Source organism: Rhodococcus sp. NPDC057529 (genome assembly GCF_042802055.1).
GTDB lineage: Bacteria > Actinomycetota > Actinomycetes > Mycobacteriales > Mycobacteriaceae > Rhodococcus_F.
Window position 1 is genome coordinate 1 of record NZ_JBHVEY010000003.1, and the last position, 115,343, is coordinate 115,343.

The following is a 115,343-nucleotide window of genomic DNA, read 5'->3' on the forward strand; positions in this document are numbered from 1 at the left end:
TTCCTTGACGGTTTTGAGGGCGGTGCCGGCGGCGGGTCCGCCGGTGAGGGCGTCGTCGAGGTCGATGCCGGTGAGGTCGAGGCGGATGGGGTGGATGGTGGTGAACCAGCCGACGGTGCGGGAGAGGTCGGCGCCGGGGATCAGGGTGTTGTCGCGGCCGTGGCCTTCCACACTGATCAGTGTGCTGGCGGTGGGGTGGCCGTGTCGGCGTCGGAAGGTGCTGACCGCGAGGGCGAGGGCGGTGAGCAGTGCGTCGTCGACGGTGCCGTGAAACTGTGTCGGGATATCCGCCAGAAGTGCCTCGGTGACCGCGGGTGAGGTTGTGACGGTGACGGTCCCGGTGGTGTTCTCGGTGTCGAGAGCCGGGTCGAGGGGGCGGGAGCCCAGCAGGGGGTCGGGGCCGTCGAGGACGGCGCGCCAGAGGGGTAGTTCGGTGGCGCGGTCGGGGGCGGTGTCGGTGAGGGCGTGGGCCCAGCGGCGCATGGAGGTGCCGACCGGTGGGAGGGCCGGTGGTGTGCCGGTGCTGACGGCGGCCCAGGCGGCGGCGAGGTCGGGGACGAGGATGCGCCAGGACACTCCGTCGACCGCGAGGTGGTGGATGACGAACAGCAACCGTCCCGGGTCGGGTCGGTCCCCGGTGGATTCGAACCAGACGACCTGCACCATCACACCGTGCCGGGGGTCGAGCCTGCCTGCCGCACGGTCTGTTTCGTCGGCCACCCGCGCCGCGAACCGCGTGCCGGCGACCGCGTCGACCACGATGCGGGACACCAGTGTCCCGGCCTGGACGGCTCCGGCGGGCGGTACCTCGATCACCGCTTCGCTGCCGGGACCGGGGAAGCAGAGCCGCGCCCGCAGAACGTCGTGGTGATCGAGGACTGCTTGTACGGCGCGGGTGAGAGAGTCGAGGTCGAGTCCGGCGGGCGCGATGAGGAGGGTGGCCTGTGAGAACCTGCCGATGCCGGTGCCCCGGTCGAGGAGCCGGCGGGCGATGGGCGTCGGCGGGAAGTTCCCGATCCCCGACCCGGGAAGCTCTTCCAGTTCCACGGCATCGGTCGCATGCGCCACCTCGGCAAGAGCCGCTACCGACCTGCGCTCGAATACATCGCGCGGTGACACGAAGACACCTTCGGCCTTGGCCCGCGCCACCAACTGGATGGCCATGATGCTGTCGCCGCCGAGGGCGAAGAACGAATCCTCGACTCCGACGGTGCGGACTCCGAGGACCTCGGCGAACAACCGGGACAACGTCTTCTCTGCCGGAGTGGCCGGCTCCCGGCCGGGTGTGACGGGGCGAGCGAAATCCGGCTCCGGCAACGCCTTCACGTCGATCTTGCCGTTGGCCGTCAGCGGCAGCCGGTCGAGGACGACCAGGGCCGCGGGGACCATGTGCGCGGCGAGCTGTGTGCGGGCGAAGGCGAGCACCTCGTCGGAGTCGACGTCCCCGGCTTCCTGCATTGCGGCGATATCGGGCACCACGTAGCCGATCAGCCGGTCTGCGCCGTGCTCGTCGCGCCGCACCCGGACCACGGACTGCGCAACAGTGGGATGACGCACCAGGGTGGACTCGATCTCCCCGGGTTCGATCCGGTAGCCGCGCAGCTGAATCTGAAGATCGGTACGTCCCCGATAGTCCAGTCGGCCCTGTCGGTCCCGGCGGGCGAGGTCCCCGGTCCGGTACATTCGGGCCCCGGGTGGTCCGTCCGGGTCCGCCACGAAACGCGCCGCGGTCAGATCCGGGCGATGGAGATAGCCGCGCGCCAGTTGGTGTCCGGACACGTACATTTCACCGACCACCCCCGGTGGAACGGGATGCAGCCGCCGGTCTCGGACGGAGACCCGCACACCGGGTATCGCCCGCCCGATCGGGGAGCCCGTCGACGGAGCAGAAACGGAACGATCGAGCGGCAGAAGGCTGACGTGCACCGTGGTCTCGGTGATGCCGTACATGTTCACCAGTCGCGGACGGGTATCACCGTGCCGGTCGTACCAGCCGGCCAGGGAGCGGAGGTCGAGGGACTCGCCACCGAAGACCACGTGCCGCAGCGCCAGGTCGTCCGGGACCGAGGCCTGCCGGTCGGCCTCGAGAAGCTGGGAGAACGCGGTGGGGGTCTGGCTCAGCACGGTCACGTGTTCGCGGCGCAGCAGTTCGAGGAACAACTCCGGAGTCCGGGCGGTGTAGTGATCGACCACCACGGCCCGGCCGCCGAAGAGCAAAGCGCCCCACAGTTCCCAGACCGAGAAGTCGAATGCGTGGGAATGGAACATCGTCCACACGTCGCGCTCGTCGAACCCGAAACCCGGCTGGGTGCCGGCGAACAGTGCCGCCACATTCCGATGCGAGACCACGACACCTTTCGGGCGACCCGTGGATCCCGAGGTGTAGATCACGTACGCAACGGCGTCCGGCAGAAGCCGCGCGGTTCGTTCGGTATCGGAGACGGGGCCGGGTGCGACGGCGGCCAGGTGGTCGGTGACCTCGGCGGAGTCCAGCAGCACGCGCGGGACACCGAGGCCCCGCATCGTCGAGTCCTGCTCGCTGGTGGTCACCACACACATCGGCGCCGCGTCCGCGAGCACGAATGCGAGTCGGTCGCGGGGGTTGTCGATGTCGAGCGGGAGGTATCCCGCACCGGTCTCGATGGTGGCGACGATGGTGACGATCAGGTCGACGGACCTGGGCAGGGCGACGGCGACCAGTGATTCCGGGCCGGCCCCCAGTGAGATCAAATGCCGTGCCAGCCGATTGGCACGTTCGCTCAATGCGGTGTAACTCAGGGGCGTGTTCTCGACCGTGACCGCACTCGCGTTCGGGAAGCGCTGCACGGTCCGGGTGAATCGGTCGGCGAGGGTCGTCTCGTCGTCCATGCCTTCCGGAGTGCGGGCCGTCGGCGCTGCGTGACATTCGACGTCGTCGGTGATGTCGATATCGCCGATCACACGGCGAGGATCGTCGGTGACGGCGTCGAGTATGCGGATGAGGCACTTCGCGAATGCCTCGATCGTCGCGGGGTCGAACAGGTCGGTGGTATAGGTGAAAGCAGCCGAGATGCCGGCGGGTTCGCCACCCGGCCCGAAGCTCTCGCCCAGCGTCAGCTGCAGATCGAACTTCGCCGTGCCGGGCCTGGCGTCGATGACGTCGGCGGTCACACCGGGCAGTTCGAGGGTAGGGGAGTCGTGGCTCTGGTGCTCGAGAAGAACCTGGAACAGTGGTGAATGAGCGGTCGAACGATCCGGAGCGAGCATCTCCACGACTCGCTCGAACGGGAGCTCGGCGTGGGTGAAGGCGCCGAGATCGGCGTCCCGGGTGCGGTCGAGGAGATCGGCGAACGACAGGGCTGCGTCGACGCGCAGTCGGAGCACCAGGGTGCCGACGAACATCCCGACGAGGTCGTCGAGGGCCGGGTCGCCACGGCCTGCGATCGGCGTCCCGACGACGATGTCCGCGCTGTCGCTCAGCCGTGCCAGTAACACAGCGAGAGCGGCATGGGTTGCCATGAACATCGTGGACTCGTGCCGGCGCGCGAGCATCGCCAGCCGGTTGTGTGTGACGGGGCCGATGTCGAAACGGAATGTCGCCCCGCGCAGGGACCGCTGGACGGGTCGGGGGCGGTCGGCCGGCAGTGGGAGGACGTGCGGGAGGTCGGCCAGCGTCTGCGCCCAGAATGCGGCCTGCTGGGCGGCGAGCGACTGTGGGTCGTCCTCCGATCCGAGGAGTTCGTGTTGCCACAGGGTGTAATCCGCGTACTGGACGGGCAGCGGCGACCAATCGGGTGCCCGCTGCCGGGTACGGGCCGTGTAGGCGGCGACCATGTCGCGGACCAGGGGCCCCATCGACTGGCCGTCGGCACAGATGTGGTGGACGACCAGTGTCAGGACATGGACGTCGGCATCGAGTTCGAGCAGCTGAATTCGGACGGGAAGGTCGCAGGTCACGTCGAACCCGGTGTCGATGAACCGGGAAAGGCGGGCAGGCACTTGTTCTCGTGTCGCGGGAATCGGGTGAAGGTCGAGGAGTGCTCGCTCGGGCGGGAGCACGTGTTGGATCGGCTGGCCTTCGTGCACCGGGTAGAGCGTGCGGAGCGTCTCGTGACGGGCGATGACGTCGGTAAGCGCCTGACGCAGGGCGGTGACGTTCAGGATTCCGTGGAGACGGAGAGTGACCGGGATGTTGTATGCGGGGGATGTGGTGTCGTACTGATTGAGGAACCACATTCGTTTCTGCGCCGGCGACACCGGAATCCACTGCGGTCGGGCCGAGATCTCGAGGGTGGGACGGGTTCGTTCGCCCGTTTGCGCTCGCACCGACGCCCGGGCCAGCATGCGGGGTGTCGGGGCGTCGAAGAGTGTGCGGACACCGATGTCGGTGTGCAGCGCATTGTTGATGCGTGTCACGGCCCGGGTGGCGCTGAGCGAGTTGCCGCCGGCGTCGAAGAAGTTGTCGTCGATGCCGAAGCACCGCGATCCGACGACCGCCGCCAGGATGCCGGCGATGGAATCTTCGAGGGGTGTGGCCGGTGGCGGGGCCTCCGCCGAAGTGGAGGTGCCGGACGTCGCGGTGACGGCGATGGCTTCGAGGGCGGCCCGGTCGAGTTTGCCGGCCGGGGTGCGGGGGATCGTCGTGATCGGCACGATCGTTGCCGGAACCATGTGGTGGGGAAGCTGTTCGGCGAGATGGGAGATCAGTCCCGATGGGTCGACGTCCCGATCGGTGGCGGGCAGTACGTACGAGGTCAACGCCGTGTCACCGGAGGTGGTGGTGCGGGGGAGCGTGGCGGCGAAGGCCACGGCGGGATGCCGGGTGAGTGCGGCGTCGATCTCGCCCGGTTCGATGCGGAAGCCGCGGATCTTCACCTGGAAGTCGGTGCGGCCGAGGTAGTCGAGTGCACGTGCGCCCCCGGTCCAGCGCACCAGGTCACCGGTCCGGTACATCCGTTCGCCGGGTTCGCCGTACGGGTTGGCGACGAAGCGTGCGGCGGTGAGTCCGGCCCGCCGGTGGTAGCCCCGGGCGAGACCGTCGCCGGCGATGTAGAGCTCGCCGGGCGCCCCGATCGGGACAGGTTGCAGCAGGCGGTCGAGGACGAGTTCGGCGACGCCACGGAGGGGGCCACCGATCGTCACCGGCTCCGCCGCGTTCAGGTCGGCCGTCATGTCGGCCGCCACGGTGGCCTCGGTCGGACCGTACGCGTTGAGCAACCGGTGCTCGGGCGCCCACCGCTGCACCAACTGGGGCGGACACTCCTCCCCGCCGGTCACGACGCAACCGACATCCGGGACGTCCCGGGGGTCGATCGAAGCGAGTGCGGTGGGGGTGAGAAATGCGTGGGTTACCCTTTCCTCCACCATGATCCGGCTGAGTTCGCGCCCGCCGTACACGGTCGGCGGCACGATCACCATCGTCGCCCCCACCCCGAACGCCAGCAGGTACTCCAGAACGGAGGCGTCGAAGCTCGGCGACGAAAAGTGCAGCACCCGGGACTGGGAGGTCACCCTCGCGCGGTCGCGCAACTCCTCCGCCAGCGCGTTCACTCCGCGGTGCGGGACGAGTACACCTTTCGGTACACCGGTGGAGCCCGAGGTGTAGATGGCGTAGGCGATGCCGTCGACACTCGCCGGCGGAGTGCGGGACACACCGCGCGGGTACGCATTGCGGTCCTGGCGGACCTCGTCGAGGTCGACCCAGCGGACGGTGTCCGGTAGCTCGTCGCGATGGCGGGTGCGGGTGAGACCGAGTACGGCCCCCGAGTCGGCGAGCATGCGTTCGACCCGGGCGGCAGGGTAGGTGGGGTCGACGGGGAGGAACGCGGCGCCCGTCTTGATCACCGCCCAGACGGCGAGTACCGACTCCGCCGAACGCGGTATCGCTACGGCGACAAGGTCTTCGGGACCGGCACCGAGCTCGATCAGCGCCGCGGTGAGGCGATCGGACCGTGCCTCGACCTCTGCGTAGGTGAACTCTTTCGTGCCGTCCACCAGGGCGACCGCGTCGGGGAAACGGGCGGCGGTGAGGATGTCGGAGAACGTGCGAGGTGCGGCCCGATGGGCGCCGCGGACGGGCGCGAGCAGTTCGAAGTCACTCTCCCCCAGCAGATTCAGCCGGGCCAATGGCAGCGCCGGATCTGTCGCGATCGACGTGAGAACCTTGGCGACTTCACCGAGCAGAGCATCGACGGCAGGGGTGTCGAAGAGCGCGCTCTGGAAGGTGATTCGCAGATGCAGCCGCGGGTGTGGAGTGACGGCGAGGGCGAGCGGGTAGTGGGTTGCGTCGAAGGTGTCGACATGGGTGACCCGGAGGCCGGGGGTGGTGAGGGTGGTGGTGTCGAGGGGGTAGGACTCGAGGACGGTGAGGGTGTCGAAGGTGGCGGCGGGTCCGGTGGCGGTGTGGATGTCGGTGAGGCCGAGGTGGTGGTGGTCGAGGAGTTGGGTGTGGGTGGTGTGGGTGCGGTGGAGGAGGTCGGTGAGGGTGTCGGTGGGGTGGAGGGTGATGCGGACGGGGATGGTGTTGATGAACAGTCCGATCATCGTTTCGATGCCGGGGATGTGGGGTGGGCGTCCGGAGACGGTGGTGCCGAAGACGACGTCGGTGCGGTGGGTGTGGGTGGCGAGGACGATGCCCCAGGCGGTGTGGAGGATGGTGTTCAGGGTGAGGTTCAGGTCGCGGGCAACTGACCGAAGGGCCTCGGTCAGCTCCTCTGTCAGCGTCACCGCGCGCTCGGCCGCGGGACCGGTCCGCCCCCGGGCCGACTCGGGCGGGACGAGCAGGGTGGGTTCGTCGATGCCGTCGAGGGCGTGTTGCCAGGCGGTGATGCTGTCGGTGGTGTCGTGGTGGGTGAGCCAGGTGAGGTAGTCGCGGTAGGGGGTGGTGTGGGGGAGGTGGTGGTCGTTGCCGGTGGTGTAGAGGTGGAGCAGTTCGTGCAGGAGCAGGGGGGTGGACCAGCCGTCGAGGAGGATGTGGTGGTTGGTGAGGGCGAGGCGGTGGTCGGTGGGGGTGTGGGTGATGAGGGTGAGGCGGATCAGTGGGGGGTGGGTGAGGTCGAAGCGGGTGGTGCGGTCGGTGGTGAGGAGTTGGTCGGTGGTGGTGTGGCGGTGGTGGGGGTCGTCGGTGGTGAGGTCGTGGTGGGTGAAGGGCATTTCGGTGTGGTCGGTGATGATTTGGGTGGGGGTGCCGTCGGGGGTGTGGGTGAAGGCGGCGCGGAGGTTGGGGTGGTGGTGGAGGAGGGTGTCGGCGGCGGTGTGGAGTCGGTGGGGGTCGAGGGGGCCGTGGAGGGTGAGGACGAGTTGGACGGTGTAGGTGTCGGGGGTGTGGGTGAGTTCGGAGTGGTAGAGGAGTCCGGCTTGTAGTGGGGTGAGGGGCCAGATGTCGGTGAGGGTGGGGTAGTGGGTTTCGAGGGTGTCGATGGTGTGTTGGTCGAGGGTGATGAGGTCGAGGTCGGTGGGGGTGAGTCCGCCTGCGTGGGGGGTGTGGGTGTGGGTGGTGAGTGCGGTGAGGGCGTGGGTCCAGAGTTCGGTGAGTTCGGTGACGTCGCCGGCGGTCAGCACCCCCGCCGCATAGCTCCAGGTGGACTTCAACTGCTGACCACCGGCAGGTCCGACCGCCGCGGCAACGATGCTCACGACCGCGGTGGACGGCAGGTGAGATCCCTGGTTCGGCGTCAGATGTTCACTGTCGAGCGGAATCCAGCCCGAGCTCACGGTTCCCGAATTCATGTCCGGAGTGGCGTCTGCGGTGGTGAAGCGGCCGAGGTAGTTGAAGTTGATCTGGGGGTCGGGGAGGTCCCGGAGTTGGTCGGCGGTGTGGGGGTCGAGGTAGCGCAGTTGTCCGTATCCGGCGCCGTGGTCGGGGATGGTGCGCAGTTGTTCCTTGACGGTTTTGAGGGCGGTGCCGGCGGCGGGTCCGCCGGTGAGGGCGTCGTCGAGGTCGATGCCGGTGAGGTCGAGGCGGATGGGGTGGACGGTGGTGAACCAGCCGACGGTGCGGGAGAGGTCGGCGCCGGGGATCAGGGTGTTGTCGCGGCCGTGGCCTTCCACACTGATCAGTGTGCTGGCGGTGGGGTGGCCGTGTCGGCGTCGGAAGGTGCTGACCGCGAGGGCGAGGGCGGTGAGCAGCACGTCGTCGACAGTGCCGTGGAATGCGTCGGGCACCGTCGTCAGCAGCGCGCGTGTCGTTTCGGCAGAAACACCGATCGCGAGGTCGCGGGCCGTCGAGTCGGTGTCGAGAGCCGCGTCGAGGGGGCGGGAGCCCAGCAGGGGGTCGGGGCCGTCGAGGACGGCGCGCCAGAGGGGGAGTTCGGTGGCGCGGTCGGGGGCGGTGTCGGTGAGGGCGTGGGCCCAGCGGCGCATGGAGGTGCCGACCGGTGGGAGGGCCGGTGGTGTGCCGGTGCTGACGGCGGTCCAGGCGGCGGCGAGGTCGGGGACGAGGATGCGCCAGGACACTCCGTCGACCGCGAGGTGGTGGATGACGAACAGCAACCGTCCCGGGTCGGGTCGGTCCTCGGTCGATTCGAACCAGACGACCTGCACCATGATGCCGGTGTCGGGGTCCAGACGCGCCGTGGCCGAACGTAACTCGCAGTCGATGATCGATTGGAACCGCGCACCCGCGAGCTCGTCGACCGGAACTCGGCGCAGCAGGCCGGCAGCGTCCACGGAGCCGGCCGGCAACACCTCCACGGCCGCGTCCCTGCGCGACTCCGCCCGGTGGAGCCGGGCACGGAGCAGGTCGTGGCGGTCGAGGACGGTCTGAACCGTGCGGGCGAGCCGATCCGGGTCCAACCCGGGGGGTGCGGTGAAGAGAGCGGCCTGCGAGAACCTGCCGATGTCGGTGCCCCGGTCGAGGAGCCAGTGCGCGATCGGCGTCAAGGGCATCTCGCCCACCCCGACCCCGGGTAATTCCTCGAGGACCGGCGATTGCATGTCGGCAGATTCGATGGCCCTCGCGAGCCGGCCGATGGTCCTGTGCTCGAACACATCCCGCGGCGTCAGAACGACTCCGGCCTCTCTGGCCCGCGCCACCAACTGGATGGCCATGATGCTGTCACCGCCGAGAGCGAAGAACGAATCCTCGATGCCCACCTCGTCGAGTCCCAGGACCTCGGAGAACGCCGACCCGAGTACGCGTTCGACATCGGTGGCCGGCATGCGGCTCGATGAGCGCGCAGCGAAGTCGAACCGTGGCAACGCGCCACGATCGACCTTGCCGTGCGCCGTCAATGGGAGCGCGGCAAGAGGAATGACCGCGGTGGGAACCATGTGGGCCGGAAGGGCGGCCGCAAGGTGGGTGATCAGATCGGCACCGTCGAGTTCGGTTCCCGTTGCGGCCACCACGTAACCGATCAGGTGCGCCGTGCCGTGGGCGTCCTGTTGGAGAACGACGACGGCCTGCGCGACACCGGCCTGCCGGAGCAAAGTGTTCTCGATCTCTCCGGGTTCGATCCGGTAACCGTGCAGTTGCACCTGGAAGTCGCTACGACCCCGGTACTCGAGCTGTCCCCGGTCGGTCCAGCGGGCGCGGTCGCCGGTGCGGTACATCCGCGTTCCGGGTGCGCCGTGCGGATCCGCCACGAAACGCGCTGCGGTCAACGGCATGCGTCCGAGATAGCCTCGAGCCAATTGCTTTCCGGCGATGTACAGGTCGCCGACAGCTCCGGGAGGCGCCGGGTGCAGGCGACCGTCGAGGACATATGCGCAGGTATTCCACACCGGCGACCCGATCGGCACGATCGGGTCGCCGTCGCTGGAGTCGACGTCGCAGTAGGTGACCGTGATGGCGGCTTCGGCGGGACCGTACATGTTGCCCAGTCCCACACAGAGTTCCAGCACCTTGGCCGCCGTCCGGCGGGAGATCGTTTCGCCACCGGAGAGGACGCGCCGGAGTGAAGCGGGCAGAGCGTACCGGCTGTCGTCCACGAACACGGCGAGAATCGACGGTACGAACTCGACGACGGTGATCTCTTCGGCGGCCATCGTGGCCGCCAGGTAGTCGAAATCGAGGTGACCGTCGGGCCGAAGGAGGATCAGGGCAGCACCGGAACACAGGGGCGCCAGGCATTCCCAGACCGCTACGTCGAAGGCGATCGGTGCCTTCTGGACCGTGCGATCACCAGGGCCGAGCGGCAGCTGGGATCGCGACCATCTCAACTGACTGGCGATCGCGGCGTGTGAGACGGTCACCCCCTTCGGCTGACCGGTGGATCCGGACGTGAACACGATGTAGGCGGTGTTGGCGGCGCGCAACGGCGCGACCCGATCGTGATCGGTGATCGGCGCGCAGTCGCGGCCCGAGACGTCGAGGCCCTCGAGCCTGAGACCGGGAAGGCCGTGGGGTAAGGGTAGATCGGTGTCGCCGCCGATCAGGACGAGCGCGGGAGCGGAGGTCCGGAGAAGGTAGGACATGCGCTCGGGGGGATTGGCGAGATCGAGCATCAGGAAAGCGGCCCCGGTCTTGGTGACGGCATAGAGTCCGGCCAGCAGCTCGAACGACCGCGGTGCCGCGAGTGCGACGACGTTCTCCGGTCCGATATTTCGTGAGATCAGTTCACGAGCGAGTCGATTCACCCACCTGTCGAAGTCCCGGTACGTCATCGACCGTTCCGCGAATGTCACTGCGTCCGCGTCGGGAGTGCGGTCGACCTGCGCATCGAACAGGTCGACGACCGTCTCCTCCGGGCTCTCGTGCGCCGTCGCGTTCCATCGCTCCAGTACGAGGTCGCGCTCGGCGTCGTCGAGGAGTGCGAGGTCACCGACGGCGACGGCGGGGTCGGCGAGGGCGGCATCGATCACGCGGAGGAACCGGTCGGCGAGCCGCTGGACGGTGTGCTCGTCGAACAGGTCGGTGGCATAGATGATCTGGGCGCTGATTCCGGCCGCGGATCCGGCACCGTCGACGTGCTCGCGAAGCACCACGTTCAGGTCGAACGGCGACAGGTGTGCATCGAGGTCGACGACGGAGACGTCGAGTCCGGGTAGTTCCGGTCTCGGCTGCTCCATGTTCTGAAACGAGAGCATGACCTGGAAGAGGGGGTGAACCGCGGTCGAACGGGCCGGGTCGATTTCCTCCACCAGTCGCTCGAACGGTATGTCGGCGTGGGCGAATGCGTCGATGTCGGTGTCGCGGACGCACGCGAGCACTTCGGCGAACGATGCCGCCGATTCGATGGTAGTGCGCAGGACAAGTGTGCCGACGAACATTCCGACGAGTTCGTCGAGGGCCTCTTCGCCGCGACCGGCGATCGGAGATCCGATGCTGATGTCACCGGAATCGGCGAGGCGGGAGAGCAGGACGGCAAGAGCGGCGTGCACGGTGACGAAAGGTGTCACGCCGTGTTCGAGTGAGAACCTGTCGATCCGTCGGTGGGTGGCCGGGGGAATCTCGAACCGGACGGTGGCGGCCCGAGTGGAGGCCGTCGCGGGCCGGGGATGATCGAGGGGAAGTTCGAGCCGGTCGGGGAGGTCGGCCAGTGTCGTGCGCCAGTAGCGGAGTTGAGTCGATATAGGTGAATCGGGATCGTCGGTGGATCCCAGCATGTCGCGTTGCCACACCGTGTAGTCGGAGTACTGCAGGGGAAGCGGCGGCCACTCCGGTGCGCCACCTCGGTTGCGGGCGGTGTAGGCCACCGTCAGATCGCGTGCGAGGGGAGCCAGTGACGATCCGTCCGCCGAGATGTGGTGGACGACCACGGCCAGCACGTGGACGTGCGGGTCGACTTGCCAGAGGAAGGCGCGCAGGGGGAGCTCCGTCGTGACGTCGAATCCGGTGCCCACCACGTGGCGAAGGTGATGGTCGAGATCGGATTCGTCCACTACCGGAACTGGGGACAGCTCGAAAGGCATGTCCTCGAGAGGCGACACGACCTGGACGGGGCCGTTCTCGGTGAGGGGATAGACGGTGCGCAACGCCTCGTGTCTGCCGGCGACGTCGCGCAGTGCCGCGCGGAGGGCATCGACGTCGAGCGGTCCCTCGATGCGCACGATCATGGGGATGTTGTAGGTGGCTGCTGTGGTGTCGAACTGGTTGACGAACCACATCCGCTGCTGCGCGAAGGATACCGGGGCGGGCCCACTGTGCCTGCGCGGACCGAGTGCCGGGCGGCCGGCGGGCAGGTCTTCCGCCTTCTCGAGGACTGCCGCCAACGCCTCCACGGTCGGTGCCTCGAACAGCGTGCGCACTCCGATCCCGGTGCCGAGTGCGGAGTTGAGCCGGGCCACGACCTTCGTCGCGACGAGGGACGTGCCGCCGAGTTCGAAGAAGTTGTCGTCGACCCCCACGCCTTCCACGCCGAGTACGCGGGCGAAGACGCCGGCGACCGCCTCCTCGTGCGCTGTTCGGGGGGCACGGAACTCCGCGACGTCCACCAGAAACTCGGGCACGGGCAGCGCTTCACGGTCAATGGCTCCGGTGGCGTCGAGGGGGAACGCGTCGACGACGACGATCGCGGTCGGCACCAGGTGAGAGGGCAGCGTTGTCGCTGCGTACGTTCGGACCGCGGCCGGGTCCACGGACGCGCCGGGTGTCGCCGCGACGTAGGACACCAGGATCCGCTCGCCGGAGGTGCGAGTGTGGTCGACGGTGACCGATCCGGCGACGGTTGCATGCCGGCGCAAGACCGTGTCCACCTCGTCGGGCACGACTCGACAACCGCGCAGTCGTGGCTGAAAGTCGCAGCGCCCCAGTATCTCCAGACGTCCGTCGCGAGTGACGCGCGCGAGATCACCCGTGCGGTACATGCGGTGGCCCGGGTCTCCGAAGGGGCAGGCAACGAAGTGAGTGGCAGTGAGTGCAGGCCGGTGGTGGTACCCGCGTGCCAGTTCGGCGCCGCCGGCGTACAACTCGCCGATGACCCCGTTCGGCACGAGACGCAGCCTGCGGTCGAGCACGACGGTGCGTCGATCAGGGCACGGTCGCAGAGCGAGGTCGGACACCTCGCGGGCCGTGGTCGCCGTGGCGGAAGCGAGGCACGTGAGGGTTTCGGTGGTCGTGTACAGGTCGACGACGGCCGAGGTGGTCTCCACCCAGGAGGGCAGCAACGAGAGCAGATCCTTCGTGGGCGGCTCACCGGCCAAGACCACCAACCGCATCGCCGGGAGGTCACCGTCGGCAGACATCGATGCGTGTGCCGTCTGCTCGAACGCGGTGGGGTTCTGGCTCAGTACGGTTACCCGCTCGTGTCGAAGCAGGGTACACAGCTCCTGCGGTGAGCGTGCGGTCCCGGTGTCGACGATCACCAGGCGCGCTCCGTGCAGAATCGCACCCCACAACTCCCAGAGCGTGAGGTCGACGGCGTGGGACGGCACCATCGCCCAGGTGTCGGTTCGGTCGAATCGCCATGCCCGGGGTGTCTTCTCGAATGCGGAGATCAGGCCGCGATGCGTCATCGTCACCGGTTTCGGGCGCGCAGTGGACCCGGCGGTGAACACGACGTACGCGGCCGAGTCCGGCCGCAGCGCCTGGGCCCGCTCCGTCTCGGTGACCGGTGCCGCCGAGATTCCGGCGATGTCGGCCACCACGTCGGGTGCATCGACGAGAACCGGTGTTGCACCGAGACCGAGCGGCGCGTCGGCGTCGGCGCGCCGGGTCAGCACGAGGGTGGGCCCCGCCTCGGTGAGGGCATGCGCAATGCGAGCAGCGGGCCAGTCCACCTGGAGCGGCAGGCAGACGCCACCGGCGACGAGCACGGCGAGTGTCGCGACCACGGATTCGATCGAGGGTGGAAGTGCCACCGCCACCACGGTTTCGGAGGTGACCCCGCGGCGTTGCAGATAACGAGCCCATCGGTTGACGCGGGCCGCGAGCTCGGCGTAGCCGAGGGTCTCACCCGCGGCGGTGAGCGCCGCGGCATGCGCATACCGCGCGGCGCTGCGCGTGAATTCGTCCACGAGCGTGCCGGTCACCGGTGCGGGGGGCCCGCGCCACCCGGCCAGGGCGGCTTCCTGCTCCCCGGCGTCGAGAAGGTCGATGTCTCCCACCGGGACGTCCGGATCGGTCGTGACGGCCTCGAGAATCCGGACGAATCGGTCCGCGAAGGTGTGGATGGTGTCAGGGTCGAACAGGTCGGCGGCGTAGACGAAGCCGGCCTGCATGCCCAGCGGTGTTCCGTCGTCCGCAAGGTTCTCGGTGAGCCACAACTGAAGGTCGAACTTGGAGATGCCCGCGTCGTACGGCACCGAATCGATGCGTAGGCCGGGAAGCTCGAGGCCGTGCAGTCCCTCGCCCGAGGGCAGGACGTTCTGGAATTCGAGAAGCACCTGGAACAGCGGTGGATGTGCGGCCGAACGCTGGGGCTCCAGCTCTTCCACCAACTGCTCGAACGGGATGTCGGCGTGTCCGAAGGCGGCGAGGTCGACCCCGCGGGTCTGCTGGACGGTGTCGGTGAAACTCGCGGCGCGATCTATCCGTGTGCGCAGGACCAGAGTGTTCACGAACATGCCGACCACGTCGTCGAGCGCCGCCTCACCCCGGCCGGCCACAGGTGTGCCGACGGCGATGTCGTCGGACCCGGTCAACCGGGCCAGCAACACCGCAAGGGCTGCGTGCATGGTCATGAACACCGTGGAGGTGTGGCGACGGGCAAGCGCCCGGATGCTGTCGTGCAGTGCCGCACCGATGCCGAACTCCGCGCGTCCTCCGCGCAGCGATTGCTCGGCGGGACGGGGGCGGTCGGTCGGCAACTCCAGGAGCTCCGGTAGCCCACTCAGGTTTTCGGACCAGTAGTCGAGTTGGCGGGAGACCGTGCTGCCGGGATCGCTGTCGGTCCCCAGCAATTCGTACTGCCACAGGGTGTAATCGACGTACTGCACGTCGAGGGGCTCCCACTGTGGTGGCCGTCCGGCGGTGCGCGCCGTGTACGCGGTCGTCACGTCCCGTGCCAACGGCGCCGTGGACGCCCCGTCGGCGGCGACGTGATGGAGGACCAGCGCCAGCACGTGTTCGGTGTCGCTCATCTCGAACAGGGCGACGCGCAGTGGAGCTGCTTGGCTGACGTCGAATCGCGAGGCGCAGGTCTCGGCGAGATGCCGGTCCAGGTCCGTTTCGTCGCGCACCGGCACGGGTCGGATCTCGGGCACGGCCTCCGCCGCGGTCACGACAACCTGATGGGGGCCGTCGACCGAGGCGGGAAAGACGGTGCGGAGCGATTCGTGGCGTTCGACCACGTCGGTGACCGCGGCCACCAGCGCCAGGACATCGAGCACACCGGCGAGTCGCACGACCAGGGGGATGTTGTACGCCGGCGAGGTGGTGTCGTATTGGTTGATGAACCACATCCGCTGTTGGGCGGGAGACAGCGGGATCCGTGCGGGTCGCGGAAAACGGTGCAGCGCCGGTCGATCGGCGCCCCGGGGGCCGGCACCGTCGATCCGGGCGGCGAACGTCGCGACGGTCGGTGCGTCGAACAGTTCGGCGACGTCGATCCGGGCGCCCAGCGCGGCATTTGCCCGGGCGACGACCCGCGTTGCGGTCAGGGAGTTACCGCCGAGGTCGAAGTAGTCGTCGTCCACTCCGATGCCGTCGACACCCAGCACGGACTCGAAGACCTTCGCGATCACCTCTTCCGTCGGGGTGGTCGGTGTCCGTCGGCCGTCCCCCTCGCGAACGGGCGGTGGGGGGAGCGCTGTCCGGTCGAGCTTGCCGCCCGGGGTGAGGGGAATCGTGTTGATGGGGACGAGCAGGGGCACCATGTAGTGGGGAAGGGTCTGCCGAACGTGACGGTCGACGTCGGCGAGGTCCAGTCCCTCGCCGGTCGCCGCTCGCACGTACGAGACCAGCGTGGTCTCCCCGCTCCCGGTGTCGTAGTCGACGGTGGTCGCGAACCCGACGGCCGGGTGGTCTGTCAGCACGGCATCGACTTCACCGAGTTCGATCCGGAATCCCCGCACCTTGACCTGGGAGTCGCTGCGGCCGATGTAGTCGAGGACGTGATTCTCCCTCGTCCAGCGAACCACGTCCCCGGTCCGGTACATCCGATCGCCGGGACGCCCGAACGGGTCGGCGACGAACCGCGCCGCGGTCACGCCGGTGCGGCGGTGATAACCGCGGGCGAGGGCCGGCCCGGAGAGATACAGCTCGCCCGCGACCCCCGGCGGGACGGGATGGAGTCGTTCGTCGAGAACCACCACGGACATCCCGCGCACCGGCCCGCCGATCGTCACCGGAGCGGTGGACGCCATCGGCCCGCTCAGGGTGGACATGATGGTGGCCTCGGTCGGCCCGTACGCGTTGAACATGCGGCGTCCCGCCGACCATCGCACCACTGTGTCCGGCGGACACGCCTCCCCGGCCACGACGAGATGCGTCAGGGTGGGCAGGTTCCCGGGGTCGAGTGTCGCCAGAGTGGACGGAGTCAGCACCGCATGCGTGATTCGTCTTTCGGTGAGGACCCGGGTCAGCTCGACGCCGCCGAACACCCCACGCGGGACGATCTCCAGCCGCGCTCCGGACCCGACCGCCGCCAGTGATTCGAACAGGGAGGCGTCGAAACTCGGCGATGCGAACTGCGCGACCCGTGATGCGGGATGGACCATGAGGCTTTCGCGTTCGGCGGCCACCAGGTTCGCGAGGCCACGATGGGTCACCACCACGCCCTTCGGGATTCCCGTCGACCCGGAGGTGTAGATGACGTACGCCGGATGATCCGGTCGCAGCGGTCGGCGCCGATCCGCTTCCACGAGGGCGTCGGCGCGGCATCGTTCGACGTCGGCGGTGGTGGCCGCGTCGTCGAGTTCGATCCAGGACGCCGAGGAGGCCTGCGCCAACGCCGCACGGTACGAGGATGTGGTGATGCCGATCTGTGCGCCGGAATCGGTCAGCATGTGGTCGATGCGGGCGGCCGGATAGGTCGGATCCACCGGTAGAAAGGCAGCGCCCGACTTCGCGGTCGCCCACACCGCTACCACGAATTCCACCGACCGGGGCAGTGCCAGGGCGACAACGGTTTCCGGACCGGCTCCACGTTCGACGAGTAGGCGGGCGAGCCGGTTCGAGTGTCGATCGAGCTCCCGGTAGGTGAGCTCCTCGGTGCCGTCCGCAACGGCGACGGCATCGCGCTCGGCCGGCATGGCGGCGGTCAGGAGATCGGGGAACAGCTGCACGGGGCGGGTGGGTGCACCGACTGCGGGCGTGAGTCCGGCCAGTGCGGCGGGCGCAGCGAACACGAGATCCCCGACCGCGACGACGGGTTCGGCGGTCGCGGCCTCGAGCATGCGGACCAGCTGGTCGGTGAAGGTCTCGATCGTTGCCGGGTCGAACAACGCTGTCGAGTAGACGATCTCGACGTCGATGCCCGACTCGGTACCGTGCTCGGTGCACGTCACCTGCAGGTCGGTCCCACCGCCCGCCGGCATGCGAGCCTCGGCGTCCGCCGGCCCCGCGCGGGCGAACACGAAGCCGACCTGACATGGGTACGAAGCGCCCGGCGCCGTCGGAAGACCGAGTGCCGTCGCGAGGTCGTCGAACGGAATCTCGGCATGGCGGAAAGCAGCCACCTCGATGGTGTGCACCGAAACGAGCAGTTCGGCGAAGGTCGATGCGGCGTCGACCCGGGACCGCAGGATCAGCGGCCACCCGTACGGGCCTGCCGGGGCACCCACAGCCACGTCGCCTCGACCACTCAGCCGCGCCAGCAGCGCGGCAAGGGCGGTGTGCACGACGGAGTAGCTCGCGAAGGAGCCGGCCTTACCGAGGTCCCGGATCTTGCCGTGCACGTCGGCGGGAACGTGCCTGACCACACGGCCGTCGAGATCACCGAGGTGGCCGGGGCGGACATGATCGGCTCGGAGGACGGGCTCGGTGGACAGCCCGTCGAGCACACTCCTCCAGAATTCGAGGTGAACCGCTCTGCCCCGGCGTCGTGCCCCCTCTGCCGCGGTCTCGGCGTGGAGATCCGCCGGTGCCGCCGCGGGATCCGCGGTGAGGAACTCCTCGAGCAATCCGACGAAGGCCCGCTGGTGTGAACGCAGATCTTCATCGGTGTAGCGGCCGGGGTTGCCCCGGAACTCGACCATCGTCTTCTCGGGTGTTCCGGTCGTATACACGTTGACCAGCAGGTCATCGACCGGCCCGGACGTGACCACGCGGAATTCGCCGGCAAGTGCGCCGAGGGTGATCTTCGGACGGAAGAGCATCACGTTGACCATCGGCGCCGCGAGAACACGGGCGGCCTTCCGGCCGGCCTCCCGGCGGATGTCCTCGAGGGTGTACCGCTGATGGCGCAGTGCGCCCGTCACGTCCCACTGCACCCGCTGGATCAAGTTGGCGAGCGTGTCGTCGGGATGTGTGCTCACCTGCAGCGGCGCGACGGTGACCAGCATTCCGCCGGAGCGGCGCAGAATCACTGTCGTCCGGGCCGAGACGGGCAGGTTGACGAGTACCTCGTCGTTGCCGGTCATGCGCGCGAGATAGCAACCGAATGCCGAGACGACCACCGCTGCGGCGGGGGCACCGAAAACGTGGTGGGAACGGGCGAGTCTTCGGGCAGCCTCGTCGGACAGTGCCGAGTTCGCGAGAGTGCACCTCGCCACGGCAGCTGCGGCGACCGGCGACAAACTCGCGCCCGCGGTCATCTCGGCGACCCGGTCGGCCCAGTAGGCGTGATCGGACTCGAATCGGCGCGACGCCCGGTACTCCCGATCGATGGCACACAGGGTTCGCAGATCTGCCGCGCGGTTGGGTTCGGGCGAACGACCCTCCGTCGCGGCCGAGTACAGCGTGGCGATCCGGTTCACGAGTGTCATCGCCCCGTACCCGTCGAGCGCGACGTGGTGAATTCGGCTGTACCACAAGTAGTCCTGCTCGCCGACTTGCAGCACCGCCGACTTGGCCAACATATCGCGTGTGAGGTCGATCGGGCTCGTGTAGTCGCCTTCCATCCACGCGTGCGCCGTCCCGACCGGATCGCTCGCGGTGCGGAAGTCGACGAAATCCGTGGACAACTCGATGGTCGGATCGATGACCTGGAACGGCTCGCCGTCCATCTCGACGATCCTCAGGAAGGTGGATTGGAACTCCCGGCCCGCCGCCAACGACGCCTCGTTCAGAAGATCGAGGTCGAGGGGCCCGTGCAATTCGACGTACTGGGCGATGCAGAGTGCGACGTCGGGTGCCAATCGCTGCGCGAGCCACATCCCACGTTGCGCCGACGACAGTGGGAAGGCGTCCACGTCGCGAGCACGGTGGTGGAGTGGCATTGCAGAATCCAACTGAAAGGATCCCTTCACATGCGACCGGGGGTCGTGGGGCGACGACGCCTCATGCGGGGCAGGGTCGTGGCGGCCCGGGGTTCGGGGTTCCGATATTGCAGCGCGGATCGCCGTATCGTCCGCGTTCGACTACATCCTTCTCAACTCGGGGTCAGCTCTTTTATATCGCTGCTTTGCCCGCGCCCGTTACCACTCGGTGGCGTTACCGGTGCGCCGCCGCATTGTTTGACTCTGCTCTCCGTGCGCACGAGGTGGCGCGCCGAGCTCTCCGTGCGCACGAGGTGGCGCGCCGACACAACCCGGATCCGCATCTGCGGGGCGGAGCGAGCGCGTGGTTCGAACTCGTGCCGTGAGATGAGCGGCGTCGCCGGCGTATCGCCGTCACGACTCGGGTACCCGATCCGGGTCGGGTAAACCGATACCGAAAGGCCCCATCTGAAGGTGATCGTCGATGATTAATCTGTACTATCCACTGGCTGTTGCGCTGTATGTCCTCGTGGCACTCTGGCAAGGAAATCTCGGCCACTGGTGACCTCCGCCGAGAGCGGCAGGCGGCTCGGGTTGGTGTACGCCCGATCTGAGTAATCGATCCGATCGAGGACCCATCGTGTGCTCCTCGATGAGGGAAGCGCGGTGTGCCCGAACCTGAGAAAGATGGTTGGTGTCGGCGGACGGTGAGGGTCTGTCAGCGCGATGATCATGAGGGGATAACTTGTGAGCGTGTGGATCTCGAGCGGCGGTGCCGCCCGTTGCCGTTCCCTGGCGCCGGGTGTGCCGACGCGGAAGGCCAAGCGGGTCGAGCACGCGCTGTACGCCCGTTGACGCCCTGCCGGATCAGGGGCTGGATTCGCCACCGCCCGTCATCTGGTCGAGGATCGCCTGCTGTGCCTGCATTTCCTCCTCCTCGGTGATCTCACCACGTTCCCGGGCCTCCTCGAGTTCCTCGAGCGCCCGGCGGGCACGCGCCGGATCGTGCAACTCCTGCTCGACCTGCCGCTGGATCAACTCCGCCAGCGAGATCACCCCTTTGACCGGTTGCAGCGGCAAGGTGACGATGAACGAGAACAGACCCATGCCTCAGCCCTGCCCCTCCGGCTTCTGGGTCACCACGAAGTCGTACGCCGCCTGCGGTCCGAGCAGGCGCATCTCCACCCGCCCGTCCCAGTCCTGGGCCAGGTCGCCGAGCACCTGTTCGAGCTCGTCCTGACGCTCGACGTCGGCGAGGATCGCCACCTGCACGGCCTCCTCCTCGTGCGTTGGTTCGCGCACGTTCACGGAAGCGGCGAGGTCGTCGAGCGCCTCGACGACCCTGCGGGTGTCCTTTTCGCGTTTGGCGGCGATTGCGTTGCTCACCAGTTCCCCCAGTGCCATCCGTGCCTGCCGGCCCTCGTCCTCCGACTTGTCGCGAATCTCCTCGCGCAGCGCCGCCGCCTGCTCGTTCTCGTCGAGAATTTCCTGCAGGATCGCCTTCTCCACGTACCGGCCCTTCACGATGTACTGGGCCTTGCCCGCCAAATGCTCGAGAGCAGTGCCGAACTCGTCCGCGTGCGCCGAGAGCAGTTCCTCCTGCACGGCGTCGGCGTCGCGGAGCACCGCACCGAACCGCAGCGGCAGCACCGGCGCCACCCCGGCCACCCCGTCCAGCAGGTCCGCATGCGCCCGCAGGTCCCCGGGTGCGCCGAGCGCCCGGTCCACCGACAGCCCGCTCACCAGGGCGGCGATGTCACCATGCGTGATCACCTCCACGGTGCCGTCCGCGACCCCGGTCGCATCGTCGGCGACCTCGACGTCGGCCGGGACGATGCCGTAGACATACATACCGGTCGTTTGCTTCGTCTGCTCCGAGGTGGCCATCACCGGTCACCGCGAGTCGATTTGCGCGAGACTCGTTCCCGCTCCGGTTCTTCCTCTTCCTCCCCGCCCCCGAAGAGGCCGCCGAGCTTGTCGCCCGCCGATTCGAGCGCACCCTTCGTCTTGTGCTTGGCAGCGCCCTCGGTGGCGCCCGACACGATCTCGGACAGCCCCTTCGGTTCGCTGCCGATCTCGAGCCGGTTCACCGCTTCCGCGAACCGCAGGTACGTGTCCACGCTCGCGACGACGACTCGGGCGTCGATGGTCAGCAGTTCGATGCCGACCAGCGAGACCCGCACGTAGGCGTCGATCACGAGGCCCTTGTCGAGGATGGTGTCGATGACGTCGGCGAGACTACTCGAGCTGGGTCCACCTGCCGTGGTCATGCGCGTGCTCCCGTCCTACGCCGCGGTGTTGCCTTCTTCGCGGCAGTTTTCTTCGCGGGGGTCTTCTTCGCGGCGGCCCTTTTCGCGGGGGTCTTCTTCGCGGCAGTTTTCTTCGCGGGGGTCTTCTTCGCTGCGGCCCTCTTTACGGGTGCCTTCTGTGCAGCGGCCTTCTGGGGACGACGCCGGCGCGGCTCGGGACGGCGCCGGCGCGGCTTGGGCTCCTCCTCCTCAGGCTCTTCCTCCTCCGCCTCGTCCTCAGCGGACTCGTCCTCGGATTCCTCGTCCTCGTACTCGCCGGACTCCTCTTCCGGCTCCTCTTCCGGCTCTTCCTCCTCGTACTCGCCGGACTCGTCCTCAGCGGACTCGTCCTCGGATTCCTCGTCCTCGTACTCGCCGGACTCGTCCTCCGGCCCCTCTTCCGGTTCCTCGTCCTCGTACTCGCCGGACTCGTCCTCCGGAGGTTCCTCGTCTTCGTATTCGTCGGTCTCGTCTTGGTCCTGCGGCTCTTCGTCGTCGGCCGGTTCCTCGTTGGTGTCCTCGGACTCCTCGGGTTCGACAACCTTGCCGTCCCGAATTTCCCCGCGCCACCCCACAACCTCGTCAGGATGGAGAACGGACTGCGTCATGACGTGGCGCCCGAAGTGCTTCAACTCCAAGCGCGCTCGCCGACCTTGCGCACGCCACAGGTTCCCCGTCTTCTCGAACAAACCCTTCGGGTGATACTCGAGAATCAGAACGATGCGGGTGAGATCGGGGGTCACCTCGTGGAACGTCACCGCACCGTCGATGAAACCCTTGGCGCCCTTCGACCGCCACACGATCCGCTCATCCGGAACCTGCTCGAGGATCGACGCTTCCCAGGTGCGATGCGAAAGGAAGATCTGCGCTTTCCACTCGAGCTTCTCGTCCGCTTCCTGCTCCACCCGCTCGACCTTCTTCATGAACGACGGAAAATCGGCGAACTGGGTCCACTGGTTATACGCCAGTTGGACCGGCACCCCGACATCGATCGTTTCGACGATGTTGGTCAACTTGAGCTTCTTGCCCTTACCGCCACCGCCGCCGGTGACCGCGTCCTTCACATCCGACGCCGTGTCCTTCACCTTGTCGGTCAGCCCGGAGAACAGCGACTTGCCGTCGCCCTTCCCGTCACCATTGCCGTCGCCGTCGCCGTCGCCGTTGCCGTTGCTTTTGCCGGTGACAGCGGACAGCAGGCTTCCACCGCCGCCCTCGGCGTAGTCGGTCAGCCGGCCGGTCGCGCCCGCCACCTTGTCGGAGACGGCGGAGACGGCCTTGTCGGTCACGGTGCCGAGCAGGCCCTGCGCCGCCTTCTGCAGGGGTGAGATCGATGCGGTCTCACCGGACGCACCGGAAACGTTCTTACGCAGCTTCTTCGCCGCACTGTCAAGATTCGAGGTCATCGCTGATCACTTCCGGGTGCGTCGTACGGGTACGGAATCGGTCGTCGCCTTCGCGCGCGTCCTGCGGGCCCGGGACAGCTCGTCCTCGTCCTCGTCGTCATCCTTCGTCGACGACCGCGACCGGGACCGGGTGGGCCGGGAACCACCGCCACCGGATGAGCGGCGCCGCGGGGTCGGCCGCCTCCGGGCGCGGGGCGTCTGTTCGGAATCGTCGTCACCGGTCTCGTCACCGGTGTCGTCTTCCCCGTACTCCTCGTCCTCGTCTTCGTACTCGTCCTCGGGTTCTTCGTCGCGGCGTCGCGTCGGCTTCTTCTTCCCGCCGGCAGCCCTGCCGAGGAGGTCCTCACCCGACTGCAGCCGGGTGTTGAGCGAGTCGATGCGCTGGCTGGCCGCGGTCACCGCGGCCGCCTTCGCGGCATTCATCAGCTCCTTGCGGACCGTCGCACCGAGCTTGGCCACCTCGGGGGAGTCGGCGAGCAGTTTGCGGCCCTCGTTGAGAACACCCAGCGACCCGCTGGGAAACCGTCTGCTGGCCCCGTACCCGGCGAGCATCAGCGCCAGCTTCATCTTGTGCGTGCGGCCCAACATGTAACCGGCACCTACGGCCATGGCCATCTGGCCCTTGCTTGTCATCGCCCAACCCCTTCGTCGAGTTGATGTTGTGGTGCACCTCGGCGCCGGCGGCGGTCTGGAATCGGATCCTCACCCGGTGGGGGCGCATCTCCGCCGACTACCCCGCGGCAGGGCCACCTAATCGGCCGCTCAACACCACACCGCAGTCCGGCCGCAAAACGGTCCGACCGGTCGGCTCCTGGGGGTGACGACGATGGGTGCCGGTGCCCCTCGTGGTGCCGGGATCGTGTCGGTCCGGCCCACCGCGTCACGGCCCTGCGACCGCCTGGGTCGCACATCGCGGACGGAGATCCGGGTGACGCACGTCTTGTGGATCGGGCGGGAGACTTGCCGGCCGATCTCGAACAGAACCGGATCTGCGCCAACGCCTTCCGGCCATCCCTGATCAGTGCTTCCGGTCTGTCGCGGATCGACGATCTCGCGGAGGATGGTCTCCTGCACGTCGCGGCCCTTGACCAGAGGTGTGCCCGCAGGGTCGGCTAGCGGACCAGCCCACCCGGGCAGAGTTCAATCGGTCAAAGACGGCAGGGGACTGCGCAATTCGTGCCGAAGAACGGTCCACACGGTCGGATCCTCCGGCATCGTCCACGAAAGGTGTGCCGAGTTTCCGTGGACCGGGGAGGGGGTACCCGTCTGATATGGCGCGGGAAGGCATTGTCGGCTCGGCCCTCCTGGGGCGAACCGGCGCAGGGAACCGGGCCGGTGCGGGCATCGGGCGTGGTCTTCGGCGGGCCGCCGGTGACGTCGGCTCCGGCAATGTGCCACGATCGGTCGACGACGCCGCCAAATGGCTGAAACCCCACCTTCACGACCTACTCGACCACCCACTCCTCGGCGAAGTCAAGGAGCGAGCCGCGGTGCGGAAGAGCCTCGACCAATGGCTGGACACCGTCGCCGAGTCCGTCGCCCACGGTGGACCGAGCACCACTGCCGCCCTGCGGGCGATCGACTCCACCCTCAATGGCAAGAACCCGATATGGGCGGCGATCAAGGGCCTGGTGTCCGGGCTGAGCCGCACCGTGAAGGTCGCCCTTGTCCTGCTCATCCTCCTCGGGCTAGTGCTGGGGCCGATTCTGCTGGTGCTCGCGCTGCTGGCCCTTCTCGTGGCCGGGCTCGCCATTGCCGTCCGCGCCGCCACCCGGTGACCTGCGGAGCATCCAGCGTAGCCAGCCGCGATCCGGGTACCCGCACAGTACGTTGTCCCGGGCCCGCACACCGGCCGGGGCAACCAGCCCCGGTACCGGTCGCCAACCCCTTCGGCCGCGGGGCGCCCAACGCCGCACGCGCCGAGGCCGAGTGTTCGCCCACCCAGCCCCGGCCGCGTGCGGTCGTCCTACAACCTCACGAACCACTCCCACCCACACCTCTCACTCGAGGAACAGGTCGGCCTCTTCGGGTCTGATGACCTGCGTATCGTGAATAGATGAAGACAAAATCGCCTCCGAACGAACTCGCCCGCAGGCTCGCCGAGCGGGAAGAAGTGGAAGTCGGCATCCTCGAACTCGAGGGACTGCTGGCGAAGGCCAGACGCCGCCTCGACGAGGTGTCCGCCGAGATCGAATCTCTCCGGGAGCATCGAGTACCACCGAGCTAGGTGGCGATCACACCCCACCGCGAGCTCGGACGCCCAGTTCACCGCCGAACCTCCACGATGCCGTCTCCGGCGCCGACCAAGCCGCGCATCGGGACGGATTGCTCGTCAGCAGTTCCCCACGCACCGAAGGACCTCGTGCAGTCCACCGTCGATCAGACTCCGGTCCGATTCGACTGGACACTGTCCGGAATTTCGTCTCGGTCTCGTCGAGCCACCTCGACGGAGGGATCCACGCTCCCCACCCGGTTGGGCCGTCGTCGGCGGTGTCACCTGGACCCCGGTCGAGCAACTGCATGACTCCCCGAAACGCCGGTCACACGACTTGCACCGACTCTGCCGCGAGGGTCAGTGTTACCGGACGCCCCCGCCACCGTGTCTCGATGTCACCGTCGCGCGGGAGATCAGTCGGTCGTAGGTTGGCGGCAGCGCTCGGCTCCCCGAGATCAACGCATTCGGAGACCATCACGCAGAAGCCGGCGTTCAAGGCCGCCGAAATATGCGGCGCGGAACCTACACATGGCGTTTTCACGAGGGCCCCAGCGCGCCGTGGTGGGTTACTTCCGGTTTGTGCGCGGTTGGTGAGGAGAATTCCGCGTCCCGCAACGCCTTCCGGGAAGCCGGTAGGTCAACGCGATGCGCCGCGGTCAGTGTTTCCTGTTGTCGCGTTCTCGGGCACTGCAAGCGATGCCCGGCCGGAGAAATTCTGGTCGGGTGCGGTGTGGCGGTTAGGTCGTTCGACTTTCTGGTCCCAGAATTGCGGGTATGGCCGAGATCGTTGCTTCCCGCCGCCGGGGGCGGCCCAGTAAGGGGACCCGTGCTGTGGTCAAGGCGCTGGTGCCTCCGGAGCTCAAGGAAGCGGCCGCCAGCGCCGCGAAGGCGCACGGCATGACCGCGAACGACTACATCGCGGCGCTCATCGCGGCCGACACCGGCATGACCGAGCTGCTGGCATCGATTCGGGAGAAGCGGACCGCGACACGACGATCCGCGGAATCCTGCAGATCAGGACCGTGACGGATCACCGGTCTGGGCAGTGTGTGGCGACCTGCGTGCTCGTCGCGACAGTGACCGTAGATCGTCCGCCGTCGCGCGATGATCGCAGGACTCCGCCGGAACGAACAACGTCGACGCGACACTGAACGACTCCACGGATCAGTGCACGTTACGGCACTATTTATTGCACGAAGGGACAAGCCCATGACCCGCACCATCGCGGTGGTCAACCACAAAGGTGGTTCCACCAAGACCACGAGCACCGTCAATCTCGCCCAGGCCCTCGTCGAAGCCGGCTACACCGTCCGGGTCGTCGACCTCGACCCGCAATGCAACGCCACCACCTGGCTCGGTGCCACGCCGGAAGCGGTCGACAACGATGTCCTGTCGGTGCTGATGATGGTGGCGAGCATCGAGGATGCCACCACCATCACCGCGTCCGGTATTCACCTCGTTCCTGCCACCAAGGAACTCGATTCCGTCGGGCCCTACTTCCTCAAGAAACCCGGTGCGCACGGCGTCCTGCGCAAGGCCCTTGCGAACGCCCCCGATGTCGACTTCAATCTCCTCGACTGCCCGGGAGACTTCGACCACCTGACCATCAGCGCACTCGTCGCCTGCACCGACGTGCTCGCCGCTGTCATGACGGGCGCGATGGAACTCGAAGCGCTCATGCGGATCGAGAACTACATCAGCGAGCAGGTCGAGCTGCTCAACCCCACCGCGCGGCTCAATCACATTCTGTGTGGCCGCGTCGAACTCGGCCAGGTCATCGACCAGCAGGTCCTCGCCGCGCTCCGTGAGACCTACCCCGATCAGACGATGCGCACCATCATCCCGAAGTCCGTCCGTGTCAGCGAGAGCTACAGCGCCGAAGAACCCGTCGTCAGGTGGGCCCCGTCGTCGTCGGCGGCACGCGCCTACCGCGACGCCGCCCGAGAACTCGTCGAAAGGATGCCCTGATGAGCGCGACACGTAAACCCGGACTTGTCAACAACCCCCTCGAACGCCGTCCCCAGACCCGCACCGGCACCCATCAGGTCGGGACGTGCTCGAGAACTCGTCGGAAGGATCTTCTGATCAGCGCGACACGTGAGCACGGACTCGCCAACAGTCCTGCCGAACGCAAGCGGCGGCTGCCGAACCTCGTCGAGCAGGGCGTGGACGTCACACGGGAAGCGGCCACCATCGGCGACCCCCAGCCGGGGCCGGTTGCCCTCGACGAGGAAAAGGCCACCACACGGGTACCCGCGGACAAGACGCTGGAATCCGTCTACATCAACCGCGCCAGGGTCGAAGACGGCAAGAATGCCGTCGCCGCGATCGGCCATATCGCCGGCGCCCCCGACAGCTGGTCCGACCTCGTCGACGAAGCCCTCGCCCGCTACCTTCCCGTTCTCCAACGCGAATTCAACGATGGCGCACCCTTCCCCCCGCGCAATCCCGAACGCGTCCGGGGATCACGCATCAACTAGCCCGCCCAGCGCCGCCCGCAGGAGGAGGGAGCGGACGCCCTCACCGAGGACGACCGCGGCCCTCACCGAGGTATCGAGAACGATGTCAGCGGCCCTTGTGTGGCCCCTTTGCCGGTAACGGCGCTCCCAATGCTGTGGGTGTGTCAGGATTTATCCGAGTGGATACTCGGGCCGAGCCCGGACACCAGGTTCGGGCGGTCGCCATTCAGGGTGGTTGACATGCGGGTTGTGAACCAGATAGCGGCGATTGCGTTTGTCTCGATTCTCGTCAGCTCAGCGTGTGGCAGCACTTCCGATCCGTCCGGTTCGTCACCGACGACTGTGGCTCATCCGCCGGCGGAGTTTGTCGAGGGTCCGTGCGCGAAGACGCCAAATCCGGTCCCACTGCTGGAGAATGCTCGCTGCGGGGAATTGGTGGTCCCGGTGAACCGCACCAGAGAAGACAGCGGATCCTTGCGCTTGGCAGTTGCGATCGTTCCGTCGGAAACGCAGCCGCCGGCCAAGGCTCCGATCGTGTTTCTCATGGGCGGGCCCGGTCAGGATGCGGTCACGGATCCTCCGGTCAACCCGGACGTGCCGCTGAACCGTGATCGCGATCTGATCCTGATGGGACAGCGAGGCAACATCACGTCCAGCTCGCCGTTGTCCTGCCCGGAGATTTTCGAGTTCTTCGCCCACCGGATCGGGATGGCGTGGAACGCTGAGTCCACCCGGGATGCGTACGTGGAAGCGGTGCAGGGCTGCCACGACCGCCTGGCTCCCACCGTCGACCTCTCGGCGTTCAATTCGACCGAGAGCACCTATGACCTGATCGATCTGCGCAAGGCACTCGGCCTCGAGAAGTGGAATGTGTTCTCCCACTCGTACGGTACCGACCTTGCGCTGATCTACATGCGTCACGACGCCGACGCGATCGAGTCGATCGCGTTCGACGGAGTGACGCCTCCATCGGTTGGTGCCCTGGGGTGGACCTGGGCCAGCGCTCGCCAAGCATTCGACAACATGGTCGAGGCGTGCGAGGACCAGCCGACATGCAACGAACGCTATCCCGACCTGGGGGCAACGTTCATCCGGCTGGTCAATGAGCTGGAAGCGAAGCCCATCACCACGACGGTCAACGTCGAGGGCGTTGGAGAGACGAAGGTTGTCGTCGACGGCGGAATGCTGCTGAACTGGTTTGTCCCCGTGGCCACCCATCTGCCGACAGAGTTCCCGTCAACGGTCGATGAGCTCGCACACGGGAATGCGCAGCCCATTGCGTCGCGGTGGGCCGAGGTGTGGGGGCATCCGGAGAGGGGCGTCCTGCAGTGGGGCCTCACCCTGAGCATTTGGTGCCGCGAATGGATCCCGTTCGAGACCGTCGAACAGTCGATGCAACAGGCGGAAAAGGAATTCCCGGAACTCCCGGAGTCCGTTCGGGCCCAAGCGCCACAGCTGCCGTTCCTGCGCGACGCCTGCGAGGTGTGGGACGTGCCGAAGGCCCCTGACTCGATCCGAGACATCACCGTCAGTGACATCCCGTCGCTCGTGCTGTCGGGTACCTACGACGGGCAGACCGGAGCGGTGTGGGGCGACTACATCGCGAAGGATCTCTCGCAATCCACAGTCGCGGTAGTGCCCGGAGCTGCACACGGTGTGTATGCAGAGCCACCGTGCGGAGCCGAGATCATCGCGTCGTTCTTCGACGATCCGGAGAAGCCGGACACATCCTGCACGGACACGACGCCACTGCCGGCATACGACATTCTCCCGCCACGCTGATGACGACCGAGGTGTTCGCCGTCGGTGGCCCTCGGTTGTCGCGTCGGGCGGTTCTCGGCGGGGCGGTCGCCGGGTTGGCGGTGCTCGTGTCGCCGGCATGTTCGTCGACGGAGTCGACCACCACAGCGACGAGCGTCCCCGCGAACGCGAAGGACGCGTTCAACGAGCTCGACGCCAAGATCGACAAGGCGATGCGGGACTACGCGATCCCTGGCGTTGCGGTCGGCGTCATTGCCGACGGCGAGGAGTACATAAAGGGTTACGGGGTCACCAATGTCGACCACCCGACACCGGTGGACGGCGACACCCTGTTCCGGATCGGCTCCACGACGAAGACGTTCACCGGAACGACCGTGATGCGCCTCGTCGACGAGGGCAAGGTCGATCTGGAGGCACCGATTCGCCGGTATCTGCCCGATTTCGCGGTCGCCGATCCCGACGCCGGCGCCACGGCGACGGTGCGACAACTGCTCAACCACACGTCGGGTTGGCTCGGTGACGATCTCCAGGACTTCGGTCGAGGTGACGACGCGATAACCAAGTTCGTGGCGTCGATGACCCGGCTCCCACAGAAGACGCCGCCGGGCACGGTCTTCGCCTACAACAATGCGGGGTTGGTTGTGGCGGGGCGGATCGTCGAGGCCGTGACCGGATCGGTCTACGAGGACGCCGTCCAGAAGATGCTGCTGGACCCGCTCGAGTTGAGTCACACCCGCTTCTTCTCGGACCAGATAGTCGGCCAGAATATCGCCGCCTCACACAACGTCGACGACGGAAAAGCCGTTGTGGATCCGGGCTTCTGGTTCTTCCCACGCAGTTGCAACCCGACCGGATCGTTGATTTCCAGCGTGCGGGATCAGGTGCGCTACGCGCGCTTCCACCTCGGCGACGGCACGACACCCAACGGAGATCGGTTGATGAGCAAAGACTCGCTCATCGCCATGCGTTCGAATCCAGGCGTCGGCGGCACACTTCAGGTCGAACTCACCGGCGTGGGAGTGACATGGATGCTGCGGCCGTCCGCGGAGAACGAGACGATCGTCCAACACGGCGGAACCTGGGCGGGTCAACGATCCGGGTTCTTCATGGTGCCCAGCCGTAACTTCGCCATGACCGTGCTCACCAATTCCGAGGGCGGAGGGAAACTGCTCAACGAACTGTTCGCCGAGGACTGGTCGCTTCGCCGCTTCGCCGGAATCGGTAACCTGCCCGCGACGCCCCAGAAGTTGAGCACGGCCGAGCTGGCGCCCTACGAGGGCGCGTACGCCACTGACGACATCGATCAGTCGGGCACCCTGGGGACCGTCGTGATCCACTTCCGCGGCAAAGACGGCCAGCTCGTCGGCAACATGAGCGACGCCCCGGATGCCACCTACCTGCCGGATGAGCAGACAGCCCCGAATCTCGGTCTTGCGCTGTACAAGACCGACTACGGGCTCGACCTCGGCCCCGACCTCGAACCCACCGGCACCCGATCCAACTTCCTTCGGGGGTCCGATGGGAATGTCGCCTGGTTCAGCAACCACGGACGGCTCTACCGGCACCTGCAGTAAATAGCCGAACCACCCCCGGGAAACGCCGGTGGCGCAATGCGAAAGCGCCGTTCAGGGTTCCTGATCGCCTATTCCGGAACCCGCGGAAGCGGCGACGTCCATTCCTCGCGGTGGCGGCGAGGGCAATGGACGGTTGGCTCAGTTCCCGCCGCCGTTGCCCCGTCCACCACCGCCGTTGTTTCCGTTCCCGTTTCCGTTGCTCCCGTTGCCGTTTCCTTGGTTCCCGTTACCTGGGCCGGCGTTGCCGCCTTGGCCGTTGCCTTGGTTGCCGTTCCCGCCGCCGGTGCCTACACCTGTGCTCGGTGCAGTGTCGTCCGGCGCGAGAACCTCGGGTGCGGGGGCGATCGGTTCGGAGCTGATCATGGTGGCCGGCGGCGGGGGTGCCGGCGCGAGGCTGCTGCTCAGGGTGGGAGCGGGCGGCGCAACAACACGCACGGTGCCACCAAGTGAGACGTCGTTGACTGCCGAACCGGGACGCCTCGATACCGCAGAAACTTGGTATTGATCGACGCCGTAGAGGCGCGACACGCCCTGACGCTCAGCCAACGATTTTCACCGTCGCTCCGGCGGCCACTTCCAGCCGCGGAGGGCGTAGTACTTCTCGCGGGGCTCACCGGTCCAACCATTGATGCCTTTCCGTGGAAGCCACCAGGCGTGGACCAGCAGGACGATCATGGCCAAGGCGCCGAGCAGCACGAAGAACCAGAATCGCCCGGCCGTGGCGGAGACGAGGACCGACAGCACGCACAACACGACCATCTTCCCGATCCGCCGCCATTTCGGGGTGTGCTCCTCCCAATGTCCCCACACGATGGTGCCTACCGCGGTGATCCCGCAGATCACGGCGATCTCAAACCAGTAGGGCCAGCTGCTCATCGTTCACCTTCCCATGATTCCGCAGCTACCGCACCGCCCGCCGATTCACACAGGCCTGGCCCAACGTCAGGGTGCAGCCGTCCCGCTTCGTCAACGGTTCGATCTCACCACTCGCGGGGCCGCGTCCGAGCGGACGGCACGGTGTGCGTGTGTGCGCTCCGGACCCGCTGCGCTGGCAGGTCGCCGCGCGGCTCGCGGCAATGTCCGTGCCCGGCGGCTCCCACCGGTGGTCGTCGGCACCATCGCCTCCGGGTGGGTTGTGCGGGCGATATTCGACCCCATGGTTCGACGGGGTGCCCCGGTCCTCCAGCCCGCGCACGGATCGTGTTCTTGCTTTCGTCGGTGAGGTCGGAAGTGGTGGTGCCGCGGTATCTGACGGACACACAGGTCTTAATATTGAGCGTCCTACGCTCAATTTTTCTCCTTGACCGCATTTTGGCTCCGAGGGAAAATTGAGTCGATAACACTCAAGTTCGGTGGGTGTGATGTCTAGCGGTTCCGCGAAGGACCATGCCCGCCCGGTGTGGTGCTGGAGGCGGTCATGGCTCGCGCGGTGGGAATCGATTTGGGGACCACGAACTCGGTGGTGTGTGTACTCGAGGGTGGCGACCCGGTGGTGGTCGCCAACTCGGAGGGTTCGCGCACGACACCGTCGGTCGTGGCGTTCGCGAAGAACGGCGAGGTGCTGGTCGGCCAGCCAGCCAAGAACCAGGCAGTCACCAATGTGGACCGGACGGTGCGGTCGGTGAAACGGGAGATCGGCACCGACTGGCATGTGGCAATCGACGACAAGAAATATAGCGCTCAGGAGATCAGCGCCCGAGTGCTGATGAAACTGAAAAGGGACGCGGAATCGTATCTGGGTGAGGACATCACGGACGCCGTGATCACCGTCCCCGCGTACTTCGAGGACGCCCAGCGTCAGGCCACCAAGGAAGCCGGCCAGATCGCCGGCCTCAACGTCCTGCGCATCGTCAACGAGCCCACCGCGGCCGCACTGGCCTACGGCCTCGACAAGGGCGACAAGGAACAGACCATCCTGGTCTTCGACCTCGGTGGCGGCACCTTCGACGTCTCGCTGCTCGAAATCGGCGACGGCGTCGTTGAAGTCCGGGCCACGTCCGGCGACAACCACCTCGGTGGTGACGACTGGGACGACAGGATCGTGAAGTGGCTGGCCGAGAAATTCAAGTCGCACAACGGGTTGGATTTGACGAAGGACAAGATGGCGATGCAGCGGCTGCGAGAGGCCGCGGAGAAGGCGAAGATCGAACTGAGCTCGTCGCAGAGCACGTCGATCAATCTGCCCTACATCACCGTCGACGCGGACAAGAACCCGCTGTTCCTCGACGAGCAGTTGTCCCGCAGCGAGTTCGAGAAGATCACGTCCGATCTCCTCGACCGCACCCGCGCGCCGTTCCAATCGGTGATCAAGGACGCAAAGATCGCCGTCAAGGACATCGACCACGTCGTGCTCGTCGGCGGTTCCACCCGTATGCCCGCCGTGACGAATCTGGTGCGCGAGTTGACCGGCGGGAAGGAACCGAACAAGGGCGTCAACCCGGACGAGGTGGTCGCCGTCGGCGCCGCCCTGCAGGCCGGCGTCCTCAAGGGCGAGGTCAAAGACGTGCTGCTCCTCGACGTCACCCCGCTGTCCCTCGGCATCGAGACCAAGGGTGGCGTGATGACCAAGCTGATCGAGCGCAACACCACCATCCCGACCAAGCGGTCCGAGACCTTCACCACGGCTGACGACAACCAGCCGTCGGTGCAGATCCAGGTGTTCCAGGGTGAGCGCGAAATCGCCTCGCACAACAAGCTGCTCGGCTCGTTCGAGCTGGCGGGGATTCCGCCGGCACCGCGTGGTGTGCCGCAGATCGAGGTCACCTTCGACATCGACGCCAACGGCATCGTGCACGTGACCGCGAAGGACAAGGGCACCGGTAAGGAGAACACGATCAAGATCCAGGAGGGCTCGGGCCTGTCCAAGGAGGAGATCGACCGGATGATCAAGGACGCCGAGGCGCATGCCGCGGAGGACGCTCAACGCAGAGAGGAAGCGGAGGTCCGCAACCAGGCCGAGTCGCTGGTGTATCAGACCGAGAAGTTCATCAAGGACAACGAGGACAAGGTGCCCGCCGATGTCAAGGAAAAGGTCGAGTCGTCGATCGCGAATACCCAAGAGAAGTTGAAAGGCAGCGACGTCGCGGCCATCAAAGAAGCCATCGAAAAACTGACCACCGACTCGCAAGCCCTGGGCCAGGCGATCTACGACGCACAGGCGAAGGATTCGGCGGCCACCGGTGGAGGGAACGGCGCCTCGGAAGGGGCCGGTGGTGAAGTCTTCGACGCTGAGGTGGTGGACGAACCTGGACGGGAGGACACCCGATGACCAGCAGCGAGCGGCGCAACGGCGACAAGCCGCCGCGGGAACCGATCTCGATCACCGACAAACGCCGTGTCGATCCGGATACCGGCCGGGTACGCGAGCACACCCCGAGTGAGCCCGTCACCCCGACCCCACAACGGGAACCCGACCCGGCCACCCCGGACGCCGAGATGCACCCTGGGTACCGGCCCGATCGGGACGTCGGCGAACACCCTGATCGAGTGTCGGAGTTGACCGCTGATCTGCAGCGGGTGCAAGCCGAGTACACCAACTATCGGCGCCGAATAGAACGCGACCGGCGCCTGTCGGTCGAGGCCGCGACGGCATCGGTGGTGGCGAAGTTTCTCGGGATCCTCGATGACCTCGACCGAGCCCGCGAGCACGGCGACCTCGAAACCGGGCCACTGCGCGCGATCGCGGCCGAACTCGATGCGATCCTGAGCGGCCTGGGGGTGGTCGCATTCGGTGAAGAGGGCGACCGCTTCGATCCCACCCTGCACGAAGCAGTCCAGCACGAAGGCGCCGGGGGAGATCCCGTCGTGGACAGGGTGCTCCGACGCGGCTACACATTCGGTGGCGGCAAGGTGCTGCGGACCGCGACAGTCACCGTGGTCGGGGGACCCGCTCCGCCGGGGGACGTGACGGGCACAACATCGGCCGACGATTCCTGAGACGCCGCCCATGAGCCCGACAACGCCGGTCTTGGCGCGCAGCTCGTCCGGCGACCGGCAGAGGGAAAGGAGGATTCTCGGTGACGCAGCAGGAATGGCTCGCCCGTGACTTCTACGCCGCTCTCGGTGTCCCTTCAACGGCGTCGGCCGAGGAAATCAAGAAGGCATACCGCACATTGGCCCGGGAGCTGCATCCGGACGCAAACCCGCACAACACCCAGGTAGTGGAACGGTTCAAGGCCGTCAGTGAGGCGTACGCGGTGCTATCGGACCCCGCCAAACGCAAGGACTACGATCGCACGCGCCGGCTGTTCCGATCCGGGGCGTCCGCGAGGACGGGTTTTCCCCCCGAAGCTGGCACCACCACGACCGCGCGCGCCGGGTCGGGCGGCTTCGAATTCGGTGACCTGTTCGGGAGCCGTTCACCCTTCACCGTGGGCGATCCTCTGGGCGGGCTGGGTGATGTGCTCGGAGACCTGTTCCGGCGCGCCGGAACCAGAGCGGCGTCGGCCCGGCCGAGGCGGGGCAGTGACGTCGAGACCGAGACCCGGATGTCCTTCCGGGAGGCGGTCGCCGGGATGGTGTTGCCGCTGAGGGTGAGTGGGCCGATGGTGTGCACCAGCTGTCACGGCTCGGGCTCACGACCGGGAACCCGGCAACGGACCTGCCCACACTGCCACGGCGTCGGGATCGAGGACCGTGCCCGCACCATCTCCGTCGACGTCCCGCCCGGAGTGGGCGACGGGCAACGCGTCCGGATACCGGCGCAGGGCGAACCAGGTCTCGCCGGGGCACCGTCGGGGGACCTCTATGTCACCGTGCGGGTGGACCCGGACCCGGTGTTCGCCCGCAGCGGCGATGACCTCACCGTCACCGTTCCCGTGTCCTTCGCCGAACTTGCCTTGGGGACCGTGCTGTCCGTGCCCACCCTCGATGGCCAGGTCAGTGTGAAGATCCCGCCAGGCGCCCAGTCCGGGAGAACGATCCGACTGCGCGGACGCGGGGTGGCCCACCGCGGCACCGCGGTCGGCGATCTGCTGGTAACCGTAGAGGTCGCGGTCCCGCCCGAACTTGATCATGAGGCTGCCGAGGCGCTGCGTGTGTACGCCCGGGCAGAGGAATCAAGCGGATTCGACCCCCGCGCCGGATGGGCCGGAAGAAGATGATGCCGAGAAAGACGTCGGCGTGATCGCCTCGGGCGGTCCGGTCGGAGTCGTTCTTCGGGATGGGGACAACGAAGTCCTGGACTCCCTGAGGTCGAGCTTGCCGCTCCGCGGACCCCAGTTGTTGATCACGGTGTTGCGGAATACCTGGGTCTCAAGCATCTTTCGGATCGTGTCGGCGGTCGGGTCGAGCGTGAGCGGTTCGGTTTCCATCGGCACGGTGACGTGTGCGGAGGAAATGTTGCGGGTGGGACAATGAAGTGTCGTCACGTTGACAGCCTTCCTGCACGGAAAACTCGCTCGAGCAGAGAGCATGATCAAAGACTGTTTGCGGGCCACCTCACGAGTGAATGACATTCTGGGTGTCACTGGGTGCCTCGAGTTTTCCGCGTGGATTTCCGGTGGGAAAGGAGGCTCTCGTCGAACAGCTATCCTCCTTGGCGCAGCACAAGCGGTGGGCGAATCATGTAGCGTCTCCCCGCGGCTACTCCCACACCACGTGCACTGCGAGCAGCAGGCACGACGTGCACTCGGCGATCGAGCCTTCGAGGCAGCGTATTCCGATGGATCGGATAACTGTTGTCGGCTGCCTCGAAGTGCGACGGCGGGACCTCCCCGCTCCGTCACCTGTGTCCACGACGCTAGCCGCACCTGGGATGATCACACATTAGGGGAGCGAAGTCGCGGTGCCGATAGCCGTTCCGGCTGTTGATTCGGTCGTCGGAGCGTTCGCCGAAGCCGGCGCCGCACAGGCTGTCGGCCTCGGCGCCCATCAGCGCATCGATAAACGTGGACAGCAGGCTGCGCAGCAGATCGGGGCTGGCGTCGGTGAGGCGGTCGGTCAGGAACTGGTGCAGGTCGATATCGTGGTCACTGGTCATCGCGTGATCCAACACCCAAGTGACTTTGGTCGGTCTCTCGAAGAGTCACGCGATGGGCCGCCTTCTTGGGCTACGACACGCCGGTCCGATGCGGATCCGGTTCGTACACCATCATCGTGGACGCAACCCGCGGGTGGCGCAGGTCGTGCCCCGGATTCCGTTGGCCAGGTGGGTTGTTCGGGCGCCACCGGCTTGATCCTCACCCTGGCCGGCGCGGGTGGGTTTCGAGCAGATGCCCGGAGCGACGCGGCGATGTCATCGTATGAGACGGGTGGGCCGGGCCTATGCGACACGCGAGATTCCGAGGGTGGTACGAGGGATGCACCAGATCGGGGGGCTGACGTCGCCGATCTGGTGCACGTACCTGCACGTGGGAAGGTGAGCTCCCAGCAGTGTGGTCAGATACCGAGTTCCACGGACTCGCCGGGCTTCAGCGCGACGATGATGTCGCCGAGGCCATCGTCCTCAAAGAGATCACGGATCTCTGACGCATTCTGGCTGAAGTGTTGCCAGGAGTCCTCGTGTACGGCGATCACCTTCTTGGCGCCGAGGATTTTGGCGGCCTCGAGCGCCCGCTCGTTGCTCAGCGTGATGTAGCTGCCCTCTGCGATGACGTCGAACTTCGCGCCCCCGACGAACAACACAGCAATGTCGACGGGACCGAACTTCTCGGCGATCTCGGAAATGACCTCCACCTGAGAGTTGTCACCGCTGACGTAGACACTGGGCATGCCGGGACCGGTGAGCATGAACCCGATGACCGGTCCCAAGGCCTGCCAGGTTCCCTCTGGGCCGTGTTTGGCGGGGACTGCGGTGACGGTGAGTTCCCCACCGTGTGGCAGCGGCACCGACTGAGAGGTGTACTCGGTGAGCCCGGTGACGTTGTCGCCGAACTGGTCGGCAACCTCGGTAGTAGTGAAGACGTGCGGAACCGTGTTGAGGAACTCGCGGCCGGCCATGTCCAGGTTGTCGATGTGCTCGTGGGAGGCCAGAGCGATGTCGATCGTGCCCAGTTCTTCTGGTGTGAAGGCGGGCCCGGTGGTTTTGACCACGTCTCCTGCTATCGGATGGTGGTAAACCTGCGGCGGGTCGAACGTGGGGTCGGTGATGATGCGGAGACCGGCGAGGTCGAGAACGGCCGTGGGGCCGCCGACCAGGGTGACTTTTGTTGACATAGTTACAGTTCAGCAGGGTCGCCCAGGCGCCGGAAGTACAGTTTTCGTACCAGTAGCGACTGGACACCTGCGCCGGTGCGGTATTGCCGAAGGACACAGAAGGGCCGTGCACCGTCGGTGACGAATGCACGGCCTCGTGACACGAAGAGCCCCTGTTCAGGCTTGACCCGCCAGAACCTGTTGGGTGACGTCCTCGGCGCCGTGGAGAATGCAGACGATGTCGCCGTTATCGCCGAAGACCGGGGCGTTCAGTGGCTGCCAATACCGCTCCTCGAACGAGCCGTCCTCTTGTTTCATGTCGTATCTCTGCACCGGGAGCACGTCGATCGCGCGGTTCGCGAGGACTCGCGCGATGGATTCACGGAGCACCGTTGTCCCGTCGGCGGTCGGGTCGTCCGGGTTGTCGGGGAAGACGAGCAGGATGTCGCGACCGACGATCTCCTCACGTACGCGACCGGTGGCGGCGAGGAAGCTATCGGTTGCGGCGAGGACGCGACGCTGAGGGTCGATGACGATGAACTGATTGGGAAGGCTCTCGAACAGTCGTCGGTAGTCCGGCTCGCTCCATGCCACGCCGTTGGTCTGTGCGTCTGACATTGCTGTTCCTCCTGGAGTGGGTGAGATCCGCACGCGCGGCGGTGAACGCCTGCGGGTGTGCCTCCAGTAGAGCAATCGGCGCCCTGCACCGACGAGTACAAATGTTGTACCGACGGGTTATGGCCGCGGAGTCGGGCGACGGAACCAACCGGGGTAGGCGGAAGCCAGATCTGTGGGTCCCTCGAACCCGACGTCGCCCGCCGCGATGGCCGCCGCACAGGTGCGTTTGCCCCACCACAATTCACCGAGAATCGTGGGTTCGACGATCACCGTGAGGTCGATTTCCCGCTCGGGGAACCCGACGCACGCGCCCGAGTCGAATTCGCCGACGTAGATCCATCCGGTGGATGGCTCGCTGTTCGGGAACCGGAACCCGATGGTGAGTTCCTTCTTCGGCAGCGTTGTTCGATCGAGGCCCCGATGCATGTGCCACAGCAATGACGCCGCGTTGAGTTCATCGTCGCCCGTCGGCGGTAGTTGCCACTGCGAGGTCCAGGTTCCCAGAGCCTCGAGCACCGGGCGCAATGCGAGACCGGCATCGGTCAACTTGTACTCCGACCGCGCACGGTGTCGGCCGTCAACGACATGGTCCACCACTCCGATGCGTTCGAGGTACCTCAACCGCGACGAGAGCAGAGTGCGGGACAGTCCGGGCATCGCTCGGTGGATGGCGTTGAACCGGCTGGCGCCGACCAGCATCTCGCGCACGATCAGTAGCGACCAACGGTCCCCGATCAGTCGGGTTCCCAACGAGACCGGGCAGTATGCGACGGATGGCATCCACCCGTCGGTGTCCGGGTCCAGGCGTGGCATCGCAGGTTGTGTGTCGCTCACGATCCCTCCAATAGCTGGAAACTGCGGTCGGCTGGCGGGGTGGTAGTTGTGTATTACGATCCTCCGCCTACTCGCCCCTCGAGGATAGGTGCACTGTGCGCACCCGGTGTCAGCGCGCAGTGCAAGGGGCTGGGCGTCGAGTCGTGAACACACGGTTGCGACATTTCAGTTGGTGGCGGCCACCACCTCGTCGATGAAGGGATCGGGTAGTCGCAACCGCAGAGAGTGCTCACCGGCCTCCTTCAGGTGCGCGGCCAGGGACGTGAACGCGGCGATGACGTTCGGGCCGCCGTCGGGGAGGAAGCGGATCAGCTCGTGTTGGGCGCAGCGGATGGCGACCGGAATCAGCACCGTCTCGGCCTCGGGCGCGTGTCCTGCGGCCCACAGGCACGACACTTGAAGCCGGGCGGCGTACAGCCATGCCAGTTCACGTCCGGTTCCTTCGAGGGAGTGGGCCCAGTCGTTCGCCCAGTCGACGGCGGTGCGAATCTGTTCGGGGTTACCTTCTCGCAGGAGGAGTGAGATGGCAGCTTCGTCTTCGAGTTGAGCGACGATCTGTGCGATGCCGTCGGTCGAGTCCGGTTTCCTGTGCGGAACAGGTACGAACCCGGGTCGTAGAGGCAGCGCGAGGCGGATGCGTTCATTGTCGACGGCGGCCCGCAGCCGGGGAAGTGACAACAACTGAGCCGTGCGGGCGCCTTCGTCGAGCTCGTGCAGGGCCCCGGCCCTGTCGTGGTGGACGATGCCGATACGAGCGCGAAGACAGTAGTGCCGGATCATGAAGTCTGCGGTGCCGCCGAGCGCGGTGTCGAAGTTCTCGGCGAGCAGTTCCTCGGCCTCGTCGATCTGATTTCGCAGGTACAGCTGTTCGGCGAGGAGCGCACGCGCCAGCCGCGCATGCTGGGATTGGGTGTTGCCGGCGTCGGAAACGAGTTGAAGTGCTTGCCGATACAGTTCGACCGCGCCGGTGAGATCGAGTTGTTCTGCCTTCGCCAGACCGGCGAAACAGTATCCGTAGGCCACGGTGTAGGGCCCGGTGGTCTTGCTGTGATAGGGCGCCGCCCAGCGCTGACGGCGGTCGGCGTCGTCGAATTGAAACTCGTACGTGTCGGCGAACGTGTCGAGCAGGGCCGCCATCGACACAACGAAGGGGTGATGCGCGCTGGGGTCGGCGAGGCATTCGGCGACAAGGTCCTTCACACCGACCACCCGGTCGGCGGTGACATCGATATTCGCCTGCAGCACATCTGATTCCACGCGCAGTCGGGAACGTTGATCGGCGGGCAGGCCGAGCGTCTCGAGGAGGCCGAGCGCGCGGCGACGTGACTCGACCGCCTGGTCGAGGTGTTGCAGTTCGGTGTTCGCCCAGCTGGTGGCGAGTTGGAGCCGCACGCTCGACAGCACCAGGTCGTGCGGAAGCTTGGAGATCAGGCCGAGCAGAGTCGACATCTGCGACCGGTCGAGGAGATAGAGGTCATCGTCCTCGACCACTGCGACCGCGGATTCGGGGTCTCCGGCGGCGAGCAGGTGGTCGATCGCCTCTCCGAGCAGGCGGTGTTCCCGGAACCATGCCGACGCGGAGCGGTGCAATTGCGTGGTTCTGCCAGGGTGGTCGCGTTCGAGTCGGCGGCGTAGGAACTGTGCGAACAGGTGGTGGTAGCGGTACCACCGGTAGTCGTCAGCGGCCCGCCCGAGGAACAGGTCCCGAGCGGAAACTTCCTCGAGCCGGGCCTGGCCGTCGGCGACTCCGGCGAGAATCGACGCCAACTCCCCGCACACTCGCTCGGGCACCGAGGTGGCGAGCAGGAAGTCGAGGACCTCCGGTTCGAGGGCATTGAGGACGTTTTCGGCGAGGTACTCCTCGATCGAGGGCGTGTCGGCGCGGAATCGTTCGAGTACGTCGGTCGTGCCGCCGGCTTCCCGCAGCGAGAGCGAGGCCAGTTGCAGTGCTGCGATCCATCCGTCGGTCGAATCCCGCAACAGCGAGATGTCGGCGTCCGTCAGTTGCGTTCGCACCCGGGTGGCGAAGAAGCTCCGTGACTCGTCGAGGTCGAAACCGAGTGCTTTGGTGTCGATTTCACGTAGTTCGTCACACACGCGCATGCGGCTGAGTGGAAGCCCGGATCTCGCGCGGCTGGCCACGACGATCCGCAGGTGGTGGCAACTGTTGTCGAGGAGGAACTCCATGGCCGCGATCGAATCCGGCGCGGTCACCCGGTGCCAGTCGTCGATCACGATCACCAACGGTTCACCACTGTCGTGGAGCCGGTTGATCAGGGAGGTCAGGACGAAGCGTTCGGCAGCCGAGCCGTTCTCCTCGAGCGCCTGGCCGAGGCCGTCCACCACCGGTGCCCGCACCCACCGGACCGCCTCGACGAGGTGCGAGAGAAACCACACCGTGTTGTTGTCGTCGGCGTCGACGGTCAGCCACGCTACCGGGACCTGTTCGGCGGTCAATTCCTCACGCCATTGCGCGAGCAGACTGCTCTTTCCGAAGCCGGCGGGCCCGTGGACGAGAGTCAGTCGGCTTTCTCGGCCCTCCCGTAGCGCGTCGAGGAGTCGTTGTCGGCGCACCAGCTGCCGCACGCTCGTCGGTGGGCGGAATTTGGTCACCGGAACCGGTGGAGTCCGCGGCGACACCGCGCCGGGGCGTCGTCGCGCGTGCGAGTCCGGGACTTCCGATTCCTCATGCCGTTGCACGGCCGGAACGAACATGTCATCGGCGATCATCCCGTGCCCGCGCTGGATCGCCCGAAGTTCCTCCCCGAACGCTTCCGCGCTCGCCGGCCGGTTTTCCACCGGACGTGCCATCGCGTGTTCCACCGCACCGCACAAGTCGTCGGGGATACCAGGTGCGTGTAGGTCCGGAAGCGGCTCGCTGGAAATCCGCAGGAACTGAGCGACGAGGTGTTCACCGTTGCGCCGTTCGAACGCGGCATGCCCCGTCAGTGCGCAGAACAACGTCGCTCCCAGGCCGTAGACGTCGGATGCGGCCGTGGACGGATGTCCCTCGAGCACCTCGGGAGCGGTGAATGCAGGCGAACCGGTGATCGCCCCCGACGTGGTCTTGAACCCGCCGACGATCCGGGCGATGCCGAAATCGGTCAACTGTGGCTCGTCGTACTCGGTCAGCAGGATGTTTCCTGGTTTGATATCGCGGTGCAGGGTGCCCCCGCGGTGCGCGGTCTCGAGGGCGCCCGCGATCTTGACTCCGAGATGCAGCACCTGCTCCCACCCGAGTGGTCCGCTTTGACGGATCCGCCAATCGAGCGAGCCGTGCGAGTGATAGGGCATGACCAGAAATGGTCGTTTGCTGCGGGTCACTCCCACCTGGTAGAGGTCGACGATATTCGGGTGCCCGGACATGCGTCCCATTGCACGCTGCTCACGCAGAAACCGTGCGAGGTTCTCCGGGTCGAGATCAGCGGTCAGGACTTTGACGGCGACCGTGCGGTCGAGGTCGTCCTGCCGACAGCGGAAGACCGCCCCGAAGCCTCCGCGGCCGATCTCCACGGCGTCGTCGAAGCCGGCAGCGGACAGCTCCACCGTGATGTCCGGTTCCCGCTGCGTTGCCCACGGATCGTCCGCCACCGGCCTGCACCACCTCTGACATCTTCTCTCAGGATAATCGGCGGCAACGGCCCGGACGCCGAGATCGTGGCCAACGAGGCCGTCCGGATGCAGACCGTCGTAAGGTCACAGGGCACGGCCGCTGCGTTTGACGGCATGAACGATCATGTTGGTCTCGAGTGCTGACGCATCCGCCACCCAGGGTTCGGTGGTGATGTAGTCGTAGAGCACGACCTCGTCCGGTGCGGCGATGTTCGCGACCACTTGGTATTCACCGGCAGTGCCGACGGCGTATCGCACGTACGGTGTCTCCAGCATGCCGCGCACGAGCGGCTCGATCCGGTTGCGTTGTGTCTTGATGAGCACCATCGCCTCCGACTGCAACCCGAACATGGTTGGATCGACGACGACGCGCAAACTGACCGACCCGTTTGTGAGCAGGGACTGTACCCGTCGTCGGGCGGTCGCCTCGGACACCCCCGCAGTCCGGGCGAGCGAGGTAGTGCTCACCCGCCCGTTGGCCGTCAGTTCCCGGATGATCGTCTTGTCGGCGGTATCGCGTTGCGCCCCAAGTGGGTCCACTCGAAAGCCGGGCATGGCCGCCCCATGGTCATCGCTGCCTTCTCCACCGGGGTAAGAACACCAGGTTCCCAGTCACGGACCGTGCGGAAGTAGCGCAGCACGGGATCGGTCCAGCATCGGACCACCCCGGTGGTTGCGGGTAACTCGTCCATGATCAGTTTTTGGATCCGGTTCCGGGGTGTCATGATTTCCGCGATGCAGTCGGCCGTCCCGGTGAGGACGTAGGCGAAGATGCAGTCGCTGCGTTGGGCGAGCGCGTGTGCAGCGACCCGCACGGTGCCGGGGGAGCACTGCAGGCGCACGATGGCGGTGTTACTGCTGTTCGCAACGGCGGTGACGGCGATCCGTCCGGACTCGATCAATGCGATGCCGTGTCGGGTGACATTGCGTTCGGGCTCGTCCAGTGCCTGTGCGATCCGGCTCCACGAGGCCCGCCCGTCTACCTGGAGGGCTGCGACGATTCGTTGATCGAGCGAGAACCTGCGCTTGGTCACTGTCCACGTCTTTTTCGAGGTGATCCATCGGGGCGGGTGTCGTCCGAGCTGGCCTTGCTTGCCCCGAGAATCGAGGGTCGGCGAACTGTACCCATTGCGCTCCCGCGACTTCGGCCGTGTTCGGTGCCCGATGGCTGGGGTGGGCGCCGAACACGACCGGAACCGCGACGCACTCGTTCAGGCGCCGGTTCCTGGCTTCACGATCAGTTCCTCAGAGGGCGTGGGCTGAGGCGGATCGGTGATCGCCTCCTCGTCGTCGCGCAGCATGCCGATTCGCTGGTACCGGGCAGGGCCGGCCTTGCGCAGCCATAACGCGTAGGCGAACCCTGCCGCGAGGATGAGCACGAGATAGAGCGGGATCAGCGAGACCACCATGCTGCTGGTCCCGGCCAGGAAGGAAAGGTTTTTGCACAACAGGATTACGACGACACCCTGCGCGATCGCGCCGATCACCGGCGCGACGATGGTGCGCATCCGATCACCGAATCCGTTGCGGCCGACTCGGTTAAAGTATCCGACCACACCGATCGAGACCATCAACTGGACGACGACGACACCGAGGGTGCAGAAGATCGGCAGCCAGGTACCCAGCTCGAGGAGGGGGTTCGCGCCGCCGACCGCGAAGATGACGACCACCACGGCGGCGATGAGTCCTTGTACACCGATCGCGACGTACGGCGACCGCTGCACCGGATGTGTCTTGCCGAGGGCGGCGGGCAGGATGCGGTCTCGTCCCAGCGAGTACAGGTATCGGGCCGCATTGTTGTGGAAGGCGAACGAGCACGCGAAGAAGCTGCTCACAACCAGGAAGTTCATGAGTATGAGAACGAAATGACCGGTGTAGGTCTCGGCCAGCGCGAAGAAATAGTTCGATGTTTCGGACGTGGCTGCTTCCTGAGCATTCGAACCGAACCCGATCAGACCGGCGTACGCGGTGATCGCATAGAACACACCGAGGGAAATAACCGCGATGTAGGTTGCGCGCGGCACCGTCTTGCGGGGGTCGGCGGTTTCTTCGCCATAGATTGCGCTCGTCTCGAAACCGATCCAGGACCAGAATGCGAGGAAGAAACCGATGCCGATGGCCGGGGCGCTGCCCAGGACGGTCGGGTTGAACAGCTCGGGCATCTGACCTTCCGCACCCCCTTGTCCGATGGTGGCCAGGCTGACCACCAGGATCACGAGCACCTCGACTGCGAGGAGGACGCCGAGCACGCGTGCTGTGAGGGTGACGCGGAAGTAGGAGATCACGACCTCCAGGGCCAATCCGATCAGGGCGCACCAATACCAGGCGATGTGGATGTGGAGGTAGTGGTCGAGCAGCTCGGAGGCGTAGTACCCGAATCCGCCGAGGATGGCGGGCGCGATCATGCTGTACGAGGCGAGGATGGAAAAGCCCGCAGCCAGTCCGGCGGGTTTGCCCAATCCCTGTGTGGTGTAGGTGTAGAAAGCTCCGGCCGAGGTGATGCGCTTGGCCATCTCCGCGTAGCCGACGGTGAAGATCACCAAGATCAGGGTGGTGGCGAGATAGATCAAGGCGGTGGCATTTCCGCCACCGGAAGAGATCGAGATGGGAATGTATGCCGATGCGACGACCAAGGGTGCAGCGGCCGCGGTGACCATGAGGACGATATGAAAGAACCGGATGGAACCACGAAGCAATTCATTGCCGTGGTTCAGGACTGAGTTGTCCTTACTGTTTTCTGATGTCATGTTCGAACTCCAAACAGCGTGTGAGTGTCGCCTGCTTTGCATGAACCACGAGATGGTCGGCGGGAGTGAGTGTTTCGCGCGACCGGAAAAATGGGTTGATTAGCTCCCTGCGCCCAACTTCACCGAAGTCGGAGTGTGCTGCGTAAATCGGGGAATCAGAGTCGGTGGCCGCTACGGGATGGCGGGGTCCCGGGGCGTGTGGCGCGTGTGGGGCGGTCGGTCCGGATAACGCTCGAGGGCACCGATGACGTGATGTGCACGAGGTCTCGCACCGGATGGCGCTGTGTTCTTCCAACGTCCTCTCTCGGCGGAAGCCGAATCTCACGTCGTCATATGGTTATCTGCCTTTCCGTGAAAAAGTGGGGTTGACCAGCGGCATTCTGATTTTCAGAGTCTATGCCCGGAGTGTGACGCGCGTCTGTGGTCGTCATGCACACCGTCGATTAGGTAAGTGTGCCGAATGCACGTTCCTCGACGTGCGTGGAAGGCGTACGCGAGGGTCGACACGACCAGCGGCAGAGCATTCTGGGTGGGAAGCGGCGAGGGCCACGCCGGTCGATTCGGCGTGGCCCCCAACTGAGAACGTGGCCCCTCGGAGTCGATGGTCGCGGACCGGGCGGGCCACGTGACAGGAGCGAGCGGTCCTGCTGCTGGGGCGACATCGCGATGTCGCCGCGGCCGCGAAGGTGGCGTCACCGATCATGTGCCGATCTCGACGTGCGCCGAACTATACACCCGCGCAAAGGTGTTCGGCCTGTCGACGACAATCCTAGAGAGGGAGGGCCGGGTCATCGACGCCGATCGTTCGCCGCCCCTGGAAGAATCGAACCATGTCGGTGGGACCGTGACCGCCGATTCCGGCGCTGTTCCAGAAGGACTGCTCCGAGCCATCGGCGAGATCGGCGAGCTTGCAACCGTTGACCCGGATCTCACCCGCGGAGAGCTGGGACGCGGTGTCGAGCGCGGCCTCGAGGTCGCGGCCGAACACGAACCCGGCCAGCCCGGTTTCCGGACCGTTCGCAGCTCGGATGGCGTCCTCGACGGACTCGACCGCATGCACGGTGACCGCCGGTCCGAAGAGTTCGTGTTCGGACTGCTCGGCCGGCAACCCGACGACCACCGTCGGCGAGAAGAACCATCCCTCCAGCTCTGGAAGCGGAGCGCTGGTCAGCACCTTGCCACCGCGGGACACCAGATCATCGATCTGACCCTGCAAACGCGCACGGTGCGCCTGATGGGAAAGCGGGCCGACGTCGGTGCCGGCGTCGAAACTGTGTCCCACGCGCAGAGCGCTGAGCGCGCCGAGCAGTGCGTCGACGAATTCGTCGTGCAACTCGTCCGGGACCAGGATCTTGCCCGGAGCCTCACACCACTGACCGTTGAGTTTGGTCATCCCCTCGGCGACCGCGGCCGCCGCCGCAGCGATATCGGCGTCAGGGCGTACGACGGCGGGGTTGTGGCCACCGAGTTCGAGCTGGAGTGCGGTGAAGTAAGGTGCCGCCGCCTGAGCGACCGCCCGGCCGCCGGCGCCGCCGCCGGTGAACGAGATTGCCCGGATCCGCGGATCCGACACCAATTGGGCGCCGACGGCGCTGCCGCCGTGGACCAGCTGGAACACCGCTGCGGGCAGCTCGAGGTCCGCGATGGCCTGTGCCAGGATCTCGGCGACGATCTGACACCCGGCCGGCGCCCATTCCGATGGCTTGAGAATGACCGGGCACCCCGCGGCCAGTGCACTGGCCACCTTGGCGACCGCGACGAAGGTGGGAGCGTTCCACGGCGCGAGGACAACGGCCGGACCCAACGGACGCCGGAGGAGCCGCACTTCACGGCCGTCAGCGGCGAGGGTGCTCGACTCTCCGATCTCGAGCAGTTGGTCCCTGGCTGCGTGGACCCGGGGAGCGAGGTACGAGGCCATCTGACTACTCACCCGCAGGGGATTACCCGTCGACAGGCAGTCCTGCCGGGCCACCTCGTCGGCTCGGTCGGCCAGCCCGTCAGCGAGCGCGTCGAGGAGGCGGATACGCAGGTCGGTCGGCGAGCGTGCCCAGGTGCCGTCGGCATGTACCGCGGCGGCCGCCGCCAGCGCCCGCTCGACGTCCCGACCGGCGGTGGCGACCTGCCTCTGCCGCACCACACCGGTGTTCGGATCGTCGAGTGTTCCGGTCAGCACCTCGGTGGGTTCGGTGAAAGTGCCGTCGATCAAGTCGGTTTGGGCGATGGGCGCATGGAGACGTGAGTCCTGTTCGGTGGCGGTCACGGGGAGGTGCCTTCCTGCTGAGGGGTGGTACCCGAGGCGCCGCATCGGCCCCCGGGGCGGACGGTGTCAGGGGTGCTCTGGACGGAAGTCGAGAACGATGCGGATGGTCGTCGGATCCGCCATTGCGGCGAAGCCGTCATTGATGGCGGTGAACGGCAGTTCCGCAGTGACCATGGCGTCCAGGTCGAGACGTCCGGTCCTGTAGTGGTCGGTGAACATGTCGACGTCGCTGAGGAATCGGTTGGCGCCCATGTAGGCGCCCTGCACGATCCGGTCGCCGTAGACGAGGGCATCGGCCGAGAGGGAGAGCTTCGCACCGGCGGGCATGAGCCCGAGGATCGTTGCGGTGCCGGTCGGGGCGAGGATCGTGAAGGCGAGTTCCGCGGTCTGCGGGCGTCCGACCGCCTCGATCGCGTGGGTGACGCCGTCGGGGAGGATCTCGATCACCCGGTCCGCGGTGGAGGTCGGGTCGGTGGCGAGAACGGTGTCCGTGGCACCGAAGCGGCGGGCGAGCTCGAGCTTGTCCGCGACCGCATCGATCGCCACGATTCGTCGGGCCCCGGCAAGCCGGGCCCCCTGCACCGCGGCGATGCCGACACCACCGCAACCGATGACGGCAACGGTGTCCTCCGCTGTGACCTTCGCCCCGTGCACCACTGCACCGACTCCGGTGGTGATGCAGCACCCGAGAAGACACGCCACCGAGAGCGGGAGGTCGTCGGACACCTTGGCCAGCGATGCTTCACCGGCGAGGAAAGCCTCGGCGAACGCCCCGACGCCGCCGAGCACCTCGACTTCCCGATTGTCGTGGGTGAGCAGCTTCGGTCGTTCGCGCCGGCGGAGCTGATCGACCCGCACACATTGAGTGGGTCGCCCCCGGAGGCAGCTGTTACAGAGCCCGCAGGAGGGGGTCACCGTGGCCACCACCCGGTCACCGGGCTTGAGGCGTGTCACCGCGGAGCCCACGTGTTCGACCGTGCCCACCGCTTCGTGGCCGAGGACGGCGGGAGTCGCGATGGACAGCGCTCCGTTGAGGTAGTGCAGGTCGCTGTGGCACAGACCGACCCGGTCGGTGCGGACGACCACTTCGTGGTCGGTGGGCTCGTCGAGAAGCAATTCGACAAGCTGTAGTTTGTCGCCGGGTTCTTCGAGTACCGCGGCGGTGATCGGTGTACGCACCGAACCTCCTTGATCGATGTCGGAAAAGACGGGTCTCTACCGGTGAGAGGACGACCGGGGATCCTCGCTCCGACGCTGCTGCGGCGGCCGATGTCCACCGCGCCGGAGGCGGCGTGTCATCCGGTCACCGCCCGGGCCTCCATGGCCACCTCGAGCATGTCGGCGACCGAGGTCAACTTCACCCGGGGCCGGCGCTGCGGTTTCCCGGTAGATTTCTCGTGACGATCGATCGCCTCCCATGCCTTGAAGTCGAGCGCGTCGGGCTGACGGTCGGTGATCAGAGCGCGCAGCGCATCGCCGCCCTGCGCCGGCGCGGCAAGTCGGCCCGCGGCATAGTCGTCGAACAGGGCCGCGACGGTGTCCTCCGCGCACTTCTTGTTGGTGCCGACGACACCGGACGGGCCGCGTTTGATCCAGCCCGCGGTGTAGACGCCGGTGACCGCACTGCCGGTGCCGGGATCGATGACGCGACCACGGTCGTTGGGAAGCGTGCCACTCGCGTCGTCGAACGGCACACCGGGCTGTGGTCGGCCCTTGTACCCGATCGACCGCAGCACCAGTCCGCACTCGATGTCTTCGGTCTCCTCGGTTGCCCGGGCAGCCAGCCGCCCACCGCCGGAATCGACCAGTTCATTGCGGACAACCCGCAATCCACTGACCCGATCCTCACCGAGGACCTGGGTGGGTGAGGCAAGGTATCTCAGGACGATCCGCTTGCTCGCCCGACCCGAAGGCCGTTCGACCAGGTCACCGAGAATCTGCCCCTTCAGACCCGCCATCGCATACGGATCCGCCTCCAGCGCGGCCGCCGTGGCCGGGTCGATCTCGACCTCTCGCGGGTCGACCACCACATCGAAACCTGCCCCATCGGACAAGCCCAGCAGCTCAGGAGTGGTGAAGCCCGATTGCACCGGACCCCGCCGCCCGAGCACGATCACCTCGGAGATCGAGCTGGCCGCCAGCGCCTGCAACGCATGGTCGGCGATGTCCGTGCGTGCCAGTGCGTCGACGTCGCTCGCCAGGACGCGGGCCACATCGAGAGCCACGTTGCCGTTTCCCACGATCACCGCGCGTTCGCACGACAGATCGAATGTGAGGTCGGCGAAATCGGGGTGGCCGTTGTACCAGGCGACGAAGTCCGTGGCCGAGTGACTGCCCGGCAGGTTCTCGCCGGGTACCCCGAGCCGACGATCGTGCGGGGCACCGACGGTGTAGATCACGGCGTGGTGGTGGGCCAGGAGTTCCTCATGAGTGAGATGGGTGCCGACCTCGACGTTGAGGTGAAGATCCAGACCCGCCCGACCTGCCGTGCGGGTGAACAGCTTGGTCACCGCCTTGGTGCTCTGGTGGTCGGGGGCGACACCGAAACGGGCCAACCCGAACGGGACGGGCAGCCGCTCGAACAGGTGAACCTCGACGTCGACGCCCTTGCGGGTCAGCAGTTCCTCGGCCGCGTAGCATCCGGCGGGCCCGGACCCGACGATCGCCACCCGCAATGGGCCCGGCTCGGCGACCTCCACCCTCGGCTTCGCCTTCGTGGAGTTGGTCGTCGGGTAGCCCTGATGCGCCGGATCGGCGAAGTACCGGGCGTTGATCTCCAGGTACCGCTCGGTGTCCTCGGTGACATCGAAGTCCGGCAGGATCGCATCGACCGGGCACACGTCCGCGCAGGCACCGCAGTCGATGCAGGTGTCCGGGTCGATGTAGAGCATCTCGGCGGTGGCGTATCCGGGTTCGTCCGGCGTCGGATGGATGCAGTTGACCGGACACACCGACACGCAGGTGGCGTCGTTGCAGCAGTTCTGGGTGATGAGGTAACTCATGCCGCACCTCTCCTGGTCTCGGGTGTGTCAGGGGTCGGCGCGTGTGGTTCCCGCGCCGGCAGAATGAAGCCGCGTCCGGTGGGACCGGCGGCGATGTCGAAGGCTGCCACGATCACATGTCCGTCTTGATGTATACGTTCTTGAGCTCGGTGTAACCGTCGATGGCGGCCAAGCCGAGCTCGCGCCCGAACCCGGACTGCTTGAACCCACCGAACGGTGTCTGAATCCGGACCGACGAGTTCGAGTTGACCGACAAGGTCCCGCATTCGAGCGCCCGCGCCATCCGGAGCGCGCGACCCACATCGGAGGTCCAGACCGACCCGCTGAGTCCGTAGATGGTGTCGTTCGCCAGCCGCACCGCGTCCAGTTCGTCGTCGAAGGGCAGGACCACCGCGATCGGACCGAAAATTTCGTCCCGCACGACCTGGGACGACGGATCGGGCTGAACCACGATGCGCGGTGCCATCCAGAAGCCCGGTCCGTCCGGAACCTGCCCCGCCACTGTCGTATCGAGGTCATCGCGCAGGAAGGAGGTGACTTTCTCCCGATGCGCCTGCGACACCAACGGGCCGAGCTTGGTCGACTCATCGAGAGGGTCACCGATGCTCAGGGCGCGGGTCGCCTCGACGAAACCGGCGACGAAATCGTCGAAAACGCTTCGCTGCACCAGGATACGGCTGCGAGCGCAGCAATCCTGACCGGTGTTTCCGAACACGCTCATCGGGGCCTCGGCGATCGCGCGAGACAGGTCCGCATCGGAGAAGATCACGTTCGCCGACTTGCCGCCCAACTCGAGGGTGATCCGCTTCATGGTGTCCGCCGCCGACCGCATCACGTCCTGGCCGGTCGCGGTCGATCCGGTGAAGCTGACCTTGGCCACCGACGGGTGAGAGGTCAGCACCTTGCCGACCGTTCGCCCCGGCCCGGACACGACCTGCACCAGGTCCGCGGGCAGATCGAGGCCGGCCACGAGTTCCCCGAATCGGCGGGTCGAGAGGGGCGTGAGCTCTGCCGGCTTGACCACCACCGAATTGCCGGCGGCCAGGGCGGGCGCGATGTTCCACGACGCAATGGGGAGGGGGAAGTTCCACGGGGCGATGACGGCGACCACCCCGACGGGCTCGCGGAAGGTCATGTCCACCCCGCCCTCCACGGGAATGGTGTCTCCGAGGATCTTGTCGACGACACCGGCGTAGTAGTGGAAGCATTCGGCCACCCCACCGATCTCGCCGCGGGCGTCGCTGATCGGCTTGCCGACATCGGTGGCCTCGAGCTGGGCGAGCTCGTCGACGTGTGCCTCGACGATTCCGGCGATCGCGCGCAACCCGTCGCGGCGGACCGACAGGGGCAGTCGCGCCCATTCGCGTTGCGCCTTGACCGAGCGCTCCACGGCCGCTTCCGCGGCCGCGGCATCGGCCACCGGGTATTCGGCGATCACTTGCTCGGTTGCCGGGTTGATCACAGTGTTCATCTCGTACACGTCTGGTCCTCTGTTCGGCCGCGGGGTGATGAGCGTGCAGCACACTGCACGGGTCCCTAGATGTTGGAACGGTGATTCCATGCTCGGTTCCGGTGCTCAGCGGGGCAACGTGCATCGTGCCCTGCGACTCTTCAAAGCATGTGCACTTTGAACACAGACTGCCGGGTGTGACTGCTCTTACAGTCGAAACATCCGACTTTCGAATCGAGGAATCATGGCATCAACCGCCGAATCGAACGACCAGCAGCGGCTTCGGGACTTTGTCGAAGCAAACGGGATTCACACGTTCAAGATTGGCGCAGTGGACCTGGACGGGCTCTGGCGCGGCAAGCGGATCTCGGCCGAATACTTCGTCGACAGTGTTCACCGCGACGGCACCAACATCTGCAACATCCTCTTCGGGTGGGACATGCAGGACGAGATGATCTCGGACCTGACCTACACCGGCTGGCACACCGGATACCCGGACATCAACCTGCGTCCGGACCTGTCCACGCTGGCAGTCGTGCCGTGGGAGCCCGGTACCGCCTCGGTCATCTGCGACATCTTCGAGCGCGACGGCCGGCCGCTCGAGCTGTCCCCCCGCACCGTGCTGAAGTCGATGATCTCGCGGGCCGAGTCGCTGGGATTCCAGCCGATCTTCGCGTACGAGTTCGAGTTCTACCTCTTCCGTGGCACCCCGCAGGAGATGGCATCACGGCACTGGCGTGACCTCGAGCCGTTCACCGAGGGACATCACACTTACAGCGTCTACCGAGACACCGGTTCAGAATTCGTCATCGGTGAACTCCGCCGACAGCTCGCCGAATACGGCATCAGCATCGAGGCCAGCAACAGCGAACACGGTCCGGGCCAGTTCGAGGTCAACATTCACTACTCGGATGCCCTCAAGGCCGCCGACAGCGCGATGCTGCTCAAGCACGCGGTCAAGGAACTGGCCGCCCGCCACGGACTGACCGCGTCGTTCATCGCCAAGGTCAACCCGGCCTGGGCCGGGTCCTCCGGGCACGTGCACCAGAGCCTGCTGGACAAGGACGGGACCGCCGTCTTCGCGAACCCGACCAACCCGGGAACGCTGAGCGAAACCGGTAACCGCTACCTCGCTGGCCTCGTCGATCACGCCGCCGACCTGACCGCGATCTACCTGCCGATCATCAACTCCTACAAGCGCACCGAGGGCGGCACCTGGGCCGGATCGAGCTCGACGTGGGGCCTGGACAACCGCACCGTGGCCATCCGCTCCATCCCGAGCGCGGGCCCGGCAGCGCGGGTCGAGAACAGGATCGGCGGTGCCGACGCGAACCCCTACCTGGTGGTCGCCGCCAACCTGGCCGCCGGACTCGACGGAATCGAACAGAACATCCCACTCCCCCCGGCCGTGGAGGGCAACGCCTACGCCCTGCCCGCCGGGAAGGCCCCGTTGCTGCCGACCTCGCTGCCGGCCGCCGTGGACCGATTCAACGCCAGCATCTTCGCCCGCAAGTTCCTCGGTGATCGCTTCGTCGACCACTTCACCGCCACCCGCCGGTGGGAGATCAAGCAATTCGGTGCCGCGATCACCGAATGGGAAATCGCCCGCTACCTCGAGCACATCTGACCCACCACCCTCAGACGAGAAAAGAGACTTTCATGACCAGCCACCAAGGGATGTACGCTGCCGTCACCGGCGCAGGTTCGGGCAACGGCAAGGCGATCGCCGAGACCCTGCTCGCCGAGGGCGCCAAGGTCGCGCTCCTCGACATCGCCCCCGATTCGCTCGCCCACATCACCGAACGCTTCCCCGAGGCCATCGCCGTCGCCGTCGATGTCGCGCAGCCCGAATCGGTCCGCCAGGCCATCGACTCGGTCGAGGAACAGTTCGGGCGCTTGGACCTGCTCGTCAACAATGCGGGCATCTGCCGCTCGAGCACCTTCTCCGAGCTTCCGCTGAAGGAGTGGGACGAGGTGTTCGCGGTCAACTCGACCGGACCGTTCCTGATGAGCCAGGCCGCGATGCCCCTGCTCCGCGCCGGCGCGGACGCCCGCGGCGAGCAGGCCACCTCGGCTATCGTGAACATCACCTCGGTGGAGGCGCACATCGTGATCTCCAGCAGCGGACACCCCCAGGTCCACTACAACGCCTCCAAGGGTGCACTGCTGCAGCTGACCCGCGCTCTGGCCGTCGAATCCGCCGCCGACCGGGTCCGCGTGAATGCAGTCGCCCCCGGCTTCATCGAAACCCCCTTCACCACTAACGTTCTCGGCAATCCGGACGTCAAGAACTGGCTCCTCGAGCGGACCCCCATGGGCCGCGTCGGGCAGCCGGAAGACGTCGCGAACGCGGTCTCGTTCCTCGGCAGCGAAAAGGCCAGCTGGGTCACCGGCACCACCCTGTTCGTCGACGGCGGCTGGACGGTCTTCTGACATGGGCCGCCCGCTCATCGCAGTCTCGGCAGGGATGGAGGAGCTTCCGACCGCCTTCGGACCCATGGACTGCACCAAACTGACCGCCCCCTACACCGACGCCATCTACGCCGCCGGCGGACAACCGGTGATCATGCCGGTCATCGAGGAACCCCCCACCGAGTTGCTGGCCCGAATGAACGGACTGCTTCTCACCGGTGGCGGCGACCTGGACCCCGCTCTCTACGGCGAGATCCCCGACGACACCGTGTACGGGGTGCGGCGGGACCGCGACGAGTTCGAGATCGCCCTGTACCGGGAAGCGGTGGCCCTAGGAATGCCGATCCTGGGCATCTGCCGAGGCATGCAACTGATCAACGTGCTCCGCGGCGGAAACCTCCACCAGGAGATCCCTGGACACTGGCAGGAGAACCCGCCGACCCGGCTGAGCCACGGCATCGACGTCACCGCCGGATCCGCCCTCGCCGAGGCCATGTGCGCGACCGCCGGTTCCCGGGTCAACAGTTACCACCACCAGAGCCTCAGGAACCTCGGTGCCGGTCTGCAGGTGACCGCGCTCAGCGGTGAGGTGATCGAGGCCGTCGAAGCCGACGACGCCGACCTCGTATGCGTGCAGTGGCACCCCGAGCACCTGTATGCGACCGAACCCGAACACAAGGCGCTGTTCGAGACCTTTGTCGAGCGGGCGGCCGCGACCATCCGCTCCACGACTCCAGAGGAGAACTAGTTATGTCCGACAACGTGACCGTGGGTCGCGACTTCGACTTCCACGGACCCGCACTCGACGAAATCTTCGACACCTACAAGGAAATGCGCGAAAAGTGCCCGGTCGGGCGCAGCGAGAAGCACGGCGGTTTCGTCTACATCACCAAGAGCGAGGACATCTTCGCCGCCGAACAGTCCCCGGAAACCTTCGCGGTGGGCCCGTCGATGCTGATGCCCTCCTTCGGAACCGATGTGCCGCTCATCCCCATCGACATCGATCCGCCGGACCACGGCGACTACCGGAAGATCCTTCTTCCGCTGTTCACCCCCAAGGCGATCGCCCGTCTCGACGACGGAATGCACAGCACCTCCAGGGAACTCGCCGAAGAGGTCGCCGCCCACGAGGTCGTCGACGCCTCCGCCATGTTCGCCCGGCCGATGCCCACCATCATCTTCAGCCGACTGGCCGGCTTCCCGGAAGCCGACTGGCCGAAGTTCGACCGGTGGATAGACGACATCATCTACGAGCGCACCGTGGACCCGGCCCGCGCGTACAAGGCCGGCGGGGAGGTGATGGACTACTTCGACGACCTGCTCAAGTCCCGCTTGAACGACGAACCCGCCGAAGACATCATCGGCTATCTGCTTTCGGCCGAAGTGAAGGGCCGCAAGCTCAACCACGACGAACTCCTGTCGTACTGCTACCTGCTCTTCCTCGCCGGACTCGACACCACGGCATGGGCGATCCGCTCGGCCTTGTGGTACCTCGCACAGAACCCGAAAGCGCAGCAACGCCTGCGGGAGAACCCCGACGAGATTCCCGCGGCGGCGGAAGAGTTCCTCCGCACCCTGTCGCCGGTGCAGGCGATGGCGCGCACCTGCCTGGCCGACACCGAGGTGTCCGGTGAGCAGATCAAAGCCGGCGAGCGCGTGGTGCTCGTCTTCGGCGCCGGAAACCGGGACCCGGAGGTCTACGACGACCCGGACGAGATCATCCTCGACCGAGAGAACAACCGGCACCTCGCCTTCGGCGGCGGTATCCACCGTTGCCTCGGCTCCAACCTCGGACGACAGGAACTGGTCGTCGCCCTCGAAGAGTTCCTGGATGTCGTGGGTGAATTCTCGTTGGAGAACCCGGACGAGCCGTGGCACGGCGTCGGCCCCCTGACCCTGCGGATCGGACGGTGAACTGACATGTACGACGTATGGGTAGACAGCACCCGTTGCCAGGGGCACGCCCGATGCTTCGCCTTCGCCCCCGACATCTTCGACTTCGACGACGAAGGGTATGCCTTCATTCCCGAGGACAGGAGCCAGCACGCCCAGATCCCGGAGGATCTGCGCCTGGCCATTGCGAACTGCCCCGAGCGGGCAATTCAGGTGAAGGACAACACCTAGCCATGGACGCCTCAGCCAATGTGCTGGTGGTCGGAGCATCGGTGGCATCGGCCGCACTGATCGCCCAGCTGCGTGAGGACGGGTTCGGCGGCCGGGTCGTGGTCCTCGACCACGACCCGGACGCTCCGTACGACCGACCGCCCCTGTCCAAGGACTTCCTCGGGGGAACGAGCATCCGCCCCGAGGCGCCGTGGTGGGACGGCAACTGTGAACTGATCCGCGGACAGGCAACCGGACTCGACACCGCGGCTTCCGCGGTCGAGGTCGCCCTGGCCGACGGATCGACCCGCACCCTGGTCGCCGACCACATCGTCGCGGCCACCGGCGCGGCGCCGATCCGCTTGCCCGGAGTACCGACCGGCGTCGCCCAACTGCGGACCGCGGCCGACGCCCGCCACATCCGCGAAGCCACCACTGCGGGGCAGCGAGTGATCGTCCTGGGCGCCGGCACCATCGGAACCGAACTGGCGTCCACCCTCGTTGCCGGCGGCTGCTCGGTGTCGGTGGTCGACCAGGCGGACCGGCCGCTCGACCGGTTCCTGGGCGGGCATCTCGGGGCCGAGGCGGCGGCGTGGATCCAGGACGGCGGAGCCGAGCTCCACCTGCGTTCGCGGGTCGAGCAGATCGCCCGAACCGGCGGGGAATGGACGGTGACGACGGACTCGGGGCAGCTGACCGGTGACCTGGTGGTCAGCGCAATCGGTGTCCGGCCGGCCACGCAGTGGCTGCAGGGCTCCGGCGTCGACATCACCGACGGGATCCGATGCGACTCCGACGGCACCGCCCTCGACCCCGACGGCACCGTGATCCCGCACGTGCACGCGATCGGTGACGTGGCGGCATGGAGCACTCCGACAGCCGGGCCGCGGCGGAGCGAGGACTGGACGACCGCGCAGCGCCACGGCCGCCACCTCGCACGTCACCTCCTCGGATTGGAACCCCTCCAGCCCGTGGACCGCGAACTGCGCTATTTCTGGAGCCATCAGTTCGGCCGCAGGATCCAGGTTCTGGGCACCCCGGTAGCGGACGCTACGCTTGTACAGCATGTCGACGAACCAGCACGGAAGTCCGCCTTCTACACACTCGAGCGGGACAGTGCGACGGTGGCGTGGATTTCGATCAACGCCCCCAAGGAGTTCGTCCTCGCCATGCGCAAGTCGGTGGCCGTCCATGGCTGAGACGGCCCGGTGATGAGCGAGGTGCCGGCGGAGCAGGTTGCGTTCCGCACGCAGCTCGATCAGATGACTCGTCAGCTGGTCGCCGTCGAGCGCCGCGCCAAAACACTCGCCGAGCTCAATCGCCTTCTGTCGCAAGGCGGGGATCCCCTGGTACTAGCCCAGCGCGCAGTGGACCTCGTGATGCGAGCGACGGGAGCGTCGGGCACGTTCGTCTACTTGTGGGACCCGGAGACCGAGCGGCTCGTTCTCCGGGTCGCCACCACCGGCCGTCAGGCCGCCCACGTCGGTGAGATACAGCTTCGTCTCGGTGAGGGTGTCACCGGGTGGTCGGCCCTGATGCGCCAGACCGTGGTCTTGCACGACAACATCCAGCTCGATCCCCGATTCGCCAGCTTCCCCGTCCTCGAAGAGGACCAGTTCCGGTCGATGGTGGCCGTGCCCATCGTGGTCTCCGGTGGTGATCCGTTGGGCGTGTTCAGCCTCTACAGCCACACGCCCAACACCTTCGATACCCACGACGTGGACCTGGCAACCGAGGTCGGCGGGCTGCTGGCCAGCGGCTTGATCCAAGCCCAGACGGTCAAGGACCTCCGCCGGCATTCCGCTGCCGCGCGGTTCCTGCGGGACGTTCCCGCGGACGCCACCGGCTCCTTGCAGCGATGCGTCGACGTACTGGCGGAGTCGATCCGAGCTCAGCTCGACGCCGCGTTGTGCACCATCGAACTCGCCGACCGGACCACTCGAGAAGGACACACCCGGCCGGGGCTGGCCTTCGCCGACACCGTCGAGAAGACGACTGTCGCGGCATCACGATCGGTGCGCTCCCGCGCAGACCTACCGGCCCTGGTGGACAAACTCGGCCCCGCCCTCGAGAAGTCGACGACCTCGTTCGGAAACCTGTTCTCACTCGGTGCGATTACCTGCTACCGGGGCCAGCCGTTCACCGAGGCCGACGCCAGCATCCTGGAAGCGCTGGGAGCGCAGGCCGGGGCCCTGATCGCCTCGGTGAGCAGCCCGACGATGAACACTCCGCTGCTCGGCCGACTCACCGCGGCGCCGACCCCCGATCACGCCGAGAGGGTCCTGCGGGATCTCGGTTGGCGTCCCGGACCCACACATCCCGTGCTGGTACGCCTGCGCGACACAGAGTTCGGCACCCCCTCCGCGTTCGACGGGGTCGTCGCCGCCCTCCATGAGATGTGCGCCGAGTTCGACGACGTCGTGGTGGCTCCGTCCGCGCCCACAGTGACCCTGTTGATCCGACACCAGCCGGAGCAGTGGAAAGGTTTCGAACAGGCGCTGCGCCACACCCTCCGACAAGCCCAGACAATGAGCCGAGGGATTCTGGCAGGGATCGGGCCTCCCGCCCGAGACGCCCGTGACCTGGCATCGGTCCTGGAGAACACCGAGACGGCACTGGCCTGGGCAGAACTACTCGGTGAGCCCGTCGTCTACTTCCAGGACGTCGAACATCTCCGTCTGCTCCCCCGGGTGGCACTGAACATCGGCGACGACCTGCGAGAGGTTCTCTCCTGGTTCGCCGAGGTAGTGCGCTACGACCTGCGTCACGGCACCTCCCTGGCGCCGACGCTCGAAACGTACCTGATCAACCGTGGCTCGGCGACAGATACGGCAAGCGATCTGTTCATCCACCGCAACACTCTTCGTCAACGTCTCACCCGCATCGAAGACCTGACGGGACGACCGGTGAACACTGTCAGCGACTGGGCCGTCGCAGCACTTGCCGCTCGAATCGTGGCAGCCGACAACGTATCTCAATAACTCGCTTGGCGGACGTGTACGTCGATCACGGCAGCGCGGCCGGCATTCTTCGCTCCTTCACGCCTGGACGCGGGTGGGTAGGTGATACCCGCAGTTGCGCTGATGACCGCCCTGGAGTATCAGTGCTCGGGCGGGCCCGCTGGAATCGGCGATCCGACTCAGACGTGCCGCCCCACACGCCGAAGGGCTCGGCAAAGGTGAGGGCATGGTCGCGGCACCGCTGCCGAACAGGACACTGACTGCAGACTTCCTTGGCGTCGCGTTCGCGACGAAGCCGCTCACCCGAGCCCTCGGTCTCCCGAGCGAAGAACAGGTCCGACCCGGTCTACCGGCAGCGTGCGCTCAGTTGCCAATCCCATTGGGCCGTCAGGGGTGACGGCTTCGTCATCGTTCGAGTCCCTTCGGTCATCCGCCTGCAGTCAGCTCACACGAGTAACCAGATCGTCGGTGTGCTGCCGGCCGGATGATCGGAGGAGATGCAGTTCGCCGAGGGCATTACGGGCGATGGTTTGCTGTTCGGTGATGGTCATCTGCCCACGCCAGGAACCGAGGAAGGTCCACGTCCACGACAGCAGGGTGGCGATCCGGCTGCGGAAACCGACAACATACACCACGTGCACGGCCAGCCACATCACCCAGGCGAAGAACCCCGCCAGCTCGATGCTTCCGATGGACGCGACAGCATTGAACCGGGAGATTGTGGCCATCGAGCCCTTGTCGCGGTACTCGAACGGTTTGCGCTCGGGAGCCGGGCGACCTTTGACGGTGGCCTTGACCTCGGTGGCGACCTGACGAGCGGCGTAACGACCACCCTGGATTGCGACCTGGGCCACGCCAGGAAGTCGATCGAGCGACATCATGTCCCCGACGACGAAGACATTCGGATGACCCGGCAGGGACAGGTCGCCCTCGACCGCGATGCGGCCGGCCCGATCGATCGCGGCGCCGCACTGGTCGGCGAGCCGGCGTCCCAGTGGACTGGCGGAAACCCCGGCGGACCACACTTTGCAGGCCGATTCGATGCGGTGCCGGACTCCGTCGGCGTCACGATAGGTCAGGCCGGTGGAATCGACATCGGTCACCGACGCGCTCAACCGAATCTCGACACCGAGCTGTTCGAGGGTCTCCGCCGCGCGTCCTCCGAGGTTGTCCCCGAATGGCGGCAGGACGGCGGAGGCGGCGTCGAGCAGGATGATGCGCGCGCTGCGCGGATCGATGTTGGTATAGGTGCCGACCAGAGTGCGGTGGGCGAGTTCGGCGATCTGGCCCGCCATCTCCACACCCGTGGGACCGGCGCCGACCACCACGAACGTCAGCAACCGGTCACGCTCGCCGGGATCCTCGCAGACTTCGGCGTGCTCGAAGGCACCCAGGATGCGCCCACGGAGTTCGAGAGCATCGTCGATCGACTTCATTCCCGGAGCATGTTCGGCGTAGTGATCGTTACCGAAGTACGACTGCTGCGCCCCCGCCGAGACGATCAAGCTGTCGTACTCGGTGACCGTCGTCCGTCCAAGGTGTTCGGAGGTCACCGCTCGTGCCGACAGATCGATGGACGTGACTTTTCCAACCCGGACCGCGGCGTTGGACTGATCTTTCAAGATCATCCGGGTGGAGGGTGCGATCTCGCCTTCCGAGAGAATCCCGGTGGCTACCTGATACAGGAGCGGTTGAAACAGGTGATGAGTCGTCCGGTCGATCACGGTGACATCGACATCGGCCCGGCGGAGAGCCTTGGTCGCAAACAATCCACCGAAACCGGAACCGATGACCACGACACGATGGCGCGGTGAGTTCGACTGTTGGGTGCTCATATCCAAGCCTCTCGATAGAAGTAGTGATCGGGCCGCCCGGCGGTGAGCTGCCGGACGGCCCGATCGGGCAAGTTCGCTGATCTCGATGAGTAGTCGGTTCGATGCGATCAGCGAAACACAGGTCACACGGTGGCGGCGGTGTAGCCGTGCGCGGCAGCGACTTCGGTGGACAGCAGCGTGCCGTCGTGGGTGGACAGGCCTGTGGCGAGGCCGGGGACGGTCGCGGTCGCTTCCTGCCAGCCCTTGTCGGCGAGGGCGACGACGTAGGGCAGGGTGGCGTTGGTGAGGGCGTAGGTGGAGGTGCGGGGGACGGCGCCGGGCATGTTGGCGACGCAGTAGAACACCGAGTCGTGTACCTGGTAGGTGGGTTCGGCGTGGGTGGTGGGGCGGGAGTCGGCGAAGCAGCCGCCCTGGTCGATGGCGATGTCGACGAGCACCGAACCGGGCTTCATCCGGGAGACCAGGTTGTTGGAGACGAGGGTGGGGGCCTTGGCTCCGGGGACGAGGACGGCGCCGATGACCAGGTCCGCGTCGAGGACGGCCTGCTCGAGTTCGAGGCTGTTGGAAACGATGGTCTTGACCTGGCCGTGGTACTGGGCGTCGATCTCGCGGAGGCGGGCGATGGACAGGTCGAGGACGGTGACGTCGGCGTGCATGCCGTGTGCGATGGCGATGGCGTTGCGGCCGGAGACGCCGGCGCCGATGACGACGACCTTGGCCGGTCGCACCCCGGGAACACCGCCCATGAGCACGCCGCGGCCGCCGCCCTGGCGCATCAGGTGGTAGGCGCCGGCCTGCGGGGCGAGGCGTCCGGCGACCTCGCTCATGGGGGCGAGCAGCGGCAGCGAGCCGTCGGCGCCGGTGACGGTTTCGTAGGCGATGGAGGTGGTCTTCGACGCGAGCAGGGCGTCGGTGCAGTCCTTGGATGCGGCGAGGTGCAGGTAGGTGAACAGCACCTGGTCCTGGCGGAGGCGGGGGTATTCCTCGGCGATGGGTTCCTTGACCTTCAGCAGCAGGTCGGCACTCTCCCAGACCTGGTCGGCGGCCTCGAGGATCTGAGCGCCTGCGGCTTTGAAGTCTGCGTCGGCGAAGGACGAGCCGACCCCGGCGCCGGTTTCGATGATCACCTCGTGGCCGCGGCCGACGAGTTCGTGGACACCGGCGGGGGTGATGGCCACCCGGTATTCGTGGTTCTTGATTTCGCGGGGAATGCCGACTCTCATGACTACTCCATCAGAAGGGATGCCCGTCAGCGGACTGCTGAGCAAAGGAAACGGGTACCGCCGGAAGTTCGGCTGATATCCATCAATGCTGAAGAAATAATCCGAAAATTCCAAGAGTGAGAGAGAAAATTCTCAGAAGAGTCAATCTCAATGAATAAAATTCGATCAACGCCGGGCGGTCCCCGCTCGAACCGAAGGATGTTCGGCTCCACAAGTACCTGGCAGCTGTGCGTCCCCACTATCGGGAACGGCAGACTGAAAGGGCTCGCCCTCGGCGTACGCGGAGAGGACGCACACTCAGCTGACAAATTGTGTGCGCAAGGCACATTGCGGCCGCTCCGCAATTCGATGATCCTGACTACGGTCGTCGAACAGAAGGAGTTACCGTGCCCGGCAGCCAGCCCCGTCTGCTCGTCATCCAACCCGACCCTCTGGTCAGGCTCGAGCGTTTCGAAAGCTGGCTCATCGAGGGCGGTCTCGACATCCGAATTGTCAGTCCCTTCGGCGGAAGTGCACTGCCCGCGACGTTGCAAGAAGACGGATTGTTAGTGCTCGGCGGCAGCATGAGTTCCCTCGATGATCACGCATATCCGTGGTTGGCGGACATCCGGCGACTCTTTCGCCACGCGGTCGAGGCCCAGACGCCGACCTTCGGAATATGTCTCGGCGCTCAACTGCTGGCTCAGGCGTGTGGCGGTCAGGTGGCCGTCGGTGACCATGGGATCGAAGCGGGAGTTGTCGACGTCCAACTCCTTCCCGGTGCCGGGGACGACCCTGTGTTTGCGGATGTCCCGTCCCCCTTCTGCTCAGGTGCAATGCACGGCGACATGATCAGGAAACTGCCGGCGTCGGCCACCTGGCTCGGCAACGCCGATCCCTACCCCCATCAAGCATTTCGAGTGGGGCGATGCGCGTGGGGAGTGCAATTCCACCCCGAAGTCACACCGGCGCTGTATCAAGAGTGGGTTTCGGCCGACGTCGGCGACGAACCCAGGACGCGCGAAGCGAAGCGACGCGGCGGACTCGACATCGAAACCCGCGACGGCGAGATCCGAACAGCTAGCTCCATCATGGCGAAGAACTTCGCCCGACTGGTAGTCAAGCGGGCGAGCCCCAGTGCTGTCACGGGATACCACACACTGAGCGTGGAACCGTGAGATGACCCGGCACCGATACAGCGAAAAGTGTGCACAGCAACCACAGAGCATCTCGAACTTCATGAATACAGGAGCTTTCATGACCGTGACGGCGGCGCAAGATCATCGGGACACGCATGAGCTACGCGCATCGGCCGGGGCTCATCTCTGGCGTCACTTCGCTGACATGACGACAGCCGCCGACCGCCCCCTCACCGTGATGGTGAGGGGCGAAGGCTGCTATCTCATCGACTCCGAAGGAAATCGGTACCTCGACGGGCTGTCGAACCTGTTCTGTGTCAACTTGGGCTACAGCTACGGCGAGGAACTCGGACAAGCTGCCCTCGACCAGTATCGGCTGCTGGGCTACCACTCGAGCTGGGGATCGACGCACCCGACAGCGATCGAACTCGCCACGGTCCTCGCGGACCTCGCGCCCGCGAACCTCAACCATGTGTTCTTGACCCCGAGCGGAGGAGAATCCGTCGAGGCAGCGTGGAAACTCGCAAGGGAATATCACTCCCTGCGAGGCGAAAAACGCTGGAAGGCGATCGGCCGCAATCTGGCCTACCACGGCACCACTCTCGGAGCGCTATCGCTCAACGGGTTGCCGGAACTCCGGAGCCAGTTCGAGCCGCTCGTGCCCGGAGCCGCGCATGTGCGCAACACCAAGCGGTTCGGCCGATCGGCAAGTGAGCCCGAGACGGACTTCACGGGCTTTCTCCTCGACGATCTCGAGGAGCGGATTCTCGCCGAGGACCCCGCGACCATCGCCATGGTGATCATGGAACCGGTACAAAATCATGGCGGCGCGCTGATGCCGCCGGCCGGGTACTTCGCCGGTGTCCGGTCACTCTGCGACAAGTACGGAATACTGCTCGTCTCGGATGAAACGATCACCGCGTTCGGCCGATGCGGTTCCTGGTTCGCCTCCGAACGGTTCGGGATGCAGCCGGACATCATCACCACCGCAAAGGGCCTGTCGTCTGCGTACGCCGTGATCGGTGCATTGATCGCGACGGAAGAAGTGTTCTCGGTCTTCCACCAGTCTGGGCGGAAATTTACTCACGGCAACACCTTTGGTGGGCATCCAGTAATGGCTGCCGTCGCGCTTCGTAACATCGAGTTGATGAAAGAGCTCGATCTTCCCGGACGCGTACGCAACAAAGAGTCAGAGCTGCGCAGCAAGCTGGAAGCGCTGAGCGTTCTGCCTGCGGTCGTAGACGTTCGAGGTACGGGGTTCTTCTATGCGATCGAACTCGCCACAAACGAGCCGGACGGCGAACGCTTCTCCGACGAAAAGATGCGACGTCTGTACGGGGACGACCGATTGACTGATCAACTCGCCCAACACGGAGTTCTGCTCCGGCTGTCGATGGATGGCGGCGATCCCGTCCTGTGTATCGCGCCGCCCCTGGTGGCAGACACAGACGAGATCGATCACCTCGTCGAGGCGCTCGAGCAGGTATTGGCACCGTTGGTGTGAGCTGCCGACCGCCTCCACGCGGTATGGGCAGGCAGATATACGTCACAGCGAACGATGCCTGCTGATCACGAGAAACGAAGGAGAAATGGACATTTCAACACCGGCTTCCACTGCGAGGCGGGTGCTCCCCGACGCACCCCTCCTGGCGGCCGCGGGAGGCCGCGCTCCCGTCCGGCGCCCCGTGTGGTTCATGCGGCAGGCGGGCCGCTCGCTTCCCGAGTACCGCGAGATCCGGTCGGGGATCGGCATGCTCGAGTCGTGCTTCGATCCGGCACTGGTCTGCGAGATCACCATGCAGCCCGTGCGCAGGCACGGGGTCGACGCCGCGATCCTGTTCTCCGACATCGTGGTGCCGCTCAAGGCGGCCGGCATCGATCTGGACATCGTGGCCGGCACCGGCCCCGTCGTCGCGAATCCGGTCCGCTCGATCGCGGACGTCGCCGCCCTGCCTCGGCTCGTGCCCGAGGAGGTCGGCGCGGTCGCGCAGGCCGTGCAGCTGCTCACCGCGGAACTCGGGTCGACACCGCTGATCGGTTTCGCCGGCGCCCCGTTCACCCTCGCGTCGTACCTGGTCGAGGGCGGACCGAGCCGCAACCACGAGCGCACGAAGGCGCTGATGCACTCCGACCCGAAGACGTGGCACGCGCTGCTCGGCACCCTCGCCGACACCACCATCACGTTCCTGCAGGCGCAGTTGCGCGCCGGCGTCGACGCGATCCAGCTGTTCGACTCGTGGGCGGGTGCGTTGTCGTTGGCCGAGTACCGGGAGTTCGTGCTGCCGCACTCGGAGCGGGTGTTCGCGGAGGTAACGAGCGCGAAGGTGCCGCGGATCCACTTCGGTGTCGGAACGGGTGAGCTGCTCGGTGCGATGGGTGAGGCGGGCGCGGACGTGGTCGGTGTCGACTGGCGCATCCCCCTGGACGTCGCGGCGCGCCGGGTCGGCCCGGGCAAGGCGCTGCAGGGCAACCTCGACCCCGCGGTGCTGTTCGCGGGACCGGCGGCCGTCGAGAAGCAGGTGCGCCGCATCACTGCGGAGGCCGACGCCGCGCTCGCCGCAGGCGCCACGGGGCACATCTTCAACCTCGGGCACGGCGTCCTGCCCGACACCGACCCGGGCGCGCTGACCGCGCTGGTCGAGTTGGTGCACTCGCTGTGACCGACGCGTCACCGCACGGAGTTGCAGTCACCGACGGGTCGGCTTCACTACAGTGCAGGATCTGACGAGAAGGCAGGTGTAGCAAGCTTTGGACGAGTTGTGGCAGTTGATGTGTGACGCCGTCCGGTCGGTCGAGCGAATCATGTTCCCGTGCGTTCCGGGAGGGTATGGTCAGCGACCTGGACCTGCGGAAAGCCATGTGGGCCTCGGGACCGCGTCGATTGAGAACCCCTGCAAGGTCTATAGATCGGCGGGGACGGGTCGTGGATCGATCGTGGCACGAGTTTCAGTGTCCGGGTGTGGTGCCGCACAAGGTCTGCCACCGATGGCGTCGGGCGCACCCCAGGCGCATGGCGTTGTCGACATCGGTCGCTGTTGTGGCACCAGATTCGACCATTCGAATCGCATTGAGCAGGTAGGGGATCAGCAGGGCGTTCACGATGAACGCGGCATCGACCACCGAGCGGTGAGCCGTCGAAACGACGTTTTTCCGGCTCGCAGCACGAGGCTCAGCTCGCCCATGATCCAGGGATCCTCATGTGTGCGAGGTCCTTTCGGATACCGGACCGGTGGAGCCGCGGATCACCAGATGTGCCGGTGCCCGAAGTTGCTGCGTCGCGGTCCGACCGGCCTTCTGCAGGGATGACAACACCAGGTCCACCGCGGTGCGTCCGACGGCTTCGAGTGGTCCCGACACGGTCGTGAGTGGTGGGGCGCAGAAGTCGGCCCCGAAGATGTCGTCGAAGCCGACCACGCTGATGTCGGCCGGAACCTGGACGCCGCGTTCGGCGAATCTGCGCAGGGCACCGATGGCCAGCAGGTCGTTGTGGGCGATGACCGCGCTGGCGCCGGTGCCGATCGCGGCATCCGCTGCGGCGGGGCCACCCTGGATGGAGGGGGTGAACGGGCCGAGCAGCGTCGCCTCCATACCCAAGGTCGAGGCGGCGTCGCGTACCGCGCATACTCATCCCTACGACGGGCCTGTGCTGAAGCCCGCATCCGTCCCTCGGAACGGTGAGCTATGTCGTGCGCGGATCGGTTCAGCGGCAACCGCGGGAGATGGTCAGCGCCGTGGTGCGCACGGCCGGGGCGAGGTGCTCGAGCTTGCCCGGCCATCGAGCAACCACCCCGAGCGCCCCTTGCAGGATGCCACCGGGCGCAATGATCGGCGAGGCGACGGAGATGACCCCGGGAGTCATCTCCTCCCGGGAGTAGGCGACACCGGTTCGGCGTATTTCACGTAGTTCGGTGCCGAGCCGGCCGGGCTGGATGATGGTGTGTTTGGTCTGGCGGGTCAGCCCGCGGTCGACGATCTCGACGAACAATTCGCGCGGTGAATTCGCCAGGATGCATTTGCCGACCGCGGTCGCGTGCAGGGGAAGGCGTCCACCGACTTCGGTTTCGTTCGGTACGGCGGTGAGTGCGGAGATCTTCTCGATGCACAGCACGTCGAGTCCGTCGAGGACCGTCAGTTGCACGTTCTCGTGGGTGGCTTCGGCGAGATCGTGCATCAGCGCGTGGCCGGCGGGCCTCAGTGCCTTTTCGTTCGAGAGCGGGCCTCGTGCAACGCGGTGCGTAGTCCCGTGCGGCGTCCGGTGCCGCCGTCGGAAGGTGTGGTGAGGGCAGTGCGGAATTTCAGTTCGGACGCGGTCTCGGGAGCGTCGTCGGCGGTCGCGGACAGGAAGCGGTCCGGGAATGCCAGCTTGTGGATGGTGCGCAGGGTCAGGAAGTATTGCTTGGCAAGCGAACCGGTGGTGTAGGGCAGATCGTATTTCTCACACAGGGCGCGGACCCTCGTCGCTATTTCCGCGTAGCGGTTGCTGGGAAGGTCGGGGAAGAGGTGATGCTCGATCTGGTAGCAGAGGTTGCCGCTCAGGAATGCCAGCACCGCGCCGGCCCGGAAGTTGGCGGTACCCAGCATCTGGCGTAGATACCATTCCGCTCGGGTCTCGTGTTCGAGTTCCGCGGGCGTGAACTTCTCTGCGCCGTCGGGAAAGTGCCCGCAGAAGATCACGACGTACGCCCACAGGTTTCGCAGCAGGTTGGCCGAGAGGTTCGCCGTCAGCGTCCGTCGCCACCGACGCCCGCTGACGGCGGGGAAGAGCACGTAGTCCTTGCCGGCCTGGCGAACGATCTTGCCGAGCAGTGCCCGGGTGTGGGCGCTCTTCTCGGCGGCGGTGTCGACGCGGTCCCGTTCGGAGTACAGTCCGTGCAGGGCGATGCCCCATTCGAATATGAATGCCAACAAAAGGTTCCGCAGCGGCTGCAGCAGATGTTCGGGTTTCCACGGCTGGTCGCGGGTGATGCGGATGACGCCGAACCCGAGGTCGTCGTCCATTCCGACGACGTTGCTGAACACGTGGTGACGATAATTGTGCGAGTATTGCCACTGGGACGACACCCCCGCCATGTCCCACTCCCACGTGCTGGAGTGGATTTCCGGGTCGTTCATCCAGTCCCACTGCCCGTGAGACACGTTGTGCCCGATCTCCATGTTCTCCACGCTCTTGGCGAGAGCTAGGGCGGTCGTCCCGAGGATCCACCCGAACCGTGCCCGGCTGCAATGGATCACCAGGCGTGCAGAGGCATCCAGCACACGCTGGAACGCGATCGTGCGTCGGATGTACGTGGCGTCGCGCTCACCGAGCGAATCGGTGACGTCCCGCCGGATGGCGTCGAGTTCGGAGCGGAGCGACTCGACATCCTCTTCGGTGAGATGTGCGTATTCCTTGATGTCGGATATCGCCATTCTCGACTCCCGATTTCCCGACCCGCTTCGTGCCTCACTGTGAAGTGAACGCCGCATTCCGCAGACTGTCAACACTGTAGATCTACAGTTCAGGCCTACAGTGTTGGTGGAGGTGTCGTGATGGCCGATGAGCCCGAACGTCGTTCGATCCACTCCGACGGCGGCCCGATCACCCGGGAGCGGATACTCGAAGCAGCGCTCGCGATCGTCGACCGGGACGGCATCGACGGGCTGTCCATGCGCCGCCTCGGTAAGGCGCTCGGCCGCGACCCCATGACCCTGTACCGTCACGCTCCGAACAAGGCCGCGTTGCTCGACGGTCTCGCCGAGCGGGTGCTCGACGAACTGGACGTCGATACCGGCGACGGCGACTGGGCCACCCAACTTCGGGAGGTCGCGCGGGGCTTCCGCCGACTGGCCCTCGCTCATCCGCAGGTGGTGCCGCTCCTCGTCACCCGACCGCTGTCGACGCCGCTCGGGCTCAGGCCGCTCGGCACCCTGCGCCCCCTCGAGGACATCCTGACCCTGCTGACCCGGGCGGGGTTCACCGACGCCGACGCCCTGCACGTCTATCGGGCGTTGTTCGGTTTCCTCTACGGCCACATCCTCAACGAACTGCAGGAACTCGTCGAGCGACCCGACGAATCCGACGACCTCCTGCGCCTCGGGCTGCACCGTCTGCCGATCGGTGAATTCCCGCTCCTGCGGGGTCTGGCGCCGGTGCTCGCGTCCTACGACGGCGCCGCCGAACTCGAACGGGGGGTCGACATCCTCCTGGCGGGCCTGACCGCGACGCTGAAGCGTGGGGACGGCTTGACTCCGGAGTGAGCGCGCGTCGGTGATCGGCTCAGCCGACGCCGACGGTCTGTCGCTCGGGCTCGATCACGGCCACGACGCGCTCGTCCTCCCGAGGGTACGGCGCACCCGTGTACTTCGTGGACAGCTCGTCGACGATCTCCCACGCGGCATCGCCGTCGAGCCATTCGACTACTCGCCCGCGGACGACGACGGGCTCGAACGGGTTGTCGACGGGCGCGATGGACAGCGCCACCCGTGGGTCGCGGCGCAGGTTGCGTGCCTTGCGCGAGCCGGGACCGGTGAGGAAGACGATTCGGTCGCCGTGCGCGCCGATCCAGAGGGGAACGGTGTGGGGCGAGCCGTCGGGGAGGGTGGTGGCGAGGTGAGCGATCGAGGTGCCGTCGAGTGTGCGGCGCACGTCGGGGTCAAGCATGGATCTGCTCCTTCATCTGAGGGCGCCGGCGCGAGGCCGACGTCGTGGGGTAGGCGGCAAGGGTCATCGGACCACCGCGTAGTGGAGATGGGTCACGCCGGGCGCTGGGACGACCTCCAGCAAACGGAGTTGCACGTGGTCCGGGAGTTCCTGGAAGAAGCGGCGACCGGCGCCCAGTAGGACGGGGACCTGGTGCAGGACCACCTCGTCGACGAGTCCGGCTTTCAAGGCCGCGGCCAGGACTCCGCCGCCCATGAGGCTGACGTCCTTGTCGCCGGCGGTCTCGCGCGCCGCTGCGACCGCGTCCTCGATTCCGCCGGTGACGAGTGTCTGCTGCTCGGACATCTCCGGCGCAGGCCGATGGCTGAGGACGAACACGCGAGCCGTCGGGTGTGGGCTGCCGCCGCCGAAACGACCGGAATCCTCATAGGTGTTGCGTCCCGCAACGACCGCACCGACGCGGCCGGCGAGGGTGTCGAAGATCCGGGCGCTGGGCTCGCTCAGGCGGAACCCGTCGAACAGCCGACTGGCGGTGTCGCCGTCGCCGTACCAGTCGAACAGGGATGTCCCGTCACCGATTCCGCGGCCGGGTCCCGGATTTCGGCCGGTGATGTAACCGTCGACCGAGACCGCGTGGGCGCTGAAGACCTTGCTCATCTTCGTGTTCCTTTCGGGGTTCCTTCAGGAGACTTCATGAGCGTAACAGTCTGAGTTCCTTCAGGGAACCCCGATTGTTAGACTGGTTCCATGCAACGCACAGATTTCGGTGGGATGGCGTGCTCGATCGCGCGAACGCTCGACGTCATCGGGGAGCCCTGGTCGCCGCTGATCCTGCGCGACGTGTGGGCCGGATTCACCCGATTCGAGCAGATTCAGGCCGACCTCGGCATCTCGCGCAAGGTCCTGACCGAACGACTCAACCACCTCGTGGAGCGCGGCGTGCTCGAGCGCCGGCCCTACGACCGACGGCCGCGGTACGAATACGTCCTGACGGAGAAGGGCATCCAACTCCTCGACGTTCTGATGGCAATGGCCACCTGGGGCGACAACTGGCTCGCGGGGGAGGCGGGCCCGCCCGTCCTCTACCGCCACCACGCGTGCGGCGAGATCAGCACGGCCGACCTGCGTTGCGCACACTGCGGCGAGTCGATGCACGCCGGCGACGTCGAACTACTCCAAGGGCCCGGCGCCGCCGTGTGAACGGTGCGGCCCGCCCCGCCCTCCCGGTGATCGGTCAGACGTTCGGGTCCTTTGGTTGTGCGCCCGGGCTGGTGCTCGCGGTCAGTTCTGTGGGTGTCCAGGAGGGCCAATTGGCTTCGCCGACGAGGTATCCGTCGGTGAACTGGGCGACGATGCGCGGGCCGGTGCTCGCGCTGTTGTCGTACACGGTCACGTGATCACAACGTGGGAACGACTGAGCGACGAGACCCCACAATCTTTGGTATCGCTGGCGGATCTTGTCTTCCGGCACATCGTGCCCGCCGGCTCGCACCCGGTAGCGCACACGCTGGACAGCTAGCTCCTCTGGAACCATCACCACATGCAAGACGACGGTGTACTCGTGTGTGCGCGCTTCGTCGATCAACTTCAGCTTCGACGGATGGGAGAACACCGTCTCGGCGATGAACGACATTCCCCGGCTCAGTAGGTGTGATCGGGTCTTCGCGGCGATCTCTGCCGCCGCGTAGGAGTGTGCAGCCGGATTCGCCGGCCATCGTTGTCTGGCGATCTCGTCGGCATTGACTAACGGGCTGGCCGGCAGCAGGGGAGCAAGGGTGAGCGCCACGAAGGTGGACTTGCCGGCGCCGTTGCAGCCGACCACCAAGTCGAGTCGTTTCACTCGGGCAGGACTGCGTGGGTGCCGTCGGGACGATACTCGATGATCTGACCGTCCTCGGACAACGCGACAGTGGTGACTCCCTGGGCCGCGAGCGCGGCGCCATAGTCGGCGGTGGCCAGTTGTTCCTCGATCGCCGCGTTGATCTCGGCGTTGAACGCTGTGCCTTCTTCGGTTCCGAGTTCGCCGATCGGCAACCGGCCGGCGAGGGCTTCCTCTACTCGGCGCCGGGCCGCGGTCTGCCGGCTCGAGACCGCCCGTCCCACCCGGGCCCAGTGTTCGAGTTGCTGACGTCCTGTGCGGTGCTGCCGTTCTCCTTCGGCCATGGCGCTGGCTACCAGGTCTGCTGCCAGGCGGGTGACCTTGTCTCCACTACTCGGCATTGCTGCCCTCCTGTGGTGTAGCTACTTGCTACAAGTGTAGCTAACGGCTACAGGCTGTGTCGGCGATCGCCCAGCGGGGCTTTCGGCGACTTCAGTTCCTACCCGACGCTAATGGGTACCCATCGCGCACGTAAGTCGGCCTGCCGGCTCGCGGCGAGTGGATTCTGGCCAGTGGTTATGTGCCGCAGAAGGTTTGGAACGTTCGGCTGAACGAGGGCGGGGCGGGTGTGGTGTAGTCGGACCATGCGTCGCGGCGGTCGAACGGATGGGTGACGACCTCCAGTAGCTTCTCGAATGGGGCGAGTTCACCGTCGGTTGCGGCCCGCAAGGCAGCGTCGAGTTGATGGTTGCGTGGGATGTAGAGCGGGTTGACGCGGTCCATCGAGTCCGCGGTCTCCGCCGCCCCGCGCCGGTGCTGTGTCAGGGCGCTGCGCCAGCGGTGCAACCACGGCTCGGTGTGCTCGCGCGGTGCGAGGCTGTCGAGAGGTACCGAATTTCCGCGTAGTTCGTCCGCGAGGGCACGGAAACCACTGGTCCAGTCGACGCGGTGTTCCTGTACCAGCGTCAGAAGGTCGTCGATCAGTGCTCGGTCGAGGGCTGTGCCGGCCATGCCGAGTTTGGCCGCCATGCCTGCAGCGTAGTGGCCGTCGTAACGCTCGTCGAAGGTGTCGAGGACTGCCGATGCCGCGGTGATCGCGTCATCGGGCGCCTGGCCGATCAGCGTGAGCAGCGTTTCGGCGAAGCGCGCCAGATTCCATTTCAGGACGGCGGGTTGGTTGCCGAACGCATAGCGGCCGCTGTGGTCGATCGAACTGAACACCGCCGTCGGGTCGTAGGTGTCGAGGAAGGCGCACGGACCGTAGTCGATGGTCTCCCCGGAGATGGTCGTGTTGTCGGTGTTCATCACCCCGTGCACGAAACCGGTGAGCATCCACCGTGCCACCAGTGACGCTTGCGCCTCGACCACGGCCTCGAAGAACGTCAGGTAGCGATTGCCGTCACCGTTCGCCGGCAGTTCGATCAGCTTCGGGTAGTGGCGGGCGATGGCGTAGTCGGCGAGCGGCTGCAGCAGATCGCCTTGCCGCGCTGCATATTCGAACGTGCCGACGCGCAGGTGGCTGGCTGCGACTCGGGCGAGCACGGCGCCGGGTTCGGTGCCGTTCCGGTGGACGGGCCGGCCTGTCGCGATCACCGACAGTGCGCGGGTGGTGGGGATGCCGAGGGCGTACATGGCCTCGCTGACGAGGTATTCACGCAGCATGGGGCCGACGACCGCGAAGCCGTCGCCGCCCCGGGAGAACGGGGTTCGCCCCGAGCCCTTGAGGTGCAGATCCACACGCTGACCGTCACCATTGGTCAGTTCGCCGAGCAGCAACGCCCGACCGTCTCCGAGGAGCGGCACGTACCCGCCGAACTGATGGCCCGCATATGCCATCGCTACCGGTTTGGCCCCGGTCGGTGCCGTCGATCCGGACAGGACGCCGACTCCGTCCTCGCTGCGCAGTGCGTGTACGTCCAACCTCAGCGCCGCCGCGAGCTGCTCGTTGAGCACGAGCATGGTGGGGTCCGGCACAGGGGCGCCCTGCCACGGCACCGTCAGGGCGCCCAGCTCGTCGGCGAAGGTGCTCGAGAGGCCGGACACCGCGGTGTTCGTGCGCACGGTGGAATCGGGAATTGCAGCCATCAGGTCAGGGTAATCGCTGCACAACCGCGAACAGTTACCCGTCGAAGTCGCTGAAGAGGTAGTTGTCGATGTTCGGCCCCACTCGCCGAGCGAGAACTTCGATGGGGGCATTGGCGACGTCGGGGAGCAGGAGGATGAATTTCGATATCGCCAGCCCGGCCGTTTGGCTGACCACCAGTGCGTAACGCTCGTCCTGGTGATCGCTGCGGACGACATCGCCGAGTGCGCGCTGCACGAGTCCGAGGAAGAAGTCTCGTACTCGCATGGCGATCTCGTCGTGCGTGACGGCGACTCGCAGCAGCGCGATTGCCCGTGCTCGCTGCTGTGGGTTCGTCTCCCAGAATTCGAGTACGCGTCGGATGAAGATCTCGCCGGGCGCGTCGGTCTCGGCGGTGATTCCGGAGAATACGGTCTTCGCGTCGACCTCCGGTTGCAGGGCGGCCACCAGCAGCGCGTTCTTGTTGCCGAAGTAGTGATGGATGAGCGCCGGGTCGACTCCGGCCTCTTTGGCGATGGCGCGCATGGTCGTTCGGTCGAATCCGCGATCGGAGAACAGCTCTCGCGCCGACCGCAGGATGGTGCCGCGCTTGTCGGCGGAGTCGGCGACGACCTTCGGACGGCCGGGCGCGCGACTATCCATGTGCTCCGGCGCGCGCGAGGACCAGCATGCGCTCTTCGATGGTGGCGCGCACGGGCCGGATATCGGCCGCGATGCCGGCTGTGTCCAGGACGGAATCGATCGTCGCCGGATCCGTGTCCGGGACTCGGATCGCCCGGCCGTCCAGGATGACGGGGATTCCGGCATCGTTCAGTGCCGCGAATGCTTGCGCCCATTCCGGAGTGTGCACCGCGACCGCGCGGGTGTCGCCGATGATGTCGTCCTCGCTGCCGGCGGCGACGAGTTGCCCGGACGACATCAGCAACAGGCGATCACATTGCTGTGCTTCTTCCATATAGTGGGTGGTGACCAGGACGCCGACGCCGTTGTCGGCCTGCTGCCGGATGGTGTCCCACAGTCGTGCCCGCGACAGTGCGTCCACGCCGGAGGTCGGCTCGTCCAACACCAGCACGTCGGGTTCGTGTGCCAGGGCCACGACGAACGCCACCTGTCGTTGCGAGCCCAGGGCCAGTTCGCGGACGAGGATGCTGCGCGCGTCGTGAAGTTCGGCGGGAACACCGGGCACGGGAACACCGTAGGCCTCTGCGCTGAAAGCCAGGTTCTCCGCGACGGTCAGATCGCGATAGAGACCGAGATTCTGGGGCACGTAACCCATGCGCGCCCTCCGCGTTCGGTCCGGCGGGCCGCCGAGCAACTCGACCGCTCCCTCCGTCGCGGCGAGCAGACCCAGGAGCATCCGGATCAGCGTGGTCTTCCCGGCCCCGTTGGCCCCGAGAAGACCGACCACCTCGCCGGGGGCGACGGTCATCGACATCGAGTCGACGGCCGTGAAATCACCGAACTTCCGGGTCACCGAGCGTGCCCGCAGAACGTCACCGGTCATGATGCGCCGACCTCCCGGCGACGTGTCAGCGACAACGCGATGACGATGTCTTCGAGGTCGGGCGTGATGGTCGCGGCGTCGGTGCCGGGGTGTCCGTCCTCCCAGTACTCGTGACGTTCCCGGCCGCGGCGCCACGACCACTCCGGTCGCACCGGATCCGCTGCCGAGGTGATGGTGCCGGTGAACCCGGCACGCACCTCGTCGTAGGAGCCCTGGGTGAGGATTCGGCCGGAGTCGAGGACGACGAGGTGCCCGGCTCGTTCGGCCTCGTCGAGGTATGTCGTCGACATGATCACGGCCGCACCGTCCGCGGCGGCCTCCGAGATCAATCGCCACAGGTCGATGCGGCTCACGGGGTCGACGCCGGTGCTCGGTTCGTCGAGGATCAGCATCGTGGGCCGGTGCAGCATCGCCATCGCCGTGCCCAGTTTGCGCCGCATCCCTCCCGACAACGCCGAGGCGAGTCGGTCCGCCGCATCACCCAGCCCGGCGCGGTCGATGAGTTCCTCGCGCCGCTCGGCCAATTCGCTGCCGCCCAGGCCGTAGATGCCGCCGACGAAATCCATGTTCTGCCGAACCGTCAGCGCCGCCCAACTCCCCGGGCCCGCACAGAGAAACCCGATGTCGTGCTTGGCCGGGGCGTGCACGGTCCCACTGTCGGGGAGGACCTCTCCCACGAACGTCCGCAACAGCGTCGACTTCCCCGCTCCGTCGCCACCGACCAGGGCCACCACCTGGCCGGCCGGAACGTCGATGCTCACTCCGTCGAGGGCTGTCCGGTCGCCGAACCGGACGACGACGGACTCGGTCGCGGCGATCATGCGGCGTCCGCACCGGTCGGATCGACCGATTTCGACGCCTCGGCCTTACTCGCCTTCGAAACGTCCGGCGCGAGATCTCGCCGGAAACGAAGCGTCGACCCGGTGAACACCACGATCGCCATCACGGCCAGCACGACCAGCGGCAACCACAACGACGAGATCGGCGCGTCACGCAACATCACGCCCTGCGAGATCATCGTGAAATACGTCAGCGGAAGCAGGTAACCGATCCAGCGAACCCCAGCCGCCATCGCGTCGAGCGGAAAAATCATGCCGGACAACAAGATCTGTGGCATCAGGAACAGGAATGCCGTTTGGATCGCTTGTCCGGTGGTCTGCGAGATCGTCGATATCAGCACACCGAGACCGAGGACGACGAACAGGAAGAGCGCGGCGCCGAGCGCGAACACCAGCACGTTGCCGTTGAACGGCACCCCGAACAGCACCATGCCCAGCACCGTCACAACGGTCATGTCCAGCGCGGCGAGCAGAAAATAGGGCACGATCTTGCCCAGGATCACCTGACTCGGGCGGATCGGCATGACCGCGAGTTGCTCGAGGGTCCCGGCCTCACGTTCCCGGACCAGGCCGATGCTGGTGACGATCGTGCCGATGAACGTGAGGATCAGGCCGATGATCGCCGGCACCATCACCCACGACGTCTTCAGGTCGGGATTGAACAACACCTCGGTGCGGACCTGGTCGCCGAGTTTGTTCAGGATCGACACCGTCGACTGGGCGGCGAACAGATTCGAGCCGTCCACCAGTGCCGTCGACTGTTCCGTGGGGGTCGACCCGGTCACCACCACGACGTCGACCTTGTTCTCCCGCAACAGATCCGTCGCCTGGGCGGTCGAGCCGTCGACGTCTGTCTGCGTCACGTCGAAGAACGGCGGCAACGACGTGCTCACCTGCTGCGCCGAGGGGCCCATGACCGCCGTCTCGACCGAGGACACATAGAAGTTGGCCGCGTAGCCGAAGATCACGAGCAGGAGAAGAGGCAGCGCGATCAACATCGCCAATGTGCGGGGGTCCCGCCGAAGTTCGCGAAATTCCTTGAGAATCATGGCGCGCATATTCGATGCTAGGCACGCCGAATGGCCTGGGTCAACGGTTGATGAATTACCCGCCGTGCCGGAGATCCGCCGCGTCTGTCACTGCCGAAGGGCGGCGTCCAGCATGCGGATCAACTCGCCGACCCGTCCGCCGCCACCCGGTGCCGCCGGAAAACGTCCGAGTACGTCGACGACGACCGGTGTCGCACGCTGGACCGCTCGCTCGACGTGTTCGGCGCCGACGGTCCGATCGTCACCGGCGACGAGTTCGGCCGCTCTCGCCGCGTACGCGGCCGCTCCGAGAATGTGCTTGACCTGGGTGGCCTTCGCCAAGGGATGCAGGTAGGCAGCGCCTGCCGCGGCCATCGCCGCCCACGCCGCCTCGCGCGCGGCCTCGGTGTCTGTGCACTTGGCCGCCGCGAGCGCCGCCCACGCCGCGTCGCGCAGAGATTTCCCGCGCTCACCACCCCGAGCGAACTCCCACGCGGCAGCGATCGCGTCGCGGGGCCGGGAGTCGTCCGGCTGATCGGCCTCGAATATGTCGAGTACCCCCTCCGCGCACCCCGCGGCGAACGCGGTGACCTCACGAAGATCCTGATTGCTCAGAACGATTTCCGTTGCTTCCCCTGCCATGGATCCATTTTCGACCACCGGACGACCGGGCATCGAGACTGTCCCCCAAAGTGGACTGTGGCGCACGACACAGCCGCTCGTAGCGTTCCTGGCACCGACGAAAGTGCGTGTTCAAGACAATCCCACGCCCATGATTGGGCTGAACGGAGTATGTGATGAGCGGAGACCTGAACGAGGTCGGGACCGGTGTCAACCTATTCACCGCAGGGGAGGTTCGCGGTACCGCGCGGTGGTTCAACGACACGGCCGACGTGCTGTCGATCGACGACGACGATCTCGAGGACACGATCGCGTTCGTCAGCAAGGGTGGGATGACCTTCCTGTCGCCGATCCTGCCCGACCTGCGCGCGATCGTCTGTACAGCCGGGAGCCGGGAATCGCACCTCGCGATCCTGTCGCGGGAGTCCGACGTGCCCTGCGTGCTCGCCGCCGAACTGACCGGAACCGTCGCCGACGGCGACACCGTGGTGCTGGACCTGTCCGATACCGAGACCGCCCGCGTGGCCGTCGCGGCAGGGGCGGTGACGGCGTGACCGCGCAACTGACCACTCCCGTGAACGTGGAGGCTCTGTACACGGACCCGGCCTACGAGCCCACACTCGAGGAGTGGAACTGGCTCGTGCACGCTGCGGGTGCGGCCTACAAGTCCGAACTGTCCGCGCGGACCGTGTTCGAGTCGGAACTGTTCGGCATGAACACCTACATCCTGATGTCGATGATGGAGGACTACCTGAGGGTGCCGGAGCGCATCCGCACCATCCGGCAGCACGCCACCCCCACCGAGCTGGTGCGCAAGGCTCTGCCCATCGGCAACAAGCGCAGCTTCATCAACCTCGCGGCCACCCCGCTGCACTATCTCACCGGTCGTGAGCTGTTCGTCGACCTCGGAGAGAACACCCTGTCGGACGGTCTGGACGATCAGCTCGAGGTGCTCCGCTTCTGGCGCGAGGCGACCATCGCGATGCGCACCGACAACGTCCTGTTCAACATGGACGCGGAGCCGGAGAACAGTTCCCATGTCATCGACGGCGACGTGCTGGCGCAGATCCGCTCCCACCTCGTCCCCGCCGACGACGAGGTCAAGGCGGGGATTCGCAAATTCGGCGCGCGGCTGACCGCGTACGCGTTCCTGGAGAACTGCGACGCGCGCACCGCGGTGTGCGACACCGGGCCCTATCAGCTCGAGGACGGCACGTTCCTCGCGCTGCGGGAGACCTGCACGGACGGCGACGGCGACTTCCCCTGGGTCGACGGTATCCGGGAAACGCTGCCCTACCATCATTTCGTCATCGCCTACCGGCTGCCCGCCACGGTGAAGATGGACAACAACGTCTGGGGCACCGCCTGGTTCACACCCAGCGACTACCAGGCCGACATCATCGAAACCCGGGTGTTCTGCACCGACGACGGCACCCTCCGCCCCCTCGGTGCCGACGAGGTCGAGGAGGCCACCAAGGCGATCCGCAAGGCACACCGAGCGCTGTACCAGCGCTTGGCCGAAACCGATGCCGAGGAACGCAACCTGTACGCCACCGAGATGTACGCGTGGAAGCTCAAGGCGTGGGCACGACTCGCCGGCTGCTACGACGAGATCGATTGGGCCATAACGCCGCGGATCGCCGAATCCTTCCGGAAGTTCAGCGATCCCGACCTCGCGCTGCAGTTGATCGGTGGCGTCTTCGTTCCGCAGGACCGCGACGGTTGCTTCCGTCCACTGGGAGGTTAGGCCATGTCGATTCTCGGGAAGGGAGATCCGTCGTACGCCTTTGCGCCGGTGACCGGAACAGTGCGCCATTTCCGGTCACCGGACGACGTGATCGCCTCGCTCGACAGCGACCTCGAGTCCACGATCGCGCTCGTCGCGTCGGGCGGCACGACATTCCTGTCACCGATCCTGGGCCGGCTCGGGGGAATCGTCTGTCTGGATGGGACACTCCGCTCACACCTGGCGATCGTCTCACGAGAGTTCGAGGTCCCGTGTCTGGTCGGTACCGAACTGTCCGAGGACATCCCCGACGGCACCGAAGTCACGCTTCGTATCGACGAGCAGACGGGAGTCGTTGCTTCCCCGGATCCTGACACCGCATCGGACCCGTCCGCGGATGTGAGCGCCGCGTGGTGGGACTACATCCGGCGCGTGGGAGACGAGATCGCCGTCAAGGACTTCACGGTCGACGTCTCGGGTGCTGCGCTCGAGGCACTCCTCTCCGAGGAACTCACCGACGACCGCCTCGACGACCTCGTCCAGCACATGGGCCGGGCCATGAAACCCGAATTGACGCGCCGGTCCGGGTTCACGTCCGAACTGTTTCCGATGCTGCCCTATATGACGCTGTCGGTCATCGAGGATTTCCACAGCTACGTGGATCGGATACGTGTGATCGACGCGGCTGTGCCGGCGGAAGAGCTGGGTCGCCGGTTGCGTGAGGGGCCGAACAAGGTCAGCCCGCTGTGGATCTGGATGATCGGCTACCACTTCCTCTGCGGTCGAGAGTGCCTGATCCAGATGGGCGCCATCGAGCCCGGTGACCACCGGGAGGATATCCGCACCGTCGTGGACTTCTGGCGCCGGCTCACCCTGGCACATCGTGGTGACGGCACACTCGACTACAAGGACGCCGGATTCACCAACCGGTACCTGCCGACGGCCGTCGTCGACGAGCTGGTCGGCGCGGCAACGGTGTTGGATGCGGCCACCGCGAAGAGCCTCAAGCGGCTGAACGCCACGGTGTCGGGATACTCGTTCCTGTATTTCTGTGATTCACGGGTCGGCATCTGCGACTCCGGTCCGTATCCGCGGCCGACGGGAAACCGGCAGACGATCGTGCGGGACTATCTCTCCCTCGGCCCCAGTGCATGGGCGTATCCGTGGGCGGACGATCTGGACCCGCCCTACACCGGATTGACGATGGTCCTGACGTTCGACCGCGCGAAGTTCACCGAGTTCGAAATCAACGACTGGGGAACCACGTTCACCGAACCGGATCAACTTCTGGCCGTCGTCGACGAAGCTGCCGTGTACGGGTATCGCGCCGACGGCACCCGTGAGCTGATCGCGCCGGAAGACTGGCCGAATGTTGCGGCGGATCTCAGCCGATGCCACATGGGCCTGTATCAGAAATTCGCCACCATGGACCGGAGCGACCGAATCATGGCCGCCACCACCATGTACACCTCGGGGCTTCGCCCCTTTGCCGCCGAGGCCGGGGTGACGGATCAGGTCGACTGGGCGATGTCGCCGAAGACGCTTGCGCTCTACCCTGATCCGTTCGACGACGACGACCGGGCCGCGGCCGTATTCGGAGGTGCCCTGGTGGCACACGACATGCCCGGATCCTTCTCACCCATTCGCTGAACCATTCGAGAGGAGGCGCTCCCATGCGCCAATCGATGCAGAAACTCATTCACGCCGACGAGCTGTTGTGTCATCAGACGCCGGAAACCTTCGCGACCATCAGCCATGCCGACACGTCGTGGACGGAGAAGCTGTGGTCTTCGCTCTTCGCTCGTGACGGGTCCATCCAGGTCGACATCGGTCTCGGGAAATACCACAACCGGAACGTGATGGACATGTTCGCCGGCGTCTCGCGGGGGAAGGAGCAGCTGACGGTTCGAGCCAGCAGGCAGCTCGATCTCGACGGCGAGCGGATCGGTGTGGGGCCCTTGGACTACGAGGTCATCGAGCCGCTCCGTCAGGTGCGCTGGGTCCTGCAGGAGAACGACGTGGTCCCACTGCGATTCGACCTCACCGTCACCGGAGTGCTGCCGCCGTTTCTGGAGCAGAAGGATGCCCAGCGTGAGCCGCAGGGCTTCCGGGTGCAGTCCGATCTGCTCCGGTACCACCAGGCGTCGACGGTCAGCGGTGAGATCTGGCTCGACGGCGAGCGTATCGAGGTGCGCGACGAGGAGTGGTTCGGCTTCCGCGACCACTCCTGGGGAGTGCGGATGGACGTCGGTGAGCCCGCACCGGATGTCTTCAAACCTCAGCGGCTCGACGGCGACTTCATTCTCACCTGGAGTCCGATGTGGATGCAGCGTCCCGACGGGTCCAGCTACGAGATCCACCACTACCTGCAATGGGTCGACGGTGCGGTGACCTACTTCTCGGGCTTCGAGAATCTTCCCGACGGAACCCAGCGCCCGCTGCAAGGATTGAGAGACGACCTCAAGTACGACCCCGACAACAGGCGACTCCTCGGTGGGACGCTGACCTTCGACGCGGGGTGGGGCGAGACGCGCACCCTCGAGATCGAACCGGTCAGTGACACCGGGTTCCACCTCGGCACGGGACTGTACTTCGGGTTCAAGGGCCAGCGGCACGGGCAATGGCAGGGACCCGAACACCTCGACGGTGAACGGTACGCGGATGTCTCCGATTCCGATACCGCACGCGAGGTACACCAGTTGCGGGACTGCGTGATCCGCTGCCGCGAAGGCGACGCCGTCGGGTACGGCATCTTCGAATCGATGGTGATCGGTGAGCATCCCCGCTACGGGCTGACGAAGGAGACGTCCTTCCTCTGACCGGAGCGTGACGGGGCCGCGGACTAATTGTCCGCGGCCCCTTACTCATATCCGCTGCGCCCGCGCCAGCAGCGCCAGTTCCATCCGGGACTGGCAGCCGGTGGTCGTGAGGATTCGGGTGACGTACTTCTTCACGCTGTCCTCGGCCAGGGAGAGGATCTCGGCGATCTGCGCATTCGACAATCCGTCCGCGACGAGCCGGACGACCTGCCGCTGCCGCACGGAGAGCCGTGCAAGGGCGGCCTGCGACTTCGACGCGGGCAGGCCGCGAGCCATGGCGGACATCTGCTGGCTCAGCAGGCGCAGCGTGGCCGCCTCCGAGGCGCCGATCTTGCCGGGCTCCGGGTCGAACATCCCCAGCAGTGCCGTGTGTCCCGCGCTCAGCTCCAGGCGCAATGCGGCAGCGGTCTGCATGCGCCACGTGGAGGAGAGGAAGTATCTGACGTAGGCGTCGGCCGCCGCCGGCAACTGGCCCATCGACTGCAGTTCGTCCAATGACGACACCCCGCTGGAGACGAGTTGCCGCATCGCCGCCGGCGTGCCGAAGATGTCGTAGCGGGCCCACCGGTCCTGGTACTCGGGCAGCATCTTGGCGGTTTTGCCCGCCGTCAGGGGTGCCGAGTCCTCGAAGACGGTGTGGAAGGTCGCGCCGGCGAAGAACGACACGTGTCTCAGGGCGAAGTGCTCACTGATCGCCTCGACGGCCCGTTCCTTGAAGTCGGGAAGGCAGGCCGCGCCGGAGCACTGTTCGAGGATGTCGAAGGCACGCTCGTAGTCGGCCTTGCTCAGGTTGGCGCGGAACGGGGAGCGGTTTCGGGACGAGGACTTTGCGCTCGGCGTTGTCCCGGAAGTGTCCCCCAACGTGGACTGGGTCACACCACGGAGCGTAACTAGTTTTAGGTCACAACGCCAAGAAGCCGGAGAAAAAATACCAGGTAGCCACCTGTTTCCGGCCGCGTCGGCGGCTGCGTCCGTCCCGAGGAAACGTGAGGTGACATGTCCGACTCCGTGGTTACGCCCCCGAAATGGGGATCGACCGAAATGCTCCCATTGCCGGGCCGCTTCAACACCGCTGTGCGGTCGTTGGCGGCACAACGATTCTCCGCCACCGGCGAGCGGTGGAAAGACAGCGTGTTCGAACGTCAGTTCGAGATCTTCTCGGTGGAGGATGCGCGAGCGATCGAGCAGGAGGCCCTGGATTCCGGGTACCGGTTCGAGTACTCCGCGACGGTCTCGCTCGAATCCGAGCCGCACAAGTACAAGCGAACCGACCGAGAGGCGCGGGAGTTCTCGGAAGACCGGGACTCGGACGGTCGCCGTCACGTGGGTATCGGCGACAACGTGATCAAGAAGTCCCAGACGGTCATCGGACCGGTCGCGTTGATCTCCGCCGTCGAGCAGGTCATGGAATTCCTCACCGACGGCATCCCGCCCGGCACGATCGCCGTGATCGACGACTCGGGCGGCACCTTGACCGCACCGATCATCGAAGGGTTCGCCGGCGTCATCTGCCTCGGCGGCACCGTGCGCTCGCACCTGGGCATCCTCGCCCGTGAGTACGACGTCCCCACGCTGATGAACTGCAAGATCAACGACCTGAAGAACGGCGACCTGGTCGAACTCGAAGTGACCGCGGCGCCCCCGGCAGCGGATGCCTACGAGACGGGCGACACCGGGCATGCCCGGATCTGGCTGATCGAAAGCGAGAGCTGAGACCATGGCGAATCTGAACTACCGGACCCTGCTGGAGACCAACAACTACCTCCGGAGTCTGTCCGACACCACCTACTGGCTGTGCATCACGCGGACGGTGCAGGAGTCGAAGCTGTTCCCGATGAACCCGTACATGCTGGTGAGCTATCTCAACAGCTTCTACCGGTTGCCGACCCTGCTGCGCGAGATCGACGCGGCGACGCCCGCCGAGGAACTCGGAGACCGCGCCCGCGAGGTCAGCCTCAAGGTGGACACGGTCAACGCGGCGTGGGGCATGCCCGCGTTCTACCTCATCGGCCGCGAAATGCTGATGAACTGGGGGCTCCTGCGGCCCACCGACGCGGTCGACGACGTCGTCGACGTGCTCGACTTCTCCCGGCGGTTCAATCTGGCCTACCACCGCAACGACGGACACCTGACGAACAAGGAATTCGGCGACCGCAGCCAGTTCCTGCCCGAACGAACCCTGCAGGTGTTCGAGTCCGACCTGCACGGTGTGGTGCCCGGTGACCGGCTGCACACCGCCGCAACCAAACTCGTCGCCCAACTGTCCCAGTACGCGTTCCTCGCGCACTGCGAGTGCCGCATCGGCCTGCACAACAGCGGCCCCTACGACTTCGGCAACAACCGGCAGATGATCATGCGGGACTTCTTCGACCTCACCGAAGGTGACTACCCGTGGCTCGACGGCATCGCCACCCAATTGCCGTTCAACAACCTCACGATCCCGATCGTCTTCAAGGGAACCAACTTCCACTTGATGGACGACTGGGCGTCCTTCGAGGCCGAACCCGGATACAACGCCGCCAACATCGAAGCGGTCGGGATGTACACCTCGGACGCGTTGACCGACGGCTACATTCCGGTCGGCATGGACGACGCCGACACCCTGGCCGATACCATGGAGCAGTACCGGGAGATCCTCAACGAGGCGACCACCGACCTGTGGAAGCGGATCGCCACCTGGTCACGCGAGCAGATGATCGACGCCGGCGCCCTGGTCTACTCCTCGGTCGGCAAGGACTTCGCGCATCTCGCCGGAACCTACCGGCAGGACGACTGGTTCCAGGTCGACGAACGAGTGCAGCGGTTCAAGCCCCTGCTCAACGACGAATACGGACGCGACAACCTCGGCGAGATGGTGGGCCTGCTGGGATTGCCCCACCAGACGAGCAACGAGTACACCATGGCCCGCTACTCCGACCTGAATCGCAACATGCTCACCGGCATCCCCTACTCGGTGCTCACCGACGACGACTACGCACCGACGGCAGGTGACCGGTTCACCGGCTCGTCGAGCCTGCCCGGCAAGACCGGTGTGTGGACCACGAGTGCCGGGCGCATCGACATCGACGACTACAACTCGCGCGCACGGGGATTCACTCCCTCCGTGCTCGACGGTGGCAACCGCTACCTCGACGAGGAATGGGTGAAGTGGAACCACGGGACCCCGCAGGCGGACGAGCTGTACCGCCTCGCACAGCGCGGCTCCCGAAACCTGGAGGGCCGCGGGTCCGGGCTGCGTCGCGCCGACCTGCCCGCCGCGAGCGAGACGAAGGAATGACGATGCAGATCGGTGACCTGATCCGCCGCGCCGGGCGGCAGTACGGTGCCGCCCCCGCGTTGATCGACGGCGACCGGGTGGTCAGCTTCGCCGAATTCGACGCACTCACCGACCGGCTCGGCCACGCGCTGCTGGCCCGCGGTCTGGACGCCGGTGACCGCGTCGCGGTGCTCATGCCGAACGGGATCGACGGCGTCGTCGTCTACTACGCCCTCGCGAAGGCCGGGCTGGTCCGGGTCCCGCTGAACGTCCGAGAGACCGCGCACGAGCACGCCTACAAGGTCGAGGATTCGCAGGCACGAGCGCTGGTCCACGCCGGAGAGCCGCCCGCACGGGTCGAGGTGATGATCACCGCCGACGAGCTGCCCGGCCTCATCGCCGGCGCCGCCGAGGGCCCCTGCGACGTGCGGCGCGACCAGGACGAACCACTGCGGTTGGCCTACACCGGCGGCACGACCGGCAAGCCCAAGGCGGTGGTCCTGACCACGCGCAGCGAGCTCGCCGAAGTGGCGAATTTCCTGGTCGACCTGCTGCCGAACCTGCGACCGGACTCGGTGATGCTGCACGCCGCCCCGATCACCCACGGCAGCGGCGCGTTCTTCCTGCCGCACCTGGTCAAGGGCGCCCCGAACGTCATCGTGTCGAAATTCTCGCCCGGCGCCTTCCTCGACGCCGCACAGAAGTACCGGGCCACGTCGACGTTCATGGTGCCGACGATGATCGCGATGCTGCTCGAAGATCCCGCCACGGCAACAGCGGATCTCGCCCTCGAGCGCTTGTGCTACGGAGGAGCCCCGATCGCGACCAGTGTGCTCCGACGCGGAATCGACCTCCTCGGACCGGTTTTCGCGCAGCTCTACGGTCAGGCGGAGGCCCCGCTGGCGATCACCTGCCTGCAGCCGTGGGAACACACACCGGAACGATTGACCTCCGCCGGTAAGCCCTACACGTTCGTCGAGGTGCAGGTCCGGGCCGCCGACGGCACCGTGCTCGGACCGGACGAGGTCGGGGAGGTCCTGACCCGGGGGCCGCACACGATGAGCCGGTACTGGCGTCGCCCGGACGCCACCGCCGAGACGATCGAACCGGACGGCTGGTTGCACACCGGCGACATCGGACGCTGGGACGACGACGGATACCTGCACCTGCTCGACCGCAGGCACGACGTCATCATCTCGGGCGGCTTCAACGTCTACCCCCGCGAGGTCGAAGACGCCCTGCTGACCCACCCCGCGGTCGTCGAGGCCGCCGTCGTGGGCCTGCCCGACGAGAAGTGGGGCGAACGGGTCGCCGCCGCTGTCGTCACCCGCTCCACCGCCGAGCCCGACGAGATCCTCGAGTTCTGCGCCGATCGACTCGCCGGTTTCAAACGGCCTCGTTCCCTGGAGATCTGGCCGAACATCCCCACCAGTCCGGTCGGGAAATCCCTGCGCCGCGAAGTGCGCGACCGCATGGTCGCCGCGCAGGTCTGACCCCGACACCGAAAGGACCCGTCATGCTCGACCCCAACGAACTCACCGTTCACACCCTGACCCTGCGGCAGCTCGGATCCGCCGAGCAGCTCGCCGAGATCAACGCCCTCCCGATCGCCGACGTCGAGGCGGCGCTGGAGAAGGCCGTCGCGGACGGCGCGGTGATGGCCGCGCGCGGCAACTACATGATCACCCCGGCCGGCCGCGAGTTCCTCGACGACGTGTACGCCCGCGCCTTCGCCGGTCTGCGCGCGGACCCGGCCGTCACCGACGCGATGGACTCCTTCGAGACCGGCGTCAACAAGCAGGTCCTCACCCTGACCACCGATTGGCAGACGATCGAGGTCGACGGCGCCCGCGTCAGCAACGATCACGCCGACGCCGACTACGACGCCAAGATCGTCGAGAAGCTCGGCCGCGTGCACGAGAAGACCCAGAAGGTCCTGCAACCCCTGGCCCAGCAGAACCCGCTGGTCGATCGATTCCTCGACCGGATCGGCGCGGCGCTGATCCGCGCAGAGGGCGGCGAGACCGACTACGTCAGCGGCGTCCGCGTCGACTCCGTCCACACCGTGTGGTTCCAGATGCACGAACACATCCTCCGCCTCACCGGACGGGAGCGCCCCGAATGAGCACCGCAACGGGACTTCGCTGGCTCGTCGTCCCCGACGAGAACGCCGCCGAGCCGAGCCGCGATCTGGTCGGCGGGAAGGCATGGAGCCTGTGGCGGATGCGGTCACTGGGTCTGCGGGTGCCACCGGCGTTCGTCGTCACCACCGCGGCCTGCGAGGCTTACTTCGCCGACGGCGGCCTGCCCGAGGGCCTGGCCGACGAACTGATCGCTGGAATCCGGTTGCTGGAGAAGGAACTCGGCCGCACGTTCGGCGGCGCCGAACGCCCGCTGCTGGTGTCGGTGCGCTCCGGCGCCGCGATCAGCATGCCCGGCATGATGGACACCATCCTCGACCTCGGCTGCAACGACGAGGTCGAGGCCGCCCTGGCCGCAGAAAGCGGCGACCGCGACTTCGCCGCCGAGGTGCATCGCCGCTTCACCGGCTTCTACGGCCGTCTCGTCCTCGGCTGCACCGAGGAACTCGAAGACCTGCCCGATACCGCGTCGGTCCGGGCGGCGATTTCCGGCGACGTCGACGAGACCGTGCCGGCCGACCCGTGGGAACAATTGCGCGCCGCCGTCGCCTCGGTCTTCCAGTCGAGCCGGTCCCGGCGTGCCCTCGCCTACCGCAAGCACTACGGCATCCCCGACGACCTCGGCACCGCGGTCACCATCCAGGCGATGGTGTTCGGCAACCTCGACGACGACTCCGGCACCGGGGTTCTGTTCACCCGCAACCCCGTCGACGGCACCCGCGAACCGTACGGCGAGTACCTGCAACGCGGGCAGGGCGAGGACGTCGTGTCCGGCCGGATCACCCCGAAACCCCTCACCGACCTGGAGGAGCGCTGGCCGGCCGTGCACGCCGAACTCCTCGACGCCGCCGAGCGACTCGACCGCGAGGGCCGCGACGCCCAGGACATCGAGTTCACCATTCAGAGCGGCGAGTTGTTCCTGCTGCAGTCCCGGCCGGCGAAGCGGACCGCCCGCGCCGCGGTCCGGATCGCCGTCGAACTCGTCGACGAGGGTGTCCTCGAACCGGCGGAGGCGCTGACCCGCGTCACCGCGGACCAGATCCGCACCCTGCTGCGGCCGGAAATCGCCGCCGGTGCCGCCGAGACCGCCGACGTGCTCGTGACCGGTGTGGCCGCCAGCCCGGGCGTCGCCACCGGTGTGGTCGTGGACACTCCCGAAGCGGCACAAGCGAACCCGGGAAGCATCCTGGTCCGCAAATCGACCAGCCCCGACGACGTCCACGGCATGATCGCGGCCGCCGCTGTCGTCACCGAGCAGGGCGGCGCCACCTCGCACGCCGCCGTGGTCAGCCGGGCCCTGGACACCCCCTGTGTCGTCGGCTGCGGCACCGACACCGTGGCAGGCCTGGTCGGCCGCACCGTCACCGTCGACGCCACCACCGGCAAGGTCTACGCCGGCGAACTGCCGACCTCGGCGGTCGACGAGAGTGAGGACGAGGATCTGCGTCGCCTCACCGGCTGGGCCGAGAGGGTCACCTCGCTGCAGGTCGGCCCCGACGTCGCCGTCGAACCGATCTTCAACGCGGACACCGTCGCCGCCGAGGACCTCGGCGAGCAGCTGCCCGACATCCCTGACGGCACCAAAACCGTACGCGGAGCCGTGTTCTGCGCCCCCGACGGCGTGCGCGCTGCCCTGGACTCCGGTGTCGAAGCAATTGTTACCACCCATCGGCTGCCGGTGCTTCTAGCAGCCATCGCACACCAGAGGAGCACGTCATGACCACGGCGGATCGTGTGACCCATCGCGAGGTGCAGGAGATTCTGCGCACCTTCAAGGAGTCCGGATGGGCCTCCATGACCCTAGAACTCGACGGTATCCGAATCACGGTCGGTAAGGACGGGCCCCCGGTTCCTGCTCCGGCCGCACCGGGTCCGGCCGCACCGGCTCCGGCCGCACCGGCCGCGGTCGCCGAACCAGCTCCGGCTGCAGCCGTGCCGTCCCCGGCTGCAGCCGCGTCCGCTCCTGCCGCCGTGCCCGCACCTGCGGCACCGGCCGCTGTCGACACCGCCGGGTGTGTCGAGGTCCGGGCACAGACGGTCGGCGCGTTCTGGGCTGCACCGAGCCCGGGCGATCCGCCGTTCGTACAGGTCGGGCAGACCGTCGAGGCCGGTCAGCAGATCGCCATCGTCGAGGTCATGAAGTTGATGAACCCCGTGGTCACACCGCAAGGCGGAGAGATCGTGCAGATCTGCGCCGCCAACGCGGACCTCGTCGAATTCGACCAGGTGCTGTTCCTGATCAGGCCGACCGATGGCTAGCCCGGCGACCCTGACCACCGAGTCACCGCGCCGCACCCCGCTGCGGCGGGTCCTGATCGCCAACCGCGGGGAGATCGCGGTCCGCGTGATCACGGCCTGCCGCGCCCTCGGCATCGAGACGGTCGCCGTGACCTCGACCGTGGACCGCGACGGGCTCGCCGCTCGGATGGCCGACCGCGCCGTGTGCATCGGCCCCGCCCCGGCAGCGCAGAGCTACCTGGCGATCCCCGCCGTGCTCAGTGCCGCCCTCGGCGCCGGCTGCGACGCCGTGCACCCCGGCTACGGATTCTTGTCGGAGAACCCGGACTTCGCCGCCGCCTGCGTCGCCGAAGGGCTCACGTTCGTCGGACCGCGCCCGGAAGCGGTCGCCGAGGCCGGGGACAAGGCTCGGGCCCGTGAACTCGCCCGCTCGGCCGGTATCCCCGTGCTGTCCGGCTCTCCGATACTCGACTCGACCGAGGCGGCGGTCGCCGCGGCCGCCGAACTCGGCTATCCGGTCCTGGTCAAGGCCGCCGCCGGCGGCGGTGGCCGGGGAATGTCTGTGGTCGAGAACGAATCCGAGCTGAGGGCCCGCTGGTCGTCGGCCGCGGCGGAGGCGCAGTCGGCGTTCGGTGACGGGCGACTGTACGTCGAGCGGTTCATCCGCAACGCCCGCCACATCGAGGTCCAGGTGCTCGGGGACAAACACGGCAACGTCATCCACCTCGGCGAACGCGACTGCACCCTGCAACGTCGCCACCAGAAGGTCGTCGAGGAATCGCCGGCACCCAACCTGCCCGAGAGGATTCGTCAGGACATCCGACGCAGCGGGGTTCTGTTCGCCGAGGCGCTCGGGCTCGACAGCGCCGGCACCGTCGAATTCATCTACGACGCAGACTCCCACGAGTTCGCGTTCCTCGAGTTCAACGCCCGAATCCAGGTCGAGCACCCGGTGACCGAGATGGTCACCGGCGTCGACCTGGTCGCCGAGCAGTTGCGTTCGGCGGCAGGGGAGCCGCTGCGGTTCACCCAGGACGACATCGACCTGACCGGGCACGCCATCGAGGTGCGCATCACCACCGAGGACCCGGCCCGCGGTTTCATCCCCAATCCGGGCACGGTGCAGACCTGGGATCCCCCGGAGGGCGCGGGCATTCGCGTCGACAGTCACTGCGAACCCGGCTACGTCGTTACCCCGTACTACGACTCTCTGCTGGCGAAGATCGTGGCGCACGGACCCGACCGTGACGTCGCCGCGGATCGTCTGGTCGCCGCCCTCGGGAGGCTGGGGGTGACCGGAGTTCCCACCACCGCCGATTTCGCCCGGGTGGCACTGGATCATCCGGACTTCCGGGCCGGCACCGTCACCACCGAGTGGATCGCCTCTCGGGGCCTCCCCGACTATCTGGAGAAGATCTCATGAGTTACCTCGACATCGCTCCGCGCAACGCCGACGGCACCCGGCGCAAGATCGACATCGTCGATCAGACACTGCGCGACGGCCCCCAGAGTTGGTGGGGCATGCGGCTGCGCAAGGACATGGGTCTGCCCATGGCTTCCGAGCTGGACCGCACCGGCTTCCACACCATCGACCTGGCCGGCAGTTCGATCTTCGAGGTGCTCGTGCGGCACTGCAAGGAAGATCCGTGGGAGCAGTTGATCTCGCTGTCGAAGTCGATGCCCGAGACGACGGTTCGTGCCGGCACCCGCAGCAATGGCATCGTCACGTTCGGACTCACCGCGGACAGCGTGATGGACCTGTGGGTGCAGCGACTCAGCGCTCACGGCGTCGGCAGCTTCTGGATCTATGACGGCCTGTTCAACATCGACAAGATCGGCCGCCTCGTCAAGACCGTGCAGGCCGAGGGTGGTCAGGCGCTGCCGTGCATCCTCTACGCCGACACGCCTTACCACACCGACGAGTACTACGCCGCCCGCACACGGGAGCTGGTCGCGACCGGTGCGGACGGTATCGAACTCGAGGATGCCGCCGGCCTGCTGACCCCCGAGCGCACCCGCTCGCTCATTGCGGCCATCAAAGGTGCGGCCGGAAACCTGCCGGTGGAGGTCCATTTTCACAGCAACAACGCGCTCGCGCCGCTGAACTACCTCGAAGCCGTCCTCGCCGGCGCAGATCGTGTGCACACGGCTAGCCGCCCGCTCGCGGCGGGGGTGTCGCTGCCCTCGACCGAGAACACGGTGGCGAACCTGCGCTACGCCGGCTTCGACGTCGACGTCGACGAGTCCCGTTTCGCCGCAGTAGAACAGCACCTGCTGCGCGTCGCGGAGTACGAGGACCTGCCGGTCGGCCAGCCGGCCGAGTACTCCCTGTTCCAGTACCGGCACCAGCTTCCCGGCGGAATGGCGGGCACGTTCAAGGCGCAGCTGCGCGACCGCGGCATGGAAGATCGTTTCGAAGAGGTCCTCGACGAGATGTCCCGGGTGCGAGAAGAACTCGGCTACCCCGTCATGGCCACACCGTTCTCGCAGCTGGTGGGCACGCAGGCGGTGCTGAACGTGGTGACGGGATCCCGGTATTCCGTGGTGCCGGACGAGGTGATGATCTATTCGCAAGGCTTCTACGGCAAACCCGTCGCCCCGATGGATCCGAATGTGTACGACACCATCATGAGCTCGCCCAAGGCGAAGAGCTACGAGAACTGGGAGCCCCCGCAGCCGAGCCTGGGCGAACTGCGGAAAAAGTTCGGCGAGTCGATCAGCGACGACGAGTTGCTTCTGCGGCTGCTCGTCCCCGAGAACGACATCAACGTGATGCGCGCTACCCCTCAGAGGAACCGCGACTTCGCCCCGACCAGCAGGCAGGCGCGGTACATCAGGAACCTGGTCGAAGCCTCCGTCGGCGCGTACCTGCACATCGAGGCCGAGGACTTCTCGCTGACCCTGGCGGGTGAGCACTGATGAGCGAGCTGGGTGTGGGGCGGCCGACCAAGCGCCGCGCCGGCTCCGCCGTCGGGGGACTCCCGGTCGCCGACTCGCGTCCGGTCCTCGACGGCGATGCCGTGCTCGGCTCCCGGTGCACGGTGTGCCGGTACCCGACCGCGCAACAGCATTTGCCGTGGTGCCCGGTGTGCTACGCCTCCACCGAACCGGCCCGCTTCGCCCGCACGGGCGAGACCTGGTCATCGACCGTGGTTGCGATCCCCGTGGGCACCCGACGGCCACCGTTCGGGCTTGCGTACGTCGACCTCGACGACGGCCCACGGGTACTCGTTCACCTCGGCGAACCTGCGGTACTCGAGATCGGTACCCGGCTCGAGGTCACCGGAACAGACGACGGCGATCTCGTCGCCACTACGGAGGTGCAGCGATGAACCAGGCCATGTTGTGGGGTGTCGGAACCTCTGCCTACGGACGATTCCCGGACCAGCGTGTCGAGTCTCTCGCCTGGACCGCGGTCGCGGAAGCAGTCCAGGACGCCGGTATCCGGCCCGATGCGATCGACGCCATCATCGTCGGGTCCGTGTTCGGCCCGCCCGGGGTCGCGACACGTATCCAGCGCGGACTCGGCATTCCCTCGGTGCCCATGTGGACCGTCGAGAATGCTTGTGCCAGCGGCACCGCGGCCTACCACGAGGCGGTCGAAGCGGTCCGCTATGGCCGGTTCAAGTGCATTCTGGTGCTCGGAGTGGATCAGATGTCCACCCTGTTCTCCGGAGCCATCGTGCCCGAAGCCACCGACCCCGAAGGCGCGGCGTCCCTGCCGTTGCCGGGCCTGTACGCCCTGCAGGCGCAGCGGTACGTCGGCGAATTCGGCGTCACCCCAGAACAACTCGCGGCCATCGCGGTCAAGAACAAGACCAACGGGATGGACAACCCCCGCGCCCAACTGCGGGACACGGCGCCCACGGTTCAGGAGGTGCTCGACTCCCGCATGATCGCCGAACCGCTGACGTTCCTGCAGTGCTGCCCGACCAGCGACGGGGCCGGCGCCGCCATCGTCGGCGGCGACCGCGGCAACCGCAACGACCTGCGGATCGAGGCCTCCGCGATGGTTTCCGGTGCCCTGTGGGACCAGCGCAGCGAGGACGTCTGGGGCTTCGCCAGCGTCGCCCGCGCCGCCGAGAAGGCCTTCGACCAGGCCGGCCGCACCCCGCAGGAGATCGACGTGCTCGAGGTGCACGACGCCTTCACCATCGGTGAGATCATCACCCTCGAGGCGCTCGGCATCGCACCCCGCGGCAAGGGCGCCGAACTCGCCCCCTCCGGCCACACCGCCCGCGACGGTGCGCAACCGGTCAACCCGAGCGGGGGCCTGCTCTCACGCGGGCATCCGCTCGGCGCCACCGGAATGGCGCAGCTCGCCGAAATCGCATGGCAACTGCGCGGACAGGCCGGACCGCGGCAGGTCGCCCGGCACCGTGTCGGGCTCGTCGAGACGATGGGTGGGGGAGCGGCCGGAATGGACGGCAACGCCTGCGTCGTCACCATCCTGTCCACACAGTCATGACCGCGACCTACGCGGGACTTCTCGGGTTCCGTGACATCGGCGGACTGCGAACCCGGGACGGCGGGCACCTACGGTCCGGAGTGCTCTTCCGCAGCGGGACACCGCAATTCCTGGACGAGCAGTCGGGGCAGGCGCTGATCGCAGACACCGGGATCCGGGCGACCATCGATCTGCGGCTGCCCCACGAAGTCGCGGTGGAGGGGCGAGGACCTCTCGACGAGTTGGGGGTTCGCCACTTCCGCCACCCGTTCAGCATCGGCGACCGCGTGGCCGAGGACTCGGCGGTTGCCCCAATGGACGGTGACGATCCGCTCGTCACCCGCTATCTCACCTACCTGGCCGAGGACGCCGCCGGCGTGGTCTCCCTCGCCACACGGCTTCTCGAACCCGCCGTTCTCCCGGTCCTGGTGCACTGCACCGTCGGCAAGGACCGGACCGGCGTGGCCATCGCATTGCTCCTCGACGCCATCGGGGTGCTCCGCGAGGACATCGCCGCCGACTACGCCGCCGCCCCCGACGACGTCACCGCCTCCATGCGGCGTCTGCGGCAGATGACGTCGTACGGCCCCGCCGCCGACCTCTACCCACCGGAGGCATGGACGGCGCCCGCGGATGCGATGGAACGGTTCCTCGACAACGTCGACCAACGGTACGGCGGTGTCCACGCTCTGCTGCGGGACAACGGGATAGGCGCCGACGACGTGCGCCGACTGACAGAACTGCTCATTACATACGACCGTAAGGACACCTCATGCGAGTAGTCGAGACCCGCGTCATCGGAGCAACACCCGACGCCGTGTGGAAAATCGGCGGCGACACTGCCAACGTCGCGGACTGGATTCCCGCGCTGGAAAAGTCGCGCCAACACGGTGACCTGCGGTACGCGACCTTCGTCGACGACGGTGGCGAAGCGACGGAGCGGATCGTCCACCACGACGATCCGCGGCGAAGCTACACTTACGAGTACGTCTCCGGGCCGCTGCCCCTGTCGTTCTATTCCTCGACCTTCACCGTCAACCCCCATCCCGACGGCGCCGAAGTCGTGTGGAGTGCCGAGTTCGCATCCACCGCCCCCGAGAGCGAACCCGAACTTGCAGAGGCGATCTCCGAGATCTACCGATCCGCGTTGATCGAATTGGCCAATTGTGCAGAAGCGAACTGAGAAGTCGGGTTCGACGCCTAGCTGTGTGACATCAGTGACCTGAGGAAGAAGGTCAGGTTGGCGGGGCGTTCGGCGAGGCGGCGCATGAAGTAGCCGTACCACTGCTCGCCGTAGGGGAGGTACACCCGCAGGTGCTTGTTCTCGCCGACCAGGCGGAGTTGTTCGGCGTCGCGGATGCCGTACAGCATCTGGATTTCGAATTCGTCGGCGGTGCGGCCGTTGGTCTTCGCCTGCTGCAGGGCGGCCTCGATCATGGCCGGGTCGTGGGACGCGACCATCGGGTAGCCCTGGCCGTTCATCAGGATGCGCAGGCAGCGCAGGTAGGCATCGTCGACCGCCTCCTTGCCCTGGTACGCGACCGAGGCAGGTTCCTTGTAAGCGCCCTTGCACAACCGGATGCGCGATCCGGGGCCGGACAGGTCCCGGCAGTCGCCCTCGGTGCGCTCGAGGTATGCCTGCAGCACGGTGCCGAGGGACGGGAAGTCCTTGCGGAGTTCGCGGACGATCGACAGCGTCGAGTCGGTGGTGGTGTGGTCCTCGGCGTCGACGGTGACCCACGCGCCGGCCTCCTCGGCGGCGGTGCAGATCTTGTGCGCGTTCTCGAGGGCCACCTTGTGTCCGTCGCGGGGCAGGAACTGCCCCAGCGCGGACAGCTTCAACGAGACCTCGACATTGCGAACCGAGGTCGGCGACGTCGACGCGGTCTTCTGGCTGAGGGTCGCCAGATCGGACAGCAGGGTCAGGTAGTGCGACACGGTGGCGTCGGCCTGCGCCGAATCGGTGGTGTCCTCGCCGAGGTGATCGATCGTGATGTAGCGGCCGGAGTCGAGGATGGATGTGGTCGCGGCGATCGCCTGGTCCTCGGTCTGGCCGGCGACGAACCGGTCGACGAGGCTGCGGGTCACCGGGATCTTGGTGACGGTGCGTTCGATGCGAGGCGAGCGGGCGGCGGCCAGCAGGGCGGGGCGGAGCAGGGCGGAGAATGCCATCAGATGTCCTCGGAGGTGTCGGCCGCCTGGTGCGGGTAGCGGTGGTCGGTGGCGGGGACGAACGTTTCCTTGATGGTGCGGGCGGACGCCCAGCGCAGCAGGTTCTGCGGGGAGCCGGCCTTGTCGTTGGTGCCCGACGCGCGGGCACCGCCGAACGGTTGCTGTCCGACGACGGCGCCGGTGGGCTTGTCGTTGATGTAGAAGTTGCCGGCCGCGAACCGCAGGTCGTCGGTGGCCTGGGCGATCGCGGTGCGGTCGTCGGCGATGATCGACCCGGTCAGCGCGTATGCGGAGCCCTTGTCGACGAGGTCGAGGACCTTCTCGAACGATCCGGCGGCGGAGTCGTCGTAGACGTGTACGGACAGGATCGGTCCGAAGTATTCGGTGCGGAACGCCTCGTCCGTGGGGTCGTCACCGAGCAGCACGGTGGGGTCGACGAAGTAGCCGACACTGTCGTCGACGTGGCCGCCGGCGGCGATGGTCAGGCCGGGGGTGGCCTTCGCGCGGGCGATGGCGTCGGCGTTGCGGTCGAAGGCACGCTTGTCGATGACGGCGCCACCGAAGTTCGAGAAGTCGGTGACGTCACCGTATTTCAGCGTCGATGCCTTCTCGATGAAGTCGTCACCCATCTTCGCCCACACCGACTTCGGGACGAACGCCCGGGAGGCGGCGGAGCATTTCTGGCCCTGGTAGTCGAAGGCGCCGCGGAGCAGCGCGGTGGTCAGAGTATCGGGGTTCGCGGAGCTGTGGGCGAGGACGAAGTCCTTGCCGCCGGTCTCGCCGACCAGTCGAGGGTAGGAGTGGTAGTTCGAGATGTTGTTGCCGACCTGCTGCCACAGGTGCTGGAAGGTGGCGGTGGAGCCGGTGAAGTGGATTCCGGCGAGGCGGGGGTCGGCGAGAACGACGTCGGAGACCGCGGCGCCGGAGCCGTTGACGAGGTTGATCACGCCGGGCGGCAGTCCGGCGGCCTCGAGCAGTTTCATCGTCCAGTACGCGGCGACGGCCTGCGTCTGCGACGGCTTCCACACCACCGTGTTGCCCATCAGTGCGGGCGCGGTGGGCAGGTTGCCGGCGATGGCGGTGAAGTTGAACGGGGTGATCGCATACACGAAGCCCTCGAGCGAGCGGTACTCGAGCTTGTTCCACACCCCGGGGGAGGAGATGGGCTGGTCGGCGAGGATCTGGCGGGCGAAGTGGACGTTGAACCGCCAGAAGTCGATCAGTTCGCACGGAGTGTCGATCTCGGCCTGGTATGCGGTCTTGGACTGGCCGAGCATGGTTGCGGCGGCGAGTGTTTCGCGCCAGGGTCCGGACAGCAGGTCGGCTGCGCGCAGGAACACCGCGGCGCGGTCCTCGAACGACAGCGCCCGCCAGGCCGGGGCCGCGGCGGTGGCCGCGGCGACCGCGTCCTGGATGTCCTGTGTGCCCGCGTTGGTGAAGGTGCCCAGTACCGCCGAATGCCGGTGCGGCTGGACGACGTCGATGGCCGGGCCGTTGCCGCGCCGGTGCTGCCCGCCGATCACGTGGTGGATCTCCGTCGGATTCGACCCGAGTTCGGCCAGCTTCGCCTGCAGCCGCGCCCGCTCCGCGCTGCCCGGCGTGAACGACCCCACCGGCTCGTTGACGGGCTGCGGGGTGGTGGTGATGGCGTCCATGAAAACCTCCTACGGGATGTGGCGGCGAAGACGGCCGCCGCAACGAACTAGCCGTAGTCAACACCAGCACGGCGGCGAAAGAATGAGCCAGTCGAACAAATCTCTATTATTGGAGTTGTACAATCAGCCAACTGCTCGTGTGATCCCGAAGTGGAGATCGTCCCGTGAATTCTGAAGGCGGAACCCGTACGGGTTCACCCGACTCGTCCGGCCGTGCCGCCGGAAGCATCACGCTGCGTGAGCTTCTCAGTTCCCTCGACACCTCGGTCGTCGAACTGATCGACGCGCCGGCCGGCACCGAGGTCGCGCTGTCCTCCGTCGCACTCGTCGACAGCTCCGACCTGGCCACCGAGACCGATTCGCAATCGCCGCTGCCGGACCTGTACCTGCACGTCGGGATCGGCAAGACGGAGGCCGTGCGCTGGTTCGACAGCATTGCCCTCCGCCCGTCCGAGCACCGGGTGAGGGCGGTGATGTCCAAGAATGCGGCAACGTCGACGGCGCTGCAGGCAGCGGCCCGCCGCGCCGGGGTCGCGTTGGTGGCGGTGCACCCGAAGGCCCGCTGGGATCACGTGTTCCCGCTGGTGCAACGCATGCTGGACCGCTCCCGCCGCAGCACGGGCCTGGGTGATCCGGATCTGCTGGCCACCGACACCGACCTGTTCGGGCTCGCGCAGATCGTCGCCCAGAACGCCGGCGGCATGGTGTCGATCGAGGACGCGCAATCGCACGTGCTGGCCTACTCCGCCTCCGACGAGGCCGCGGACGAGTTGCGGACGCTGTCGATCCTCGGCCGAGAAGGGCCCCGCGACTACCTGCGGGCACTGCAGCGGTGGGGGGTTTTCGACCGTCTCCGCAGCAGCGACGAGGTCATCGACGTTCCCGCCCATCGCAAGCTCGGCACGAAGCGGCGGCTGGTGGTCAGCATCCGGCAGTCCTCCGACGACGCCACGACATCGGCGCGCACGCTCGGGTCCATCTGGCTGCAACAGGGGGTGGCGCCGTTCGCCGACGACGCCGAGGACGTGTTGCGGGGCGCGTCCGCGATCGCCGCGCGGATCATCTCGCGCAGTCTCAATGCGCCATCCACCGAGGGCCTGCTGATCCAGCGGCTGTTCGGCGCCCGCGGGGGTGGTGTGGACGTCCCGTCCGTGGTCAGTGCCCTGAACCTGTCGGCGACCGGGCCCGCTGCGGTCGTCGGTTTCGCGGTCAGTGCCACCGAGACCGCCGGTGGCGGCCGGCTCCCGGAACTGGGCAGCATGCTGCGCCTGCAGGCCAGTTCCTTTCGCCGCGACTCCGTGGCGACGATCATCGGGGAGCGCGCCTACGTGCTGCTCCCGCGCTACACGAGCCCGAAATCGGTGACCACGTGGACCCGGCAACTCGTCGAGCAGTTCGAGGCGAAGCGGTCGATCGCCTTGCGGGCGGCGATCGCGATCCCGGTGCCCGATCTGGGGCAGGTCGCCGGAGCGAGGGGAGAGGTCGACCGTGTTCTCGACGGCACCGCCGCGACCTTCCCCGAGGGTCGGGTGACCACGCTTGCCGAATCGCGCACCGCGGTGCTGTTCGGGGAGATCCTCGACCTCCTCGCCGAACACCGGGAACTGCACGACCCGCGGCTCGACGCCCTCGTCGACTACGACGACAAGCATGCGTCGAATCTGCAGGACAGTGCCGAAGCCTATCTCGCGGCGCACGGCGACGTCCGCGCGGCCGCCGGTGTCCTGCAGGTACATCCGAATACCCTGCGCTACCGGATTCGCCGCGTCGAGGAGATCGTCGGTATCGAACTGCACGACGCCTCCGACCGGATGCTGTTCGAATTGCAGCTCGCCTTGCGGCGCCGCGGCGTGGCGAATTCCTCCGCCTGAGAGTTGGCCGAAAGAACAAAATCCGGAATACCTTTTCTCATATCGGGCCCAATACTTCGACAGGCGCAGTCGGTTTACTGACTGGCACCAGTTCGCGACAACGGCGCCGCGTGCGTGGACCTCGACGAAGGAACGGTGAACTCCTGGTGGGTATGTCGGTGCATTCCGGAATACGTGAGATGCCGGTCGCGGCGCCTCACGCGACGATCGAAAGCCTCCGAACGGCGTTCTTCCCGCACACCTCCCCGGGCGATCACGCCGCCGCGGACGCCGTCGTGCGCGAGCATCTCGATCTCGCGACGAGGCGTCTGCCCGGTACCGATATCGTGCAGTTCCTCTCCGCGGGCCACGTTCCGGGCGTGCTCGTCGTCACCGACGACGTGCCGCTGCTCGTCGATACGCTCAGCGGCGTAGTGGAATCCGGCGAAGCGGTGATCACTCGCCTGCTTCATCCCGTCGTCCCGGTGATCCGAGACGAGACGGGCACGCTCGTCGACGTCGCCGCCGACCGAACCGAGGCGACGATCGAATCCTGGATTCGGTTCGAACTTGCTGCCCCGATGGAAGGTTCGCGGGCCGAGCAGCTGCAGGCCGATCTCGCGCAGGCGCTGACCGCCCTCCGGAACATTGCCGCGGACCGGCCCGCCGCACTCGAACGCGTCCGGCAGGCCGCGGCGACACTGGCCGCGGCGCCCTCGGTGTCCGCGCCGTGGGATCCGCGGGAACTCGCCGACGGCATCGACCTGCTCGGCTGGTTCGGTGACGGACACTTCACCTTCCTCGGCTACCACTACCAGGGCCTCGGCGCCGACGTCGCCGACGAACTCGGAGTGTTCCGGACTACCCGATCGACGGTCGACCAGGAGAGCGCGACACAGTCTCCGGTCGCGGTCGTTCAGGGCCCGGAGTTCCCCACGAGTTGCCGAAGGCTGCACCCGCACCTGATCAGGGTCCCGGAGATCGGTGAAACCGGTGTGGTGTTGGGTGAGCACCGATTCCTGGGGGTGTTCACCGTCACCGCGCTGCACGAAAACGTCCTCGACATCCCGGTTCTCGGCCGCCGTGTTCGCGAGGTCATCACACGGGCGGGTTACCGGCTCGACTCCCACGCCGGGCGGACACTGCTGGAAATCATCCAGGACCTCCCGCGGCCGCAGTTGTTCGCGCTCGACGTCGACACCCTGCACCGCACCGTGGTGGCGGTCCTCGGCGCCGCCGAGCGCAAAGAACTGCTGGTGTTCCTGCGCGCCGCCGACGACCGTCGGTCGCTCTCGGCGCTGGTCTACCTGCCACGCGACCGCTACACCACGGCCGTGCGCACCGGCATGCAGCGCGCGCTGCTCGAACGATTCCCCGGCATGGCCGTCGACCGCACGGTGCGGGTCACCGAGAACCCACTCGCACTGGTGCATTTCACCCTCCGAGCCGGCGGCGACCAGGTGCTGGACGCCCACGAGGACTGGAACGTCCTCGAAGAACAGGTGCGATCCCGTCTGGCGGCGGTCTGCCGCAGCTGGGACGACGCGCTCCACGACCACCTGCGCGGGTGCGCCGGAGTGCCCGCGACGGTCGGTGCGAGCTACACGCACCGGCTGCCCGCGTCCTACAAACACGACTTCACCGCGGCGCGTGCGGCCGCCGACATCGCCCGCCTCGAAGCCCTCGCGGCGGGCGGCGTCGACGTCGCGCTTCACACCCGGCCGGCCGGCGAACACACCGAACTGCGATTCACCCTGTATGTCGCCGGTGAACGCGTCTCGCTCAGCGACATCCTGCCGATCCTGCACAGTCTCGGCGTCGAGGTACTCGACGAACGCCCCTACCCGGTGACCCGGCAAGACGGGTTGTCGACGTGGATCTACGAGTTCAGCCTCTACCACGACGAATCCGCGGACATCACCGCGACAGTCGACGCTGAACGCGACACGGAGACTCCGGACACCCTGGCCCGCCGCTTCTGCGACACGTTCGTCGCCGCTTGGTCCGGTGCCGACGAAGTCGACTCCTTCAACGCCCTCGTCACGCGGGTCGGCCTGACCTGGACGGAGGCGGCGCTGCTGCGGGCCCACGCCAAGTACTTGCGGCAGATCGGGTTCCCCTACAGCACCAGACGCATCGCCGCCGTGCTCGTCGACAACCCCCGTACCTGCGCGGCATTGATCGAGCTGTTCACCGCCCTGTTCGACCCCGCCGCCGATCAGAGCCGCGACAGCACTGCCGTTGCGGAGCAGATCGGCGGAGCGATCGAGGAGGTCGTCAGTCTGGAGGCGGACCGGATCCTGCGCGCTTACCTCGACCTGATGCGGGCCACCGTGCGCACCAACTACTACCGCAACGGCGACGGAGTCCGGCGCTCGCCGGCCCTGGCCCTCAAACTCGAACCCGGTGAGCTGTCCCAACTCCCGCAGCCGCGCGCGCGGTTCGAGGTGTTCGTCTACTCCCCGCACGTCGAGGGCGTGCACCTGCGCTACGACGCCGTCTCCCGCGGCGGGCTGCGCTGGTCCGACCGGCGCGAGGACTTCCGCACCGAAATCCTCGGTCTGGTCAAGGCGCAGGCGGTGAAGAACGCGGTCATCGTCCCGGTCGGCGCGAAGGGTGGCTTCGTCGTCAAGAGGCCACCGGCCGCGACCGGAGACCCCGTCGCCGACCGGGAGGCGTTCCGAGCGGTGGGTATCGGGTGCTACCGCGACTTCATCGGTGCGCTGCTCGATGTCACCGACAACGTGCATCCGGAAACGGGTGCGACGGTGCCCCCGACGGGGGTGGTGCGCCGAGACGGTGACGACCCGTACCTGGTGGTCGCCGCGGACAAGGGCACCGCCACCTTCTCCGACGACGCCAACGCCGTCGCCGCCGAATACGGGTTCTGGCTCGGTGACGCGTTCGCCTCCGGCGGGTCGGTGGGATACGACCACAAGGCCATGGGCATCACCGCCAAGGGCGCGTGGGAAAGCGTCAAGCGGCACTTCCGGGAAATGGGCGTCGACACCCAGACCCAGGACTTCACCGTCGCCGGGGTCGGAGATATGAGCGGCGACGTCTTCGGCAACGGCATGCTCCTCAGTGAGCACATCCGGCTCGTGGCCGCGTTCGATCACCGGCACATCTTCGTCGATCCGAATCCGGATCCGGCCGCCTCGCACCGGGAGCGGGCCCGGCTGTTCGCGCTGCCCCGCTCGTCCTGGAACGACTACGACACCGATCGGATCAGCACCGGGGGAGGTGTGTTCGACCGCACCGCCAAATCGGTTCCCGTGTCCGCCGAGATGCGCGAGGCACTCGGCCTGGACTCGACCGTGACCCGGCTGTCCCCGCAGGACCTCATCCGGGCCATCCTCTGCGCCCCGGTCGACCTGTTGTGGAACGGCGGGATCGGCACGTACGTCAAGGCCGCCCGTGAAACGCACCTCGAGGTCGGGGACAAGGCCAACGACGGTGTCCGCGTGGACGCTGGGCAGGTGCGGGCGAAGGTGATCGGCGAGGGCGGCAACCTCGGCGTCACCGCGCTCGGACGCATCGAGTTCGCCCTCGGCGGCGGCCGGATCAACACGGACGCACTCGACAACTCGGCCGGCGTCGACTGCTCCGACCACGAGGTCAACATCAAGATCCTCCTCGACGGACTCGTCTCCACCGGGCGCATCGAACCGGAGGCCCGGAACCGGTTGCTGCAGAACATGACCGACGACGTCGAGATACTCGTTCTGGCCGGCAACGTCGACCAGAACGCTCTCCTCGGCACCAGCCGCGCCACCGCGGCCGCCAAGTTGCGGGTGCACGCCCGTCAGATCCGGGCACTCGAGGCGCAGCGCGGCCTCGACCGCACCCTCGAAGCCCTCCCCGACGAGGACGAGCTGGAACGACTCGGCAAGCAGGGGCGAGGGCTGACCTCCCCCGAACTGGCGACCCTGACCGCGCATGTCAAACTTGCCCTGAAGTCGGACTTGCTGGCCGGCGACCTCGTCGACGGGGATGCCTTCACCGACCGTCTGCTCGGGTACTTCCCCGCCCGGCTGCAGAAGGACTATCCGGACGCGATCCGCACTCACCGGCTGCGCCGCGAGATCATCGCGACCGTGATCACCAACGAGGTGGTCGACACCGGCGGCATCACCTACGTGTTCCGGCTCTGCGAGGACACCGGCGCCTCTGCCGTCGACGCCGTCCGCGCCTACGCGGCTGCCAGCGCGATCGCCGATCTGCCCGCACTGATTTCCCGGATTCACACGGACGCACCGAACACCGCGGTCTCCGATGCCATGATGGCGGAGGTGCGGCGGCTGCTCGACCGGCTGTCGCGGTGGTTGCTCCACCACCGGCCGCAGCCGCTCGCCATCGGCGCCGAGATCACCCGATACGGCACGGCTTTCGAGCACCTGCTGCCGAGGGTTCCGGGTTGGTTGCAGGGCCCGGATGCTCAGATTGTCGAAACCCGAGCCGCCGGCATGCAGGCACTGGACGCTCAACCCGAGCACGCAACCGCCATCGTCAGCCTGCTGCACGCCTTCTGCGTCATGGACATCATCGACGTCGCAGACCTCGAGGGCCGGGCACTCGACGAGGCCGCCGAACTGTACTACACCCTCAACGCGCACCTCGGTCTCGATCACCTGCTGACCGCCATCTCCGGCCTCGACGACACCGACCGCTGGAACGCCCTGGCCCGGCTCGCCCTGCGCGACGAGGTGTACGGCTCGATGCGACTGCTGTGCCTGGACGTGCTCTCCGGTTCGGCATCCGCCGAAACCGCCGCGGAGAAGATCGCCGACTGGGAGGCCACCAACACCTCCCGGCTGGCCCGCGCCCGCTCGATCCTCACCGAGATCTTCGCCGTCCACCCGGCCGACCTGTCGACGCTGTCCGTCGCGGCCCGGCAGGTGCGGACCATGGTCGGCCGCGCCGGCACCGGCCGATCGACCAACTGACCAAAGACGCGGTGGACGGTGCTGGCAGTACCCGTCACACTTTCGCCGCTGTGAGGGGCGATTCGACGGTTTGGCGCCGACTCAGGAACCACTTGTTGGCGAGGAACAACACCACGACCACAGCCCAGGACAGCAGGCTCAGCACCAGTTGCGACCGGGCGCTGTCTTCCAGGTACATCTGCAGCAGTACGCCGAGGATTGCCGCGGTGGTCAGCAGCGACAGCACCGGGAACAACCACATCTTCACGCGCAACTCGGAGTCCGGGGTGCGGAAACGAAGAACGATGTGCGAGATCGCGATCAGCAGGTAGACGAACAGGATGATCGCGCCGCTCGAGTTCAGCAGGAACGTGAACACGGTGTCCGGCGAGACCGCGGCGGCGATGACACAGAGGAATCCGACGACCGAGGACACCAGGATCGCGGCGGCCGGCACGCCGCGCCGGGTAACCCGGGTGAGGAGTGGCGGCGCCTCGCGTCGGGCGGCCAGGACGAACAGCATGCGCGAGGAGGTGTACATCCCCGAGTTGAGACAGCTCAGCACCGCCGTCAGCACGACGGCGTTCATGATGTTGTCGGCGTAGGGGATGCCCATCTCGGTCATCGCGGCGACGAAGGGGGAGGCCGCCAGGTCGGTGTCATTCCAGGGGAGGATCGTCACCAGCAGGAATACCGCGCCGACGAAGAACACCGCGATGCGCATGATCACCGAGTTCGCGGCCTTGGCAACGGCCTTCTCCGGATTCTCCGACTCGGCAGCCGCGATCGTCGCGACCTCGGCGCCGACCATGGAGAAGATCACCGTCACCACACCGACGGTGATCGCGGCGGGACCGTTCGGCAGGAAGCCGCCGTGGGACCACAGGTTGGAGAAGTCCATCGTCTTGTTCGGCCAGACACCGAACACGTAGAGCGAGCCGAGCCCGATGAACAGACAGATCGCGAACACCTTCACGCCCGCGAACCAGTATTCGAACTCGCCGAAGGACGAGACGGAGAACAGGTTGGTTGCGGTCATCAGGACCATCAGCACCAGGGCGCACAACCACAGCGGGACGTCGATCCAGAACTGGATGATCTTGGCGCCGGCGATCGCTTCGAAGCCGACGACGATCACCCAGAAGTACCAATACAGCCAGCCGACGGAGAAGCCGGCCCAGTTGCCGAGCGCGCTGCGGGCATAGTCCGCGAACGATCCGGTCGACGGGTTCGCCACGGCCATCTCGGCCAGCATGCGCATGACCATGATGATCAGGATGCCGCTGGCGGCGTAGGTGATGAAGGCCGCGGGCCCGGTGTCGGAGATGACGACGCCGGATCCGACGAACAGGCCGGCGCCGATCACCCCGCCGATGGCGATCATCGTCAGCTGTCGCTGGCTGAGTGCCTTCTTCAGTTCCGGTGCGCTGCTCATGAGCGCCCGGTCCGGATCGAAGCTGCGTGCCGCGAGTGTTGGTCGTGTAATTCGGCGATGGACATGGGGGCTTCCCTTTCGTCGTTCTCCGCAAGACCTCGATGTCGGGAGGCACGTGACGTGCCTCATACGAAGCTCTCTGCAACTAAAGACGATCACCAGGGCCGTGTGATCGGCGGATCGAACGAAAATCCTCGCAGCAACTTGGCCGATCGAACGTATCGCTCAGAGGGGCTCGGTTTCGTGGGCGACGATCCGCCGGCGTTTTTCACGAGACCGGACCGTTGCCGGTGGTCGCATCGCGGAAGCACCGGCGGCTGCAACTACCAGCTCGGATCCCCGTACATCGCAACCCTGGCCAGTATCGGTGTCTGCCTCGCCGTCTACCTCACGACCATCGCGTCGACGAGGGACGCCATCCTCATCTACGGTGCCGCCGGGGGCTTCGGACAATGCTCGCACCTGAACCCCGGCACACTGTGTCAGGAATTATCCGCGGTCCTGCGCCTGCATGATCGCTGCCGCGGTGGAGGCGATCGTCCGATCGTCGTCGTGGGTCAGCCGGATGAGCGCTTTCCGTGCCGCGGTGCCGGGAATCTCGGCGAGTGCCTGCGTGATTCGTAATCGGGTGGGTGCGTCGTCGATGGTGTCGAGCGTGTCTTTCATGGCCCCGACGATGTCGTCGGCCGTCGGAGAGAGGGTCGTCAGCAGACCCAGCACCTCGGCGGCCTCGACATCGAGCCGGCCCGTGACGACCATCTGGAGGAGGACGGGTATCGACTCGCCGTTCCCGCGAGAGCCGAGCGCCAGGGCCGCGTATCCGCGGACCGTGGCGTCCGAGTCGTCGAGGGCACGTCTCAGATGTTCGGCGGCTTCCTCGGTGTGGATTGCCGCTATCGCGGTGGTGGCGCGACGCCGGACGTCGACCTCCTCCGCGTCCAGGCCGTGGGCGAGATCCGCGAGTCCTCGACCGGCGATCCTCGCCAACGACCACTGCAGCGCGCCGGCCACATTGAGGTCGTCCTCCGTGAGGGCGGCCTCGACCAACGCCTCGACGGGCAGCGACGCCTTCCCGTTCGCAGAGAGGATCGCCTGTTGACGCCGGGCGGCGGACTCCGATTCGAGCGCCCGCAACAGGGTGACGAGGTTCAGGACGTCGTCCCACTGCGCGGGAGAGGCAGCGTCGACGCTTTCGAGTCTGCCGAGCAGTTCCTCCTCGGCGGCGATCCGCCGGCGAGTGTGCCGAATGAGGTCTCCCACCAGATCGGCCGGTGCGAAATCGGGCTCGTCCAGTGCGCGCTTGGCCTCGTTCAGCGACAGCCCCAACGTCCTCAGGCTCTCGACGTGGAAGAGCCGTCGGATGTCGTCGGCGGAGTACTCGCGGTAACCACCCGACGTGCGGCCGGTGGGCTCGACCAGTCCCAACCTGTCGTAGTGGCGCAACATCCGCGTGCTGACACCGCACCGCCGCGAGACCTCGCCGATCAACATCCCATCTCCTCCCTTACATGTCCGGACCGGCGACAGCGACGCGCTTCGCCATCTCGAGTGAGAGGGCGAATCCGCTGTCGGGGTCGTGGCAGAGCTGCCTCGTCGCCTCGGCATGCGCGCGAACGTGCGGATCGGGACTCGTCCCGGCTGCGTCGAGGACCGGTAGGGCGGCGTCCCCGAGTTCCACGAAGGCACGGCTCAGGCTGAGGTGCATCTGATGGTCGCCGCGTCCGAGTTCGGTCACCAGTTCGGCCGTGAGCGCAGCCTCGCCGCCGGGTGGCACGAGGACCGCGGCCGCCCGCCATGCGCTGCGCGCGACCTCGTCGTGCTCGTCGTGCAGCAGTGCCGATACCGCGGGCCAGGCGAGCCGATCCCCGATCTTGGACAGGGTGTGCAGCGACTGGCTGCGGGCCTGCGCGGAGCCGGACCCGAGCTCGTGGACCAGTCTCGGCACCGTGACCTCGCCCGGCAGGCGGCACAGTGCCCAGGTCAGCATGTCGCGGACATAGAAGTCCGGTTCGACGGCACACCGGTCGACGAGAGCATCCGTGAATCGGGGATCGGGGTGCGTGCCCGCGGCGAGCGCCGCCCGCAGCCGGGCGGACGCGTCGGTCGCGGCCAGAGCGTCGACGAGGTGAGCATTCGGCCCACCCTGGTTGGTTGTGTTCACGACAACCACCTCCTTCGCCGACCATTCGAGTCCTTGTCACTGTGTCAGGGTCAAGGGCCGGGTGGATGCGCGTGGTGGAAAATCTAGCCATGATCCTCCCGAAGGTCCGAGACCCGCGCTTCGTGACGATCCGCCGCGGTGGCACCCTCACCGACGCCGATCACCGGCTTCTGGCCCTGTGGGCGGCATCGTGCGCGGAGCACGTGCTGAACCTGTTCGAGTCGGTTCGGCCCGACGACGCACGACCGCGTGACGCGATCGAGAACGCCCGCGCGTGGGTGCGTGGGGAGGTGAAGATGATGGAGGCCCGCGCCGCCGGCGGTCATGCGATGGGGGCGGCCAGAGACCTGCGTGGAGCCGCCCGGCACGCCGCCTACGCTGCGGGGCAGGCCGGGGCGGTCGCGCACGTCGCGGCGCACGAACTCGGTGCCGCCGCCTATGCGATCAAGGCCGCACGTGCTGCCGCGCCCGCCGGGGAGGGCGACGCAGCGGGACGGCGTGAGTGCCGTTGGCAGCGTGACCAACTCCCCGAGGCGATTCGTGCACTCGTACTCGACGACCAGCGGTTGCGGAACGACATCTGCTGGTCGGTGTTCGACTGCTGAGCGCGCGTCGTTTCACCGAGCGTCACCTGTCCGGGCGGGACGGCGTCCCCGTCCGAGCACCCAGCCGCCGTAACCGATGAACACGACCCCGGCCCCGGCACCGGCCGCCGCGCTCGGCGCCACGGCATCGGCAAGCCCGAGACCTGCAGCAGCCACCGCGACGAGCGCCGCGACGACACCGGTCAGCGCAAGACCCCGGGCGTGAAAGACCCTGCCCAGCGGAATGAAGTGGACACCGACGACGAACAGCGTCCACGCCGCGTCGTACGCCGGATACCCGACCGCGGCAAGGAGGAGGTTCCCGACCACGATCAGCACCACCTCCACCGCCACCGTGAGCCAGTAGCGGCGGCGGACCCGCGGGTCGGCCATCGCCGAGCCGGTCGTCGTCAGCCGGCGCACCAGCAGCACCACCAGCGCGACGAGGAGTAGCGCCGAGATCACCGATCCGGCGACCAGGTAGGGCACCCACGGTGCGGGCGGGTCCTCCTGTGCCCAGCCGAACCAGGCGATCCCCGCGACCGCCAGCACCGCTGCGCCGATCACCTCGCCGCGATCCCAGAGCGGCGCGATCGGCGTTACCGGAACGGAACTGTCGGACAACTGATTCGAACGGCGCTCACTGATGCCGATCACCTCCTGCAGTCTCGCGTCGGTGGCCGTTCAGCCACATCTGCATGTCGTCGTGTGCCGCCCGGGCCATCGGCGTCGGGTGGCCGGTGAATCCGTGGGGCGAGTCCGGGTAGATACGGAGATCGACGTCGACGCCCGAAGCGGACAGTCGTGCGGCCATGGCCAGGTTGTCCTGCAGCAGGATGTCTTTATTGCCGACGACCATCAGGATCGGAGGCAGGTCGGTGAGGTCGGCATAGATCGGGGACAGATCGGGATGAGTGCGGTCCGACGCCGCGCCCGCGTAGGCGTCGAGGAAGTACTCGTCGGCGATGAGGCGTCCGGCGGGTGTCTGAGCGCTGAGGTCGTACGTTCCGAACTGCAGGACGGCGGAATCAAAGGCGAACATCCCCCGATCGCGCAGCCGTAGAAGCGTGGTCATCGCGAGCGTTGCACCGGCCGAGAAGCCGCCGATGGAGAGTGTCGTCGTCCCGAAGCGTTCCGCGGCGTGTTCGACGAGCCAGAGTGCGGCGGCTTCGCAATCGTCGGGTGCGGCAGGCCACGGGTGTTCCGGAGCGAGCCGGTAGTCCACGCTGACGACCGCGACGCCGAGCGCGTCCGCGAGCCGGCGGTTGCGGACGTCGCTGCCGGCGGCCGACCCCATGTAGAACCCGCCGCCGTGGATCTCCAGGTAGACACCCGTCGCGGCCCGGCCGACAGGGGCGTGAATCCGCAGCGGGACTCGACGACCACCGCTGACGACGACCTCCTCGACAGCCGGCGGTTGCGACGGGGCGGGGGCGGGGGCCTCGGCGCGGACCGATCGAAGTTCCGCCCAGCTACTCGGACCCCGACCGGCGACGCGCTGCGCGTAGAACGCCCGCGACGCGTCGACGAGAGGCAGCAGGCGCGGGTCGATCAGATCAGACAGTCCGAAGTGCATCGAGATCACAGTACGGACAGGACCCGCAATCCATCTCGTGACGCGCGGACGTCCGGCGTCGTGGCAGGGTGAGGCGGTGGGCGACGCACTGTATCCGGTGATAGAGCCGTACGAGTCCGGACTACTCGACGTGTCCGACGGTCACCGCGTGTACTGGGAGACCGTCGGGACCTCGACCGGGATCCCCGTGGTGTATCTGCACGGCGGACCGGGCTCGGGAAGTACCGCCGGAGCGCGACGCTATTTCGACCCGACCGCCTTCCGGTCGGTGCTGTTCGACCAGCGCGGGTGCGGTCGCAGCACGCCGCTCGCGGACGGCCCCGACTACGACCTGCGGTCGAACACGACCGCGCACCTGATTGACGACATCGAGCGCCTGCGTGAGCATCTCGGGGTCGAGCGGTGGATCGTCACCGGCGTCTCGTGGGGCGTCAGCCTGGGATTGGCATACGCACAGAAGTACCCGGAGCGGGTGATCGCGGCGGTGTTCGGTGCGGTCACCACGGGTTCCCGCAGGGAGATCGACTGGATCACCCGCGCCATGGGGCGCGTGTTCCCGCAGCAGTGGGAACGGTTCGTCGCGGGTGTGCCGGAGAGTGAACGGTCGGGGAACCTCCCGGCCGCCTACGCCCGCCTGCTGGCCGACCCGGACCCGGACGTGCGCCGGACGGCGGCGATGAGGTGGTGTGCGTGGGAGGACACGCATGTTTCGCTGATGCCGGGGTGGCAGCCGAACCCGCGCTACGACGATCCCGCATTCCGGAGCGTGTTCGCGCGGTTGGTGACGCACTACTGGTCACACGACTGCTTCCTCGCCCCGAACAAGATCCTCGACGGGATGGGCGCCCTCGCCGGCATCCCGGCGATCCTGGTGCACGGACGTTACGACGTGTCCGGGCCGTTGGACACCGCGTGGGACATCGCGCGGGCCTGGCCCGGCAGCAAGTTGGTCGTGCTCGACGACGCCGGGCACGGGGGAGAAGGATTCGCCGCCGCGGTGGCCGCCGCCGTGGACAGTTTCAACGGCCGGTCGTGACGCAGTGAAATATGCTGCGTGAGGTGGATATTGTCGACGCGCATCATCACTTCATCAACCTGCCCGGCCTCACGTACCCGTGGATCGACAACCGCCCACCTGCACTGACCGCCCTGCTGTCGAATTACTACGACGCGGCGCGCCGATACCTGCCGCACGACTACCGGGCACAGGTCGACGGGATACCCGTCACGGCCTCGGTCGCGTGTGAGTTCGGAGCAGCGGACGGTGTCGCGGAGGCCGTCTGGGTTCAGCAGTGCGCCGATCGTGTCGGCGTTCCGAACGCCTTCATCGCGGCCGCTCAGCTCGAATCGGATGGTCTGGCAGATGTTCTCGCGCGATACCGGGATCTGCCGGTGGTCCAGGCGGTGCGGCAGCCGCTGTACTGGGCGGACGACCCCGTCAAGCGTCTGGGTGCGCGGGGCGACTACCTGTCGGACCCGGCCTGGCTGCGCGGGTTCGAGAAGGTCGCCGATGCGGGGTTCGTGTGGGATCTGCTCGTATACGACGAGCAGCTACCCGGCGCGCACGAACTCATTGCCGCGTTTCCCGACACCACCTTCGTGTTGGAGGCGGTCGGTTGGCCCGTCGACCTCACCGCCGAGGGCTTCTCCCGTTGGGAAGAACGCCTCGGTGCGGTGAGTCGGTTTCCGAACGTCGTCCTCAAGTTTCAGGGAATCGCCCTCATCTTCGGAACCTCCCCGGACGCGATCGGTCGCTGGATTCGGACGGCGCTCAGGATCTTCGGCGCCGGACGATGCATGTTCGCCTCCCATTACCCGATCGACCATCTGCTGTGGGACAGCGAGACCATGGTGTCCACCGTGCAGGCGGCCCTCGACGGCCTGTCGTCGGCGGAACAGTCGCTCTTCTTCGGCGACACCGCGCGGCGGGTGTATCGCCTGCCGGGGCGTTAGGCTCACCACACGCGCCACAGCGGGGATCAGACGTTCGGGGGTCGGTCCGGGACGAGGAGTGCGCCGATGTCTTTGCCGATGGGGACGGCGTTGTTGGTGTCGGAGTTGGCTTTCGGTCCGAGGGTGCAGTAGACGACGATCGTCGTGTCGGTCTTGGTGTCGTAGAAGGCGACGCCGTTGTAGCCGCCGAATGCCGGGTTCATGTAGAGCCAGTCGTCGATGTGGACGACCCCGAACGCGAAGTACTTCTGCGCCGTCATGGGGCCGAGGCCTGCAGTGCTGGGGGCCATCATTTCCTTGAACTGCTCCTCCGAGAGGAGCTTGCCTGCGGCGAGCGCACGCACCCACACGGAGACGTCGGCGAGGGTGGAGTTCATGTTGCCGCTGTTGAGGAATGCGGTGGGGTTCCAGAATGTGGAGTCCTCGAAGACGCCACGTTCATTCGTGTAGCCGTGCAGCGTCGGCTCCGTCATCTGGGGTGTGAGGACGACGTCGCTGGAGTTCATGCCGAGCGGGTCCAGGATGCGCTGCTGGATCAAATCGTGGAGCGTCGTGCCGGTGGCCTTCTCGAGGACCACGCCGAGCAGGCACAGGTCGCTGTGGGCGTACGCCCAATTGGTGCCGGGTTCGAACAGCGGCGGCCGCGCGTTGGCGAGGTCGAAGATCTGCTGCGCGGTGAAACCCGCCATCGGGTTGGCGTAGAACTGCTTCAGGAATTCGGGGTCGGTGACGTAGTCAGCGATGCCCGTGGTGCTGTTGGCGAGCATCCGCGGGGTGATCTTGTCGGCGCGCGGGAAGTCGGGGACCCATTCGGCGATGGGCTTGTCGAGGGGGACGACGCCGTCCTTGTCGAGTTGCAGCAGCACCGTCGACAGCATCGGTTCCATCGGCTGGCCCACCCGCAGCTGCATGTCGGGTGTCGCGGGGACGCCGATCGGGGATCCGCCCAGCGCGCCCGCGGTGACCTGCTCGTCGCCGCGCCAGACCCCGAACACGGCGGACGAGAGGTCGAGTTCGGTCATCTTGCCCTGGACGATCTGTTCGATCTTCGCGGCGTCGGGGGATTCCGGGGCTGTCGACTCCGTCCCACCGCCGCCGGTGTCATCCGATCCGCAGGAGAGGGTGGCGAATCCGATGGCGACGGCGAGGGCGGCGGATGCACCGCGGCGCACCCACCGGTGAGTCGGCTTACTCATAACGGACGATCCCTTCGACGAGCGGGAATCTTGCGGGAGCAGCGATACGTGAATCTACCGTCGCCGACGCCGCGCGGGGAGCAAACGGCGGGTGCGCCCCGGCCGATCCGGCGACCGTGCGGCCACCGCTCGGGCAAGATCGGAGTATGAAGTACGTCCTGCTGATCTGCGACGACGAGTCGGTATCGCCGACGAACGAGGAGCTCGAGGCCGACCCCGTGCATCAGGCGTGGTGGGCCGATGTGCAGCGGCGCGGCGGTTTCCTCGTCGGCCAGCGGTTGCGGCCGGTGGTGGACGCCACGACGGTGCGGGTCCGCGACGGCGAGACTCTGGTGTCGGATGGGCCGTTCGCCGAGACCAAGGACTTCGTCGGCGGATTCGTGATCGTCGACTGCGCGAATCTGGACGAGGCGATCGAGATCGCGGCCGGCCATCCCTACGCGCGCTGGGGCGGCGTCGAGATCCGCCCCGTGTGGGAATGACGGAGTCCGAGAACCGAGTCCGTTCGGCCG

The 115,343-nt window shown here is 66.8% G+C and carries 85 protein-coding genes and 5 pseudogenes (1 of these 90 running past the window's edge); 45 read left to right on the forward strand and 45 right to left on the reverse strand.

Going from position 1 to position 115,343, the window contains the following annotated elements; genetic code table 11:
* The 6 genes from ACFU5V_RS06055 to ACFU5V_RS06080 all read right to left on the reverse strand — a co-directional run.
* On the reverse strand, positions 1-19,176 hold a 19,176-nt coding region (locus ACFU5V_RS06055), incomplete at its 3' end, for an amino acid adenylation domain-containing protein (protein ID WP_378697620.1).
* 846 nt (positions 19,177-20,022) lie between these two features.
* A complete protein-coding gene (locus tag ACFU5V_RS06060) occupies positions 20,023-20,262 on the reverse strand; it encodes a gas vesicle protein GvpG (protein ID WP_378438737.1) in 240 nt (79 codons plus the stop codon).
* Between the two features lie 3 nt (positions 20,263-20,265).
* The gene (locus tag ACFU5V_RS06065) at positions 20,266-21,042 is read right to left on the reverse strand and encodes a GvpL/GvpF family gas vesicle protein (protein ID WP_378697622.1); all 777 of its coding nucleotides are present in this window, start codon (positions 21,040-21,042) and stop codon (positions 20,266-20,268) included.
* Positions 21,042-21,425 carry a gas vesicle protein GvpJ gene (gvpJ, locus tag ACFU5V_RS06070; RefSeq protein ID WP_072951758.1) on the reverse strand — a complete coding sequence of 128 codons (384 nt, stop codon included), beginning with the start codon at positions 21,423-21,425 and terminating at the stop codon, positions 21,042-21,044. Before gvpJ ends, ACFU5V_RS06065 begins: the two co-directional genes overlap by 1 nt.
* Positions 21,422-22,846 (reverse strand): SRPBCC family protein, encoded by a 1,425-nt coding sequence (locus ACFU5V_RS06075; RefSeq protein ID WP_378697625.1) that lies wholly within the window; start codon positions 22,844-22,846, stop codon positions 21,422-21,424. Before ACFU5V_RS06075 ends, gvpJ begins: the two co-directional genes overlap by 4 nt.
* A gap of 6 nt (positions 22,847-22,852) precedes the next feature.
* Positions 22,853-23,479: a hypothetical protein gene (locus ACFU5V_RS06080; protein ID WP_378697627.1), complete on the reverse strand. Its 627-nt coding sequence runs from the start codon at positions 23,477-23,479 to the stop codon at positions 22,853-22,855.
* A gap of 638 nt (positions 23,480-24,117) precedes the next feature.
* Here ACFU5V_RS06080 and ACFU5V_RS06085 point away from each other — a divergent pair.
* The 7 genes from ACFU5V_RS06085 to ACFU5V_RS06115 all read left to right on the forward strand — a co-directional run bounded on the left by ACFU5V_RS06085 (position 24,118) and on the right by ACFU5V_RS06115 (position 30,855).
* A complete protein-coding gene (locus ACFU5V_RS06085; protein ID WP_378697629.1) occupies positions 24,118-24,624 on the forward strand; it encodes a hypothetical protein in 507 nt (168 codons plus the stop codon).
* Between the two features lie 278 nt (positions 24,625-24,902).
* A complete protein-coding gene (locus ACFU5V_RS06090; RefSeq protein ID WP_378697631.1) occupies positions 24,903-25,073 on the forward strand; it encodes a hypothetical protein in 171 nt (56 codons plus the stop codon).
* A 762-nt stretch (positions 25,074-25,835) separates the two neighbouring features.
* A complete protein-coding gene (locus ACFU5V_RS06095) occupies positions 25,836-26,087 on the forward strand; it encodes a hypothetical protein (RefSeq protein ID WP_378440976.1) in 252 nt (83 codons plus the stop codon).
* Between the two features lie 183 nt (positions 26,088-26,270).
* Positions 26,271-27,029 carry a ParA family protein gene (locus ACFU5V_RS06100; protein ID WP_378697633.1) on the forward strand — a complete coding sequence of 253 codons (759 nt, stop codon included), beginning with the start codon at positions 26,271-26,273 and terminating at the stop codon, positions 27,027-27,029.
* Positions 27,029-27,541, forward strand: coding sequence for a hypothetical protein (locus tag ACFU5V_RS06105; protein ID WP_378697635.1), 513 nt, complete (start codon positions 27,029-27,031; stop codon positions 27,539-27,541). Before ACFU5V_RS06100 ends, ACFU5V_RS06105 begins: the two co-directional genes overlap by 1 nt.
* A 129-nt stretch (positions 27,542-27,670) precedes the next feature.
* Entirely contained in the window at positions 27,671-29,302 is a 1,632-nt protein-coding gene (locus ACFU5V_RS06110; RefSeq protein WP_378697637.1) for an alpha/beta fold hydrolase, read from the forward strand.
* The gene (locus ACFU5V_RS06115; protein WP_378697639.1) at positions 29,302-30,855 is read left to right on the forward strand and encodes a serine hydrolase domain-containing protein; all 1,554 of its coding nucleotides are present in this window, start codon (positions 29,302-29,304) and stop codon (positions 30,853-30,855) included. The genes ACFU5V_RS06110 and ACFU5V_RS06115 overlap by 1 nt, the downstream gene beginning before the upstream one ends.
* Positions 30,856-31,407: 552 nt before the next feature.
* On the opposite strand, the gene ACFU5V_RS06120 is transcribed toward ACFU5V_RS06115, so the two are convergent.
* Positions 31,408-31,731 carry a hypothetical protein gene (locus tag ACFU5V_RS06120; protein WP_378442501.1) on the reverse strand — a complete coding sequence of 108 codons (324 nt, stop codon included), beginning with the start codon at positions 31,729-31,731 and terminating at the stop codon, positions 31,408-31,410.
* Positions 31,732-32,272: 541 nt separating this feature from the next.
* Between ACFU5V_RS06120 and dnaK the strand changes: the two genes are divergently transcribed.
* The 3 genes from dnaK to ACFU5V_RS06135 all read left to right on the forward strand — a co-directional run bounded on the left by dnaK (position 32,273) and on the right by ACFU5V_RS06135 (position 35,957).
* Positions 32,273-34,123, forward strand: coding sequence for a molecular chaperone DnaK (gene dnaK / locus ACFU5V_RS06125; RefSeq protein ID WP_378697641.1), 1,851 nt, complete (start codon positions 32,273-32,275; stop codon positions 34,121-34,123).
* Positions 34,120-34,791, forward strand: a complete 672-nt coding sequence (gene grpE / locus ACFU5V_RS06130; protein WP_378697643.1) for a nucleotide exchange factor GrpE — start codon at positions 34,120-34,122, stop codon at positions 34,789-34,791. Before dnaK ends, grpE begins: the two co-directional genes overlap by 4 nt.
* An 80-nt stretch (positions 34,792-34,871) precedes the next feature.
* The gene (locus ACFU5V_RS06135; protein ID WP_378697645.1) at positions 34,872-35,957 is read left to right on the forward strand and encodes a DnaJ C-terminal domain-containing protein; all 1,086 of its coding nucleotides are present in this window, start codon (positions 34,872-34,874) and stop codon (positions 35,955-35,957) included.
* Here the strand turns inward: ACFU5V_RS06135 and ACFU5V_RS06140 are convergent.
* From ACFU5V_RS06140 to ACFU5V_RS06195, 12 genes and pseudogenes are all read right to left on the reverse strand, one after another.
* Entirely contained in the window at positions 35,913-36,224 is a 312-nt protein-coding gene (locus ACFU5V_RS06140) for a hypothetical protein (RefSeq protein WP_378697648.1), read from the reverse strand. The two genes, ACFU5V_RS06135 and ACFU5V_RS06140, sit on opposite strands and share 45 nt — an antisense overlap.
* 407 nt (positions 36,225-36,631) lie before the next feature.
* Positions 36,632-36,835 (reverse strand): annotated as a pseudogene (locus tag ACFU5V_RS06145) (transposase); the annotation flags it as partial.
* Between the two features lie 398 nt (positions 36,836-37,233).
* Positions 37,234-38,010 carry an MBL fold metallo-hydrolase gene (locus tag ACFU5V_RS06150; RefSeq protein WP_378697651.1) on the reverse strand — a complete coding sequence of 259 codons (777 nt, stop codon included), beginning with the start codon at positions 38,008-38,010 and terminating at the stop codon, positions 37,234-37,236.
* Positions 38,011-38,166: 156 nt separating this feature from the next.
* Entirely contained in the window at positions 38,167-38,607 is a 441-nt protein-coding gene (locus tag ACFU5V_RS06155) for a PAS domain S-box protein (protein ID WP_378697653.1), read from the reverse strand.
* A gap of 117 nt (positions 38,608-38,724) precedes the next feature.
* Positions 38,725-39,441, reverse strand: a complete 717-nt coding sequence (locus ACFU5V_RS06160; protein WP_378697656.1) for a winged helix-turn-helix transcriptional regulator — start codon at positions 39,439-39,441, stop codon at positions 38,725-38,727.
* Between the two features lie 165 nt (positions 39,442-39,606).
* Entirely contained in the window at positions 39,607-43,032 is a 3,426-nt protein-coding gene (locus tag ACFU5V_RS06165; RefSeq protein WP_378697658.1) for a protein kinase, read from the reverse strand.
* Positions 43,033-43,137: 105 nt separating this feature from the next.
* Positions 43,138-44,087, reverse strand: a pseudogene (locus ACFU5V_RS06170) (Lrp/AsnC family transcriptional regulator).
* A gap of 177 nt (positions 44,088-44,264) precedes the next feature.
* A complete protein-coding gene (locus tag ACFU5V_RS06175; protein WP_378697660.1) occupies positions 44,265-45,800 on the reverse strand; it encodes an APC family permease in 1,536 nt (511 codons plus the stop codon).
* Positions 45,801-46,569: 769 nt separating this feature from the next.
* Positions 46,570-48,060, reverse strand: a complete 1,491-nt coding sequence (locus ACFU5V_RS06180) for an aldehyde dehydrogenase family protein (protein ID WP_378697662.1) — start codon at positions 48,058-48,060, stop codon at positions 46,570-46,572.
* 66 nt (positions 48,061-48,126) lie between these two features.
* Positions 48,127-49,239 carry a Zn-dependent alcohol dehydrogenase gene (locus ACFU5V_RS06185; protein ID WP_378697664.1) on the reverse strand — a complete coding sequence of 371 codons (1,113 nt, stop codon included), beginning with the start codon at positions 49,237-49,239 and terminating at the stop codon, positions 48,127-48,129.
* Between the two features lie 116 nt (positions 49,240-49,355).
* Positions 49,356-51,062 (reverse strand): FAD-dependent oxidoreductase, encoded by a 1,707-nt coding sequence (locus tag ACFU5V_RS06190; RefSeq protein WP_378697666.1) that lies wholly within the window; start codon positions 51,060-51,062, stop codon positions 49,356-49,358.
* A 112-nt stretch (positions 51,063-51,174) separates the two neighbouring features.
* The gene (locus ACFU5V_RS06195) at positions 51,175-52,533 is read right to left on the reverse strand and encodes an aldehyde dehydrogenase family protein (protein WP_378697668.1); all 1,359 of its coding nucleotides are present in this window, start codon (positions 52,531-52,533) and stop codon (positions 51,175-51,177) included.
* A 223-nt stretch (positions 52,534-52,756) separates the two neighbouring features.
* Here ACFU5V_RS06195 and ACFU5V_RS06200 point away from each other — a divergent pair, with 223 nt between their 5' ends.
* From ACFU5V_RS06200 to ACFU5V_RS06230, 7 genes are read left to right on the forward strand one after another with little or no spacing between them, the layout of a single operon-like run.
* Positions 52,757-54,139 carry a glutamine synthetase family protein gene (locus tag ACFU5V_RS06200; protein WP_378697670.1) on the forward strand — a complete coding sequence of 461 codons (1,383 nt, stop codon included), beginning with the start codon at positions 52,757-52,759 and terminating at the stop codon, positions 54,137-54,139.
* A 32-nt stretch (positions 54,140-54,171) separates the two neighbouring features.
* Positions 54,172-54,945 (forward strand): SDR family NAD(P)-dependent oxidoreductase, encoded by a 774-nt coding sequence (locus ACFU5V_RS06205; RefSeq protein ID WP_218268095.1) that lies wholly within the window; start codon positions 54,172-54,174, stop codon positions 54,943-54,945.
* 1 nt (position 54,946) lies between these two features.
* Positions 54,947-55,672: a gamma-glutamyl-gamma-aminobutyrate hydrolase family protein gene (locus ACFU5V_RS06210; protein ID WP_378697672.1), complete on the forward strand. Its 726-nt coding sequence runs from the start codon at positions 54,947-54,949 to the stop codon at positions 55,670-55,672.
* Between the two features lie 2 nt (positions 55,673-55,674).
* On the forward strand, positions 55,675-56,838 hold the full coding sequence (locus ACFU5V_RS06215) for a cytochrome P450 (RefSeq protein ID WP_378697674.1): 1,164 nt from the start codon (positions 55,675-55,677) through the stop codon (positions 56,836-56,838).
* Between the two features lie 6 nt (positions 56,839-56,844).
* Positions 56,845-57,048 carry a ferredoxin gene (locus tag ACFU5V_RS06220; RefSeq protein ID WP_378697676.1) on the forward strand — a complete coding sequence of 68 codons (204 nt, stop codon included), beginning with the start codon at positions 56,845-56,847 and terminating at the stop codon, positions 57,046-57,048.
* 2 nt (positions 57,049-57,050) lie between these two features.
* Complete coding sequence (locus ACFU5V_RS06225) at positions 57,051-58,226, forward strand: NAD(P)/FAD-dependent oxidoreductase (RefSeq protein ID WP_378697677.1); 1,176 nt, start codon at positions 57,051-57,053, stop codon at positions 58,224-58,226.
* A 12-nt stretch (positions 58,227-58,238) separates the two neighbouring features.
* Positions 58,239-60,008 carry a helix-turn-helix domain-containing protein gene (locus tag ACFU5V_RS06230; RefSeq protein ID WP_378697679.1) on the forward strand — a complete coding sequence of 590 codons (1,770 nt, stop codon included), beginning with the start codon at positions 58,239-58,241 and terminating at the stop codon, positions 60,006-60,008.
* 25 nt (positions 60,009-60,033) lie between these two features.
* On the opposite strand, the gene ACFU5V_RS06235 is transcribed toward ACFU5V_RS06230, so the two are convergent.
* The 3 genes from ACFU5V_RS06235 to ald all read right to left on the reverse strand — a co-directional run bounded on the left by ACFU5V_RS06235 (position 60,034) and on the right by ald (position 63,045).
* Complete coding sequence (locus tag ACFU5V_RS06235) at positions 60,034-60,321, reverse strand: WhiB family transcriptional regulator (protein ID WP_378698408.1); 288 nt, start codon at positions 60,319-60,321, stop codon at positions 60,034-60,036.
* Positions 60,322-60,427: 106 nt separating this feature from the next.
* Positions 60,428-61,822, reverse strand: coding sequence for an NAD(P)/FAD-dependent oxidoreductase (locus ACFU5V_RS06240; RefSeq protein WP_378697681.1), 1,395 nt, complete (start codon positions 61,820-61,822; stop codon positions 60,428-60,430).
* A gap of 122 nt (positions 61,823-61,944) precedes the next feature.
* Positions 61,945-63,045, reverse strand: a complete 1,101-nt coding sequence (ald, locus tag ACFU5V_RS06245; RefSeq protein ID WP_378697683.1) for an alanine dehydrogenase — start codon at positions 63,043-63,045, stop codon at positions 61,945-61,947.
* 386 nt (positions 63,046-63,431) lie between these two features.
* On the opposite strand from ald, the gene ACFU5V_RS06250 reads away from it, so the two are divergent.
* From ACFU5V_RS06250 to hemE, 3 genes and pseudogenes are all read left to right on the forward strand, one after another.
* Positions 63,432-64,202 carry a type 1 glutamine amidotransferase gene (locus tag ACFU5V_RS06250; protein WP_378697685.1) on the forward strand — a complete coding sequence of 257 codons (771 nt, stop codon included), beginning with the start codon at positions 63,432-63,434 and terminating at the stop codon, positions 64,200-64,202.
* A gap of 193 nt (positions 64,203-64,395) precedes the next feature.
* Positions 64,396-65,667, forward strand: a pseudogene (locus ACFU5V_RS06255) (aminotransferase class III-fold pyridoxal phosphate-dependent enzyme); the annotation flags it as partial.
* Between the two features lie 85 nt (positions 65,668-65,752).
* Positions 65,753-66,823, forward strand: coding sequence for a uroporphyrinogen decarboxylase (gene hemE, locus ACFU5V_RS06260; RefSeq protein ID WP_378697687.1), 1,071 nt, complete (start codon positions 65,753-65,755; stop codon positions 66,821-66,823).
* Between the two features lie 334 nt (positions 66,824-67,157).
* Here the strand turns inward: hemE and ACFU5V_RS06265 are convergent.
* The 4 genes and pseudogenes from ACFU5V_RS06265 to ACFU5V_RS06280 all read right to left on the reverse strand — a co-directional run.
* A pseudogene (locus ACFU5V_RS06265) lies at positions 67,158-67,313 on the reverse strand (3-hydroxyacyl-CoA dehydrogenase family protein); the annotation flags it as partial.
* 45 nt (positions 67,314-67,358) lie between these two features.
* Positions 67,359-67,751, reverse strand: coding sequence for a substrate-binding domain-containing protein (locus ACFU5V_RS06270; protein ID WP_378697689.1), 393 nt, complete (start codon positions 67,749-67,751; stop codon positions 67,359-67,361).
* A 112-nt stretch (positions 67,752-67,863) separates the two neighbouring features.
* Positions 67,864-68,334, reverse strand: coding sequence for an IclR family transcriptional regulator (locus ACFU5V_RS06275; protein WP_378697691.1), 471 nt, complete (start codon positions 68,332-68,334; stop codon positions 67,864-67,866).
* 20 nt (positions 68,335-68,354) lie between these two features.
* Complete coding sequence (locus ACFU5V_RS06280) at positions 68,355-69,572, reverse strand: fatty acid desaturase family protein (RefSeq protein WP_378697693.1); 1,218 nt, start codon at positions 69,570-69,572, stop codon at positions 68,355-68,357.
* 120 nt (positions 69,573-69,692) lie between these two features.
* Between ACFU5V_RS06280 and ACFU5V_RS06285 the strand changes: the two genes are divergently transcribed.
* Complete coding sequence (locus ACFU5V_RS06285; protein ID WP_378697695.1) at positions 69,693-70,400, forward strand: TetR/AcrR family transcriptional regulator C-terminal domain-containing protein; 708 nt, start codon at positions 69,693-69,695, stop codon at positions 70,398-70,400.
* Positions 70,401-70,419: 19 nt separating this feature from the next.
* On the opposite strand, the gene ACFU5V_RS06290 is transcribed toward ACFU5V_RS06285, so the two are convergent.
* Together ACFU5V_RS06290 and ACFU5V_RS06295 are read right to left on the reverse strand one after the other, a co-directional pair.
* Entirely contained in the window at positions 70,420-70,803 is a 384-nt protein-coding gene (locus ACFU5V_RS06290; protein ID WP_378697697.1) for a PPOX class F420-dependent oxidoreductase, read from the reverse strand.
* Positions 70,804-70,866: 63 nt separating this feature from the next.
* Positions 70,867-71,460, reverse strand: coding sequence for a dihydrofolate reductase family protein (locus ACFU5V_RS06295; RefSeq protein ID WP_378435642.1), 594 nt, complete (start codon positions 71,458-71,460; stop codon positions 70,867-70,869).
* A gap of 90 nt (positions 71,461-71,550) precedes the next feature.
* Here ACFU5V_RS06295 and ACFU5V_RS06300 point away from each other — a divergent pair, with 90 nt between their 5' ends.
* Entirely contained in the window at positions 71,551-72,003 is a 453-nt protein-coding gene (locus ACFU5V_RS06300; RefSeq protein ID WP_378697699.1) for a winged helix-turn-helix transcriptional regulator, read from the forward strand.
* Between the two features lie 34 nt (positions 72,004-72,037).
* Here the strand turns inward: ACFU5V_RS06300 and ACFU5V_RS06305 are convergent, their stop codons facing one another.
* The 8 genes from ACFU5V_RS06305 to ACFU5V_RS06340 form a co-directional block, all read right to left on the reverse strand.
* On the reverse strand, positions 72,038-72,643 hold the full coding sequence (locus ACFU5V_RS06305) for a zeta toxin family protein (protein ID WP_378697701.1): 606 nt from the start codon (positions 72,641-72,643) through the stop codon (positions 72,038-72,040).
* Positions 72,640-73,023, reverse strand: a complete 384-nt coding sequence (locus ACFU5V_RS06310) for a hypothetical protein (protein WP_378435636.1) — start codon at positions 73,021-73,023, stop codon at positions 72,640-72,642. The genes ACFU5V_RS06305 and ACFU5V_RS06310 overlap by 4 nt, the downstream gene beginning before the upstream one ends.
* 175 nt (positions 73,024-73,198) lie before the next feature.
* Positions 73,199-74,707, reverse strand: coding sequence for a YdiU family protein (locus tag ACFU5V_RS06315; RefSeq protein WP_378697703.1), 1,509 nt, complete (start codon positions 74,705-74,707; stop codon positions 73,199-73,201).
* A 34-nt stretch (positions 74,708-74,741) separates the two neighbouring features.
* Complete coding sequence (locus ACFU5V_RS06320; protein WP_378697705.1) at positions 74,742-75,347, reverse strand: TetR family transcriptional regulator; 606 nt, start codon at positions 75,345-75,347, stop codon at positions 74,742-74,744.
* Positions 75,340-76,209 (reverse strand): ABC transporter ATP-binding protein, encoded by an 870-nt coding sequence (locus tag ACFU5V_RS06325; RefSeq protein WP_378697707.1) that lies wholly within the window; start codon positions 76,207-76,209, stop codon positions 75,340-75,342. Before ACFU5V_RS06325 ends, ACFU5V_RS06320 begins: the two co-directional genes overlap by 8 nt.
* Positions 76,206-77,030 carry an ABC transporter ATP-binding protein gene (locus tag ACFU5V_RS06330; protein WP_378697709.1) on the reverse strand — a complete coding sequence of 275 codons (825 nt, stop codon included), beginning with the start codon at positions 77,028-77,030 and terminating at the stop codon, positions 76,206-76,208. The genes ACFU5V_RS06325 and ACFU5V_RS06330 overlap by 4 nt, the downstream gene beginning before the upstream one ends.
* Positions 77,027-78,106, reverse strand: coding sequence for an ABC transporter permease (locus ACFU5V_RS06335; RefSeq protein ID WP_378697711.1), 1,080 nt, complete (start codon positions 78,104-78,106; stop codon positions 77,027-77,029). The genes ACFU5V_RS06330 and ACFU5V_RS06335 overlap by 4 nt, the downstream gene beginning before the upstream one ends.
* Before the next feature lie 78 nt (positions 78,107-78,184).
* Complete coding sequence (locus ACFU5V_RS06340; protein WP_378697713.1) at positions 78,185-78,718, reverse strand: putative immunity protein; 534 nt, start codon at positions 78,716-78,718, stop codon at positions 78,185-78,187.
* A gap of 155 nt (positions 78,719-78,873) precedes the next feature.
* Between ACFU5V_RS06340 and ACFU5V_RS06345 the strand changes: the two genes are divergently transcribed.
* From ACFU5V_RS06345 to ACFU5V_RS06360, 4 genes are read left to right on the forward strand one after another with little or no spacing between them, the layout of a single operon-like run.
* On the forward strand, positions 78,874-79,251 hold the full coding sequence (locus ACFU5V_RS06345) for a PEP-utilizing enzyme (protein WP_087556370.1): 378 nt from the start codon (positions 78,874-78,876) through the stop codon (positions 79,249-79,251).
* On the forward strand, positions 79,248-80,444 hold the full coding sequence (locus tag ACFU5V_RS06350; protein WP_378697715.1) for a hypothetical protein: 1,197 nt from the start codon (positions 79,248-79,250) through the stop codon (positions 80,442-80,444). Before ACFU5V_RS06345 ends, ACFU5V_RS06350 begins: the two co-directional genes overlap by 4 nt.
* A gap of 3 nt (positions 80,445-80,447) precedes the next feature.
* Positions 80,448-82,073, forward strand: coding sequence for a PEP-utilizing enzyme (locus ACFU5V_RS06355; protein ID WP_378697717.1), 1,626 nt, complete (start codon positions 80,448-80,450; stop codon positions 82,071-82,073).
* Between the two features lie 23 nt (positions 82,074-82,096).
* Positions 82,097-83,242, forward strand: a complete 1,146-nt coding sequence (locus ACFU5V_RS06360) for a hypothetical protein (RefSeq protein WP_257890916.1) — start codon at positions 82,097-82,099, stop codon at positions 83,240-83,242.
* 45 nt (positions 83,243-83,287) lie between these two features.
* On the opposite strand, the gene ACFU5V_RS06365 is transcribed toward ACFU5V_RS06360, so the two are convergent.
* Positions 83,288-84,118 (reverse strand): helix-turn-helix transcriptional regulator, encoded by an 831-nt coding sequence (locus ACFU5V_RS06365; protein ID WP_095861602.1) that lies wholly within the window; start codon positions 84,116-84,118, stop codon positions 83,288-83,290.
* Between the two features lie 165 nt (positions 84,119-84,283).
* On the opposite strand from ACFU5V_RS06365, the gene ACFU5V_RS06370 reads away from it, so the two are divergent.
* Genes ACFU5V_RS06370 through ACFU5V_RS06425 form a run of 12 tightly spaced genes read left to right on the forward strand, consistent with a single transcriptional unit; the run spans position 84,284 to position 96,507 of the window.
* Positions 84,284-84,955 carry a PEP-utilizing enzyme gene (locus ACFU5V_RS06370; RefSeq protein ID WP_095861703.1) on the forward strand — a complete coding sequence of 224 codons (672 nt, stop codon included), beginning with the start codon at positions 84,284-84,286 and terminating at the stop codon, positions 84,953-84,955.
* 4 nt (positions 84,956-84,959) lie between these two features.
* On the forward strand, positions 84,960-86,519 hold the full coding sequence (locus ACFU5V_RS06375) for a hypothetical protein (RefSeq protein WP_378697722.1): 1,560 nt from the start codon (positions 84,960-84,962) through the stop codon (positions 86,517-86,519).
* Positions 86,520-86,521: 2 nt separating this feature from the next.
* The gene (locus tag ACFU5V_RS06380) at positions 86,522-87,991 is read left to right on the forward strand and encodes an AMP-binding protein (protein WP_378697724.1); all 1,470 of its coding nucleotides are present in this window, start codon (positions 86,522-86,524) and stop codon (positions 87,989-87,991) included.
* Between the two features lie 23 nt (positions 87,992-88,014).
* The gene (locus tag ACFU5V_RS06385; RefSeq protein ID WP_124391512.1) at positions 88,015-88,623 is read left to right on the forward strand and encodes a hypothetical protein; all 609 of its coding nucleotides are present in this window, start codon (positions 88,015-88,017) and stop codon (positions 88,621-88,623) included.
* Positions 88,620-90,359, forward strand: coding sequence for a pyruvate, phosphate dikinase (locus ACFU5V_RS06390; protein ID WP_378697726.1), 1,740 nt, complete (start codon positions 88,620-88,622; stop codon positions 90,357-90,359). The genes ACFU5V_RS06385 and ACFU5V_RS06390 overlap by 4 nt, the downstream gene beginning before the upstream one ends.
* Positions 90,356-90,898, forward strand: coding sequence for an acetyl-CoA carboxylase biotin carboxyl carrier protein (locus tag ACFU5V_RS06395; protein ID WP_378697728.1), 543 nt, complete (start codon positions 90,356-90,358; stop codon positions 90,896-90,898). Before ACFU5V_RS06390 ends, ACFU5V_RS06395 begins: the two co-directional genes overlap by 4 nt.
* Positions 90,891-92,300, forward strand: a complete 1,410-nt coding sequence (locus ACFU5V_RS06400) for an acetyl/propionyl/methylcrotonyl-CoA carboxylase subunit alpha (protein ID WP_378697730.1) — start codon at positions 90,891-90,893, stop codon at positions 92,298-92,300. Before ACFU5V_RS06395 ends, ACFU5V_RS06400 begins: the two co-directional genes overlap by 8 nt.
* Positions 92,297-93,796 (forward strand): carboxyltransferase, encoded by a 1,500-nt coding sequence (locus ACFU5V_RS06405; RefSeq protein ID WP_378432677.1) that lies wholly within the window; start codon positions 92,297-92,299, stop codon positions 93,794-93,796. The genes ACFU5V_RS06400 and ACFU5V_RS06405 overlap by 4 nt, the downstream gene beginning before the upstream one ends.
* Positions 93,796-94,209 carry a Zn-ribbon domain-containing OB-fold protein gene (locus tag ACFU5V_RS06410; RefSeq protein WP_378432676.1) on the forward strand — a complete coding sequence of 138 codons (414 nt, stop codon included), beginning with the start codon at positions 93,796-93,798 and terminating at the stop codon, positions 94,207-94,209. Before ACFU5V_RS06405 ends, ACFU5V_RS06410 begins: the two co-directional genes overlap by 1 nt.
* On the forward strand, positions 94,206-95,345 hold the full coding sequence (locus ACFU5V_RS06415) for a thiolase family protein (RefSeq protein WP_378432675.1): 1,140 nt from the start codon (positions 94,206-94,208) through the stop codon (positions 95,343-95,345). The genes ACFU5V_RS06410 and ACFU5V_RS06415 overlap by 4 nt, the downstream gene beginning before the upstream one ends.
* Complete coding sequence (locus ACFU5V_RS06420; RefSeq protein ID WP_378697732.1) at positions 95,342-96,106, forward strand: tyrosine-protein phosphatase; 765 nt, start codon at positions 95,342-95,344, stop codon at positions 96,104-96,106. Before ACFU5V_RS06415 ends, ACFU5V_RS06420 begins: the two co-directional genes overlap by 4 nt.
* Complete coding sequence (locus tag ACFU5V_RS06425; protein WP_378697734.1) at positions 96,097-96,507, forward strand: SRPBCC family protein; 411 nt, start codon at positions 96,097-96,099, stop codon at positions 96,505-96,507. The genes ACFU5V_RS06420 and ACFU5V_RS06425 overlap by 10 nt, the downstream gene beginning before the upstream one ends.
* Before the next feature lie 17 nt (positions 96,508-96,524).
* Here the strand turns inward: ACFU5V_RS06425 and ACFU5V_RS06430 are convergent, their stop codons facing one another.
* Positions 96,525-97,496, reverse strand: a complete 972-nt coding sequence (locus ACFU5V_RS06430; RefSeq protein WP_378697736.1) for a proline dehydrogenase family protein — start codon at positions 97,494-97,496, stop codon at positions 96,525-96,527.
* Complete coding sequence (gene pruA / locus ACFU5V_RS06435) at positions 97,496-99,151, reverse strand: L-glutamate gamma-semialdehyde dehydrogenase (protein ID WP_378697738.1); 1,656 nt, start codon at positions 99,149-99,151, stop codon at positions 97,496-97,498. Before pruA ends, ACFU5V_RS06430 begins: the two co-directional genes overlap by 1 nt.
* A 164-nt stretch (positions 99,152-99,315) precedes the next feature.
* Here pruA and ACFU5V_RS06440 point away from each other — a divergent pair, with 164 nt between their 5' ends.
* The gene (locus ACFU5V_RS06440; RefSeq protein WP_378697740.1) at positions 99,316-101,022 is read left to right on the forward strand and encodes a PucR family transcriptional regulator; all 1,707 of its coding nucleotides are present in this window, start codon (positions 99,316-99,318) and stop codon (positions 101,020-101,022) included.
* 152 nt (positions 101,023-101,174) lie between these two features.
* The gene (locus tag ACFU5V_RS06445; protein ID WP_378697742.1) at positions 101,175-105,947 is read left to right on the forward strand and encodes an NAD-glutamate dehydrogenase; all 4,773 of its coding nucleotides are present in this window, start codon (positions 101,175-101,177) and stop codon (positions 105,945-105,947) included.
* 61 nt (positions 105,948-106,008) lie between these two features.
* On the opposite strand, the pseudogene ACFU5V_RS06450 reads toward ACFU5V_RS06445, so the two are convergent.
* The 3 genes and pseudogenes from ACFU5V_RS06450 to ACFU5V_RS06460 form a co-directional block, all read right to left on the reverse strand.
* A pseudogene (locus ACFU5V_RS06450) lies at positions 106,009-107,361 on the reverse strand (amino acid permease); the annotation flags it as partial.
* A gap of 489 nt (positions 107,362-107,850) precedes the next feature.
* Complete coding sequence (locus ACFU5V_RS06455; protein ID WP_378697744.1) at positions 107,851-108,852, reverse strand: MerR family transcriptional regulator; 1,002 nt, start codon at positions 108,850-108,852, stop codon at positions 107,851-107,853.
* Between the two features lie 13 nt (positions 108,853-108,865).
* Positions 108,866-109,531: a HEAT repeat domain-containing protein gene (locus ACFU5V_RS06460; RefSeq protein ID WP_378697746.1), complete on the reverse strand. Its 666-nt coding sequence runs from the start codon at positions 109,529-109,531 to the stop codon at positions 108,866-108,868.
* An 80-nt stretch (positions 109,532-109,611) separates the two neighbouring features.
* Here ACFU5V_RS06460 and ACFU5V_RS06465 point away from each other — a divergent pair, with 80 nt between their 5' ends.
* Positions 109,612-110,127: a putative immunity protein gene (locus ACFU5V_RS06465; RefSeq protein ID WP_378697748.1), complete on the forward strand. Its 516-nt coding sequence runs from the start codon at positions 109,612-109,614 to the stop codon at positions 110,125-110,127.
* A gap of 12 nt (positions 110,128-110,139) precedes the next feature.
* Here the strand turns inward: ACFU5V_RS06465 and ACFU5V_RS06470 are convergent, their stop codons facing one another.
* Complete coding sequence (locus tag ACFU5V_RS06470; protein WP_378697750.1) at positions 110,140-110,763, reverse strand: hypothetical protein; 624 nt, start codon at positions 110,761-110,763, stop codon at positions 110,140-110,142.
* A complete protein-coding gene (locus ACFU5V_RS06475) occupies positions 110,747-111,682 on the reverse strand; it encodes an alpha/beta hydrolase (RefSeq protein WP_378697752.1) in 936 nt (311 codons plus the stop codon). The genes ACFU5V_RS06470 and ACFU5V_RS06475 overlap by 17 nt, the downstream gene beginning before the upstream one ends.
* 76 nt (positions 111,683-111,758) lie before the next feature.
* Here ACFU5V_RS06475 and pip point away from each other — a divergent pair, with 76 nt between their 5' ends.
* The gene (gene pip, locus ACFU5V_RS06480; RefSeq protein WP_378697754.1) at positions 111,759-112,718 is read left to right on the forward strand and encodes a prolyl aminopeptidase; all 960 of its coding nucleotides are present in this window, start codon (positions 111,759-111,761) and stop codon (positions 112,716-112,718) included.
* Between the two features lie 11 nt (positions 112,719-112,729).
* The gene (locus ACFU5V_RS06485) at positions 112,730-113,635 is read left to right on the forward strand and encodes an amidohydrolase family protein (RefSeq protein ID WP_378697756.1); all 906 of its coding nucleotides are present in this window, start codon (positions 112,730-112,732) and stop codon (positions 113,633-113,635) included.
* A 26-nt stretch (positions 113,636-113,661) separates the two neighbouring features.
* Here the strand turns inward: ACFU5V_RS06485 and ACFU5V_RS06490 are convergent, their stop codons facing one another.
* Positions 113,662-114,831, reverse strand: coding sequence for a serine hydrolase domain-containing protein (locus ACFU5V_RS06490; RefSeq protein WP_378432658.1), 1,170 nt, complete (start codon positions 114,829-114,831; stop codon positions 113,662-113,664).
* 146 nt (positions 114,832-114,977) lie between these two features.
* Between ACFU5V_RS06490 and ACFU5V_RS06495 the strand changes: the two genes are divergently transcribed.
* The gene (locus ACFU5V_RS06495; RefSeq protein ID WP_378432657.1) at positions 114,978-115,313 is read left to right on the forward strand and encodes a YciI family protein; all 336 of its coding nucleotides are present in this window, start codon (positions 114,978-114,980) and stop codon (positions 115,311-115,313) included.
* Positions 115,310-115,343 carry the 5' end (the start) of an RNA polymerase sigma factor gene (locus ACFU5V_RS06500; protein ID WP_378697758.1) on the forward strand. The gene runs 1,187 nt beyond the window's last position, so the window shows 34 of its 1,221 coding nt (coding positions 1-34); the start codon lies at positions 115,310-115,312; its stop codon lies beyond the right edge, outside the window. Before ACFU5V_RS06495 ends, ACFU5V_RS06500 begins: the two co-directional genes overlap by 4 nt.

Coding starts and splice junctions, on each gene's coding strand:
- ACFU5V_RS06060 (WP_378438737.1), bottom strand. CDS start 20,262: ATGGGTCTGTTCTCGTTCATCGTCACCTTGCCGCTGCAACCGGTCAAA.
- ACFU5V_RS06065 (WP_378697622.1), bottom strand. CDS start 21,042: ATGGCCACCTCGGAGCAGACGAAGCAAACGACCGGTATGTATGTCTAC.
- gvpJ (WP_072951758.1), bottom strand. CDS start 21,425: ATGACCACGGCAGGTGGACCCAGCTCGAGTAGTCTCGCCGACGTCATC.
- ACFU5V_RS06075 (WP_378697625.1), bottom strand. CDS start 22,846: ATGACCTCGAATCTTGACAGTGCGGCGAAGAAGCTGCGTAAGAACGTT.
- ACFU5V_RS06080 (WP_378697627.1), bottom strand. CDS start 23,479: ATGACAAGCAAGGGCCAGATGGCCATGGCCGTAGGTGCCGGTTACATG.
- ACFU5V_RS06085 (WP_378697629.1), top strand. CDS start 24,118: ATGGCGCGGGAAGGCATTGTCGGCTCGGCCCTCCTGGGGCGAACCGGC.
- ACFU5V_RS06090 (WP_378697631.1), top strand. CDS start 24,903: ATGAAGACAAAATCGCCTCCGAACGAACTCGCCCGCAGGCTCGCCGAG.
- ACFU5V_RS06095 (WP_378440976.1), top strand. CDS start 25,836: ATGGCCGAGATCGTTGCTTCCCGCCGCCGGGGGCGGCCCAGTAAGGGG.
- ACFU5V_RS06100 (WP_378697633.1), top strand. CDS start 26,271: ATGACCCGCACCATCGCGGTGGTCAACCACAAAGGTGGTTCCACCAAG.
- ACFU5V_RS06105 (WP_378697635.1), top strand. CDS start 27,029: ATGAGCGCGACACGTAAACCCGGACTTGTCAACAACCCCCTCGAACGC.
- ACFU5V_RS06110 (WP_378697637.1), top strand. CDS start 27,671: ATGCTGTGGGTGTGTCAGGATTTATCCGAGTGGATACTCGGGCCGAGC.
- ACFU5V_RS06115 (WP_378697639.1), top strand. CDS start 29,302: ATGACGACCGAGGTGTTCGCCGTCGGTGGCCCTCGGTTGTCGCGTCGG.
- ACFU5V_RS06120 (WP_378442501.1), bottom strand. CDS start 31,731: ATGAGCAGCTGGCCCTACTGGTTTGAGATCGCCGTGATCTGCGGGATC.
- dnaK (WP_378697641.1), top strand. CDS start 32,273: ATGGCTCGCGCGGTGGGAATCGATTTGGGGACCACGAACTCGGTGGTG.
- grpE (WP_378697643.1), top strand. CDS start 34,120: ATGACCAGCAGCGAGCGGCGCAACGGCGACAAGCCGCCGCGGGAACCG.
- ACFU5V_RS06150 (WP_378697651.1), bottom strand. CDS start 38,010: ATGTCAACAAAAGTCACCCTGGTCGGCGGCCCCACGGCCGTTCTCGAC.
- ACFU5V_RS06155 (WP_378697653.1), bottom strand. CDS start 38,607: ATGTCAGACGCACAGACCAACGGCGTGGCATGGAGCGAGCCGGACTAC.
- ACFU5V_RS06175 (WP_378697660.1), bottom strand. CDS start 45,800: ATGACATCAGAAAACAGTAAGGACAACTCAGTCCTGAACCACGGCAAT.
- ACFU5V_RS06190 (WP_378697666.1), bottom strand. CDS start 51,062: ATGAGTTACCTCATCACCCAGAACTGCTGCAACGACGCCACCTGCGTG.
- ACFU5V_RS06195 (WP_378697668.1), bottom strand. CDS start 52,533: ATGAACACTGTGATCAACCCGGCAACCGAGCAAGTGATCGCCGAATAC.
- ACFU5V_RS06200 (WP_378697670.1), top strand. CDS start 52,757: ATGGCATCAACCGCCGAATCGAACGACCAGCAGCGGCTTCGGGACTTT.
- ACFU5V_RS06205 (WP_218268095.1), top strand. CDS start 54,172: ATGACCAGCCACCAAGGGATGTACGCTGCCGTCACCGGCGCAGGTTCG.
- ACFU5V_RS06210 (WP_378697672.1), top strand. CDS start 54,947: ATGGGCCGCCCGCTCATCGCAGTCTCGGCAGGGATGGAGGAGCTTCCG.
- ACFU5V_RS06215 (WP_378697674.1), top strand. CDS start 55,675: ATGTCCGACAACGTGACCGTGGGTCGCGACTTCGACTTCCACGGACCC.
- ACFU5V_RS06220 (WP_378697676.1), top strand. CDS start 56,845: ATGTACGACGTATGGGTAGACAGCACCCGTTGCCAGGGGCACGCCCGA.
- ACFU5V_RS06225 (WP_378697677.1), top strand. CDS start 57,051: ATGGACGCCTCAGCCAATGTGCTGGTGGTCGGAGCATCGGTGGCATCG.
- ACFU5V_RS06230 (WP_378697679.1), top strand. CDS start 58,239: ATGAGCGAGGTGCCGGCGGAGCAGGTTGCGTTCCGCACGCAGCTCGAT.
- ACFU5V_RS06240 (WP_378697681.1), bottom strand. CDS start 61,822: ATGAGCACCCAACAGTCGAACTCACCGCGCCATCGTGTCGTGGTCATC.
- ald (WP_378697683.1), bottom strand. CDS start 63,045: ATGAGAGTCGGCATTCCCCGCGAAATCAAGAACCACGAATACCGGGTG.
- hemE (WP_378697687.1), top strand. CDS start 65,753: ATGGACATTTCAACACCGGCTTCCACTGCGAGGCGGGTGCTCCCCGAC.
- ACFU5V_RS06270 (WP_378697689.1), bottom strand. CDS start 67,751: ATGGAGGCGACGCTGCTCGGCCCGTTCACCCCCTCCATCCAGGGTGGC.
- ACFU5V_RS06275 (WP_378697691.1), bottom strand. CDS start 68,334: ATGCACGATCTCGCCGAAGCCACCCACGAGAACGTGCAACTGACGGTC.
- ACFU5V_RS06280 (WP_378697693.1), bottom strand. CDS start 69,572: ATGGCGATATCCGACATCAAGGAATACGCACATCTCACCGAAGAGGAT.
- ACFU5V_RS06285 (WP_378697695.1), top strand. CDS start 69,693: ATGGCCGATGAGCCCGAACGTCGTTCGATCCACTCCGACGGCGGCCCG.
- ACFU5V_RS06290 (WP_378697697.1), bottom strand. CDS start 70,803: ATGCTTGACCCCGACGTGCGCCGCACACTCGACGGCACCTCGATCGCT.
- ACFU5V_RS06295 (WP_378435642.1), bottom strand. CDS start 71,460: ATGAGCAAGGTCTTCAGCGCCCACGCGGTCTCGGTCGACGGTTACATC.
- ACFU5V_RS06300 (WP_378697699.1), top strand. CDS start 71,551: ATGCAACGCACAGATTTCGGTGGGATGGCGTGCTCGATCGCGCGAACG.
- ACFU5V_RS06310 (WP_378435636.1), bottom strand. CDS start 73,023: ATGCCGAGTAGTGGAGACAAGGTCACCCGCCTGGCAGCAGACCTGGTA.
- ACFU5V_RS06315 (WP_378697703.1), bottom strand. CDS start 74,707: ATGGCTGCAATTCCCGATTCCACCGTGCGCACGAACACCGCGGTGTCC.
- ACFU5V_RS06320 (WP_378697705.1), bottom strand. CDS start 75,347: ATGGATAGTCGCGCGCCCGGCCGTCCGAAGGTCGTCGCCGACTCCGCC.
- ACFU5V_RS06325 (WP_378697707.1), bottom strand. CDS start 76,209: ATGACCGGTGACGTTCTGCGGGCACGCTCGGTGACCCGGAAGTTCGGT.
- ACFU5V_RS06330 (WP_378697709.1), bottom strand. CDS start 77,030: ATGATCGCCGCGACCGAGTCCGTCGTCGTCCGGTTCGGCGACCGGACA.
- ACFU5V_RS06335 (WP_378697711.1), bottom strand. CDS start 78,106: ATGCGCGCCATGATTCTCAAGGAATTTCGCGAACTTCGGCGGGACCCC.
- ACFU5V_RS06340 (WP_378697713.1), bottom strand. CDS start 78,718: ATGGCAGGGGAAGCAACGGAAATCGTTCTGAGCAATCAGGATCTTCGT.
- ACFU5V_RS06345 (WP_087556370.1), top strand. CDS start 78,874: ATGAGCGGAGACCTGAACGAGGTCGGGACCGGTGTCAACCTATTCACC.
- ACFU5V_RS06355 (WP_378697717.1), top strand. CDS start 80,448: ATGTCGATTCTCGGGAAGGGAGATCCGTCGTACGCCTTTGCGCCGGTG.
- ACFU5V_RS06360 (WP_257890916.1), top strand. CDS start 82,097: ATGCGCCAATCGATGCAGAAACTCATTCACGCCGACGAGCTGTTGTGT.
- ACFU5V_RS06370 (WP_095861703.1), top strand. CDS start 84,284: ATGCTCCCATTGCCGGGCCGCTTCAACACCGCTGTGCGGTCGTTGGCG.
- ACFU5V_RS06375 (WP_378697722.1), top strand. CDS start 84,960: ATGGCGAATCTGAACTACCGGACCCTGCTGGAGACCAACAACTACCTC.
- ACFU5V_RS06380 (WP_378697724.1), top strand. CDS start 86,522: ATGCAGATCGGTGACCTGATCCGCCGCGCCGGGCGGCAGTACGGTGCC.
- ACFU5V_RS06385 (WP_124391512.1), top strand. CDS start 88,015: ATGCTCGACCCCAACGAACTCACCGTTCACACCCTGACCCTGCGGCAG.
- ACFU5V_RS06390 (WP_378697726.1), top strand. CDS start 88,620: ATGAGCACCGCAACGGGACTTCGCTGGCTCGTCGTCCCCGACGAGAAC.
- ACFU5V_RS06395 (WP_378697728.1), top strand. CDS start 90,356: ATGACCACGGCGGATCGTGTGACCCATCGCGAGGTGCAGGAGATTCTG.
- ACFU5V_RS06400 (WP_378697730.1), top strand. CDS start 90,891: ATGGCTAGCCCGGCGACCCTGACCACCGAGTCACCGCGCCGCACCCCG.
- ACFU5V_RS06405 (WP_378432677.1), top strand. CDS start 92,297: ATGAGTTACCTCGACATCGCTCCGCGCAACGCCGACGGCACCCGGCGC.
- ACFU5V_RS06410 (WP_378432676.1), top strand. CDS start 93,796: ATGAGCGAGCTGGGTGTGGGGCGGCCGACCAAGCGCCGCGCCGGCTCC.
- ACFU5V_RS06415 (WP_378432675.1), top strand. CDS start 94,206: ATGAACCAGGCCATGTTGTGGGGTGTCGGAACCTCTGCCTACGGACGA.
- ACFU5V_RS06420 (WP_378697732.1), top strand. CDS start 95,342: ATGACCGCGACCTACGCGGGACTTCTCGGGTTCCGTGACATCGGCGGA.
- ACFU5V_RS06425 (WP_378697734.1), top strand. CDS start 96,097: ATGCGAGTAGTCGAGACCCGCGTCATCGGAGCAACACCCGACGCCGTG.
- ACFU5V_RS06430 (WP_378697736.1), bottom strand. CDS start 97,496: ATGGCATTCTCCGCCCTGCTCCGCCCCGCCCTGCTGGCCGCCGCCCGC.
- pruA (WP_378697738.1), bottom strand. CDS start 99,151: ATGGACGCCATCACCACCACCCCGCAGCCCGTCAACGAGCCGGTGGGG.
- ACFU5V_RS06445 (WP_378697742.1), top strand. CDS start 101,175: ATGTCGGTGCATTCCGGAATACGTGAGATGCCGGTCGCGGCGCCTCAC.
- ACFU5V_RS06455 (WP_378697744.1), bottom strand. CDS start 108,852: ATGTTGATCGGCGAGGTCTCGCGGCGGTGCGGTGTCAGCACGCGGATG.
- ACFU5V_RS06465 (WP_378697748.1), top strand. CDS start 109,612: ATGATCCTCCCGAAGGTCCGAGACCCGCGCTTCGTGACGATCCGCCGC.
- ACFU5V_RS06475 (WP_378697752.1), bottom strand. CDS start 111,682: ATGCACTTCGGACTGTCTGATCTGATCGACCCGCGCCTGCTGCCTCTC.
- ACFU5V_RS06485 (WP_378697756.1), top strand. CDS start 112,730: ATGCTGCGTGAGGTGGATATTGTCGACGCGCATCATCACTTCATCAAC.
- ACFU5V_RS06490 (WP_378432658.1), bottom strand. CDS start 114,831: ATGAGTAAGCCGACTCACCGGTGGGTGCGCCGCGGTGCATCCGCCGCC.
- ACFU5V_RS06495 (WP_378432657.1), top strand. CDS start 114,978: ATGAAGTACGTCCTGCTGATCTGCGACGACGAGTCGGTATCGCCGACG.